General features: G+C 39.4%; 120 protein-coding genes and 1 pseudogene (2 of these 121 running past the window's edge). 45 read left to right on the top strand and 76 right to left on the bottom strand.

Features of this window, described 5'->3' with window-relative positions; translation table 11 throughout:
• Positions 1-103 carry the 3' portion of a ribosome assembly RNA-binding protein YhbY gene (yhbY, locus tag ATS75_RS07555; protein WP_058559834.1) on the top strand. It extends 194 nt beyond the left edge of the window, so 103 of the gene's 297 nt are visible here — the last part of the coding sequence; its start codon lies beyond the left edge, outside the window; its stop codon occupies positions 101-103.
• Between the two features lie 89 nt (positions 104-192).
• Here yhbY and ATS75_RS07550 read toward each other — a convergent pair whose 3' ends face one another.
• Together ATS75_RS07550 and ATS75_RS07545 are read right to left on the bottom strand one after the other, a co-directional pair.
• On the bottom strand, positions 193-669 hold the full coding sequence (locus tag ATS75_RS07550) for a histidine phosphatase family protein (protein ID WP_058559833.1): 477 nt from the start codon (positions 667-669) through the stop codon (positions 193-195).
• Positions 666-1,823: a serine hydrolase domain-containing protein gene (locus tag ATS75_RS07545; protein WP_082665433.1), complete on the bottom strand. Its 1,158-nt coding sequence runs from the start codon at positions 1,821-1,823 to the stop codon at positions 666-668. Before ATS75_RS07545 ends, ATS75_RS07550 begins: the two co-directional genes overlap by 4 nt.
• Positions 1,824-1,935: 112 nt before the next feature.
• Between ATS75_RS07545 and ATS75_RS07540 the strand changes: the two genes are divergently transcribed.
• The 6 genes from ATS75_RS07540 to ATS75_RS07515 all read left to right on the top strand — a co-directional run bounded on the left by ATS75_RS07540 (position 1,936) and on the right by ATS75_RS07515 (position 7,688).
• Entirely contained in the window at positions 1,936-2,742 is an 807-nt protein-coding gene (locus tag ATS75_RS07540) for a hypothetical protein (RefSeq protein ID WP_058559939.1), read from the top strand.
• A gap of 94 nt (positions 2,743-2,836) precedes the next feature.
• Positions 2,837-3,694, top strand: a complete 858-nt coding sequence (locus tag ATS75_RS07535) for a MipA/OmpV family protein (protein WP_058559832.1) — start codon at positions 2,837-2,839, stop codon at positions 3,692-3,694.
• The gene (locus ATS75_RS07530; RefSeq protein ID WP_058559831.1) at positions 3,684-4,076 is read left to right on the top strand and encodes a DUF3019 domain-containing protein; all 393 of its coding nucleotides are present in this window, start codon (positions 3,684-3,686) and stop codon (positions 4,074-4,076) included. The genes ATS75_RS07535 and ATS75_RS07530 overlap by 11 nt, the downstream gene beginning before the upstream one ends.
• 14 nt (positions 4,077-4,090) lie before the next feature.
• Entirely contained in the window at positions 4,091-4,795 is a 705-nt protein-coding gene (locus ATS75_RS07525) for a response regulator transcription factor (protein ID WP_058559830.1), read from the top strand.
• A gap of 31 nt (positions 4,796-4,826) precedes the next feature.
• Positions 4,827-6,119 (top strand): sensor histidine kinase, encoded by a 1,293-nt coding sequence (locus tag ATS75_RS07520; RefSeq protein ID WP_058559829.1) that lies wholly within the window; start codon positions 4,827-4,829, stop codon positions 6,117-6,119.
• A gap of 216 nt (positions 6,120-6,335) precedes the next feature.
• Positions 6,336-7,688: a sodium-dependent transporter gene (locus ATS75_RS07515; protein WP_058559828.1), complete on the top strand. Its 1,353-nt coding sequence runs from the start codon at positions 6,336-6,338 to the stop codon at positions 7,686-7,688.
• A gap of 27 nt (positions 7,689-7,715) precedes the next feature.
• Here ATS75_RS07515 and ATS75_RS07510 read toward each other — a convergent pair whose 3' ends face one another.
• Together ATS75_RS07510 and ATS75_RS07505 are read right to left on the bottom strand one after the other, a co-directional pair.
• Complete coding sequence (locus ATS75_RS07510) at positions 7,716-8,168, bottom strand: GNAT family N-acetyltransferase (RefSeq protein ID WP_058559827.1); 453 nt, start codon at positions 8,166-8,168, stop codon at positions 7,716-7,718.
• Between the two features lie 59 nt (positions 8,169-8,227).
• Positions 8,228-8,971 (bottom strand): sporulation protein, encoded by a 744-nt coding sequence (locus tag ATS75_RS07505; RefSeq protein ID WP_058559826.1) that lies wholly within the window; start codon positions 8,969-8,971, stop codon positions 8,228-8,230.
• A 258-nt stretch (positions 8,972-9,229) separates the two neighbouring features.
• Here ATS75_RS07505 and ATS75_RS07500 point away from each other — a divergent pair, with 258 nt between their 5' ends.
• From ATS75_RS07500 to ATS75_RS07490, 3 genes are all read left to right on the top strand, one after another.
• On the top strand, positions 9,230-10,801 hold the full coding sequence (locus tag ATS75_RS07500) for a cation:proton antiporter family protein (RefSeq protein WP_058559825.1): 1,572 nt from the start codon (positions 9,230-9,232) through the stop codon (positions 10,799-10,801).
• 300 nt (positions 10,802-11,101) lie between these two features.
• Entirely contained in the window at positions 11,102-11,383 is a 282-nt protein-coding gene (locus tag ATS75_RS07495) for a hypothetical protein (protein WP_058559824.1), read from the top strand.
• A 120-nt stretch (positions 11,384-11,503) separates the two neighbouring features.
• Positions 11,504-11,722 carry a DUF3820 family protein gene (locus ATS75_RS07490; RefSeq protein ID WP_058559823.1) on the top strand — a complete coding sequence of 73 codons (219 nt, stop codon included), beginning with the start codon at positions 11,504-11,506 and terminating at the stop codon, positions 11,720-11,722.
• A 116-nt stretch (positions 11,723-11,838) separates the two neighbouring features.
• On the opposite strand, the gene ATS75_RS07485 is transcribed toward ATS75_RS07490, so the two are convergent.
• The 5 genes from ATS75_RS07485 to ilvY form a co-directional block, all read right to left on the bottom strand.
• Positions 11,839-13,077 (bottom strand): ATP-binding protein, encoded by a 1,239-nt coding sequence (locus ATS75_RS07485; protein WP_058559822.1) that lies wholly within the window; start codon positions 13,075-13,077, stop codon positions 11,839-11,841.
• A 6-nt stretch (positions 13,078-13,083) separates the two neighbouring features.
• Complete coding sequence (locus ATS75_RS07480; RefSeq protein ID WP_058559938.1) at positions 13,084-13,776, bottom strand: response regulator; 693 nt, start codon at positions 13,774-13,776, stop codon at positions 13,084-13,086.
• Between the two features lie 14 nt (positions 13,777-13,790).
• Entirely contained in the window at positions 13,791-14,177 is a 387-nt protein-coding gene (locus ATS75_RS07475) for a DUF3019 domain-containing protein (protein WP_058559821.1), read from the bottom strand.
• A gap of 1 nt (position 14,178) precedes the next feature.
• Positions 14,179-15,039 carry a MipA/OmpV family protein gene (locus ATS75_RS07470; RefSeq protein ID WP_321164311.1) on the bottom strand — a complete coding sequence of 287 codons (861 nt, stop codon included), beginning with the start codon at positions 15,037-15,039 and terminating at the stop codon, positions 14,179-14,181.
• Between the two features lie 117 nt (positions 15,040-15,156).
• Positions 15,157-16,071 (bottom strand): HTH-type transcriptional activator IlvY, encoded by a 915-nt coding sequence (ilvY, locus tag ATS75_RS07465; RefSeq protein WP_058559819.1) that lies wholly within the window; start codon positions 16,069-16,071, stop codon positions 15,157-15,159.
• A gap of 141 nt (positions 16,072-16,212) precedes the next feature.
• Between ilvY and ilvC the strand changes: the two genes are divergently transcribed.
• The 4 genes from ilvC (at position 16,213) to ATS75_RS07445 (ending at position 22,014) form a co-directional block, all read left to right on the top strand.
• The gene (gene ilvC / locus ATS75_RS07460) at positions 16,213-17,685 is read left to right on the top strand and encodes a ketol-acid reductoisomerase (protein WP_058559818.1); all 1,473 of its coding nucleotides are present in this window, start codon (positions 16,213-16,215) and stop codon (positions 17,683-17,685) included.
• A gap of 198 nt (positions 17,686-17,883) precedes the next feature.
• Positions 17,884-19,797, top strand: a complete 1,914-nt coding sequence (locus ATS75_RS07455) for a methyl-accepting chemotaxis protein (protein ID WP_058559817.1) — start codon at positions 17,884-17,886, stop codon at positions 19,795-19,797.
• A 134-nt stretch (positions 19,798-19,931) separates the two neighbouring features.
• Complete coding sequence (locus tag ATS75_RS07450) at positions 19,932-21,125, top strand: tetratricopeptide repeat protein (protein ID WP_058559816.1); 1,194 nt, start codon at positions 19,932-19,934, stop codon at positions 21,123-21,125.
• Positions 21,115-22,014, top strand: a complete 900-nt coding sequence (locus ATS75_RS07445; protein ID WP_082665432.1) for a M28 family peptidase — start codon at positions 21,115-21,117, stop codon at positions 22,012-22,014. Before ATS75_RS07450 ends, ATS75_RS07445 begins: the two co-directional genes overlap by 11 nt.
• Here the strand turns inward: ATS75_RS07445 and ATS75_RS07440 are convergent.
• Positions 21,994-22,326, bottom strand: a complete 333-nt coding sequence (locus ATS75_RS07440; protein ID WP_058559815.1) for a GIY-YIG nuclease family protein — start codon at positions 22,324-22,326, stop codon at positions 21,994-21,996. The two genes, ATS75_RS07445 and ATS75_RS07440, sit on opposite strands and share 21 nt — an antisense overlap.
• Before the next feature lie 119 nt (positions 22,327-22,445).
• Between ATS75_RS07440 and ATS75_RS07435 the strand changes: the two genes are divergently transcribed.
• Positions 22,446-22,805: an outer membrane protein assembly factor BamE gene (locus ATS75_RS07435; RefSeq protein ID WP_058559814.1), complete on the top strand. Its 360-nt coding sequence runs from the start codon at positions 22,446-22,448 to the stop codon at positions 22,803-22,805.
• Between the two features lie 43 nt (positions 22,806-22,848).
• Here ATS75_RS07435 and ATS75_RS07430 read toward each other — a convergent pair whose 3' ends face one another.
• Both ATS75_RS07430 and ATS75_RS07425 read right to left on the bottom strand, forming a co-directional pair.
• The gene (locus tag ATS75_RS07430; RefSeq protein ID WP_058559813.1) at positions 22,849-23,175 is read right to left on the bottom strand and encodes an RnfH family protein; all 327 of its coding nucleotides are present in this window, start codon (positions 23,173-23,175) and stop codon (positions 22,849-22,851) included.
• Entirely contained in the window at positions 23,172-23,612 is a 441-nt protein-coding gene (locus tag ATS75_RS07425; RefSeq protein WP_058559812.1) for a type II toxin-antitoxin system RatA family toxin, read from the bottom strand. The genes ATS75_RS07430 and ATS75_RS07425 overlap by 4 nt, the downstream gene beginning before the upstream one ends.
• 144 nt (positions 23,613-23,756) lie before the next feature.
• Between ATS75_RS07425 and smpB the strand changes: the two genes are divergently transcribed.
• Positions 23,757-24,236, top strand: a complete 480-nt coding sequence (gene smpB, locus ATS75_RS07420) for an SsrA-binding protein SmpB (protein ID WP_058559811.1) — start codon at positions 23,757-23,759, stop codon at positions 24,234-24,236.
• A gap of 110 nt (positions 24,237-24,346) precedes the next feature.
• Positions 24,347-24,589, top strand: a pseudogene (locus ATS75_RS07415) (TonB-dependent receptor); the annotation flags it as partial.
• Between the two features lie 62 nt (positions 24,590-24,651).
• Here the strand turns inward: ATS75_RS07415 and ATS75_RS07410 are convergent.
• Together ATS75_RS07410 and fadR are read right to left on the bottom strand one after the other, a co-directional pair.
• A complete protein-coding gene (locus tag ATS75_RS07410) occupies positions 24,652-25,257 on the bottom strand; it encodes a peroxiredoxin (protein WP_058559809.1) in 606 nt (201 codons plus the stop codon).
• 243 nt (positions 25,258-25,500) lie between these two features.
• Positions 25,501-26,214 (bottom strand): fatty acid metabolism transcriptional regulator FadR, encoded by a 714-nt coding sequence (gene fadR / locus ATS75_RS07405; RefSeq protein ID WP_058559808.1) that lies wholly within the window; start codon positions 26,212-26,214, stop codon positions 25,501-25,503.
• 616 nt (positions 26,215-26,830) lie between these two features.
• Here fadR and dsbB point away from each other — a divergent pair.
• Positions 26,831-27,343 carry a disulfide bond formation protein DsbB gene (gene dsbB / locus ATS75_RS07400; RefSeq protein WP_058559807.1) on the top strand — a complete coding sequence of 171 codons (513 nt, stop codon included), beginning with the start codon at positions 26,831-26,833 and terminating at the stop codon, positions 27,341-27,343.
• Positions 27,343-27,654 carry a hypothetical protein gene (locus ATS75_RS07395; protein ID WP_058559806.1) on the top strand — a complete coding sequence of 104 codons (312 nt, stop codon included), beginning with the start codon at positions 27,343-27,345 and terminating at the stop codon, positions 27,652-27,654. Before dsbB ends, ATS75_RS07395 begins: the two co-directional genes overlap by 1 nt.
• 55 nt (positions 27,655-27,709) lie before the next feature.
• Here the strand turns inward: ATS75_RS07395 and ATS75_RS07390 are convergent, their stop codons facing one another.
• Positions 27,710-28,006, bottom strand: coding sequence for a ComEA family DNA-binding protein (locus ATS75_RS07390; RefSeq protein WP_058559805.1), 297 nt, complete (start codon positions 28,004-28,006; stop codon positions 27,710-27,712).
• 263 nt (positions 28,007-28,269) lie between these two features.
• On the opposite strand from ATS75_RS07390, the gene ATS75_RS07385 reads away from it, so the two are divergent.
• Complete coding sequence (locus ATS75_RS07385; protein WP_058559804.1) at positions 28,270-28,572, top strand: YebG family protein; 303 nt, start codon at positions 28,270-28,272, stop codon at positions 28,570-28,572.
• Positions 28,573-28,638: 66 nt separating this feature from the next.
• Here the strand turns inward: ATS75_RS07385 and putP are convergent, their stop codons facing one another.
• Positions 28,639-30,117, bottom strand: a complete 1,479-nt coding sequence (gene putP / locus ATS75_RS07380; protein ID WP_058559803.1) for a sodium/proline symporter PutP — start codon at positions 30,115-30,117, stop codon at positions 28,639-28,641.
• A gap of 364 nt (positions 30,118-30,481) precedes the next feature.
• On the opposite strand from putP, the gene ATS75_RS07375 reads away from it, so the two are divergent.
• The gene (locus ATS75_RS07375) at positions 30,482-31,708 is read left to right on the top strand and encodes an EAL and HDOD domain-containing protein (RefSeq protein WP_058559802.1); all 1,227 of its coding nucleotides are present in this window, start codon (positions 30,482-30,484) and stop codon (positions 31,706-31,708) included.
• A gap of 61 nt (positions 31,709-31,769) precedes the next feature.
• On the opposite strand, the gene ATS75_RS07370 is transcribed toward ATS75_RS07375, so the two are convergent.
• From ATS75_RS07370 to ccmA, 10 genes are read right to left on the bottom strand one after another with little or no spacing between them, the layout of a single operon-like run.
• Positions 31,770-32,501 (bottom strand): VacJ family lipoprotein, encoded by a 732-nt coding sequence (locus tag ATS75_RS07370; RefSeq protein WP_058559801.1) that lies wholly within the window; start codon positions 32,499-32,501, stop codon positions 31,770-31,772.
• 11 nt (positions 32,502-32,512) lie between these two features.
• Entirely contained in the window at positions 32,513-33,796 is a 1,284-nt protein-coding gene (ccmI, locus tag ATS75_RS07365; RefSeq protein ID WP_058559800.1) for a c-type cytochrome biogenesis protein CcmI, read from the bottom strand.
• A complete protein-coding gene (locus ATS75_RS07360) occupies positions 33,797-34,258 on the bottom strand; it encodes a cytochrome c-type biogenesis protein CcmH (RefSeq protein ID WP_058559799.1) in 462 nt (153 codons plus the stop codon).
• Complete coding sequence (locus ATS75_RS07355; protein ID WP_058559798.1) at positions 34,255-34,827, bottom strand: redoxin family protein; 573 nt, start codon at positions 34,825-34,827, stop codon at positions 34,255-34,257. Before ATS75_RS07355 ends, ATS75_RS07360 begins: the two co-directional genes overlap by 4 nt.
• A complete protein-coding gene (locus ATS75_RS07350) occupies positions 34,824-36,791 on the bottom strand; it encodes a heme lyase CcmF/NrfE family subunit (protein ID WP_058559797.1) in 1,968 nt (655 codons plus the stop codon). The genes ATS75_RS07355 and ATS75_RS07350 overlap by 4 nt, the downstream gene beginning before the upstream one ends.
• A gap of 1 nt (position 36,792) precedes the next feature.
• Positions 36,793-37,272: a cytochrome c maturation protein CcmE gene (ccmE, locus tag ATS75_RS07345; RefSeq protein WP_058559796.1), complete on the bottom strand. Its 480-nt coding sequence runs from the start codon at positions 37,270-37,272 to the stop codon at positions 36,793-36,795.
• Positions 37,272-37,472: a heme exporter protein CcmD gene (gene ccmD / locus ATS75_RS07340; RefSeq protein ID WP_058559795.1), complete on the bottom strand. Its 201-nt coding sequence runs from the start codon at positions 37,470-37,472 to the stop codon at positions 37,272-37,274. The genes ccmE and ccmD overlap by 1 nt, the downstream gene beginning before the upstream one ends.
• Positions 37,473-37,474: 2 nt before the next feature.
• The gene (locus ATS75_RS07335) at positions 37,475-38,212 is read right to left on the bottom strand and encodes a heme ABC transporter permease (RefSeq protein WP_058559794.1); all 738 of its coding nucleotides are present in this window, start codon (positions 38,210-38,212) and stop codon (positions 37,475-37,477) included.
• A gap of 1 nt (position 38,213) precedes the next feature.
• Positions 38,214-38,900, bottom strand: a complete 687-nt coding sequence (ccmB, locus tag ATS75_RS07330) for a heme exporter protein CcmB (RefSeq protein WP_058559793.1) — start codon at positions 38,898-38,900, stop codon at positions 38,214-38,216.
• A complete protein-coding gene (ccmA, locus tag ATS75_RS07325; protein WP_082665431.1) occupies positions 38,900-39,520 on the bottom strand; it encodes a cytochrome c biogenesis heme-transporting ATPase CcmA in 621 nt (206 codons plus the stop codon). Before ccmA ends, ccmB begins: the two co-directional genes overlap by 1 nt.
• Positions 39,521-39,624: 104 nt before the next feature.
• Between ccmA and ATS75_RS07320 the strand changes: the two genes are divergently transcribed.
• Positions 39,625-42,417: a flagellar hook-length control protein FliK gene (locus ATS75_RS07320; protein ID WP_058559791.1), complete on the top strand. Its 2,793-nt coding sequence runs from the start codon at positions 39,625-39,627 to the stop codon at positions 42,415-42,417.
• 2 nt (positions 42,418-42,419) lie between these two features.
• Positions 42,420-42,725 (top strand): EscU/YscU/HrcU family type III secretion system export apparatus switch protein, encoded by a 306-nt coding sequence (locus tag ATS75_RS07315; protein WP_058559790.1) that lies wholly within the window; start codon positions 42,420-42,422, stop codon positions 42,723-42,725.
• A gap of 32 nt (positions 42,726-42,757) precedes the next feature.
• Here ATS75_RS07315 and ATS75_RS07310 read toward each other — a convergent pair whose 3' ends face one another.
• The 31 genes from ATS75_RS07310 to ATS75_RS07160 form a co-directional block, all read right to left on the bottom strand.
• Positions 42,758-43,162, bottom strand: coding sequence for a DUF2802 domain-containing protein (locus tag ATS75_RS07310; RefSeq protein WP_058559789.1), 405 nt, complete (start codon positions 43,160-43,162; stop codon positions 42,758-42,760).
• 16 nt (positions 43,163-43,178) lie between these two features.
• Positions 43,179-43,676, bottom strand: coding sequence for a chemotaxis protein CheW (locus ATS75_RS07305; RefSeq protein ID WP_058559788.1), 498 nt, complete (start codon positions 43,674-43,676; stop codon positions 43,179-43,181).
• A 19-nt stretch (positions 43,677-43,695) separates the two neighbouring features.
• Complete coding sequence (locus tag ATS75_RS07300) at positions 43,696-44,472, bottom strand: chemotaxis protein CheW (RefSeq protein WP_058559787.1); 777 nt, start codon at positions 44,470-44,472, stop codon at positions 43,696-43,698.
• A gap of 3 nt (positions 44,473-44,475) precedes the next feature.
• Positions 44,476-45,246: a ParA family protein gene (locus ATS75_RS07295; RefSeq protein ID WP_058559786.1), complete on the bottom strand. Its 771-nt coding sequence runs from the start codon at positions 45,244-45,246 to the stop codon at positions 44,476-44,478.
• A gap of 8 nt (positions 45,247-45,254) precedes the next feature.
• A complete protein-coding gene (locus ATS75_RS07290) occupies positions 45,255-46,220 on the bottom strand; it encodes a flagellar motor protein MotB (protein ID WP_058559785.1) in 966 nt (321 codons plus the stop codon).
• Positions 46,221-46,228: 8 nt separating this feature from the next.
• Positions 46,229-46,993, bottom strand: a complete 765-nt coding sequence (locus tag ATS75_RS07285) for a flagellar motor protein (RefSeq protein WP_058559936.1) — start codon at positions 46,991-46,993, stop codon at positions 46,229-46,231.
• Positions 46,986-48,125 carry a protein-glutamate methylesterase/protein-glutamine glutaminase gene (locus ATS75_RS07280; RefSeq protein WP_058559784.1) on the bottom strand — a complete coding sequence of 380 codons (1,140 nt, stop codon included), beginning with the start codon at positions 48,123-48,125 and terminating at the stop codon, positions 46,986-46,988. Before ATS75_RS07280 ends, ATS75_RS07285 begins: the two co-directional genes overlap by 8 nt.
• A gap of 64 nt (positions 48,126-48,189) precedes the next feature.
• Positions 48,190-50,436 carry a chemotaxis protein CheA gene (locus ATS75_RS07275; RefSeq protein WP_058559783.1) on the bottom strand — a complete coding sequence of 749 codons (2,247 nt, stop codon included), beginning with the start codon at positions 50,434-50,436 and terminating at the stop codon, positions 48,190-48,192.
• Between the two features lie 14 nt (positions 50,437-50,450).
• Positions 50,451-51,218: a protein phosphatase CheZ gene (locus ATS75_RS07270; RefSeq protein ID WP_058559782.1), complete on the bottom strand. Its 768-nt coding sequence runs from the start codon at positions 51,216-51,218 to the stop codon at positions 50,451-50,453.
• 17 nt (positions 51,219-51,235) lie between these two features.
• Positions 51,236-51,619, bottom strand: a complete 384-nt coding sequence (cheY, locus tag ATS75_RS07265) for a chemotaxis response regulator CheY (protein ID WP_054203298.1) — start codon at positions 51,617-51,619, stop codon at positions 51,236-51,238.
• Between the two features lie 40 nt (positions 51,620-51,659).
• Complete coding sequence (locus tag ATS75_RS07260; protein WP_058559935.1) at positions 51,660-52,370, bottom strand: RNA polymerase sigma factor FliA; 711 nt, start codon at positions 52,368-52,370, stop codon at positions 51,660-51,662.
• A gap of 26 nt (positions 52,371-52,396) precedes the next feature.
• Positions 52,397-53,257, bottom strand: a complete 861-nt coding sequence (locus tag ATS75_RS07255; protein ID WP_058559781.1) for a MinD/ParA family protein — start codon at positions 53,255-53,257, stop codon at positions 52,397-52,399.
• A complete protein-coding gene (gene flhF / locus ATS75_RS07250) occupies positions 53,250-54,734 on the bottom strand; it encodes a flagellar biosynthesis protein FlhF (RefSeq protein WP_058559780.1) in 1,485 nt (494 codons plus the stop codon). The genes ATS75_RS07255 and flhF overlap by 8 nt, the downstream gene beginning before the upstream one ends.
• A gap of 22 nt (positions 54,735-54,756) precedes the next feature.
• Complete coding sequence (gene flhA / locus ATS75_RS07245) at positions 54,757-56,865, bottom strand: flagellar biosynthesis protein FlhA (protein WP_058559779.1); 2,109 nt, start codon at positions 56,863-56,865, stop codon at positions 54,757-54,759.
• Positions 56,866-56,939: 74 nt separating this feature from the next.
• Positions 56,940-58,070 (bottom strand): flagellar biosynthesis protein FlhB, encoded by a 1,131-nt coding sequence (gene flhB, locus ATS75_RS07240; protein ID WP_058559778.1) that lies wholly within the window; start codon positions 58,068-58,070, stop codon positions 56,940-56,942.
• Positions 58,071-58,082: 12 nt separating this feature from the next.
• Positions 58,083-58,862 (bottom strand): flagellar biosynthetic protein FliR, encoded by a 780-nt coding sequence (fliR, locus tag ATS75_RS07235; RefSeq protein ID WP_058559777.1) that lies wholly within the window; start codon positions 58,860-58,862, stop codon positions 58,083-58,085.
• Position 58,863: 1 nt separating this feature from the next.
• Positions 58,864-59,133, bottom strand: a complete 270-nt coding sequence (gene fliQ / locus ATS75_RS07230; protein ID WP_058559776.1) for a flagellar biosynthesis protein FliQ — start codon at positions 59,131-59,133, stop codon at positions 58,864-58,866.
• Between the two features lie 44 nt (positions 59,134-59,177).
• A complete protein-coding gene (gene fliP, locus ATS75_RS07225) occupies positions 59,178-59,918 on the bottom strand; it encodes a flagellar type III secretion system pore protein FliP (RefSeq protein ID WP_058559775.1) in 741 nt (246 codons plus the stop codon).
• A 1-nt stretch (position 59,919) separates the two neighbouring features.
• Positions 59,920-60,300, bottom strand: a complete 381-nt coding sequence (gene fliO, locus ATS75_RS07220) for a flagellar biosynthetic protein FliO (protein WP_058559774.1) — start codon at positions 60,298-60,300, stop codon at positions 59,920-59,922.
• Complete coding sequence (gene fliN, locus ATS75_RS07215) at positions 60,297-60,695, bottom strand: flagellar motor switch protein FliN (RefSeq protein WP_058559773.1); 399 nt, start codon at positions 60,693-60,695, stop codon at positions 60,297-60,299. The genes fliO and fliN overlap by 4 nt, the downstream gene beginning before the upstream one ends.
• Positions 60,696-60,713: 18 nt before the next feature.
• Positions 60,714-61,808, bottom strand: coding sequence for a flagellar motor switch protein FliM (gene fliM / locus ATS75_RS07210; RefSeq protein ID WP_058559772.1), 1,095 nt, complete (start codon positions 61,806-61,808; stop codon positions 60,714-60,716).
• A gap of 9 nt (positions 61,809-61,817) precedes the next feature.
• Positions 61,818-62,339, bottom strand: coding sequence for a flagellar basal body-associated protein FliL (fliL, locus tag ATS75_RS07205; protein ID WP_058559771.1), 522 nt, complete (start codon positions 62,337-62,339; stop codon positions 61,818-61,820).
• Between the two features lie 275 nt (positions 62,340-62,614).
• Positions 62,615-65,131: a flagellar hook-length control protein FliK gene (locus ATS75_RS07200; RefSeq protein ID WP_058559770.1), complete on the bottom strand. Its 2,517-nt coding sequence runs from the start codon at positions 65,129-65,131 to the stop codon at positions 62,615-62,617.
• A gap of 103 nt (positions 65,132-65,234) precedes the next feature.
• Positions 65,235-65,681: a flagellar export protein FliJ gene (gene fliJ, locus ATS75_RS07195; protein ID WP_058559769.1), complete on the bottom strand. Its 447-nt coding sequence runs from the start codon at positions 65,679-65,681 to the stop codon at positions 65,235-65,237.
• Between the two features lie 2 nt (positions 65,682-65,683).
• Positions 65,684-67,015: a flagellar protein export ATPase FliI gene (fliI, locus tag ATS75_RS07190; protein WP_058559768.1), complete on the bottom strand. Its 1,332-nt coding sequence runs from the start codon at positions 67,013-67,015 to the stop codon at positions 65,684-65,686.
• A gap of 18 nt (positions 67,016-67,033) precedes the next feature.
• Positions 67,034-67,846, bottom strand: a complete 813-nt coding sequence (gene fliH, locus ATS75_RS07185) for a flagellar assembly protein FliH (protein WP_058559767.1) — start codon at positions 67,844-67,846, stop codon at positions 67,034-67,036.
• A 3-nt stretch (positions 67,847-67,849) separates the two neighbouring features.
• Positions 67,850-68,896 (bottom strand): flagellar motor switch protein FliG, encoded by a 1,047-nt coding sequence (fliG, locus tag ATS75_RS07180; protein WP_058559766.1) that lies wholly within the window; start codon positions 68,894-68,896, stop codon positions 67,850-67,852.
• Positions 68,889-70,607 carry a flagellar basal-body MS-ring/collar protein FliF gene (fliF, locus tag ATS75_RS07175; protein ID WP_058559765.1) on the bottom strand — a complete coding sequence of 573 codons (1,719 nt, stop codon included), beginning with the start codon at positions 70,605-70,607 and terminating at the stop codon, positions 68,889-68,891. Before fliF ends, fliG begins: the two co-directional genes overlap by 8 nt.
• Positions 70,608-70,628: 21 nt before the next feature.
• Positions 70,629-70,964 (bottom strand): flagellar hook-basal body complex protein FliE, encoded by a 336-nt coding sequence (gene fliE / locus ATS75_RS07170; protein WP_058559764.1) that lies wholly within the window; start codon positions 70,962-70,964, stop codon positions 70,629-70,631.
• 164 nt (positions 70,965-71,128) lie between these two features.
• A complete protein-coding gene (locus ATS75_RS07165) occupies positions 71,129-72,550 on the bottom strand; it encodes a sigma-54-dependent transcriptional regulator (RefSeq protein WP_058559763.1) in 1,422 nt (473 codons plus the stop codon).
• A complete protein-coding gene (locus ATS75_RS07160) occupies positions 72,547-73,656 on the bottom strand; it encodes a sensor histidine kinase (protein WP_058559762.1) in 1,110 nt (369 codons plus the stop codon). The genes ATS75_RS07165 and ATS75_RS07160 overlap by 4 nt, the downstream gene beginning before the upstream one ends.
• Before the next feature lie 124 nt (positions 73,657-73,780).
• Here ATS75_RS07160 and ATS75_RS07155 point away from each other — a divergent pair, with 124 nt between their 5' ends.
• A complete protein-coding gene (locus ATS75_RS07155) occupies positions 73,781-74,368 on the top strand; it encodes a DNA-3-methyladenine glycosylase I (protein ID WP_058559761.1) in 588 nt (195 codons plus the stop codon).
• A 46-nt stretch (positions 74,369-74,414) separates the two neighbouring features.
• Here the strand turns inward: ATS75_RS07155 and ATS75_RS07150 are convergent, their stop codons facing one another.
• Together ATS75_RS07150 and ATS75_RS07145 are read right to left on the bottom strand one after the other, a co-directional pair.
• Positions 74,415-75,851 (bottom strand): sigma-54 dependent transcriptional regulator, encoded by a 1,437-nt coding sequence (locus ATS75_RS07150; protein ID WP_058559760.1) that lies wholly within the window; start codon positions 75,849-75,851, stop codon positions 74,415-74,417.
• Positions 75,852-76,014: 163 nt separating this feature from the next.
• Positions 76,015-76,800: a flagellin gene (locus ATS75_RS07145; protein WP_058559934.1), complete on the bottom strand. Its 786-nt coding sequence runs from the start codon at positions 76,798-76,800 to the stop codon at positions 76,015-76,017.
• Between the two features lie 196 nt (positions 76,801-76,996).
• Here ATS75_RS07145 and pseB point away from each other — a divergent pair, with 196 nt between their 5' ends.
• From pseB to ATS75_RS07130, 3 genes are read left to right on the top strand one after another with little or no spacing between them, the layout of a single operon-like run.
• Positions 76,997-77,998 carry a UDP-N-acetylglucosamine 4,6-dehydratase (inverting) gene (gene pseB, locus ATS75_RS07140; RefSeq protein ID WP_058559933.1) on the top strand — a complete coding sequence of 334 codons (1,002 nt, stop codon included), beginning with the start codon at positions 76,997-76,999 and terminating at the stop codon, positions 77,996-77,998.
• Positions 77,995-79,149 carry a UDP-4-amino-4,6-dideoxy-N-acetyl-beta-L-altrosamine transaminase gene (gene pseC, locus ATS75_RS07135; protein ID WP_058559759.1) on the top strand — a complete coding sequence of 385 codons (1,155 nt, stop codon included), beginning with the start codon at positions 77,995-77,997 and terminating at the stop codon, positions 79,147-79,149. The genes pseB and pseC overlap by 4 nt, the downstream gene beginning before the upstream one ends.
• A gap of 56 nt (positions 79,150-79,205) precedes the next feature.
• The gene (locus ATS75_RS07130; RefSeq protein WP_058559758.1) at positions 79,206-80,342 is read left to right on the top strand and encodes a Gfo/Idh/MocA family protein; all 1,137 of its coding nucleotides are present in this window, start codon (positions 79,206-79,208) and stop codon (positions 80,340-80,342) included.
• Position 80,343: 1 nt separating this feature from the next.
• On the opposite strand, the gene ATS75_RS07125 is transcribed toward ATS75_RS07130, so the two are convergent.
• The 5 genes from ATS75_RS07125 to pseI are packed head-to-tail and all read right to left on the bottom strand — an operon-like array spanning position 80,344 to position 85,819.
• The gene (locus ATS75_RS07125; RefSeq protein WP_058559757.1) at positions 80,344-81,867 is read right to left on the bottom strand and encodes a class I adenylate-forming enzyme family protein; all 1,524 of its coding nucleotides are present in this window, start codon (positions 81,865-81,867) and stop codon (positions 80,344-80,346) included.
• Positions 81,857-83,440: a hypothetical protein gene (locus ATS75_RS07120; RefSeq protein WP_058559756.1), complete on the bottom strand. Its 1,584-nt coding sequence runs from the start codon at positions 83,438-83,440 to the stop codon at positions 81,857-81,859. The genes ATS75_RS07125 and ATS75_RS07120 overlap by 11 nt, the downstream gene beginning before the upstream one ends.
• Positions 83,441-83,442: 2 nt before the next feature.
• The gene (locus ATS75_RS07115; RefSeq protein ID WP_058559755.1) at positions 83,443-83,685 is read right to left on the bottom strand and encodes an acyl carrier protein; all 243 of its coding nucleotides are present in this window, start codon (positions 83,683-83,685) and stop codon (positions 83,443-83,445) included.
• A complete protein-coding gene (locus tag ATS75_RS07110) occupies positions 83,685-84,773 on the bottom strand; it encodes an FkbM family methyltransferase (protein ID WP_058559754.1) in 1,089 nt (362 codons plus the stop codon). Before ATS75_RS07110 ends, ATS75_RS07115 begins: the two co-directional genes overlap by 1 nt.
• Positions 84,770-85,819: a pseudaminic acid synthase gene (gene pseI, locus ATS75_RS07105; RefSeq protein WP_058559753.1), complete on the bottom strand. Its 1,050-nt coding sequence runs from the start codon at positions 85,817-85,819 to the stop codon at positions 84,770-84,772. The genes ATS75_RS07110 and pseI overlap by 4 nt, the downstream gene beginning before the upstream one ends.
• A 185-nt stretch (positions 85,820-86,004) precedes the next feature.
• Between pseI and ATS75_RS07100 the strand changes: the two genes are divergently transcribed.
• The 18 genes from ATS75_RS07100 to ATS75_RS07015 all read left to right on the top strand — a co-directional run bounded on the left by ATS75_RS07100 (position 86,005) and on the right by ATS75_RS07015 (position 103,207).
• The gene (locus ATS75_RS07100) at positions 86,005-86,730 is read left to right on the top strand and encodes a cytidylyltransferase domain-containing protein (protein WP_082665430.1); all 726 of its coding nucleotides are present in this window, start codon (positions 86,005-86,007) and stop codon (positions 86,728-86,730) included.
• Between the two features lie 68 nt (positions 86,731-86,798).
• Positions 86,799-87,746 carry an NAD-dependent epimerase/dehydratase family protein gene (locus ATS75_RS07095; protein ID WP_058559752.1) on the top strand — a complete coding sequence of 316 codons (948 nt, stop codon included), beginning with the start codon at positions 86,799-86,801 and terminating at the stop codon, positions 87,744-87,746.
• A complete protein-coding gene (locus tag ATS75_RS07090) occupies positions 87,743-88,351 on the top strand; it encodes an SIS domain-containing protein (protein WP_058559751.1) in 609 nt (202 codons plus the stop codon). The genes ATS75_RS07095 and ATS75_RS07090 overlap by 4 nt, the downstream gene beginning before the upstream one ends.
• Complete coding sequence (locus ATS75_RS07085; protein ID WP_058559750.1) at positions 88,351-89,625, top strand: hypothetical protein; 1,275 nt, start codon at positions 88,351-88,353, stop codon at positions 89,623-89,625. The genes ATS75_RS07090 and ATS75_RS07085 overlap by 1 nt, the downstream gene beginning before the upstream one ends.
• Before the next feature lie 3 nt (positions 89,626-89,628).
• Positions 89,629-90,624: a GDP-mannose 4,6-dehydratase gene (locus ATS75_RS07080; protein ID WP_058559749.1), complete on the top strand. Its 996-nt coding sequence runs from the start codon at positions 89,629-89,631 to the stop codon at positions 90,622-90,624.
• A 7-nt stretch (positions 90,625-90,631) separates the two neighbouring features.
• Entirely contained in the window at positions 90,632-91,294 is a 663-nt protein-coding gene (locus ATS75_RS07075; protein WP_082665429.1) for a class I SAM-dependent methyltransferase, read from the top strand.
• The gene (locus tag ATS75_RS07070; protein ID WP_058559748.1) at positions 91,294-92,250 is read left to right on the top strand and encodes a thiamine pyrophosphate-dependent dehydrogenase E1 component subunit alpha; all 957 of its coding nucleotides are present in this window, start codon (positions 91,294-91,296) and stop codon (positions 92,248-92,250) included. The genes ATS75_RS07075 and ATS75_RS07070 overlap by 1 nt, the downstream gene beginning before the upstream one ends.
• On the top strand, positions 92,240-93,295 hold the full coding sequence (locus ATS75_RS07065) for an alpha-ketoacid dehydrogenase subunit beta (RefSeq protein ID WP_058559747.1): 1,056 nt from the start codon (positions 92,240-92,242) through the stop codon (positions 93,293-93,295). The genes ATS75_RS07070 and ATS75_RS07065 overlap by 11 nt, the downstream gene beginning before the upstream one ends.
• A complete protein-coding gene (locus ATS75_RS07060) occupies positions 93,295-94,065 on the top strand; it encodes an SDR family oxidoreductase (protein WP_058559746.1) in 771 nt (256 codons plus the stop codon). The genes ATS75_RS07065 and ATS75_RS07060 overlap by 1 nt, the downstream gene beginning before the upstream one ends.
• Positions 94,066-95,844, top strand: coding sequence for a thiamine pyrophosphate-binding protein (locus ATS75_RS07055; RefSeq protein WP_058559745.1), 1,779 nt, complete (start codon positions 94,066-94,068; stop codon positions 95,842-95,844).
• A complete protein-coding gene (locus tag ATS75_RS07050; protein WP_058559744.1) occupies positions 95,844-96,692 on the top strand; it encodes an FkbM family methyltransferase in 849 nt (282 codons plus the stop codon). The genes ATS75_RS07055 and ATS75_RS07050 overlap by 1 nt, the downstream gene beginning before the upstream one ends.
• A gap of 3 nt (positions 96,693-96,695) precedes the next feature.
• Complete coding sequence (locus ATS75_RS07045; protein ID WP_058559743.1) at positions 96,696-97,751, top strand: alcohol dehydrogenase catalytic domain-containing protein; 1,056 nt, start codon at positions 96,696-96,698, stop codon at positions 97,749-97,751.
• Positions 97,748-99,196 carry a PfkB family carbohydrate kinase gene (locus tag ATS75_RS07040; RefSeq protein ID WP_058559742.1) on the top strand — a complete coding sequence of 483 codons (1,449 nt, stop codon included), beginning with the start codon at positions 97,748-97,750 and terminating at the stop codon, positions 99,194-99,196. Before ATS75_RS07045 ends, ATS75_RS07040 begins: the two co-directional genes overlap by 4 nt.
• Positions 99,193-99,912 (top strand): nucleotidyltransferase family protein, encoded by a 720-nt coding sequence (locus tag ATS75_RS07035; RefSeq protein WP_058559741.1) that lies wholly within the window; start codon positions 99,193-99,195, stop codon positions 99,910-99,912. The genes ATS75_RS07040 and ATS75_RS07035 overlap by 4 nt, the downstream gene beginning before the upstream one ends.
• A 26-nt stretch (positions 99,913-99,938) precedes the next feature.
• The gene (locus ATS75_RS07030; protein ID WP_058559740.1) at positions 99,939-101,396 is read left to right on the top strand and encodes an AMP-binding protein; all 1,458 of its coding nucleotides are present in this window, start codon (positions 99,939-99,941) and stop codon (positions 101,394-101,396) included.
• Positions 101,396-101,653, top strand: a complete 258-nt coding sequence (locus ATS75_RS07025; RefSeq protein ID WP_058559739.1) for a hypothetical protein — start codon at positions 101,396-101,398, stop codon at positions 101,651-101,653. Before ATS75_RS07030 ends, ATS75_RS07025 begins: the two co-directional genes overlap by 1 nt.
• A complete protein-coding gene (locus tag ATS75_RS07020; RefSeq protein ID WP_058559738.1) occupies positions 101,646-102,380 on the top strand; it encodes a hypothetical protein in 735 nt (244 codons plus the stop codon). Before ATS75_RS07025 ends, ATS75_RS07020 begins: the two co-directional genes overlap by 8 nt.
• Positions 102,377-103,207, top strand: coding sequence for an AAC(3) family N-acetyltransferase (locus tag ATS75_RS07015; RefSeq protein ID WP_058559737.1), 831 nt, complete (start codon positions 102,377-102,379; stop codon positions 103,205-103,207). Before ATS75_RS07020 ends, ATS75_RS07015 begins: the two co-directional genes overlap by 4 nt.
• On the opposite strand, the gene ATS75_RS07010 is transcribed toward ATS75_RS07015, so the two are convergent.
• From ATS75_RS07010 to flgL, 12 genes are all read right to left on the bottom strand, one after another.
• Positions 103,189-104,568, bottom strand: a complete 1,380-nt coding sequence (locus tag ATS75_RS07010) for an NAD(P)-binding protein (RefSeq protein WP_058559736.1) — start codon at positions 104,566-104,568, stop codon at positions 103,189-103,191. The two genes, ATS75_RS07015 and ATS75_RS07010, sit on opposite strands and share 19 nt — an antisense overlap.
• A 61-nt stretch (positions 104,569-104,629) precedes the next feature.
• Positions 104,630-105,286 carry a class I SAM-dependent methyltransferase gene (locus ATS75_RS07005; protein ID WP_058559735.1) on the bottom strand — a complete coding sequence of 219 codons (657 nt, stop codon included), beginning with the start codon at positions 105,284-105,286 and terminating at the stop codon, positions 104,630-104,632.
• Position 105,287: 1 nt separating this feature from the next.
• Positions 105,288-106,595, bottom strand: a complete 1,308-nt coding sequence (locus ATS75_RS07000; protein WP_058559734.1) for a DUF4910 domain-containing protein — start codon at positions 106,593-106,595, stop codon at positions 105,288-105,290.
• Entirely contained in the window at positions 106,595-108,682 is a 2,088-nt protein-coding gene (locus ATS75_RS06995; protein ID WP_058559733.1) for a 6-hydroxymethylpterin diphosphokinase MptE-like protein, read from the bottom strand. Before ATS75_RS06995 ends, ATS75_RS07000 begins: the two co-directional genes overlap by 1 nt.
• 9 nt (positions 108,683-108,691) lie before the next feature.
• Positions 108,692-108,991, bottom strand: a complete 300-nt coding sequence (locus ATS75_RS06990) for a hypothetical protein (RefSeq protein ID WP_058559732.1) — start codon at positions 108,989-108,991, stop codon at positions 108,692-108,694.
• The gene (gene fliS / locus ATS75_RS06985; RefSeq protein ID WP_058559731.1) at positions 108,981-109,409 is read right to left on the bottom strand and encodes a flagellar export chaperone FliS; all 429 of its coding nucleotides are present in this window, start codon (positions 109,407-109,409) and stop codon (positions 108,981-108,983) included. Before fliS ends, ATS75_RS06990 begins: the two co-directional genes overlap by 11 nt.
• Before the next feature lie 27 nt (positions 109,410-109,436).
• The gene (fliD, locus tag ATS75_RS06980) at positions 109,437-110,843 is read right to left on the bottom strand and encodes a flagellar filament capping protein FliD (protein ID WP_058559730.1); all 1,407 of its coding nucleotides are present in this window, start codon (positions 110,841-110,843) and stop codon (positions 109,437-109,439) included.
• Positions 110,844-110,874: 31 nt separating this feature from the next.
• Positions 110,875-111,309, bottom strand: coding sequence for a flagellar protein FlaG (locus tag ATS75_RS06975; protein ID WP_058559729.1), 435 nt, complete (start codon positions 111,307-111,309; stop codon positions 110,875-110,877).
• A gap of 77 nt (positions 111,310-111,386) precedes the next feature.
• Positions 111,387-112,349 carry a flagellin gene (locus ATS75_RS06970; RefSeq protein WP_058559728.1) on the bottom strand — a complete coding sequence of 321 codons (963 nt, stop codon included), beginning with the start codon at positions 112,347-112,349 and terminating at the stop codon, positions 111,387-111,389.
• 165 nt (positions 112,350-112,514) lie between these two features.
• Positions 112,515-113,483 (bottom strand): flagellin, encoded by a 969-nt coding sequence (locus ATS75_RS06965; RefSeq protein WP_058559727.1) that lies wholly within the window; start codon positions 113,481-113,483, stop codon positions 112,515-112,517.
• A gap of 422 nt (positions 113,484-113,905) precedes the next feature.
• Positions 113,906-114,868: a flagellin gene (locus ATS75_RS06960; protein ID WP_058559726.1), complete on the bottom strand. Its 963-nt coding sequence runs from the start codon at positions 114,866-114,868 to the stop codon at positions 113,906-113,908.
• A gap of 347 nt (positions 114,869-115,215) precedes the next feature.
• On the bottom strand, positions 115,216-115,343 hold the final stretch of the coding sequence (flgL, locus tag ATS75_RS06955) for a flagellar hook-associated protein FlgL (protein ID WP_058559725.1). Its footprint extends 1,105 nt past the window's final position; only the last 128 of its 1,233 coding nucleotides appear in the window; the start codon falls outside the window, past its right edge; it ends in the stop codon at positions 115,216-115,218.

Genomic DNA, 115,343 nt, shown 5'->3' with positions numbered 1-115,343 from the left:
AATTGTACGTGAGACCGGTGCAGAGAAGCTGCAAACTATCGGGCATACAATTGTGCTATACCGTCAAAGTGAAGAGAAAAAGATTCAATTACCGCGTAATTAATTTTTATTTCTAAAAAAAAAACCAGCTTTAGCTGGTTTTTTTATGCTTACTGATTATTCAGATTAAAATTGTAAATGAATGTGCACCTATTACTCAAAAGTCATCTGTAAATCACTTAAATGATAATTTTGACCTGTGCGCTGAAGTAAAAAATAGCGTGAAAACTCTGACTCTGCCATTTTATCGACAGCCAACTCAGAAAATAAAGCCGCAAGCTCAACACTCGTATTGCTGTGACCTACAATTATAATGGTCCCTGATTGAATTAAAATATCTTGCGTAAACTGAACTAGTTCACGTGGATTATAGACCTGCACTTTTACACCGAGATCCTTAGCCAACGCATTCGCTGTTTCAAGTGTGCGATTGTAATCAGTGCTATAAAGGGTGACTGGTTTGCTCCCTTCTATCAAAGAAGATAACTGGCTGGCTCTTTGTTTTCCTGCGTGCGTTAAGTGCGGGTTTGGCCCTTTTTCTTTTTCACTATGACGAAATAAATAAATACTGTCAGGTTCTGCATGTGCGAAGTGTGTGCAAAACAATAAAAAAATAATTAGATGTCTCATCCTTTCTCCATTAATGATGAATTTTGGCGTTTAAATCGTAATACACGATTTATAAACTCCGTAGTAAGCTCATTAATAAGCCCAGTTTCTGCATTTAATACTAAGCTGAAGCCAATATTTAAATGTGGAATAATAACTAAATCACTGCGATAACCTTGAACCCAACCACTGTGATAGTAAAGCGTTTCATCATCATAGTTATACACTCGCCAGCCAAGGCCATAATAAGCCTCTTTTAAATGTTTTTTCCACACTCTTCGACGTAACTCTTTTTTTGTATGCGTATAAGGCCTTGCCTGACTGGCGAGTACTTGTGGCGAAAGAATGGTTGGGTAGTAACCCAGTTGTGCTTTTAACCAAATTGCCATATCGCTCGCACTGGCATTTACCCCTGCCGCCGGAAGTACCTTATAATAGTTTTTTTTAAGTCTTGCTGTATGCCATCGCTTTCTTCCTCTCACATGGGGATGAGCATAGTTACTGTCTATAACCATATTTTCAAACCCCAAACTTGCATTATTCATTTGTAATGGGGCAAAAATAAATTCACTCAACCAATGTGAGTAACTCATCTGGGTACTCGCTTGAATGACTTCATCAACCAAACTAAACATCACATTTTGATAACCATAGCATTGACCAGGTCGACAAATTGGCTCAACACTTAATAATTTTTCTACAATATCGGGATAGCGCATTCGTGATTCAATTAAATTATCATACGCATTTGGTACAAGGCCACCAGAGTGACTCAGTAAATGGTAAACTTTTAAGTTATTTTTATAACTCGTATTGCTAAACTCTGGAATGTATTTACTAACAGGGTCTTCGAGTGAAAAACGCTTCTCATTGGCAAGCTTAGCAGTGAGAGAACCTGCGAATGTTTTAGACACAGATGCTAAGCGAAAGCGAGTATTTTCATCAACTCGCTGACCTTTGTGTAGTTTTGTAACGCCATATCCTTTTACAAACTCATTCTCTTGCCCATAAACAATAGATAAAGCTGCCCCGGGTATACCCTTGCTTTTTAACTTGTATGACAGGTGAGTATTGTAATCATCAATTAGCTTATCCCACTGCGTATCTTTACCAGAGCATGTATATGAAATAAGTAATAAAAAAATACAAAAAAAGAATGGCATTAATGACTTCATTTTTATTATTTTAACTACATTAAGAAATTTCTTAGCGCATAATAACATGAACTTTTATCAAGACTAACGTACAATATTCCCATTAATATGTTCTTAAGGGTCTATCGTGCTTATTCGCTTTATAATTATTGCTTTTCTTGTACTAACAACGGCCGCGTGCACTTCGTCACCAACGCCTGTTGCAGACACTTTATTAATGCCGCAAAAACCTTTATTAAAAACGCAACATTATCAAATTAGTTATTCAACTGAACACCAGTCACCAAAAGTAAAATCTGTACAACTGCCAGCTCATAAAGTTAAACGCAATCAAACAGTGAGCATCATTGCAGATAACACAAGCGTTACCGACACTTTATATACACAGATTACAGATGCTTTGAATGCAATACAACTCAATGTTGTTTCAAAAGGCACTAGCGATTACACCTTGTCAATACACCAACTAGAGCTAAATTTTGTTGAGGATACCAAGTATCAAATTGACACACCTGAATCGCCATTACCAACCTTTGAGAAAGTTTCACTTCTCCATCCAAGTCAACAATGTGCAACAATTAGTGCTGACGTTAGTATGCGCTTAACGCACAGAGCATCGGGTGATGTCGTGTGGTTTGGTAAATCAGCCATCGAAAGCGCAAGCTTCCATCGCGAACCTCTAATATATTCTTATTCACAAGAACAAATAATTAGTAACGAACTTGAAGTGGCATCATTTATCCATCAACAAAATACAGAGCAAGCGCGTCTTCTACGTGCAACCCAAAAAGTTGTTACGCCCCCTTACAAAACAATCAGTAAAATAAGCAGCTTAACGAAGGTTCAAGGTCCATGTAATCGGACTGAAGTCAGTGCATTAACACCAATGATGCAATATTATTTAAGCAGTATTTTAATCGATAAAATTAAAGTTCAATGAGTAAACATAATTTGCTACATTTTTTTACAGAAAAAAGGAACTCTTTGACAATATAATACATTTACTTACTCCACCTTTTTTGACAAGGAATGCAATGCTGCCAATTTTAAACAAAGCACGCTCTCTAACTTTTATATTACTAGTTACGTGTCTTTGGAGTAATGCAAGTGTTGCGAGCAATCGATATTATGCAGATAACACTTTAATTCCAACCAATGGCTTTGCTTGGGACTGGAGTGCAGGTACTGGTTATTATATTGAAGATTCATTTTTGGTCGGGATGGACTCCTACAGCGATGGTTTAGAGCTTGATCTCAATTTAGCTATATCGTACGAACGCTTCTATTTAGATATAGACCACAGTCAACTCAGTGGCGGTTTTATTATAGGGTATAGTTTAATAGAACGTTTTGATTGGGAACTCGACATTCTAGGCACCAACGTTCAGGCTGGGTTCGATGAAACAGGTTTGGATTTTTATAACAACAGTAAAATTGACGAGCTTGCTGGCATACTCAGTCGTAAATACGACTTTAATACAGGGCTACGTTTAACACGTAGTTTTGAAAACTCTCAAATTTCGGTTGAATACCTCCATGATATTTCCGGTGCTTACAATAGCTGGGTAATCAATACTTTCTTCAGTCATATTTTACCTTGGAAAAACTGGGAATTTCGCTCAGGTGTCGGATTTAGTGCCTATTCTGATGATTTTACAAATTATTACTTTGGTATTTCACCTGAAGAAGCATCGCCTGCTAGACCTATTTATGAAACTGGCACATCGGGTAGCGTTATTTTTGAATTTCACGCAGAATACCCACTCAATCGGCATTGGGTATTTCTAACTGGTGTTCTATCAACTTGGTTCACTAATGAAATAGTTGATAGCCCTATCGTTTCACAAGGTTATCAACACAAAGCCATGGTAGGCGTGCGATATGTATTCTAGAACAATCACTCTTTTCTTATGCGTGTTAAGCACTAAACCATTAGCGGGATATGCTGAACAAATAGAACAGAGTGATTTTGTTGCTATACCTGACACGTGCGTTGCGTTACGTGAAGGACGAAATTGCTACGCTGATATTGAGATCAACTGGCAGCGTCCCGAAATAGGTAATTATTGCCTACGAGACGCCACATCAAAGCACATCATGCAATGCTGGCTTAGACAGAAATCAGGGCAATTTTATTATGCCTTTGACTCTGTTGAAGCAATTGCATTTGAGCTAATCAACAGTGATAGCGGCAAAACCATTGCTAAAACACACGTTCAATTACAATGGGTTTATCAAAACCGTCAGAAAAAACGTCGCTGGCGATTGTTTTAAAAAAGAGAAAAATTATGGATAATTACGGCACTATTTTACTTGTTGAAGATGATACATCGCTTGCCCAATGGGTGGCAGAGTATTTAATTGAACAAGGCTACACGACTCAAATTTGCTCTCGTGGCAACCTTGTTGTTGAACAGGTTAAACAGTTTTCACCTGATCTAATCTTGCTAGACATAATGCTGCCAGGACAAGACGGCATTAGCATTTGTCGCGAACTAAGGCAATTTTATAACAAGCCTATTATTATGCTCACAGCTCGAGACGAAGAGATGGATGAAGTCATTGGTCTTGAAGTGGGTGCTAGTGATTACATAACAAAGCCGGTGAGACCCAGAGCATTGCTTGCTCGCATTAAAGCAGCGTTGCGTATGAGCCATGATAATAAAGAGCAAAAAAATGACTCGTTAATTATCGAGGTAGGTGCATTAAAAATTGACACTCAATCTCGCAATGTTTTTGTTAATAATGTAGAACAATCAATATCAAGTGCTGAGTATCTATTACTGAGTTACTTAGCCTCTAATGCTGGCCAAGTAGTATCTCGCGATGCTGTATTTAAAGCCACGAAGGGCAGAGAGTATGACGGCCTTGATCGCAGTGTAGATGTTCTTATATCAGCATTACGTAAAAAATTTAATGACGACCCACAACACCCTGAAAAAATTAAAACCATTTGGGGTAAAGGTTACTTGCTCGTTGCAAGCGCATGGTAGTAATGTCATTTCATTTTAGCAGTTCGAATAGATGAAAAAGTTTTATCTTTCACTACTGGGTAGTGCCCTTTTGTCAATCGTTGCCCTTGGTTGGCTAATCGATGCTTTTAGTCAACAAGCCCACTCCCCCCAAGATGAATTTGCGCTACAAAGCAAAATATTAATGGGCTTTAGCCAACAATTGTCATTAATTGAGCCCGCTGATCGCAGCCAATATACGCAAAAATTAGCTGCGCAATTTGCCTTGCCTCTTACCTACCGAGCAACTGAAACTTTAGCACTGCCTGACTCGCTACTTGTAGAGATGAACCAAACTGGTGGTTTGATTCTTGAGGACCAGCAAGGTTTCTACTTACTTTACAGTAACAATCAGTTAGCACCTTATCATTTAAAACTACGTTTAGAAAAAACAATAGAGCATATACAACAAAACGATATGTTACTTACCTTATTGTTTTATGCTGGGTTATGTGTGTTTATGGGTTTTATCATTGCTCCGCTAGCTAAACGGCTTGGGGTTGTAAATGAAGCTGCAAAACAGTTTGCAAGCGGTAACTTACAAGCACGTATTCCCGTCTCTTACTTTACTTATATCAAAGACGTTGAGCTAACTTTTAACAGAATGGCCAGTCAAATAGAAAAGCTACTTGATGAAAATAAATTAATGGCATCAAGCTTATCACATGATATTCGTACACCGATTGCCTGTTTACGCTTTGGCTTAGATGCGACTTTAGACTGTGATGATGAACAAAAAAGGTTGCATTACTTAACCCGCATGGAGTCTGATTTAGATCAGATGGAATCGATGCTAAAAAGCTACCTAGCATTTGCCACATTAGAACAAAAAGCCACGCAACTTAATTATGCTTACACTGAATTAAACGATTACTTAACTACGATCATTTCGCAACTGGAACCTAAAATAACGAAATGTGACCTTGATGTTGAATTAATCTGTAAAGGTTTTAGAGTCCATGCAGACCTACACTGGCTTGCTCGCGCAATGTCAAACCTCTTAAGTAATGCATGTGACTTTGCAACCAAACATATCATTATCAGTGCTTTTAAACAGGCACATTATGTGGTTATTACAGTGGAAGATGATGGCCCCGGCATTGATGAACAAAACTGGGATAAAGTGTTTAGCCCTTTCTTTCAAGAACAAAGCCACAGAAACAGAGCAACACAAAGCTATGGATTAGGATTAGCTATTGTTGCTAAAGTAGCAGACTGGCACCATGGTTCAGTGTCTGTCAGCCGCAGTAAACGGCTTAATGGCGCTTGTTTTACATTGAAAATCCACAACATTGAAGAAATGTAACCATTTTGTTACAGTTTACATGTGGAAATTATCTATCTTCACATTTAAATTCAGAAGCTTAAGTGCATTAAGTTAAATAAAACCTGCATAATAAAGTATTAAAGTTAAGCAACGAGCCCCCCCTCGTATTAATATGGAAGAATAAGTGCTGTTTATTTTTTTGCATATGCAGTAGATTGTCATCGCCATCACAAAAATAGAGAAGTAATAATAATTATGAGCGCAGTTAGAGGGGAGTTTAGCTCCCGTTTTGGATTCATCATGGCCGCCGCAGGCTCAGCGGTGGGGTTAGGTAATATTTGGGGCTTTCCCACTCAAACAGCCAGTAATGGCGGAGCAGCATTTTTAGTTGCTTATTTGATTCTTGCATTTTGTCTGGCCTACCCTGCTTTAATGGCTGAACTTACCATTGGTCGGCATGGTCAAGCAAATGCAGTTACATCATTGCGTGCAATTTCAAACACGAAATCACAAAAGCAATTTGCTTTTATAGTGGGCTTTGGTGGCATTATTTGTGCTGGTTTAATTTTAAGTTTCTACGCAATTGTTGCAGGTTGGATGATAAGTGCAACCTTAGAACCGATTGCTACATTAGCGGGAAACCAACCCATTACTAGTTGGCTTAGTGAACAATCACTATCAAGAAATCTTATATTTACGACTGGCTTTATCATTTTGACCGTGGCTATTATCAGCCGAGGTGTTGAAAACGGTATTGAAAAATGGTCAAAGCGTCTAATGCCAGCACTGCTATCAATCCTATTTGCTCTCATTATTTACGTCATGATGCAAGACGGTGCAATGACAGGGTTAAAGGCTTATTTAGTTCCGGATTTTAGTTCAATTTTAAACCCAGAACTGCTGGTCAACGCGTTAGGCCAAGCGTTTTTCTCTTTATCGCTGGGTACCAGTGTTATGATCATTTATGGCTCTTACATTAGTAAAAAAGAAAACCTGGTATCACTGGGTGCATACGTTACATTAATTGATGTGTTTATCGCATTTGTAGCAGGCCTATTGATCATACCGGCTATGTATGTAGCGCAAGCTCAAGGGGTTGAAATATTCAGTTCACAAGGTGAACTATTATCAGAAGATACCTTAGTATTTCAAGTCTTACCCGCTCTTTTTGATGGAATGGGCACAATAGGGTTATTTGTTGGTTTTGCGTTTTTTGCACTGATGAGCATCGCTGCTTTAACATCGTCTATTTCCATGTTAGAAGCACCGGTATCGTATGCTGTAGAGCGTTTTACCCTCGACAGAATCAAAGCAACATGGTTGATTGGGGCAATTATCACGATAGTAAGCTCTACTATTGTTATATATTTTGATACGTTGTTTGGCTTCGTCATCACGCTAACAACTAAATTTGGTCAACCTCTGTTAGGGCTCATGTGCTGCTTATTTGTAGGTTGGATCTGGTATAGAAATTCCTTGCTTGAAGAAATTAAACAAGGGTGCCCTGGTGTAGCCAACAGTGTGTTTTGGAAAATATGGCCATGGTATATTAAATTTATTTGCCCATTGGCTATTGCGTTAGTATTTATCAATTCAATTTTCGGTTAACTGAATTAGCATTAAAATAAGCGCCCGTTAACTTATTGGGCGCTTTAAAATCATATCTTGATGTTCAATGCCATCTTCTAAGTAAGGTTGTGCAACCTCCTCAAAACCAAGTGAACGATAAAAATCCAGTAGGTATGTTTGCGCACCAATATATATTTCTCTATTGGGCCATAACTCAAAACACTTAGCGACAGCACTGGCTACTAATTCTTGTGCCAAACCATTTCCGCGATACTCCTTGTTTATTAGTACACGCCCTATAGCGCTATAGGTGTTATTTTTCACATAGCATCGTGCATAAGCACCAAGCAAATTATCTGTAAGCCAATACATATGTTCGGTAGTTTGCTCACAATCTATCTCATCCAGTTCTGGATATGCGCAAGCCTGCTCAACGACAAAGACATCAACACGTCCTTTTGCTATTAGGAATAATTCTTGCGTCGTCAAAGCTGAAAATGACTTGGTTAGTAAATTCATAAAAAATCCTAATAAAAAAGCCCAGACAATGCTGGGCTGTTAACGAGATATATTTAGGCTCATGCAAATAAACGCTCTAGCTGATCACACAGCTGGGATAGGTTCACATGATCATGTTCGATAGTTAAATCGACGTAACCGTCACCACGAAATGCTCTATCGAGTTCAATCAATACGTGTGTCTTATGTGCCTCTGGTACAAACGACAATTCAACTTCTTGCAAACCAAATAAGCTTCTGCTGTTCGGTCTATATTCAAGTTCTTGATAGCAACCCGATAAAGAACTGAATGTCTTTGCACGTAAGTAGCCTTTCTCTACATCGGCTTTAACTAAACTGAAGCCTAATTTATCCATTGCTTGCATAAACGTATTGACAGCATCATTTGGGTATATGTGTAAATGGTCTTTATCACTTGGATCCAAAGCTAGATCAATATCTAAACCAGTTTCAAGCCAAACATACGACTGATTATAGCCTGCATTAATTTCGGTGATCGGCGTCTCTGAATGTAAACGTGCTTCAAAAGGAATGTGTTTCTCTTCTCCGGGTTCTATACTGCCAATATCTGTGATTCGCCATTTATCAATCACATGATTGGTAAAATAACTGCCCTCTTCACCCTCAACTTTAACACGAGTCATCAGAGCAAGATCCAGTCCTGATATTTCTTGACTTACATCACCAGCTGTAATCACAATTTGAGCATTAAACTTTTGCCCTGGTTGGAGGTGTTCTGTCTCTAAAATAGTATCGACTTTTGCTGCACCAATACCAACTGATGCAAGAATTTTTTTAAACATCTATTTCTCCTTAAGTACAACCGTATTAACACAGCCACACTTAAAATCCTTTGTTACTGCATCTTAACCATATTTAAAAGCTGATGTCAGTGAAAAAATAGTGTTTTAATAATTTTTTACAATAAACAATGTACTATCGCATGTTTTTTATACTAAATCAGAGATAGTTCAAGTGTATGCCCATTAGTCATACTATTTATTTCAAAAACACCTAGATTTCGCTACACTGTTAAACCAAATAAAGTCATATTAAGTATTATGGAACTATTATATTTTGCAGCAGCGTTTGTCTGCGGTTTTGTTGTTTACCAACTTAAACTTCCGCCATTGATCGGCTTTCTAATTGCAGGTTTTGCCTTAAACCTTTCAGGGTTTAAGACCACTGAACTACTCAACTCAATTGCAAATTTAGGTGTGACTCTCCTACTCTTTAGTATTGGGCTAAAATTACGTGTAGCTAATTTAATTAAGCCCCAGGTTTGGGCTCCGGCTTCTATACACATCATTTTAAGTAGCTTGCTTTTTGCTAGCTTCATGCTGCTACTAGGTTATTTAGCCCTTCCTTTATTTAAGGAGCTCAGCTGGCAAAGTGCCTTATTAGTAGGTTTTGCTTTTAGTTTTTCAAGCACAGTGTTTGCCGTAAAGGTTCTCGAAGAACGAGGAGAAATGTCCAGCCTGCATGGTAAAATTGCGATTGGTATACTGGTCATGCAAGACATATTCGCAGTTATCTTCTTAGCAATTAGCACTGGAAAGTCACCAAATGGCTGGGCTATCGCCTTATTTGCCTTGCTTCCTTTAATGCGTCCGATTATGTTTTGGATATTAAACCGTTCTAAGCACGGTGAGCTTTTACCTCTATTTGGCTTTTTCTTTGCACTTGTTGTTGGTTATCACGCGTTTGAATTCGCAGGATTAAAAGGCGATTTAGGCGCATTGATAATTGGCATGATATTCGCCCCACACAAAAAGGCTGGTGAGCTTGCTAAATCTCTACTCAACTTAAAAGAAATCTTGCTAGTTGGCTTCTTTTTAACAATCGGTTTGGGGGCAGAATTAACAGTAAACTCGCTGTTTATCGCCTTGATAATTATTTTAGTATTACCGGTAAAAGTTACTTTGTATTATATACTGACAAACGCGTTCAAATTACGGGCTCGCACTTCACTGCTCAGTGCGTTTACCCTAACAAATTATAGTGAGTTTGGTTTAATCGTCTGCATGGTAGCCGCCACTAGTGGCTTAATCACTGCAGAATGGTTAGCGGTCATGGCAATCGCAGTGTCTATTACTTTTATTATCGCATCACCACTTAACAAGCGCTCTAATGAGATTTATGTAAAAATTGAAACTTGGTTATTGCAATTTGAAAGCCAGACCCGCCTGGCTGAAGAGCTACCAGTAAACCTGAATGATACTAAAATCGTTATTTTTGGTATGGGCCGAATCGGGACTGGTGCATACGAAACGATAAACATTACTCACCCTGGTGTGGTTGCTGGTGTAGACATAAAACCTGAAGTTGTTGATAAGCATATTAAAAGGGGACGTAAAGCATTGCTAGCTGATGCGACTGATCCTGATTTTTGGCAAAGAGTAAATCATTCAAGCGTCGAAATGATCATGCTTGCCATGCCGAAGCATATGCAAAATATTTTTGCGTTAGAACAATTAAAAGCATCGGGTTACCAAGGACAAGTAACAGCGATTGCTAACTACCCTGATCAGCAGAAAGAGCTAGAAGATATGGGGGTTGATTCAACATATAACTTCTATTTAGAAGCAGGTAGTGGTTTTGCCGAACACGTAAAACAAAAACTTTTTTCTTAATGTGAATTATTTTTGAGACGACGATTATCAGTGCCATAAAAGGTACTGATAATCATTTTCATCGTTATTTCATTAACTTAGTCAATTAACATCTAATTCCTCATTTTTCCTGCACAAAAAAACCGTCAACCACATTTACAAAGCTTTACATCGAAATTAGCATTTCCTCATTAAAACAGAGTAAACTCCATCCATCGGATATTTCGTAAGTATCTATTTTTAACACATAATTTACGCTTATATATGTTTTAGATACGCATTCAATTGCTTCTGTTTATTTGTGATTTTTAAAGGTTTTAGATGAAAGATAAGTTTACTATACAGCATCAAGCTGTGGCTGATGATTTACAAAGCCCAAAATTAGTTGAGCTTCAGAATCGCCTAGACGATATCCAAAATGAAGGTATGACTGCGATGACAATGCGTGATGTTTTATTTCATAAGATGCTTGATGTTTACCAAGTTCCTAGCGACCATTTTTTACGTGATAGCGAAACACCGCCTCGCATTGATGATCCTGCTATTATCATCCAATTAAAGCAGCTTGGTTTCTCAAAAAAGTCTCTGTACCAAATTCATTAAGTAAACTACGAGGCCTACTCCCTCGTACTATATAGGCTGTTTCTTGCCCGTCACAGCCTATTCTTCCTCTCTTTGTAGTACACTTAAGTCATTATCTAACATTTTTTATTGAGCCTCGAAATGGATTCTCAATTACTCAAAGTAGCAATTAATACTAAAATGCCCTTTGGCAAGTATAGTGGCCGCCCCCTGTTATTATTACCTGAGCCATACCTTGTATGGTTCAAACAAAAAGGCTTCCCTCAAGGGCTCCTGGGTAACCAACTTGCGATGATCTATGAAGTAAAACTTAATGGACTGGAAGAAATGCTAATGCCTCTTTTGAATAGTAAAAAATAACAATCAAAGTTTGAACTTACTTCTAAAGAGACAGTCTATTACATTGCTACTTGTTGATTTTGGTTTTAACCGTAAAAAGCGCCACTCGGCGCTTTTTTTATGTCTTCGATTCTTACTTATGACCTTGGTAAATAAATCGTTATCTTCGCACCACCTAGGCCCGAGTCAGATACTTCACAGCTCCCTTGGTGCCAAGAAATTATTTTTGCAACAATCGCTAAACCTAAACCAAAGCCACCTGTTTTTTTATCTCGGCTCTTGTCTAGTCGCGTAAACGGTTTAAATACAGCATCTCTTTGCGTAAGCGCAATACCAGGACCGTCATCTTCTACATGAATGATTATCGTATTTGATTCTTCTGACAGACTTACATGTACCTGACTTTTTGCATACTTAATTGCATTTCCAATCAAGTTTTGAATGCTACGCGCAATGAAGTGAGCATCGCAAGTATAGGTATAATCGATTGGTAAGTTTGTCGTGAGCGTTATATTGGTTGCATAATCCAGCTTCTTGATTACGTTATTAATTAAATCAACTAAATCACACTGCTGAACCATTATATTGGGTTGTTGGCTATCAAGGCGCGCATAATCTAGCATTTCTTTGACGAGTAATTCCAGTTCAGTGATATCAGCTTGCATTGTATCGATATAATCAAATGCTTTTTCATCGGCGACTTTATCTTCAAGCATAGCTAACGCAAACTTTAAACGTGCTAGCGGTGTTCTAAATTCATGTGATACTGATGATGTTAACTCTTGCTGTGCAGTCAATAGATACTGAATTCTAAGTTGCATCGCACTCAACGTATCAGTGATTGGTAAAAAGAAAGACTTAGACGATTCTGATAATTGAAAATCTTGTGACCCATCCACAGCTTCGCATGCTAGCCTTAATTTAGAAAAATCGCGCCACAATAAAAAGCTCCATAAGCCAATAGGAATACCGACCACACTTAATAACAATAAATAAGGCCATACAGAAGGAAAAACAGGCGATGACACATCAACAGGACCAACTTGAAGTAACTGCTCACTATCAGTAGCAACATACCATACTAGACGCTGCTGCTGATCAAAAAGGTATAGGTATTGGTTTTCTGACAATTCATTCTGCAGCGCAATGGGCAAAGCAACATCTTTGGCTATTAAGAGGTTTGCGCCAAAATGATGGGATATCTTTTCAATACCTTCTGGTGTTTGCGCTAATAGCCAAAGAGAGCGGCCAAACTCATTATCAAGGGAAAGGTGTTGCTGACTTTCTTCGTAGGGCCAAAGCTGCTCTATGACTCCGCTGACCAAAAAAAGGGAAACTATAATATACAAATATAAACTTGCAAAAAGCTTCCCCATTACCGACTACATTCCCCACGCATCAGAAACAAACAAGTAACCTTGCCCCCATACCGTTTTTATTCGGTATGGTTTATCACTATTATCACCTAATTTTTTACGAATGCGCGATACCCTTACATCCACAGTCCGATCTAAGCCATCATATTGGCGACCAATCATGTGTTGATGCACGTGTTCTCGACTTAACACTTCTCCAGCGTTTGAAGCAAGTAACCAAAGTAACTCAAACTCATGTGATGTTAAGGTTATTTCATTGCTCTTTAGTCGAACGATACGGCTTGTTTTATCGATGCTTAAATCGCCAAACTGAAGTTCTTCTGGTGGTTTTATAGTTGCTTGTCCGCGTCTTAGCAAAGCGTTAATGCGCGCCAAAAGCACTCGTGGCTCAGCGGGTTTAATAACATAATCATCTGCGCCTAATTCGAGTCCAATAACTTGATCAAAATCTTCACCTTTCGCAGTCAACATTAAAATAGGCAAACTAAATTTGTCTCTTACTTGGCGGCAAACACTAAAACCATCTTTACCAGGTAACATGACATCTAGAATCATTAAATCGACATGATTCTTCTCTAGATATTCAAATACCTCATCGCCACGCTCAAGTACGGACACATCAAGCCCATTGCTTTGAAGGTAATCTTGCGTTAATTGCTGTAACCCTAAATCATCTTCAACAAGTAAAATTTTTGCCATTGGCAGCTCCAGAATTAAAAAAAGCTCCACGGAGAACGAAGCCTACGTCGAGACACCTTGGCATGCGTACTCTGCACTTCAATACTTGCCGTTGCTAACAGTTCATCCGTGTGAGGATTGTTCAGCGAGTATAAGGTTTTAACATGAACATGCGCTTTATAGTCAAAGCTTGCAACTTGAACTTGCAGCCAACACTTTAATTGCTGCTTATGTTCATACAAACAGACATCCATTTTTTTAGGTAACGACACGGTGAATTTTACATCAAGATCACAAAAATCTTGTTGTTCGGAAACCACACAGACTTTAGGTGAAATACTGAGCATATCTTTTTTGGCCACAGCCTTGAATGAAAAAATGGTCAAGGCAAAGACGCAAAGCGTAAATTGTAGGTACTTCATATTAAAAAATATGATCAAATCCTAAAAAAGCAGTCATTGAATACGTTTTTTCGAACAGCGGGCTATCCGCTAAGGCTGAGTAATCGTAATAAGCCAGATGAAAACGCACTGAGTTTACCTCGCTAAGAGGCCAGCGGGCATCTATTTTAGCATAAGGCTGTAAACTACTACCAACTGCAATTGCTTCATTTGGGTTTTCTTTTTCACTTACACCATAAAAATAATTATTCAGTTGCGCTGACTTGTACCAAACTCCAAGGCTTGGTTTAACATGGATCTTGCCAATTTTATGAGTCATCTGCCACTGCAGCGCACTTCTCCATCCCTGATAAACCCCTGAAATATCAGCTAATGCTTGAGCAGAAAAAACATGTTTCTCATAGATGTAATGATAACTAAGACCTGCATCAAGTGCCCATCTGCGTTTATTAAGTTCATTAATGTCTAATTTTGGCTGTTGCTCTTTTAATTCAACGGGAGAAGAAGCAATAAATGAGTTAGATGAGGATAAAGCAAATATATTAGTTGGATGCCAGTTGACGAAAAAGCGAGTCTCAGGATTAAACTCAGATACAAGGTTAACCACGTGGGGAGAGTCAGGTTCAAGGCTGTAACCTAATCGTCCATTATCAAAAAACAGATGTTCAGCATAATAAGCTACTTCGGGTATTAAAACTAAAGGTAAATCTGACCCTCCTTTCAAAGGGTTTGTCATAATACCTAACCCTGTATTTAAACTTAAATGCCATTGATCAATAGTAATATCTTGTTTTGGCTCATGTTCTGACGACTTTGCGGATGAGACACTTACAGAACCAAACAACATGCTTGCCGCAATCAGGATGTATATTGTCAACTTCATCGTTATTTTTATACGTTTTTATGCTGTTAATGCACGTATAATAGCAAGCTATTAAAAACATATCCCTAGTTGATTACAATCATTCACACTTTTGATACATTCATTCCCAACTTTATATCAATTAGCAATACTATTGACCTCTTTCAGTGCTTGCGCGATTTCCCATAGTGCATTTAAGGCAGGATCTGAAAGGTTTTTTTTAAGCACTGCAAGGCCAATTTCAAAACCTGCGGGCGCATCATGTTGGTCGCTTATGATATGAACGCGGTCCTTAAGAGGACTATTATCAAGTACAATCTTAGGCACCATTGCAATACCTAACCCTAAGCTAACCATAGATACCATGGCCTCGTGACCAGCAACCTGCGCATAAATTTTTGCGTTAATGTTATATTTACGCCACCACTGCTCTAGCCTTTGTCGGGTGAACCCTTGCTCAGGCACAATAAATTCCAACTCAGACCAATCGATAAATTCTTTTTTATTCGCTAGCTTTTCTGTAATTAACGAGGGATTTCGAGGCGCAATAAACACTAAAGATGAATAACCGATACTCGCAAAAGCAATTTGAGGGGGCAACTTATCAGGCTTAGCCGCAATCGCCATATCTTCATGTAAATCAAGTACCCGATTAATCGCTAATGCAGGGTCACCCGTGTTTAACTTGAGCTTAATATGTTGGTGTTCCAATCTTAATTGCTCAAGCATTTGGTGTAAGAAACTGTAAGAGGCTGTCACTGAGCAAAAAACACTCACCTTGCCGTATATGGTTTGCCCAGGGTCTTGAACATTTGCACGAAAACGGTGCCAATTCGCAAGTGTTGCGTTCGCAAAATCTATAAATGACTCCCCCTCACGCGTTAATTTAACACTGCGGTTATCTCGGCTAAATAAGGCCACACCAACCTCATCTTCTAATTGCTTAATATTTCTACTCAATGTTGGCGCACTGATATGACATAACTCGCTCGCACGCGCAAAGTGCAACGTTTTTGCTAACACCAAAAAGTAATCTAACCGTTTATGATCCAAACCTAGCACCTTCATTTCATTTAATGAAATACTTTAATTCAAATATATCATTTTACGCAAGTATAAAATTACCTTAGGGTAGAACTAAGCAACGCATTTACGCTTGCATCTAACAGAATATAAATGAATAGGACACTAACAATGGCGAATTATTTTAATACACTTCCTTTGCGTGAGCAGTTAGCTCAATTAGCACAATGTGAATTCATGAACCCTGCTGAATTTGCCGATGGCGTTGAAGTACTAAAGGGTAAAAAACTCGTTATTGTTGGTTGCGGCGCTCAAGGTTTAAATCAAGGTCTAAACTTACGCGATTCTGGCTTAAATGTAGCCTACACATTGCGTGATTCGGCTATCAGTGAACGTCGCCAATCATATCTAAATGCAACCGAAAATGGGTTTACTGTTGGCACATATGAAGAGCTAATCCCAACGGCGGACGTTGTTTTGAACCTAACCCCTGATAAGCAACATACAGCGGTTGTTAACGCCATTATGCCAATGATGAAGCAGGGGTCAACACTTGCGTATTCCCATGGTTTTAACATTGTAGAAGAAGGCATGCAGGTTCGTGACGACATTACTGTAATCATGGTGGCGCCTAAGTGCCCTGGCTCTGAAGTACGTGAAGAATATAAACGCGGCTTTGGTGTACCAACTCTGATAGCAGTGCACCCTGAGAACGATCCACAAGGGCATGGTTTAGCTCAAGCAAAAGCTTATGCAGCAGGAACCGGTGGTCATCGCGCGGGGGTACTAAAATCGTCATTTATTGCTGAAGTTAAATCAGACCTTATGGGTGAGCAAACTATTCTATGTGGCATGCTGCAAACAGGCTCTATCTTATGTTTTGATAAAATGATAGAAAACGATATCGAGCCTGGCTATGCATCGCGCTTAATCCAATACGGCTGGGAAGTGATCACAGAAGCACTTAAATACGGTGGTGTAACGAATATGCTGGATCGTTTATCGAATCCAGCTAAAGTGAAAGCGTATGAATTAAGTGAACAACTTAAAGTGATAATGCGTCCATTATATAACAAACACCAAGATGACATTATCGATGGTACTTTTTCTCGAGTAATGATGGAAGATTGGGCTAATGATGATGCGAACCTATTAAAATGGCGCGCAGAAACGGCTGAAACTAATTTTGAAAAAACGCCTGCTGGGGATACTGAAATTTCAGAACAAGCGTTTTTTGATAACGGTATCTTAATGGTTGCGATGGTTAAAGCCGGTGTAGAACTTGCTTTTGAAACAATGACAGCGGCGGGTATCATTGAAGAGTCAGCCTATTACGAATCTCTTCATGAAACACCACTTATTGCGAATACGATTGCCCGTAAGAAATTATTTGAAATGAACAGAACCATTTCTGATACAGCAGAATACGGTTGCTACTTGTATAACCACGCATGTTTACCTCTTTTAGCTGATTTTATGAAAGACATCTCTACGGATGTAATTGGTAAAGGCTTAGCTGAGCAAAGTAACCATGTTGATAATCAAACACTAATCGAAATTAATAAAGCACTTCGTGAACACCCTGTAGAAATTGTAGGTGCTAAACTGCGTGGCTATATGTCAGCAATGAAAAAGATTGTTTAACCCTGGACAATAATAGAAGTTTCGCTTGTTAGAAACCAAGCCCACACGCTTACGCTGTGGGCTTTTTCATATAAAACCTGCCTGTATTTAGCTACCAAAAACACAAAATCAATTTCCCCAATTCTTACACACAACATATCGCAGTGTATTATTATTGTGCTAAACTAAACGCCAAGGTAGTAAATTAGTAAACAAATTATGCTCTTACAACGCACTCCAATTACGCAAAAAATAACACTTTTAGGTATCTGTATTGCCTTACTGGTATCTGCACTTATAGGAATTACGTCTTTATTCAGTGCCAAAAGTATCATAGAACAGCGTATGATTGACTCTGAACTTCCCAGTAAAATACAAGCGATTAACAACTACATTAGCTTAGAAATAAACCAGCTCAAAAGTGCTGCACAGCAACTATCAAGCAATGAATTTATTTTAAACTGGGCAAGTAAAAACAGCACTGACGACACCATTTTAATCAATGAACTTAATCGCGTGAAACGTCAATACAATCTTGCCACAGCATCTTGGGCTAACAGGATGAGTGCTCAATATTGGAACCAAGATGGTTTTTTAAGAGTGCTGAATACACAACAAGATAGCTGGTTTTATAGTTTTAAAGAAAGTAAACAACCCTTTTCCATCAGTATTTTCCAAGAAAGTGAAAATGACGTAAAAATGTTTGTAAACCACCAGCAGCCAAATGGTGTTGGCCTAGCAGGTCTTGCAAAAAGTATCTCTGCCATGCAGGCTTTATTAAATAAATTTAGAATTGAGCAAACTGGCTTTGTATTTATTGCCGATAAAACAGGATCAATCAAGCTTCATAGAGACGCAAATAAAGTCGCCAAAGCACAGCTTGATTCACTTTACGGGAACGGAATTGCAAATCAACTATTGCGAAGTAATGATTTTAATTTATTAGAAATCACAATTGAAAATAAACCTTACTTTCTAGCTGCAAGCCTCATAAAAGGCACGGATTTATACGTCGTTGCACAAGTTGCTAAAGATGAAGTTTTCTCAGGAATAAAAGATCTACAATGGCAAATTATTAGCTTTGCTCTTTTAATTGGGCTGATTGCATCCGTTGTGAGCTTCTTATTAGCTCGTTCATTATCATCACCACTATCAAAAATGGCTGAATTATTTACTCGATTAGGTTCTGGCGATGCTAACTTAGCCTACCGCCTTCCTGAATCCGCGCAGCCTGAACTGGCTGAATTGAGTGATGGGTTTAACTTATTTATCACAAAAATTGAAACTGCTATTGCAAAAGTTGCCAGTGAAAGTCATGAAATACGTCAAAGCTCACAACATGTATTTGATCAAGCACAGCGCAACTCTCAGGCAATTGATAGTCAAAAAGAACAAACAATTACCGTGGCTGCAGCTATTAACCAAATGGGCGCAACAGTACAAGAAATTGCAAGCAGTGCCGCTACAGCAGCAAAATTAACACAAGACAGTAAAGCAAATACAGACAAAAGCCATCAACAAGTTAGCCTCAGCCAGGAGTCAATATCTGCACTAGCAAGTGATATTGATGTGATTACCACTCAGGTCGAACAACTGTCATTAAAGACTGCAGCTATCGCGACTATCGTTGATTCAATTCGTGGTATTTCGGAACAAACTAATTTACTTGCTTTAAATGCTGCTATTGAGTCTGCACGTGCGGGTGAACACGGTCGAGGCTTTGCCGTTGTAGCTGATGAAGTCAGAGCGCTGGCAAGCAGAACGTCTCAATCAACCACTGAGATTCAAGGCATGATTGAAGAATTGACGAGTACTTCATCATTAGTGGTGACGAATATAACGCAATCAAAAAATAAAGCGCAGGAGAGCGTATTAGCAATGCAAAACTCCGTTCAATTATTGAGTTCGATTACCAATACAGCAAACGAAATAAACGACATGGCGACACTTATTGCAACAGCAACCGAAGAGCAAAGCACTGTGGTTACTGACGTTGGGCGAACTATTGAAGCGATAAGCGAGATTAGCGATCGAGCGATGCAAGAGCAAATCAGTACAGAACAAGCAATTAGTGACCTTGCAAGTAGTGCTCAAGCTCTGGATAAGTTAGTGGCTATGTTTGAAAAACACTAAATCCAAAGCGCTTTTAATAGAAAAGTGTAAATATACTTTATTTAAGAGCGCATTTTAACTTTCACTTTTATCAAACATGTCCCCGCTAAAATATAGGCTATAATTTATGTAAGTTGATTAGTTGGGGCAGTCAAATGACAACATCAAACGTTTATAAACTCCTATTCATTACTATCTTATTCTTTTTTTTGAGTGGTTGTAATAGCACTTCACAAAACAGTTTCTCCCCACCTCCTGATTTCACATTAAATCATGGTTTTACAGCCTTACCAGTGGAAACACCCGCGGAAATTTTTGTTCTCAATGATGATATTAAACAGCAATTAGACAACGCTTTTCCACCCACTAAACGGAATTTACAGTCAACACGCAAACTACTACGATTTTTACTCGACAATGGTGATGCATCGCTGTCTTACCAATCAGGTGCTACATTAATTGCAAGCCAAGCATATCGCGATCTCAACGCAAACTGCCTTTCGTTATCTATATTAGCCTATAGCATGGCTGAGTATTTAGGAATGCACACTCAATTTCAGCAGGTGCATATTCCAGAATATTGGGCGCTTAATAAAGGGTATAACCTGTTAACTGGTCATATAAACTTACGTATCTCTCAACCTAAAAATACAGGCAGTAATATAAAACATGTTTACAATAGCTTAGATTCAATAGTGATCGATTTTGATCCAAACTCGCGAGGTGAAAAATTTCAAACAAGCCAAATAACAAAGTCCCGTATTACAGCCATGTTTTATAATAATAAAGGTGTTATTGCCATGCTGAATAAACGTTACGATCTGGCATATAGCTATTTTGATGCTGCAACTGACATCGACAATCAGTACTCTGGCGCATGGGGTAATTTAGCCGTGTTATTTAGGATTACAGATCAGTTTAAAAACGCAGAACGCGCCTATAATTATGCATTAGTAACAAATAAAGACAATCATACTGCGCTTGGGAACTTGGCTTTGCTTTATAAGCTGACAGATCGAAATGACCAAGCGACTGAAATTTTAACCTTATTGGATAAAAAACGTCAAAGTAACCCTTACTACCACGTTTCACTTGGCAACACAGCTTACAAAAACAAAGCCTACCGCGATGCAATAAAACATTTCCATAAAGCGAAACGGCTTGATAAAAAACTCCATGATAGTTATTTTGGTTTAGCACGAACCTACTATCAACTAGGCGATTTTAAGCATGCTTACAAACAGCTTCGCTTAGCAAATAAACATGCTGACTTTGAGCACGATAAAAAACGTTATCAATCCAAGCTAAAGGCATTAAGTAACATGACGGCAAAAACTAATGACTTTTAGAGTACTGTGTGTAATTTATACTCTGTGTTACTGTGCCCCCGCATTTACTCTAACAACTGAACAACAATTGTTTGATGACTTATTGTATTTGAGCTCAAAGCCACTTCAAGGAAGGAAAACAAATACCTCAGGCGCTACTGAAACTGCTAAATATATAAGTAAACGCTTCGAATCACTGGGTTATCAGAGCCAATTACAACCTTTTGAGTATCGCAGTGGATTTTTTTCACGCTCCGTGGGAACAAATGTGATTGCAAAATTAACGACACATAACGCGCGAGCACCACAGCTTATTATTACTGCGCATTACGATCATCTAGGCAAAAAAGGGGGGAAGTTTTTCCCAGGTGCAAATGACAATGCAACAGGCGTGAGTGCGCTGCTTTTTCTAGCGCAGCATTTGAAAATAAATACACCTGATTTTAATATTGTTTTTGTTGCGATGGATGCTGAAGAAAATGGCTTACATGGGAGTCAATATTATGTCTCTACACTGGATGCCTCATTACCTTTATTAAATATTAACCTTGATATGTTGGGTGTCAAAAAGCGAACCCCAACACTTTATGCATTTACGTCTAACAAACAAAAGCAAGGCGTGAAAAACCTAACAAGCCAAGTGAGTACTCATACTATTAATGTTAAAGTGACAAGCTCTTCATACCACATGAATCGACTAATAAAAAGTGACCGTATTGACTGGCGTAAAGCCAGTGATCATTACTCTTTCGCGCAAGCGGGCATAGGGTATATTTATTTTGGCATGGGTGATGATAAACATCACCATAAACTATCGGATATATTTTCCAGTATTGACCAACCCTTGTATTTAGAAACCGTTCTCTACATCGAACAGTTTATTCGCCATTTAGACGTGACTAATTTTTAAAGGAAGCTGCCCTGTCTTGATGAATTCGCGTTTTTGAGGTTTTGTTAATTTTTTTACCTTGTATTCTAATTTTGTCGCCTCGCTGCGATTACCAACCGTTGTTTGATATACAAGCGTTAATGGCCCTTTTCCTTTCAAATTTTTAGCCCCATTTCCAGCTTGATGCGTAGCAAAACGCTTAGCAACATCAGTTGAAATTCCTGTATACCAGTGCCCAAATCGAGTTTGGACTACATACAAAGACCAAATTACCTCTGACTCTTTGGATGTATTTTTATCTGAGGCTAAACTTTTATCGCGCTTTATGGTCAAATCATCACTCCAAACATCGATAGTGTAAATTAAGTGCCAAACAATTGTGCAAAAAGGTTTTACCTTAAGTGACTAATCGGTATCATGCAGTTTATAAAAAATAAGGATCCAAACAAACAATGCAGTCGTTAAAAACTTTTTCTCTTTGGTTTATAGTTGCAGTCACGCTTAGTAGTCTTGCTGGATGTTCTAGCTGGGTTTATCGTATAAATATCCCACAGGGTAACTTTTTAGAGCAATCTGATGTGGATAAGCTGCGTATTAGTATGACCCGAGAGCAAGTTCTTTATGTTTTGGGCAAACCGATTGCAGAAGATGCTTTCGATAAAAATACATGGCACTACGTATACTCTTTCAACCTAGGCCGTAAAAATGAGCAACGTAAATCACTTACAATCAACTTTGAAAACGAAAAGTTGGTTTCATTGAGCGGTGATTACGAACAGCCTGAAGAGTTTAACACGCCACTTGAGCAGTAAACACAATTAGCAATAAAGGTTAGCAATTGCTAACCTTTATTATTTATGACTTATCTAGCGCCCGTCCACCTGTAATTTTATTCGCGCGGCCTTCTTCTTTAGCCTTTTCAGCACGTTTGCGCCTGACATCTTTTGGATCCGCTATTAGCGGGCGATAAATTTCAATTCTATCGCCTTGGGCAAGCACGTGCGTTAATTTACAGGTTCTATTCCATATACCCAAAGTTAAAGAAGTCGCCTCTATCTCTGGGCATTTTTCCAGTATGCCAGATTTAATAACCGCCTCTTCAGCAGTTGCCCCTTGAGGTACTTCTACCACTAAACACGTTGCCGTAGTAGGCAATGCAAAAACAACTTCAACGCTAATCATAATCGGGGACCATACACCGTTTTTGCTCTTTGAGTAAAAGCATTCACCATATTCTTTGCAACATCATTAAATATTTTGCCAAATGCAAGCTCAATAAGCTTACTCGCGAACTCAAATTCAAGACGTAGTTCAACTTTACACGCACGGTCATCAAGCGTTCTAAAATGCCACTGGCCTTTTAATGCCTTGAAAGGTCCATCCACCAAACGAAGTGTTACTGTGTGTTCATCAACAAATGTATTTTCTGTTGTAAACCATTTTTTAATACCCGCTTTGGAAATTTCTAAACTCGCCGTCATCATATTCGATTGCTGAGTTATTATTTTTGCGTCAGAACAATGCGGTAAAAATTCAGGGTATGCATCTACATCATTAACTAAATTAAACATCTCTTTGCTGCTATACATAACTAGCGCACTTTTTTCTATTTGTGGCATACTCACTCCCAACTGTGTGGGCGAATTTTAGCAAGCTTTGCGTTTTTACCCAAACATTACTGGCGCTTTATTTACATCAAGTTTTATAGGTAAATATAAAAAATCGATGTAAAAAGCATAGCTTTACGTATAATATGGGCCACTATGGCTAAGAAAAAATCATCTAAATCGACAAGCAATACCATCGCGCTAAATAAAAAAGCACGACATGAGTATTTTTTACACGACAAGTTTGAAGCAGGTGTTGAACTGCAGGGCTGGGAAGTTAAAAGTATCCGAGCAGGCAAAGTAAATATCTCAGAGACTTACATTCACCTAAAAAATGGCGAAGCTTTTTTGCTGGGCAGTCAAATACAGCCTTTAAATAGTGCTTCCACCCACGTTATTTGTGATCCTCTTCGTTATCGAAAGCTTCTCCTAAGTAGACGAGAGCTAGACCGCTTAGTTGGGGCAACCGAGCGAGACGGCTACTCACTTATTGCCACAGCGATGTACTGGAAAAAGTGCTGGGTTAAACTTGAGTTTCACCTTGGCAAAGGTAAGAAAATGCATGATAAACGCGAGGATGGTAAGAACAAAGACTGGTCTCGTGAAAAAGAACGTTTAATGAAGCATAAAGTTTAAATCTAAAAACGCCTAACACTAGTTAGGCGTTTTTTATGAGCCTGAAATTTATGACAGTAGTCTATTTGGCTATATTACGCCTGCTTCTAAGCATGCTGGTGCTATCTCATAATTTTGAACACAACCTTGATAACAACACATCAAGAACTATCGACTCTCAAGTATTAGTCGATTTACAAACAGCCTATCGTATTACTGAGTCAACGAAAGTGTCATTTGGCATCAATAATTTATTTGATGAAGAGCCACCTTTTGCAATTGGTGATGGTGACAGTGATTTATATGGCTATGCATCTGGAGTGCATAACCCTCGTGGTCGCTATTTATATACTAAAGTGTCTTTTGCTTTTTAAATTGTTATCATAAAAAAACCCGCCGAATGGCGGGTTTTTTTATTCTGTGAACTGGGCGTAAATTATAGGTCGCCTTCGTTTTCAGAAAGGAATTTAGCTACGCCTGCAGGGCTTGCATCCATACCTTTTTTACCTTCAGTCCAACCAGCAGGACAAACTTCACCGTGCTCGCTGTGGAATGCTAGTGCGTCAACCATACGTAACATTTCGTCGATGTTACGACCAAGTGGTAAATCGTTAACTACTTGGTGACGTACATTACCTTCTTCGTCAATTAAGAATGAACCACGAAATGCAACGCCAGCTTCTGGATGCTCAACATCATACGCTTTACAAATTTCATGTTTTACATCAGCAACAAGTGCATATTTAACTTCACCGATGCCGCCGTCTGCAACAGCAGTTTTACGCCATGCGTTGTGCGAGAATTGTGAATCGATTGAAACACCAATTACTTCTACGCCACGCTTTTGGAACTCTTCATAACGCTTGTCAAAAGCAATTAGTTCAGAAGGACATACGAAAGTGAAATCGAGTGGGTAAAAGAAGATAACTGCTTTTTTACCTTTGATTGTTTCGTGAAGATTGTAGCTATCTACGATCTCGCCGTTACCTAGTACTGCTGCAGCGGTAAAGTCTGGTGCCTGGCGGCCTACTAATACACCCATTTTATTCTCCAAATATTTGAGTTTATTTCTAATTGCTTACGCAATGCTAGCTATATAATGGTACCTAAAAACAAAATACCAATAGCTCACACGCATAATTATTGGAATATTGTAGAGATAATAAGGCTAAATAGATAATCGTATTTTTCGATGTAACTAATCGGATTTATGGAACGTAAAAATATTGAGTACGCGGAAACAAAAAAAACCTGCAAAAGCAGGTTTTCTTAATCTTGAATATAGTTAGTCCATTATGTCTTCGGGCATATCACCACGAATTTTTTGCCAAATCTCACCTGTTTGATGACCATATTTACGCATCATAGAAATAGCACCATCGTGTTCGCGATTTTCAGCTAACACAGTTAAGTCTTTATAAAACTGACGAGCTAACTCGCGAGTACCGGGATCTGAAAAGTAATGACAGCCTATTTTTGAATAAAAACCTCTAAAGCCATTGAGAATGAGCACATAAATACGGTTATTACCCGCAACCGCTAATTCATGATGGACTTTATAATCGTAATCAGCAAACGCTTGAGCACTGTCTTCAAGTTCATCGCTTTGTGAAAGAATTTCAATTACACGTTCTGGCGCTAGTTTGATTGCAGCACGCGTATAGATTGCACTGATATTAGTACGTGCAGAAAGCAGTTGATCTGTAAGCTCTGGCATTTTGTCTTCATCAAGACGAGCAAGAGTTTCAAGGATATTTAAACCAGAGGTTTCCCAAAAGTTATTAACCCGAGTAGGTTTACCGTGCTGTATTGTCAGCCAACCGTCACGGGCTAGGCGTTGAAGCACTTCACGTAAGGTCGTACGCGTTACGCCGATTAATTCTGATAATTCGCGTTCAGCAGGAAGTATCGAACCAGGTGGGAAATCCCCATTCCAGATTGATTCAACAATGTACTCTTCTGCAAAGCCAGCTGGACTTTTTGCTTTAAAAATTCTCATTCAATTCCCACTCGAGTTATCACATTACATCACTTTCAAGATTAACTGACTGATTGTACCAGATGGTTAAAAACTAACAAGTAAAGTAATTCCTCTGCGCTCTTTTTTTAAATTGTAGATGTAACCGTACTGATAAAAAATATAAACTCCACGATCCCAAAATTGGGGGTAATATGAGTTAAATGAAATTTATATGCTTAAACAAAAACGAACGCACTTGCTATCTGCAATGGTTCAGCTGAAACGTCACTTCGACCCTTACAGAATAAAGGTACTCAGCAGGCTTTTCTCTGCACAGAAAGCGTAGTGAGTTTAACCACACTACAGACTGGGGCATCTGCACTTTATTAAACAAAGTGATATTTACCTAAACATTACCTATCGACACGGCGGCAGTTGTTAGCAACGCTAACGGCGTTGAATTGATTTGCAATGGAAAAACGTCCGCTCCGGAAACCCGTCTCGCTATCGCTAAAGACCTCAGGCTGGAAGCTTATTGTTTCGTGTGTTTATCATCCAGAGCAGAGGTTATTTAATTACTCCCGTCAGGTTTATACTTGCACCTTGATTGAATACTAGGTCATAATCTGCGATAAAGATTTTAATTGGAAACACAATGAATTGGTTAGCAAATTTAGCGCAAAAACGCACCTCTTGGGGTTTATTAGCATTAATAGCATTCACATTTGAAGTGACCGCTTTATTTTTTCAATATCAAATGGGTTTAGAGCCTTGCATAATGTGTATTTACCAGCGCACAGCAATGTTAGGTCTATTAATTGCGGGCATAATTGGCACTATTAATCCACACAATATGGTGTTCCGTGTGAGCGCTATAGTGATTTGGGGCGTATCCTGTATATGGGGTTTACTGCTAGCCCGAGAGCATATTGATATGCAAACAACAACAGACCCATTTGCTTTTACATGTGCATTTGAACCAAATTTTCCATTACCACTGCATGAGTGGATCCCCCACTTTTTTGCAGCCACTGGGGATTGCGGAAACATTGATTGGCAATTTTTAGGTTTGAGTATGCCCGCGTGGATGGAAGTTATTTTTGCTGCATTCAGTGTCGTGTTTATTGGTGTAGCATTGTCACGTTTATTGGTTAAAAAGAGTTTATAATGATTACGATTTTTTCAAGTCAGGTAGCACAGTTAAGCCACCTCAAAGTACGTGAACGCCAGCAAGTTATAGCGATTGCTTTATCGATGATTTCACCAATACAAAAAATCAATTTACGTATCGTAAAGTTATTACTTTTATCACCCGTGTTTGCTTCTCTAATATACATAGAGGGCTGGTTAATGCTGCTTGGACTCCTCATTGCGGGAATTAGTTACCCCCTTTTAACGACGCCTGTTGAAATTGCCTTTTCAAAACCATTTTTGCCTGAAGCCCTTAAACATCATCGTAATTTAAAAGGCGAGGTTTAACTCGCCTTCAGCTGGAGTTTCATTTAAAGGAAGGATATGAAACTCGCAGTTTTGCTCACAGTACAACCTTCCCTTCTAATTTTGCCAATAGTTTATCGCCAATCCCTTTAACTTGAGCCAACTCTGCTACTGACTTAAATGCTCCTTGCTTGTCTCTGAAGTCAACAATTGCCTGAGCTTTAGATTTCCCAATACCGGGTAAGGTAATCAATTGATCAATATTGGCTTTATTTATATTAATTACTTCAGCTTTGTTCATACTGCTAGCCATTGCTGACTTATTATCAACTGCATAACTTGGGCTAACGATGGCTAAGCCAAGTAAAGTAACTATTAAACTTAAAAACTTCATGTTTTTCCTCCGTGATGTCCATACTTGGACTCAATTAATAGTGAAATAATGTTACCGTCCTTTTAACTAATCAAACTAAACTAGACACTACAAAAGTGCGACTTATTAAATAAAGTAAACTGTCATGAATTTGTCAAATGTACCTATAATAAAAAAATAAAAATGTTAACTTGCAAAAGTACACATAAACAATTACTGTATATAAAAACAGTAACCTAATTCAGTGTGTAACATTACACAAAAGCACGTTAGCAGGAGATATCATGGCTGTTGTTGTTAAATATGTTGTAGAAAGAAGCGGAGTTGAGCGTATGACGTTTACTACTAAAAAAGAAGCTGATGCTTATGACAAAATGCTCGACATTGCTGAGTCTCTAGAAGTAATGCTAGAAAAGGTAGACGTACCACTCAGTGAACAGCAAATTGAATCGCTCGCACTGGAAATAGCAAAGAGCAAAGATGACTTTATTAATGTGCTTAAAGGCGCAAAAGACACGTCAACCAAACCAGTCACCAAATCTAAAAAAGATTCAGAGAAAGTCACTGATATCAAAAGTACGGCATAAAGGTCCAGTACATAAACACTAAAAAAGGAGCTATAAGCTCCTTTTTTAGTGTTTCATTTTAATGCGTTACAATGATTGTTCAACTTCATCAAAGAGTGTTGTAATTTCATCGTTTGGTGCTGGTGTTAATAGACTTACCAGTACTATTGCAATACTGGATAATATAAACCCTGGAACAATTTCATAAATCACACTACTTAATGCTTCACCATCTATCGTGATGGGTGCATATATCCATACTAATACAGTAGTAGCCCCTACAAGCATTCCCGCAAGTGCCCCTGCAAAGTTCATTCGCTTCCAATAAAGACTAAACAATACAAGTGGACCAAATGCAGCGCCAAACCCAGCCCACGCATTACTCACTAGATCGAGGATCGAACTGTCGCGGTCATAAGCAAGGTAGATTGCACATATAGCAACTAGCGCAACACTAATTCGTCCTACAGTGACGAGCTCCAGATCGGATGCTTCTTTACGTAAGAACGTTTTGTAAAAGTCTTCCGTTAATGAACTGGAGCTTACGAGTAACTGTGAAGAAATAGTACTCATTATTGCAGCTAAAATAGCAGCAAGTAAAAACCCAGCAATCAATGGGTGGAATAACAATTCAGATAGAATTAAGAAAATTGTTTCAGGATCATCAACAACAATATTATTTTCATAAGTGTATGCGGCCCCAAATAACCCCGTGCCCACAGCACCTATTGCGGCAATAATCATCCAACTCATACCGATACGACGCGCTGTTGGCATATCCTTAACACTACGAACTGACATAAAACGAACGATAATATGCGGTTGCCCAAAATATCCTAGACCCCATGCCATAGCTGAGATAATGCCAAGAGCGGAGCCCGCCCCTATCCAATTTAGCATATCAGGATTTACACTGTTCAAGGTTGACGCTAAGGGTTGCTCAAGCAATGAATAGGCAACACTAGGCACAAGAATCAATGCAACAAACATAATACAACCTTGTACAAAGTCAGTTAAGCTTACCGCCAAAAAACCACCAAATAATGTATAAACAACAACAACACCCGTCGTGACATATAATCCCATTTCGTAAGATAAACCGAATGAGCTTTCAAACAACTTACCCCCAGCGACTACCCCTGAAGAAGTATAAAGTGTAAAAAACACAATAATTACAACCGCTGATACAACGCGCAATAAGTTTGATTTATCTGTAAAACGGTTAGAAAAGTAATCTGGGATAGTGATAGAGTCGTTTGCTTTTTCTGTATAAACACGTAGTCGTGGAGCCACTAAAAAGTAATTTAACCATGCCCCTAGAACTAAACCAATAGCAATCCATGTACTGCTGAATCCAGTTACAAACATGGCACCGGGAAGCCCCATTAAAATCCAGCCACTCATATCGGATGCTCCCGCTGATAATGCAGCTACAGAAGGTGACAAACTGCGCCCTCCTAACATGTACCCTGATACATCACTGGTAGACTGCTTATATGCATATAGGCCAATCCCGAGCATAACAATAAAGTATGCAGCTAAAGAAATAATCATTCCTGTTTCCAAATTTGCCTCCGTATATGACGTTTTTGTCTGGTTTTTAATCCTAATAATGGCTAAAGAGTAGATATATGAAAAGACATTATTGGTCTAAAAGCCAATTTAAAACACGACTATATCATGGCTAGGGTAAATAACTCCACCTCAAGCCGGTTCAGAATAAATAGCTGATGGCAAAGCCATTTTAATAAAATAGGCAGTTTTTGTTCAGATAAATGGCAATAAACTATTATTTACCTTAGGCTTAAATAAATATATTTTTAAAAAATAAACACTTTAGTATTAGGTTTTAAAATATTGTTAATGTAATTTCTAATTATTTGTCTTATATTGCCCATGTTATTATTTAACTAAATCGGATTTGTTGTTTATGTACTTTTATGCTGCGCGTCAACCAATTTTAGATCGTGATAAAGCACTCATCGGTTACGAGTTGCTATTTCGTGATGGTGTTGATAATGTTTTTCCAAACATCGATGGTGATGAAGCAACTTCAAGACTGATTGAAGGCAGCCAATTCAATTTTGGTTTAGAGGATTTAACGGACGACAAACCTGCGTACATTAATTTCACTTTGGATACCCTACAAAAAGGTTATCCTACTCTTTTAGGCAAAGATCAAATTGTTGTTGAGATACTTGAAACAATACAGCCTGGTAAGCGCTTATTAGCAATAGTCAAAGATCTCAAAGAAAAAGGCTACACACTCGCTTTAGATGACTATATTCATCAGCCAGTATGGCGCCATTTTTATCCGTACATTGATATTATCAAAATCGACTTTTTAAGCTGTAAACTAGAAACAATTAATCAAATAATTGAAGAAATTAAACCTTTCCCGCAAATTAAGCTTCTTGCAGAGAAGGTTGAAACTTATGAAAAATACCAGCTTGCGTTAGACCTCGGGTTTACCTACTTTCAAGGGTTTTTCTTCTCAAAACCAGAAATGGTACAAAGTAAATCACTGCCGCCTTCACAAATGGCACTGGCTGAATTACTTTATGAAACATCTTCAATGGACATAAATTTAAAGAAAATAACGGATGTTTTCGAGCGTGATGTCACTCTTTCATATAAGTTACTACGCTACACTAATTCGGCAGCATTTAAACGACGTGCTGAAATAAGCACGATCAAACAAGCGCTTATTGTTCTTGGCGTACAAGAAATCAAAAAATTCTTATCTTTGTTGTTTGCAGCCCAAGTGGCTGCAGATAAGCCAGCCGAACTAATACGCTTATCGCTCACTCGTGCGCGTTTCACTGAGTTACTTGCAATTGAGCATCATAAGATTAAAGATACTGGGATGGCTTTCCTTACAGGGATGATGTCATTGATGGATGCTATATTAGATGAAAGCATGGAAAGTGTTATGAAAAAACTCCCCCTTTCAAATGATATAAAAGATGCACTTATTGAAGATAAAGGCACACTCGCACAATACTTACGGTTAGTTAAATTATATGAACAAGCTAACTGGGAAGGTGCCAATTCAATAATTGATGAATTGTCTTTAGGTGCTGATGTAGTGCCAGATTCCTATCACGAGGCTCTCACTTGGGCTAATAGCCAAATGAAAGTATTAGGTGATGAATAAACGCATTGCTTTATAATTTATAAATAAAAAGTGCTAGGTACTTTACTAGCACTTTTTTATTTTAAAGACTTTCTAAAAAATCTTCATCGAAATTTTCAGGTTCTTTTTCAATCGGTGGATTACCATCATGTAATTCATATAATTGACGCTGAAAATAAATATCTTTCATAAAAATGTATGGATCTAGCGACTCATTAAGCAAGCTCTCTTGTGGGATAAGCGAAGCCCTTGCTTCAACCGCTTTAAGAGCAAAAACTAATACCGTTTGTGGTGTTGTTAGTGTTATTTCAGGTAAAACAAAATTATCAACAATATCGCCAGCTAAGTTACGTGTTGTTGAAGGTCCCATTCCAGGCAACATTAAATAAGCACCGTCACCTATTCCCCATACGCCAAGCGTTTGGCCAAAATCTTCATCAACAATATTAAGCCCTAATGAAGTCGCGACATCAAATAAACCTAAGACTCCCACAGTTGAATTAACTAAAAAGCGTGCAATACTAACACCCGCATTACCTGGCTTGCCTTGAAATGTCGCATTTATTACATCTGTTGGTGCAGTTATATTGTCTGTAAAGTTGACCACACTGCGGCGAACTGGCGCTGGTGTAATAGCAACGTAGCCAACCGCTGCAGGACGTAAAATATAAGCATCTAACACATCCATGTTAAAATCATAAACGGGGCGATTAAAAGATTGAAGTGGATCTCGCTCATCTATTTTTCCTTCAGGTACTTGCGCGCATCCAGCGAGAACAAGTAACCCAATTATTAGTAAACTCTGTCTTAACATCTTGGATCCTTTTAAGGGAGTAACTCATTTATTAGTAAGGCATACTGCGATATTTTAGCGTGTTCTAAAATGGGCGAACGCCCTTCAAGTTCACCACTTGAAGGCATCACTGAAGCATCATTGGAAATACGCGCTGTGATTATGATTTCTTGCGTACTGGAAAGGGTTAAACCATCAACCATAGCGTTTTGATCACTCAATTGCACCGTAAGAGGAAACCTATAATCGGTCAGCTTTACAACCGCCAATGGCATTGGTGGGCCATTGACTGCCTTGGCAAAGACAAATAAAGTGCCCCCTTGAGGTAGCTTTTCAACCAAAACAGGGTCCAAATCTACTTCTACCGTGATCCCTTGCTCTGTTGCTGTTGAATTAACTAAACTTTCTGAAGAAGCTGTTGAGTTAATTTGACTACTTTGCTCCTCCATTTTTTGCGTTATATCACTAATTCGCTGAGCGATGATGGCATAACGGCTATCTTGGCTATCCATTGTACTGAGAAGCACTTCAAAAGCAGCTTTAGCTTGAGTCCAGTCTTGACGCTCATACGCAATCAGGGCGAGTAACGAGATAGCATCAACGTTTGTTGGTTCATCTTTTAAAACACGCGACAACATGCTTGCTGCTCGTGTCATATTAGTATCAGTGCCCTGCATTAAAAGTAGCTGGCTATAACTGACCATTACACCTAAGTTATCAGGATTAATTCGTAATACTTTATCAAATGATTGCTGCGCCATATCGTACTCATTTAATGACATGGCAACCCGCCCAAGTAACATCCATGCAACTTGATCATCACCACTTTGAGCGAGCTGTGTTCGTAAACCCAATGCAAAAGCTTGTAGCTCATTTTGTGTCAACGGCTCACCTTTTTGCATCACTGCGCGCTCACCATATTCAGGCAGTTTATCCATCGCGGTATACCAGTCTTGTAGCTGTTTTTGCGAGCCTGTAGCGGTGTAAAAAATGACCGTTAAAACAATTAAAAATGCACTGCCTGTCAATGCTAGTATCACATTGTTGCCACGGCTAAATAAAGACTTTTCAGGTGATATTTCATTAAGTAAACGACGCTTCAGCTCAACCACCGATTCATCATAGCCTTGCTGTTCAATGCGTTGTTCCTGCAAATCAAGCGCCAGTTCATCTAGACGTTGATGATAAATTCCTATTAATTCAGAATTTGCATTATGAGTTACACTTTTAACACGTTCTTTGGTCAAAAAAGGCAAAGCCACAAATACAACTGCTACTAAAGTGAGTAATGCAAAAGAAGCCCACATTAAAATCATTTATTTCTGCTCCTGACGTTGATTTTGCGCAATTAATTTTGCCAATAAATCTTCATCTTGTTCATTCCACGTCTGTTTTATGGCGGCTTTGCGCTGTCGAATAACAATAAAACCAAAACCTATAATTACGATTAATACAGGTAAAACCCACAGCACTAACGTTGCAGGTGTGACTGGCGGATCGTAGTGAACAAAATAGCCATAACGATCAATCATATACTCAATAATTTCATCTTTAGTATTGCCCTCTTTTACCAACACTAAAACCTTGTCGCGTAAGTCCTTAGCAACAACAGCATCTGAATCTGCGATATTTTGGTTTTGACACTTTGGACAACGTAGCTCTTTTGTGAGCTCTCCAAAACGCTGGGCTTGTTCATCATTTGCAAATACATATCTATCCTGCTCTGCAGTTACCGCAAAGCTGAAAAGTAATACTAAACCAATGAATAAATACTTCATGGCGTTAACTCCTGCATAATAGGTGCAAACTTCGCACGCCAAACTCGTGGATTAATATCGCCAGTATGGTGTAACAAAATAGTGCCATTACTATCGACTAAAAAAGTTTCAGGGGCCCCTGAGACGCCCAAATCAAGTGCTAATGTTCGCTCTAAATCGAGTATATTAAACTGATACGGATTACCCGCTCTATTTAGCATCGTGCTCACTTCATCGCGCAATGAAGCCATATCAAATGGACCATCAAAGTCAGAATCGTAGCTTTGTACATAATAAAGACCAACAATTTTTACCCCTTGTTCACGAAGCTCAGTTAAATAACCTAATTCAGCTAAACAAGTCGGGCACCATGTGCCCCAAACATTGAGTAAATACACTTCGCCTTCAAGATCTGTTTGCTGCCAACGTTTATCATCTTGCATCAAATCAGGTAAATTAAAGCTAGGCATTTGCTGACCAATTCGGCCAGTTTGTAACTCTCTAGGATTAGCAAATAACCCTTGGTATAGAAATACACAGATTAAAATAAATGCCAGGAGCGGTAGCAACGCTAAGAATTTACGGTTCATGCTACCTCCGGTTGACTTTTTTGCTCACGCTTTTTATTACTACGATAGCGTTTATCGCCTAAAATCATAAACCCAGCCAATGAAATTAAAATACCACCTAACCACATCCAACGGACATGTGGCTTATGGTAAATGCGCAATGACCACCCCCCATTACTAAGCTGCTCACCTAATGCAAGGTATAAATCACGAGTAAAGCCGGCGTCAATTGCCGCCTCAGTCATAAATTGCATTCCAATATCATATTGGCGTTTTTCAGCATACAACCTAGCGACTTTGTCACCTTCTTTAAGCACTGTTACAACACCTGCATGGCCACTGTAATTTGGACCGCGAATATCTTTAACACCTTCAAAACGATAATCGTATTGATTGAGCGAAACAACATCTAATGGCTTCATTGATACATCACGCTCAACCGAGTATGCCGATGTTAATGTCACACCAGCAATCACAAAAGCAATACCGACATGCCCCAATACCATTGCCCAATAGCTAACACTTAAACGTTTTAAGCCATTTAGTAAACTACCATGGACCCGTGTTTTATCAACAATATCAAGAACCGTTGTGAACACAATCCACACAGCTAAAGTGGTTGCAAGCAAGGTTAATGGTGCTACAACGTCGTAACCCAAAAACAACCAAGCAGACGTAACCGCGATACTTGCTAGCGCGCAAAGTAGGAGTTTATTCTGTAAAAATGCCCATTTATTTTGTTTCCAACGAAGTAATGGCCCGATCCCCATTAAAATTGCAAATGGCACTAATAAAATCGCAAACATTTTATTAAAGAACGGTTCACCTATTGAAATACTGCCTAGCCCCATTTCTTTGTGGACCATAGGTAATAATGTCCCCAATAAAACAATTAGCGTGGCAACGACTAAAAATATGTTGTTTAACCAAAGTGCCACTTCACGCGAAACAAGTTTATAACGGCCTTCACTTTTGACCTGTGAGACTCTTAATGCGTAAAGAGTCAAACCACCACCGACCACTATCGCTAGGAAAGCAAGAATAAATAAACCGCGGTCAGGGTCGGTTGCAAACGCATGCACTGATACAATAATCCCCGAACGAACAATAAAGGTACCAAGCAGACTTAATGAGAATGCTGCAATCGCCAATAAAACTGTCCATGACTTGAAAACACCGCGCTTTTCAGTTACTGACAGTGAATGGAGCAAAGCGGTGGCAACCAACCAAGGCATCAGGGATGCATTTTCAACCGGATCCCAGAACCACCATCCACCCCAACCCAGCTCGGCATAGGCCCACCAACTACCAATAGTGATACCTAGAGTTAAAAATCCCCAAGCCGTCATTGTCCAAGGACGTGACCACTTTGCCCATGTATTATCAAGTTTCCCGGTAAGTAAAGCTGCAATAGCAAACGAAAATGATACAGATAAACCCACATACCCCATATATAATAAAGGAGGATGGATTATCATACCGGGATCTTGTAGTAATGGATTTAAATCTCGCCCCTCGACTGGGTAGTAAGGTAATAAAAGCTCAAACGGACTCGACATCAGAAGTGTGTATAACATAAAGCCCACACCTAAAAAGCCAAGCACACCGAGTACCCGCGCACGGAGTATCCAAGGTAACGATTGCGAGCGCATAGCAACAACAGCAGTCCAGCCTGCTTGCATCACTAACCACAGCAAGATTGCACCTTCATGCCCACCCCACGTAGAGGTTATTTTGTAATACCAAGGTAACGTACTACTGGAATGATACGCGACATAAGCAACTGTAAAATCATCTGTTAAACTTGCATAAATAAGCGCTGCAAACGAAATCAAGACAAATACAAACTGCCCTACAGCTAATGAAGGGGCCGCGCGCATTAAACGTAAATTACCTGTATGCGCACCCCAAAGAGGAAAAATACACAGTAAAACACTCAGCACCATCGCTAGTGTTAATGAAAAATAACCAATTTCAGGGATCATATTAATTGCCACTATCTAAGTTATATTTAGGTTTCTCGTGCTTAATCCCTTTCACAGCTTCGGCAACTTCCGCCGGCATGTATTCTTCATCATGCTTAGCTAAAACCTCGAATGCTTCAATTACATCAGGCTCAATCAGCACGCCTTGTGCAACAATACCTTGCCCTTCACGAAATAAATCCGGCAAAATACCTTGATAACGAATCGTTACTAAAGGACCCGTGTCAGTAAGTTTAAAGCTCACTTCTAAACTGCTTTCGTCACGCACAACAGAGCCAGGCACAACCATGCCGCCAATTCGCAATTTTTGCCCAATAAAAGGCTTTTCAAGGTTAGGACCTTTGCCTTCAACCAATTCACTTGGTGTATAAAACAAATTGATATTTTCTTGTAATGCGTACAATACTAATCCAATAACAGCGCCAAGCCCAAACACTATAGAGGTAATGGCTAGCAGGCGTTTTTTACGTCTAGGGTTCATTATTGTAGCTCCTGTTTGGCCTGCTTAATACGTTGTTCTCGGTCTGCTTGCTGCTTTACAGATGAGAGAATACGCTTGGTATCATTTAAAGAGCTCAATAAAATACCTAATAAAATAAGCGCACATGCACCAAAAGATAACCATACATAAAAGCCATAACCGCCCATGGCTATAAAATCAGAAAAAGAATCAAACTGCATAACTAACCCCTTTTAATCAACTGACGAACCCAAGGACGATGTTTTTCACGCTGTAAAATCTCATTTTTAAGGCGAATTAATGTTACCGTGCCAACAAATGCCGCGAACGCGACGATGTTAACCATTAATGGCCAAAACATACTTGGGTCAATCGCTTCGGTATTAAACTTTGTGATAGATGCGCCTTGATGCAAGGTGTTCCACCACTCAACAGAGAAATGAATGATTGGTAAATTAATCACTCCAACAATAGCAAGAATCGACGCCGCTCGACCCGCGGCTTTTTTATCTTCAAAGGCGTGATATAAAGACAGCACCCCTAAGTATAAAAATAACAAAATAAGTTCAGACGTAAGCCTTGCGTCCCATACCCACCAAGCACCCCACATAGGTTTTCCCCATGCAGCGCCCGTGATTAAGGCGATTGCCGTAGCACATGCCCCCACTGGGGCAATAGCAATAACAGCAAGCTCAGCGTTTCTTAACTGCCAAACCAAAGCAACAATCGCCGCAATGGCCATTGATGAATAAGCACCCATAGATAAAATAGCTGAGGGAACATGAATAAAAATAATGCGATAGCTGTCTTTTTGTTGGTAGTCTGCTGGCGCGTAAGCCAAGCCCCAAATCCAACCAACAACCATGCACACAACCGTAATAACGGCAAAATAGGGCAGTAACGTATTACATAATTGATATGCACGATCTGCTTTAGCGTAGGGATGTAACCACTTCCACATATTAACTTACACTCACTTTTAATGCTGACGATATGGCGATTGGTGCGCTCATAATAGCGACGACGAGCATCGCACCAAGGATGGCAAGCTGCCCACTATAATCCAATGACATTGAACTAGTATCAATAGCAGACGTTGCAAAAATTAAAACAGGGATATACAAAGGCAAAACAAGCAGGCTCATTAATATACCGCCTTTTTGTAAACCGACTGTGAGACCGGCGCCAATAGCACCGATGAAACTTAATAATGGCGTACCCAACAAAAGAGTGAGTACCGTTGCTACCAATGATTGGCTGTCTAAATTTAACAACAATGCAAAAACAGGGGTCATCAACACTAAAGGTAAGCCGGTAATCAGCCAATGCGCAAACACTTTGGCTAAAACGGTCAGTGGTAGTGGATAAGAAGAGGCTATTAACTGCTCCAAGCTTCCGTCATGATAGTCATCACGAAAAATTTTATCCAACCCAAGCATGGTAGATAATAAAGCTGCAACCCAGATAATACCGGGTGCCATTCGAGCTAGTAGACCGGGTTCAGGACCGATTGCTAGTGGAAATAAAGTAATCACAATTAAAAAGAACAGTAACGGGTTTACTATTTCTGCACGTTGACGAAACGCCAATTGTAAATCTTTTTTACAAACCGCACTAAATAATTGTAAGTAAGAATGTTGGCGTATCATCAGTGACGGTACTCCAAAGTAACCGTTTGTAAATCATTAAAATGTGTAGTCAAATCTTGGTGTGTAGTTAATAAAATAGCCCCACCATTTTCTAAATGACTAACAAACCTATCTTGTAAAAATGCAACACCGGCTTTGTCTAATGCCGTAAAAGGTTCATCAAGAATCCATAATTTTGCATCATTAAGCCAAAGCCTAAGCAACGCAACGCGGCGCTGTTGACCGGCAGACAATGAACGCACAGGCACATCTTCAAGCCCGACGAGTCCAATTTTTGCCAGTAATGGATACAACTCTTGTTCGTTACTATAACCTTGTATCTGTAACCAAAAGCGTACATTTTCCACAGCAGTGAGCTGAGCATTAACACCTGTTTTATGGCCTATAAATAATAACTCTCGGGCAAAATCATCATAGTTTTTTGTTATGGAGTTTTCTCGCCAAAAAACATCCCCTTCATCAGGAGCAGCAAAACCTGCAATAATGCGCAATAATGATGTTTTACCTGCCCCGTTTGGGCCGGCTAACTGCATAATTTGTCCCGATTTCAAACTGAAATTAAGATCCTCAAACAAACAGCGCTCTTGTTTGATGCAAGTGACGGACTTAATGTGTAGCAAGATGACGATTCTCTATACCCAAAATTAGGTGTTAGTCTACCATAATGATAGGGTAATACGAATAACGCAATGAAACCGATTAGTGAAAATTTGATTTAAAAATAATGAATGAACCAACGCAAATATCTTTAGCTAACTCATTGACTGTAAAACAGTCAACACACGATGCTGCACGACAAAATATTGACCTTAATGGGCAAACATTGAATGCTAAAAACATCGTATTCGCTAAAGGATCTGTGCAACTTGATATCATGGTGAACGACCACTGGCAAACTTTGCGTTTAGTAACCACGCAATCTCCCGAAAATGCGCAAAAAATCCCCGCAGCTGACATTCAATTAAGCGCTGATGGTAAACAACTCACCATTTTGCCAAAACAAATATCTTTAGCAATCAATCAAATAAAGCATCTACAAAATTTACTAAATTTTATTAGTACTGGTAGCCAATTAGCTAATCAACCATTGTCGGTTAACGTTGTTACACAACCCGTTGCAAAATTACAGCTCCCGCAATTAAACGCTAGCTTGCCAATAAATAAAGACGTAGCACGTGTTTTACAAGGTGAGCAACCACTTAAAGCAATCATCAATGCTGATCATAAAGGCACCAGACTCACGGTTTTAAATAAGTTTGCTGACAACTTGCATCAACAAACAATTAGTCAAAATAAATTAGCAACTTGGCTCGCAAATTTAGTGCCTAACGGGCAAATAAAAGCCGTTAATAATACGGTCGAATTGACGATTCCTCAGCAAAAAAACGCATTTAACGTACCGATAAAGCCCATAAAAGCACAACAGTTGAGTTCAATTTTGCAGCCAGTAAAAATAATGGCGCAAAATGAAAGTGTGTTATTAAAAACGCATACCCCACACGCTGTTGTGATGCTAAAAAACTCATTAACGCAGACGTTCAATAGTTTATTAGCGGCGCAGCCAGCACAACGAGAACTGCAACCACACGTGTCTAAACAACCAATAATTAGCCCGCTGATTAATTCAAACAGTCCAATAAAGTCATGGCTTCAAGTCAGTTTTTCGGATTTGAAAACACGTATCAGTGACGCTGTGCGATACTTCGAACAAAAACCTTTTAGTAAACCTTCCGCGCTCTTAGATAGCCCCGTTCAACACGCTAAATCAATAAACAAAGCTGAAAATGCGGTTCAAACAACGCACACATTGAGAAGCCTAATTCCAACATCACTCTCTCGAATAAATTTAGCAGCGATTGCAAACACTCACCCAACCTCCTTTCAGGCCGATATAAGTAACGGCACTGCGCTACCAAAACACTTTCATACTTCACCGCCTTTGGCACAGTTTTTTCAACAGATAAAAGCCGGTTTAAATGCACTAACCGAAGTTAAAGCGACTACCTCTTTAAAAGAGCATGCTTTTTTGCCTAATCAGCTAAAACAACACAAAACTGAAACGGCACAGACAACAACGATAAAGCACATAAATCCAATACAGATTAGCCAATCAACTGAAACCACTCAACGGGCTGATATAAAGGCACAAACCGAACTAACAAAAGAAGCCCCTGTTACAAATAAAATAACTAATTCCCATATACCTACTCAGCCCCATATTGATAAAGCTACGACTGGTAAACCACTAATTAACAGGCAAATAGCAACACCCACTTTGGCGGCCATAGTTGAAGGTTCAGCAACAGATATAAATAAAATTGCAAAAAAAGTAAAACCTGATTCTATTCAACAAACCACGACTAAAATGCAACATAGTTCAATACAAAATGCTTCAATACCCAAAGCGAGATCACCAGAAATACCAACCCCTTCCGATGTTGCAAAAGTAATAACAGAGGTTAATAATACCAAAACACATAACATTGACGGCGCAAGCTCATCGGTGTTAGCCGCGAAACAAATTGTTCCTGCTAACATAAAAGCCCCATTAAGTTCACCGCCTGTAAGTAGTCAAATAAGCTTGCCTATTGAAGCTAAACTACTCGCCCCTTTATTAAATATTCCAAAAGGGATTTTTAAGGCAGAAACGGCATTGATTAGTACGAGTAAACTCCCTTTAACTAGGGAGTCTTTAACGCAAAAAATAGAACAACTTGCGCAGCCTAAAGTTTCTAACAACGCAGACCTTAATCGGTTAGTTAATCAAGCCTTTAACAGAATGATTAGCAGTCAAACAGTTCAGCCACATACAGTTCAACGTGAAGTACTAAGTATCCTATCACCTCATAGCCTCTCTGCAACTGCGTTTCAAAATAGCTTTAGTCAAGCTATTGAAAGTTTGAGTGTCGCCATTTTAGCCGCCCCTATTCTTAACACATCAGGCGTCGCCAATTTCAATGGCCAGACCTCTCTAGATGCTCTTTTACAAGTATTGGTGCCTAATTTTAAAGCAGTGAATAGCGAAAAGCTTCAGGAACAGCTACAACAAGCAAGTAGTCAGGCGTTGACAACTGAATTGAGCCAAATAAAAACCACTGTCAGTCAAGTGACCAACACACCGATTAATCAACAAACAGAGAACAATGCATTTGTGCAATTTTTCTTACCTATGAGGTTGCCACCTGACGCTTCGCAGACGGAAATATCGCTCGGGAAATATAAAAAGCCGAGTAAAGAAAAGCCTGAAGGTAAGGATGTGTGGTTTGTGCGGTTAAATTTTGATTATGCTGATCTGGGCCAGTTACAAATAACGGCCGAGCTGATGGATAAAGCGCTGGATTGTAAGTTACTTGCATCCAGCCAAGAAGTGACAGCCATGGCACACCCGCATCTTGAAAGTTTACGTCATAAATTATCTGCACATGGGTTACAGGTTGGGGAGCTCAATTTAAGTCAGGGTGTTGCACAGCATAATGCCTTTTACCAATCCCACGCCATTATTAATATTAAGGTCTAAATATGAGTGACATAGAGCAAAAGTCGGCTATTGGATTACTTTATGAAGCAGGTAAAGCACCGACCGTGAGTAGTAAAGGGTTTGGTGATCTAGCAGAGGAAATAATTGCAGCGGCTGAAAAAAAAGGCATTTTAATACATCAGGATAAATCGCTTGCTAAAACATTATCTCATCTAGAGCTAGGTGAGGAAATTCCTAAAGAGCTCTATTATGTTATTGCAGAACTTATTGCGTTTTCATACGTTTTAAGAGGTAAATTTCCACCAGGTTGGCAAGACTTTCAAGGTAAGTTAAATATTAAGGCCTGAGTACTTTAATATAATAAATGCAACAAAAGGCGCTAACTAGCGCCCTTTTGTTGATGAAGTGACATCAATAGTTCAGCCTCCGCGCGCGGTAACTCGCATTCACGAATGATCTCTTCAATATCTGCCCCCAGTTCGACCATTTTTACTGCACGCGAATAAATTTTTGCGTCTGGATCATCGTACTTTTGCGCATCTTGTTGCTGTGCTAACTCTTGGTTTTTTTGCTCCACAGTAACTAATCGCTTGCCAATACTCAGCATACCAGCACGCATTTCTGCTACTTCACTTCGCAAGATACTATTCTGTTGCAAAGCATCTGCCAGTTTATTCTGGTTTGCTTGCTCAGATGCAGTTAAACGTTTATTCAAACTATATAAAAAAACAAAGCACACTAATATTAAAAAGAGTGCGCTACACACTAAAGAGAGTAACAGCATAGTTTATCCGTAAGCATTAGATATTGCTTAGCTCATCCCACTCTTCATCATTTAGTAATTTATTCAAGTCTACCAAAATTAATAATTCGCCATCACGATTACTTACACCTTGAATAAACTTAGCACTCTCTTCTGTGCCAATATTTGGCGCACTGTCAATTTCAGAGCTGCGAAGATAAACAACTTCAGCCACACTATCTGCTAAAATACCGATCACTTGCTCTTCTGCTTCAATGATAAGCACTCTAGAATTATCAGTTGCTTCTGCAGACATTAAGCCAAAACGTGCACGCGTATCAATAACGGTAACAACATTACCACGCAAGTTAATGATGCCAAGCACATAACTCGGGGCACCTGGAACGGGGGCTATTTCGGTATAACGCAATATTTCCTGAACTTGCATCACGTTGACACCATAGGTTTCTGACTCAAGTTTAAATGTTACCCACTGCAATACTTCATCATTGCTATCGGCATTTTTACTACTTGATACTAATCTTTCTTCGCTCATGCTATTACTCCGATTATCGTTACTGCTCACGGCTATCTAAGCCCTGTTCCAGCAATTGATTTAAATACTCTACATCAATTAGGGCACACATTTTTTCTTTAATCACGCCTGCCAACCACGGACGCTTTCCACTATTGGCACGCCATTTTACATCTTCAGAACGTAGGGTAATATTATTAACTAATTTCTCAGCTAACAATCCCCATTGGCTATCACCCAACGTAATTAAATACTGGTAGTCTAGCTTTTCTTCCAGTTCTTGGGTGTATTTTTCTGGCATAACCCAACGAGCTGTATCGACTACATTTAAGTTTTCATCACGATTAAGCATGACACCTTTAAACCATTTAGGTTTGCCAAAAAGCTGAGTCACCTCTCCTAATTGATGAATCCCACCCAATGCTTTTAATGGCACAGCTAGAGTGAGCCCAGCCACTTCAAAAAAGAGTGCCTGAAACTCCCCATCAAAATAGTCTTCTTGACGTTGAACAGGTGTTTTATTAACGGTCTCTTTAACCGTTATATCTACTTTAGCTATATCTTTGATATTAGCTTGAATTTCTGGTTTCTCAAGCTTTGATGTATGCTGCGCCTCTAAAATAGGTTCTTCTAACGCATCAGGCTGCATTATCACTTGAGAGCTGGTTTTTTGTGGTAGCTCTCTTTCAGTAACTGATGGTTTAACTTGCTCAAGTAATTTAGCAACGGGCTCAAGTGCTGAAGCATCTTCATCACACAATAAAGCTTCCAAATATTGGGTCATTACTTTTTCGTTAGCAAATAATTGCTTGCTCATCAATTAACCTTGTTCAATCAAATAGTCTAATAACGCACGATAAGCAAAAACGCCCCGAGAACGAGGACAAAATTGGATAGGCACTTGCTGTGCAAGGCTCGCATCGCGAAATTTCGTATCGACGGGGATGACCCCTGGCCATACTTTATCTGTATATGTTTGTTGAAGGGTTTTATACGCCTCCAAGGATGCATTCGTGCGCTTATCATACATAGTAGGGATAATGGTATATTGATACTGCTTTGATTGCGAGCTTTGCATTAGTTCCATTGTGCGCATCATTCTGTCTAAGCCCTTTAATGCTAAAAACTCTGTTTGCACAGGTACTAAAATTCTTTCACTTGCAGCGAGCGCATTTACCATGAGTACACCTAATACTGGTGGGCAATCTAAAATGGCGTAATCATAATGTTCGCTAATCTTAAGTAATGCTTTTTTTAAAATAAGTCCCATACCCGTTTTATTACCCATACTACGATCTAGCGTAGCGATAGCCATCGTTGCAGGTAAAATATCAAGGTTGGCGATATTTGAAGGGCATAAAGCCTGTAAAATTTCTTCGCTTTGCATTGTATTGCCGCGTGCAAAGATGTCATAAACACTGACTTCAAGATCCTCAGAGTCAATACCAAAATAATATGTTAAAGAAGCATGGGGATCAGTATCAATCAACAACACGCGCTTTCCTTGCAACGCTAATATGCCTGCAAGACTTACGGCTGTTGTTGTTTTACCAACCCCACCCTTTTGATTAGCTACCGTCCAAATTTTCACATTACACCTTATTCTTCTTCGTTTCGCGTTGTAATACGAATCCCACCATGGGGCAATTGGATTACTTTAATTGAATTATCATTTGAAGGCAGTTCAACAACCTCAGGGATTGAAGTTGCGACTTCTTTTAATAAGCCATCACTGCCAACCGCCTCTTGCTCAGGCAGCCCGTACTTAGATAAAGCAACGACAACCTTTCGGTTTTCTGCACGCCCTTGTGGTGTTGTATTATCAGCGAAAGGGGAATATTGACCATATCCCTCAATAGCCATCCTTGCAGGGTTAATACCCATACTTTCTAGTTCAATCAAAATCGATGTGGCACGCGCTACCGATAATTCCCAATTAGAACGGAACATTTCATTACGAATTGTCTCGTTGTCTGTATAACCTCGCACTCGAATATAATTATCTACTGGTGAAATGATATCTTTAACCATTCTAATAACAGACTTAGCTCTTCTGTGTGCTACTGCACTGCCACTTGAAAACAACATACCTGAGCTCAATTCTATAATCAGCCAGTCCTGATGTAACTCCAAACTTGCTTCACCATCGCGAATTTCATCGATCAAAGCCGACTGTAATTTAGTTAATAAACTATCCAGAGGTTTACCTAAGTGCTTTTGTTTTACATTACTTGTATCACTTTGCCCATCCAACAGTTCAGGCCCTACTTCTTGTTTTTGAATACTCTCACCAAATAACAGTTCTTTCTCTGGGCTGACCCTGTCTGTGAGTAAGCCCGTGCCAGAAACCCCCGTCCCCTCTTGGCTGTGCTGTCGTGCTGACTTCACAAACACTTGCTCTAATGAGTCTGACAAAATCTGGAATTTTTCTTCTTTATTGATGGCCATAGCATACATCACAACAAAAAATGCGAACATAATGGTCATGTAATCAGCATATGAAACTAACCACCTCTCAGTATGTTGATTACTTAAATTATTGTTACGAAGTTTGCGACGCATCATCAGGAGTATTACTCAGGTAGTAAAGTTGGTCTGTCGATACGGTAAGCCTCTAGTCTTAGCACTATATTAGCAGGACTGTCACCTTGACTAATTGCCATGATGCCCTCAGCTAATGACTCATGATAAAGCATTTTTTGTTCCACTTGCTGTTTTAGCTTGTTTGCCATTGGTAAAAACAATAAATTTGCTAAACCAACGCCATAAATAGTTGCAATAAATGCAGTTGCAACACCCGCTCCCAGTTTTTCAGGCTCGGTAATAAAAGACATGGCTTGAATCAGCCCCAATACAGCCCCTAATATACCTACCGTTGGACTATAACCACCCAAAGCCTCATAGACTCTACTTGCTTCAAGTAAACGTTCACGTTCTAGTAAAAGGTCAATTTCCAATGTATCGCGAAGCGCTTTATCATTCACCCCATCAACTAACAAACTAAGCCCTTTTGCTGCGTAAGGATCAGAATGACTCAGTGCAATGTCTTCCAGTGCTAAATAGCCCTCTTGACGTGCTTTGATTGACCACTGTTTTACCTGTTCAATCGCTCCGTCAATATCATGACGCGGAGGGAAAAACACCCAATAACTTATTTTTAACGCTTTCAAAAACGTGCTCGCAGGAGATTGCAGCATGACAGCTCCAATTGTACCGCCTAGTACAATGAGAAGCGCTGGCCCACTAAATAGAGCTGATACCACTCCCCCTTCTAATGCATACCCGAATGCGATGGCACCTAGGCCAACGATTACACCCAAAAAAGAGAGTTTATCCACAACCAATCTCACGCACAATGCGACTAGCGACATCGTCTAAAGCGATATCAGCACTTGCTAAGCCGGCATTGGCAACTGCCTGAGGCATTCCGTATACCACACAGCTCTTTTCATCTTGAGCCCAAATGGTTGCACCTGCCTGCTTTAGCATTCTTGAACCATCACGGCCATCAGCCCCCATACCCGTTAACACAATTGCCAACACATCACCTTGAAAAGACTTAGCCGTACTGGCGAATGTGACATCGACACTCGGTTTATAAGTAATCCTCGCGCTGTCGTCTTCAAATACACGTAAAGTTCTATTTCCACCGCGCCCTTCTACAAGCATTTGCTGGCCACCTGGCGCTAAATAAGCAGTTCCTGGTACTAATTTATCACCCTGTTGAGCTTCTTTTACATTAATTTTGCATAAGCCATTTAGCCTGGCAGCAAACGCTGGCGTAAAAGCAGCTGGCATGTGCTGGATAAGTAAAATTGGATGCGGAAAATTGGCGGGTAACTTTGTTAAAATCGTTTGTAGCGCAACGGGTCCACCTGTCGACGTACCGATTGCAACAATTTGATATTTTTTTCCTGACGCACGCGCTTCAACTCTTGAGTTAGACGTCGCCTGCGTTGCTCTGCTAAACGAACGATCAGGTTGAATAACTGTGTTTCGCGAAGGCGATGATAGCGTGGTTTGTGAAGCTCTAGGGGCCGAAGGTGGGGTCGGTCGGCTAAACCTAGATATACGCCTACGGCCGATTTCTTTAACTTTATTTTGTAATAACTTTATAGCATCTTCATTATTGCGTGCTATGTCTTCAAATTTCTTTGGTAGAAAATCCAAAGCACCCGCATCTAGCGCATCTAATGTTGCTGTAGCGCCATCACGCGTCAATGAAGAAAACATAAGAATAGGTGTTGGATTAGCAGCCATAATTTCTTTTACGGCACTAATTCCATCAAGGACAGGCATTTCTACATCCATTGTAATCACATCTGGACGCAATTGACTGGTTTTATCTACAGCTTCACGGCCATTTACCGCAAAACCAATTACTTCGATATCCTTATCTTGTTCAAGGATTTCACTGACTCTACGGCGAAAAAAGCTTGAATCATCAACAACTAATACTTTAACTGCCATTGGTACACTCTTGTTAAATTTTACCTACGAGAGCCAAAGGCTCTCGTATTAAGATAAGTAAGGACTAGCCAGCGTAGAACTTAAGTAGGTTAGGAACATCTAAAATAAGCGCAATACCACCATCTGAAGTTATTGTAGCACCCGCCATACCTGGCGTACCTTGCAATAATGCATCGAGTGGTTTAATAACAACTTCCTCTTGACCTATGAGGGAGTCGACCACAAAGCCTACTTGCTGTGTGCCTATTTGAACAATGACTACGTGACCCTGAGATTTCCGCTGCGTTCTATCAGCTCCTTTTACAAGCCAGTGCTCTAGATAAAACAACGGAATTGCTTTTTTACGCACTATTATTGTTAATTGGCCATCAACAACATTAGTTCTAGTAAGATCTAAGTGGAAAATCTCATTCACCCCGGCAAGCGGAAGTGCAAATGTCTGCTCACCAACAACAACCATTAGCGTTGGGAGTATGGCGAGTGTCAGTGGAACTTTAATTTCTAATATTGTTCCCACACCTAACTCAGACTGAATGCTAACAGACCCATTTAACTGTGTAATCTTAGTTTTAACTACATCCATTCCAACACCACGGCCTGAAATGTCCGAGATCTCTTCTTTAGTAGAAAAACCAGGTGCAAAAATTAAATTATAAGCCTCAGTATCAGAAAGACGACTTGCCTGTTCGTGGTCAAGTACTCCCTTACTTATTGCAATCTTCTTAAGCTTTTCGGCATCCATACCTGCACCATCATCACGAATGGTCAGTAAAATATGGTCACCTTCTTGTGATGCAGATAACGTAACAGTACCCGTTCTTGATTTTCCAGCTGCTTCACGTACATCAGGCATTTCAATACCATGGTCAACTGAGTTTCTCACTAAGTGGACCAATGGATCGGCAAGTGCTTCAACGAGATTTTTATCTAAATCCGTTTCTTCACCCACAAGTAATAGATTAATGTCTTTTTTCAAACTTCTCGCTAAATCACGAACAACGCGCGGAAATCGTCCAAACACTTTTTTGATTGGCTGCATTCGCGTTTTCATAACCGCGCCTTGCAGATCCGCAGTGACAACATCTAAGTTAGATATTGCTTTGCCCATTACTTCACTATTTGTGTTTGTTGCAAGGCTAACCAATCGGTTTCTAACGAGAACTAGCTCACCGACCATGTTCATGATTTGATCTAAGCGCTTGGTATCTACACGAACAGTTGTTTCAGCTTGAGGCGGTGGTGGCTTTTTCGCAGCTGCAGGTGTAGGAGCTTTATCAACCTGTTTTGGCGCTGGACTTTGCGGCTTACTGACTGGAGCAGGCGTTGGTTTTTTAGTTGGTTTAGGGGCTGCTGCCTTTGCAACTACAGGCTTTTCAACTATAGGTTTTTCAACATCTCCTCCTGAAACAGCTTTTGGCGCAGAGCCCTTGCCATGCAATTCGTCAAGCAATGCTTCAAACTCATCATCGCTAATATCATCACCCGACTCACTCGAAACTGGGCTTTTCACTTCAGGTGCTTTAGCTGTAGCCTGAACCTTTGCTGATTCAGGCTTTTCTGGTGCAGCGTCAGTACTTACTTCACCAAAACTACCTACGCCGTGTAACTCATCTAATAAATTATCAAATTCATCGTCTGTTATATCACTGCTACTAGAAACTTCTTGAGTACTATTCGCCGTCTCAGTAATCGGGCTTTGCCCTTTACCATGCAATTCATCTAATAGACTTTCAAATTCGTCTTCTGTGATTTCGTCAATCTGTGTTTCTTGCGTATCACTTTCAACTTCACCATTAAAAAGCATATCAAATGCAAATGGGTCATCCTCATCAGTTGCTGACGCAGGTGGCGCTTCAGTCTCTACCTCAACAAGTTCTTCAGAGGAAATTGTTTCACTCGTCACCTCATTTTCATCGGCACTAGGTGGTTGACTCAATTTATGTAAAACGGCCAATAATTCTGGATCAGCAGGTGCTGGCTTTTCACGACTTTGAATTGTCGCAAACATCTCGTTAATTGTGTCTAGGGCTTGTAGAATTACATCCATAAGCTCTGAGTTGACTGTCCGTACACCTTGACGTAGTAAATCGAATACGTTTTCAGCCCCATGACACGCATCGACTAATTCAGTCATGCTCAAGAAGCCAGCTCCACCTTTTACAGTATGGAAACCACGAAAGATTGCATTAAGTAAATCAGTATCATCCGGATTATTTTCAAGCTCTACTAGCTGTTCTGATAAAAGCTCAAGGATTTCTCCAGCCTCAACTAGAAAATCTTGTAAAATGTCTTCATCGACTTCAAAGCTCATGTAGTGCTCTCCTCTTAGAAGCCCAAACTTGACAATAAATCGTCAACATCATCTTGCCCATTGACTACATCATCTCGCGACTCTTTATCAATAATAGGTCCTTCAGGACCGGCAAGGGTATCTTGTGCAGGCGGTGTTTCGACTTCAGCAGGTGTTTTTATTTTTTCCCCACCAAGTTCGTGGCTACCAAAAGCGGTTAGTAAGTGAATTAAACTATCTTCAACTTCTCTAACTAATTCAATAACTCTGCGAATGACTTGACCAGTTAAATCTTGGAAGTCTTGTGCCATTAGCACGTTTGTCATCAAGCCCTGTAATTCATCTGTTTTGGTATGAGAATGACTCATAAACTTATCTAAGCTATGGCACAGAGCTTTGAACTCACCAAGCTCAATCTCACGACTCATCAGGCGATCCCAAGTTGGCTTTATTTGCGCAATTTCATCTGCTAGTTCTTGGGCTATTGGTAAACTAGCTTCAACCGCATCCATCGTTTTATTCGCTGCGTTTTCTGTCATTTCCATAACATAGTTCAAACGCTGTTTTGCATCAGGAAGCGCGTCTGTGGTCAAATCTGATAACCGCGTATCAAGCTCAAAGTTTTTTAACGCATCATGTAGCTGGCGCGTTAATTTACCCACCTCAGCAAAAAGCTCAGATTGCTCTTGAGAAGCCGCATCAATGATTAGCTGGTCAGCTTTTTCTTGTTCGCCATTTTCAAGGTAAACAACAAGCTGACGGGCTTGTTCTAAACTGATCTGAGGCGCAGCAAGTGCTGACATAAGCCTCTCCTATTTATTTAGCCTAGGCGCTCGAACACTTTTTCCAGTTTGGTTTTTAGTGTTGCAGCAGTAAAGGGTTTAACTATGTAGCCGTTAACGCCGGCTTGAGCAGCAGCAACAATTTGTTCTTTTTTAGCTTCTGCTGTCACCATTAACACAGGGATATGCTTGAGCGTATCATCTGCTCTAATAGCACGTAATAAATCTATACCCTGCATGCCCGGCATATTCCAGTCAGTTACAACAAAATCAAATTCTTGATTTTGTAACATGGGTAAAGCTGTTGAGCCATCGTCAGCTTCTTGTACGTTTGTAAAGCCTAAATCTCTTAAAAGATTTTTAATGATACGTCTCATCGTTGAAAAATCATCAACAACAAGAATTTTCATGTTTTTATCCAAAACATCCTCCGGTGAGGTCTGAACCTATATTTACTTACTACTAATTTATCCAGTCATTGATTTTTGCTTTTAGCTTAATCATCGCCTGACCATGTATCTGGCTCACACGCGACTCACTAACGTCGAGTATGTGCCCAATTTCTTTTAAATTCATTTCATCATTGTAATACAGCGAGAGCACAAGCCCATCTCGCTCTGGCAAAGACTTTATCGCAGCTAACAAGGATTCATTAAAACGCTCATTCTTAACGTTATTAAAGGGCTTGTCCAGCGCAAAATCTTGACCAACAGGAGTAATGACATCTTCATCTACTCCTAAATCTTCTATCCCTAATACTTTACTAGAATTTACATCACTAAGGATATGATGGTACTCATCTAGCGTAATATCAAGTTTTTCAGCAACTTCAAAGTCTTTAGGTTCACGATTAAGTGTGCTTTCTAGCCCAGAAATGGCCTCTGCGACCATCCTACTATTACGGTGGACCGAGCGTGGAGCCCAGTCACCACGGCGCATTTCATCAAGCATGGCACCTCGAATACGGATACCTGCAAACGTTTCAAAACTAGCCCCTTTTGAGGTGTCAAAATTTTTCGATGCTTCAATTAATCCAATCATACCAGCTTGTATTAAATCATCTAGCTGCACACTTGGAGGTAAACGCGCAATAAGGTGACACGCTACTTTTTTTACTAGCGAAGCATGCTTCTCAATAATAGCATTTAAGTTTACTGTTGATTGATATCCCATCGCTTTACTCACCGATGCAGTCATAGTTAGCCGTTTACTAGTTTTTCTATGAAAAATTCTAAATGCCCTGATGGTTGATTAGGTATAGGCCATTTAACTGCTTTTGTCGCTAATGTTTTAAATGCAACGGCTGCTGGGGAGTTAGGGAACAATTCCACAATAACCTTTTGCCGACGTGTTGATTTACGCATATTTTCATCATATGGCACGGTTGCCACCAGCTCCATAGAGACATCTAAAAAGCGATCTGTTACTTTGGAAAGTTTTGCAAATAGTTCATGGCCTTCACGCATACTGCGCACCATATTGGCAACTATTTTGAATTTGTATACGCCATGCTCACGGCTGAGCACTTTTATCAGTGCATACGCATCTGTAATTGAAGTCGGTTCATCGCAAACCACAACCATAACATCTTGTGCTGCGCGTGAAAAACTTAATACCATATCTGAAATACCAGCAGCGGTATCAACAATTAAGATATCAAACTCAGTATTAAGTTCGCTAAAAGCACGTATAAGTCCAGCATGTTCTGAAGGTGATAGTTCAACCATGCTTTGAGATCCCGATGTTGCGGGTACAATTTTTATTCCGGCAGGACCTTCAACGAGTATTTCATCTAACTCACATTCACCAGAAAGCACATGAGAAAGGTTTCTTTCCACACGTAAACCAAGCATTACATCGCAATTTGCTAATCCCAAATCGGCGTCCAGTACTAAAACCCTATTACCTAATTGGCCTAAAGCTATTGCAGTATTAAGTGATACATTGGTTTTACCAACACCACCCTTACCACCAGTGACAGCGATAACTTTTACGCTGTTATTATTGTTTTGACTCATTTTTCGCAGGCCACTTGCTTGATCTAATACTGTGTTAATCATACATCCCTACTGTGCTTGACGCTACTGCTTGGCGCCTTGAATGTTGTACTTTTGTTCTTTTTAAATATAACTGCTCTGCTTTTTTAACTAATTTTTCAGCATTTGCAACGCGAATATCCTCTGGAACTCGCTGACCGTTAGTAAGATACCCTATTGGGAGGCGATTTTGAATCGCTACGCTAATAATCTCGCCTAAACTAAGAGATTCATCCAACTTAGTGAAAATACAGCCACTTAGTTGAACTTTTTTAAAGTGTCTCACCGTTTCTTGCAATACATTTATTTGAGCCGTGGCACTTAACACTAAATAATTACGGATATCAACACGTTGATTACGCATTAATGTGTTTAACTGCTCTGTTAAACGTAAGTCACGCTGACTCATTCCTGCTGTATCAATTAATACTAGTCGTTTATTTCGTAAATGGTATAAAACTTCTGCTAATTCATTAGCATCTTTTACTTGCTTTACGCCACACCCAATTATACGTCCATACGTTGCCAGTTGTTCATAAGCACCTATACGGTATGTGTCAGTCGTAATTAACGCCACTTTATCTGCGCCATACTTTTGAGCGCCCAACGCAGCAAGCTTAGCGACAGTGGTTGTTTTACCGACGCCTGTCGGCCCAACTAACGCATATACTCCGCCTTGACGTAAAATTTCGTTATTAGTTGTATGCATTTGGTTTTCAACCATTTGCAATAACGCTTTCCATGCCTCTTGACGAGATACATCATCAGGAATGAAGCACGCCATTTGCTCTGCAACATCATGCTCAATTCCCATACCAACTAAACGGTCAATCATACAAGCGCGTGTTGGGTCACGACGCGCCATATCTTGCTGCATTAAACCAGATACTTGGTGTTCAAGTAATTGGCGGATTGCGTTCATTTCATCTCGCATTGACGACATTTCATCACTTTTCGCACTGTGTGTACCTGGGTGTGAATTCAGAGGTGTCTCTAGATCATCAAAACCACTTTCTAATTCATCATCAAATCCAAGGCTGTGAGCCTGAGTATGTGCTTTACTTTGTGTTTGTTGGCGCGAAAAACCGGCATTTGATTGTGGTTCAGGACGTCTATCAGACTGATGAGTCTGCTGCTGAGGCTGATATTGCGTTGAAGTATCGATACCAGATTGGCTAAACATAGACGCAAGCTCTGGAGAACGAGGACGAGGAGACTGACGTTCTAGCAATGCTTGTAAACTATCAGCCACAGCAGCCTGTGGTTCTTGTGGCGCACGTTTTGGCGCAGGCTTAATAAAATTAGGGTTGCTTTGCGCTTGAGCCGCAGGCTTAGGAGCTGATTCTTGTGGTGCAGCTTTGTCGTAATCAACAGCAGCAACAATCTCAACGCCATTAGCCAGCTTTTTATTTGACATAATAACCGCATCAACACCTAGTTCATCTTTAACTTCTTTCAGTGCGGTCCGCATATCTTTAGCAAAAAAACGTTTTATTTTCATGGTTCACAACCCTTCTAATCAATTATTGGCCTACTGAGCTGACAATCTTGATCTGTCTTTCGTCTGGTACCTCTTGATAAGACATTACCCGCAAACCTGGGATGGTGTACTTAACAAACCGAGATAACACAGTGCGTAACATTCCTGACGTTAGCAATATCGAAGGTTCACCGGCCATTTCTTGGTTTTGATGCGCTTCATTCAATGATTGTTGAAGTCGCTCTGCAAGTCCTGGCTCTATTCCGGCACCTTCGTCGCCTGCATTTTGAAGTGACTGATGCAACATCTGTTCCAACTCAGGCGCCAAAGTTATGACTGGGATTTCTGAAGACATACCAACCGCATCTTGAACGATTAATCGACGCAATGAAATTCGCACTGCAGCCGTTAGTACATCTGGGTCTTGGCTTCTTGGGCCATACTCAACAAGTGTCTGAACAATTGAACGCATATCACGTATTGCAACGCCTTCATTGAGTAAATTTTGTAATACTTTGACTACCGTTGTCAGCGGTAGTACGTCTGGCACAAGGCCCTCCACTAAGCGCGGATGGCTTTTCGCAAGCATATCTAATAAGTTTTGTACTTCTTCATGGCCAAGCAACAGTGCCGCGCTGTTAGTCAGTAATTGGCTAATATGTGTTGCAACTACAGTGGCTGCATCAACAACGGTATAGCCTAATGACTGAGCTTCATCTTTTTGATTCGCCTTAATCCATACCGCATCCAAACCAAAGGCTGGATCTTTCGTTTCTATGCCTTTGATCGGGCCAAATACTTGACCCGGGTTGATTGCAAGCTCATCGCCATGTTTAAGTTCACCTTCTCCGCTTGATACACCCATCATTGTTATTCTGTATGCATTAGGGTCTAACTCAAGATTATCGCGAATATGCACAGGCGGTACTAAAAAGCCAAGTTCTTGTGAAAGCTTTTTACGTACGCCTTTAATGCGATTCAACAATTCACCCCCTTGTGATTGGTCAACGAGAGGAATTAGGCGATAGCCAACCTCCAAGCCGATGACATCCACTTGCTGCACGTCATCCCAACCAAGTTCTTTTTGCTCTTGTTTATTGGCAACACCAGTTCCTGCTGGGCCACCGTTTGCAGCCTCCTCTTCTTTTGCTGCCGCTGCTTTAAGCTTATTTTGTTGCGTATAGTAAGCAAGGTAGCCTAGTAGTGCGCCTAAGCTTAAAAATGCAAAATGTGGCATACCCGGTACTAAGCCCATTACAATTAAAATACCTGAAGCGATAAACAATGACTTTTCGTTACCGAGCTGGCTCTTGAATTGATCGCCCATATTAAGCGATTCATTTTGGCGCGTAACAACAATCGCAGTACCAATCGATAAAAGTAATGAGGGTAACTGAGCAACTAAACCATCACCGATGGTCAATAATGTATACACCTCCATTGCACGACCAAATGAAAGGTCGTGTTGGATCATACCAACAAATAAGCCCCCAATTATATTGATGATTAGAATAACAATACCGGCTATCGCATCGCCTTTAACGAATTTACTCGCACCATCCATTGAGCCATAGAAATCAGCTTCACGAGTCACTTCTTCACGACGGTCACGAGCTTGCTCTGCACTAATAAAACCCGCATTTAAGTCAGCATCGATTGCCATTTGTTTACCAGGCATAGCGTCTAGCGTGAAGCGCGCTGATACCTCTGAAATACGTCCAGCACCTTTGGTGATTACGACAAAGTTTATAATGATGAGAATTAAGAATACGACGAGACCAACAGCATAGTTACCACCGATAACCACAGACCCAAAGGCTTCAATTACTTTACCTGCAGCATCACCGCCATTGTGGCCTTCAAGTAATACCACGCGCGTACTGGCAACATTAAGCGCCAAACGCATAATGGTTGCGATAAGTAATACTGCAGGGAACATACCAAAATCGACCGGTTTCATGGTGTAAACAGTTACCAATAAAACCACTAGAGCGAGGGCTATATTAAACGAAAAAAGAATATCAAGTAAGAAAGGAGGCAGTGGTAAAATAACCATCCCCAACGCAGCGAGGACTAGTAAAGGCGTGCCAACGCCTTTTGCGTACTCTTTCTTATCTTTATTAAGTTGTTGTAATACAGCTTTAAATTCCATAACTCTACAATTTCAAAAAATTGACACTGTACGGAATTTGCAATAACTATTCCAAGTTACGCATTCAGTATTAATTAGTATTTATAAGCGTCTGGAATAGGCAATGTTTTATTCAATGCTGTAGGTCGCTTTCCACGCCCTTTTTGAAAGCGTTTTAGCTGAAACACATAGGCTAATACTTGCGCGACCGCGGTAAATAATTGATCAGGGATTTGCTCGCCAACTTCAGCGGTATGATATAAAGCACGCGTTAACATCGGCGACTCAACAACGGGCACTTCATTCCCTTTGGCTATTTTACGTATTTGCATTGCCATCTCATCAACACCCTTGGCAACGACTATGGGTGCGCCTGCGCGCTCTGTATCGTACTTTAAGGCCACAGAGTAGTGAGTTGGATTGGTAACAACAACGTCGGCATCAGGAACGTCCTGCATCATTCTACGTTGTGACATTTGCCTTTGCGTTTGCCTGATTCGGGCTTTTATTTGTGGATCACCCTCTGAATTTTTATACTCATCTTTGACTTCTTGAAGGGTCATTTTAAGTTGCTTATGGTGAGTATGACTTTGATAAGGCGCATCAATTGCAGCAATGATCGTTAAAGTACACGTCAGGCCTAAAAACATCCATGCCAAAATCTCTAAAGCATGAATAATATTACCTGGTGCACTTTCAATACTTAAATGCAAAATTTCATCAAAAAACGTGTTGATCAAAAACACCGCGAAACCAGCTACGACCGCAAACTTTAAAATTGACTTAACTAATTCAACGCCCGCTTGGGGGCCAAACATTCGTTTTATCCCCTTAGCAGGTGACATTTTACTTGCCTTTGGTGCCGCAGCTTGCCAACTAAAGTTAAAGCCGCCTAATAAAGTGTTTCCGATAATACCAGCAAGGACAATAATAAATACAAACATGGCCATAGGAAAAATAAGCGCATCAGCAACTGACCCCCATACGGAGAACATTTTTGTTGTATCGTACGTCTCATTACGGTTTAAGCTGAGCATACGACCCATAATATTATAAAGCCCCTTGCCAATTTCAGGTCCATACATCAACAAAGAAATCGCAGAAAAAATCAATACAAACATAGTACCAAGTTCTTTCGAGCGCGCTATTTGGCCCTTTTTCTTGGATTCGGAAATTTTCTTACCCGTGGGTTCTTCTGTTTTTTCTTGACCTGAATCTTCAGCCATAATGATGCGCTCCTAGGGCGAACAACCAACTAAAGTACACATTAGCTCAACCATTTTTAACCACTGAAACTCATATTGAGTAATAAAATTACCTAATGTTGCCCAAATAATGACAAGTCCAGCGACAAGCGTAAAAGGAAAACCAATTGAAAAAATGTTTAACTGTGGCGCAGCACGAGTCATTACACCAAAAGACATATTGATCACTAACATCGCGGTTAGTGGTGCCAATGACAGTACCAAGGCTGTTGTGAACATCCACCCACCCCACATTACAATATCCCAATAATGGTCGACCGCCCACCAACTACCATCAATAGGTAGCACATTAAAACTATGTACGACCATTTGAATCATCATTAAATGCCCATTAAAGACAAAAAATAACAGGGTGGCCAAGATAAGATAGAATTGACCAACCGCTGGTACACTCATACCATTTGAAGGGTCTACAACAGAAGCGAAACCTAAACCTGTTTGCATTGCCAGTATTTGGCCAGCCAGTACAAAGGTATTTAACATCAACAATGAGGCGAAGCCAATCGCGATACCAATCAACATTTGCTGAATGACGACTAGTAACATTTGAAAAGAGAATAAATTATTAAAACTAGCAGGTGGTAAAACAGGTACCACTAAAAAGGTAATAACAACAGCTAGTCCCATTTTTATGCGTGTGGGGACATTTTTAGCACCAATCCCCGCCATTACCATAATCATCGAGCTGATCCGCACTAATGGCAGTAAAAAATCACTTAGCCATTGAATTATCACTGAAAATGGAAAATCCATATTAGCCCGCGATTTCTGGAATAATCATTATTAATCGGGTAAAAAAGTCCATCAACTCTTGGGTTAACCAGTGCCCACCCGCAATAAGTGCACTTATCGTGATTAATAAGCGAGGCAAAAAGCTCAATGTTTGCTCATTGATTGATGTGGCAGCCTGAAATACCGCGACCACTAGCCCGACTAAAAGCCCTGGTACAACGATTGCCGAAACCAACTTAATAACTAAAAATAAAGCATCACTAAGAATATCGACGAAAATCTCCGGTTCCATGTGTTACTCCTTGCGCTGATTGATTTTTAATTGAAAGAACACAGCTAGACCCCAAGGCCAAAACTTTTGGCTAACGTCCCCATTACGAGGCTCCAGCCATCAACCAAAACAAACAACATAATTTTAAACGGTAATGAGACGATCATAGGCGATAGCATCATCATACCCATCGCCATCAATACTGATGCAACCACTAAATCCACAATCAAAAATGGAATAAAAAACATAAAACCAATAATAAATGCGGTTTGTAATTCACTGGTCACAAAAGCAGGTATTAGCACAATCATAGGCGCAGCTTCTGGAGAGTCTAATTGATCGTAGCCAGCTATCTTAGCAAACGTTTCTAGATCCTTTATTCGCACTTGAGACAACATAAACGCTTTCATGGGTTCTTTGGCAAGTTCCAGTGCTTGTATTGATGTAACCTGTTCATTCATATAAGGTTCAATGGCTTGTTCGTTTACCTTTTGGTATACCGGCGTCATGATGAAAATACTTAGAAACAATGACATGCCGAGCAGAATTTGATTTGAAGGAGTTTGTTGTAGACCAATGGCTTGACGCAAAATCGCCAACACCACAATAATGCGCGTAAATGACGTCATCATTATTACTGCTGCCGGAATAAAACTCAGCGCAGTCATGATTGCAAGTACTTGTAGTGTCACAGAGTAGTCTTGCGAGCCATCAGGATTAGTCGTGATATTAAGCGCTTCAATTCCCTCAGCGCTAACCGTTGGGATAAATACAAAACTAACGAGTATTAACAGCCACTTCATCATATTATGTGTTCTTTTTATTCTGATTAGAGTTTAATAAGTTACCAAACCGTTTGGCCAAAGCTGGGAGCTCTTTTTCAGTTAAGGGGTTTTCCAGCTTCAACAGGTAATTAATGCTGTGAGGTGTAACACCTAATAAATGCTGAGCATTATCAATTTCAACCACCATTAGACGCTCTCTCGTACTGAGCGGTAAACTGCGCACAACTTTAAATTCGTCACTGTTAGTAAGGTTGGGGTTTATTTTTTTTACGAAGATAGCGAGTACAACAATCAATACTAGTACCATAATAAGTGACATAGCCATTGATATAATATCCCCCATCGGAGTTGCCGATGGGGTAGCACTCGTGACCGTAGAAGAAAGTACAGCCCATACACTCATCGTAGCTTTTTAATCCGTTCAACTTGGCTAATAACATCGGTAAGACGAATACCAAATTTGTCATTGACTACGACAACTTCACCATGTGCTATCAATGTGCCATTGACCAACACATCGAGAGGCTCACCCGCAACGCGATCAAGCTCTACAACTGAGCCTTGGTTTAATTGTAATAAATTACGAATGTTAATTTTAGATCGCCCAACTTCCATAGAAATGGTAACTGGAATGTCTAAAATTGTATCTAACTTACGTTTCTCTTCATTACTCATTTCATGTTTAGCGTCACTTAGCTCATCAAGCTCTGCAACTTGCGCATTAGCACCATCATCCGTGCCTTCAGCTTCAGCTAGGGCCGCTGCCCATTCGTCCATTGTATCTTGGTCATCACTCATACTTTTAAACCTTTTTCTCTACCAGTCTAAATCCACACCTTCAGAGAGATGTAGATCGTCTTCTAGTTCTGCTAATTCTGCGTCTGAGTCAAGTTTTTTACCACCTTTTGTGAAGACGTGTAATTCTGATTTAACTGACTCAGGTCGTTTAATTTTTTCACTAATTTGTAACGCAACGTTATCGCGAGAGCGACCCATTTTTGCTCTAAATGTTGGTAAGTCTTCAACAAACACAGTAATGTGTTCTGGCATTTCTACCGGAATAATATCACCAGCCTTAAATTCCATGATCTGCTCTAAATTCAGTTCAACTTCCAGCAACTGCGTAGAAAGCTCAACTTCAACATCCATGATTTCATCACGTAACGCTTTACTCCAGCGTAAATCGGTATCTTCTGTGTCAGATTGTACACCAGCGTCTAGTAGTTCACGAATAGGCTCCAGCATAGAATATGGCAGTGCAATATGAAAATCCCCACCACCGCCATCAAGTTCTATGTGGAAAGAGCTAATTACAACCACTTCTGTCGGGCTAACAATATTAGCCATAGCAGGGTTTACTTCAGAATCAAGGTATTCAAACGAGACATCCATAACGGGTGCCCATGCTTCTTTGTAATCTTCAAAAATGATTTTTAGTAGCATTTGCACGATACGGCGTTCAGTTGGCGTAAACTCCCGGCCTTCAATCTTAGCGTGATAACGCCCATCACCTCCGAAAAAGTTATCGACCAAGATAAACACCAAGCGTGCTTCCATGGTGATAAGCCCTGTCCCTTTTAGCGGACGAAAACGAACCATATTGAGACTGGTAGGAACGAATAAGGTATGAATATATTCGCCAAACTTTATCATTTGAACGCCATTAATTGACACTTCAGCAGTGCGGCGCATCATGTTGAATAAGCTTATTCGCATATGGCGAGCAAACCGTTCATTAACGATTTCGAGCGTCGGCATCCGCCCACGAACAATACGGTCTTGCGAGGAGAAGTCATATTGCAGTGTATTACCACCGTCACCTTCTTCACCATCTTGAATATCTTCCTCTTCGACTTCGTCAACACCGTGTAATAGCGCATCAATTTCATCTTGGGATAATAAATCGCTCACGCAGACCCCTTATTGCATTACAAAGCCGGTAAATAAAACCCGCTCAATTACTTTGCTGCCCTCAACATCATTTAGCGCTGTTTGTACTTTTTCAAGGGCAGACACGCGTAAAGTCTCTTTACCTTCACTGGTACCGAGTTCATCCGCTGTTGTAGTAGAAAAAACACTTAATAATGTTCCTTCAATAAGTGGTATATGCCTTTTTGCCACTTCTTCGTTTACATCTCCACGTACTAAAAGTTGCACTTTTATTTGTACTACGCGATCTCGACTTGCACCTGGGACATTAAAAACGAAGGGCCTTGGCATAGCGACATACAGTGCACTGCCTATTTGAGCAGTGTTAGACGCTTCAACTTCTTCAGTAGCAACCGTTTCATCGGCTAATGTTTCAGCGGGTTCATCTGAGCCCGACATTAAGAAAAACCCAACTCCACCTGCAATCAACACGACAACGACAGCAATGATTATAATGAGTTTTTTCTTACTTTTACCGCCTTCTTCTATTTCTAAATTTGCTTCTTCTGCCATTATGATTCCTTTATGCCTTGAGTATGGCTAATAAATGCAGTGATATTAACCATAAGCTATTTCTCCAGAGCTTAGAATAATAAAGATATCTCAGGCAACTCTTTTTAAACATTTCGCAATAAATAACAAACATACACCACTTAAAGCCCGACCCATATTTAAACGGCTCTATCAATAAGTCAGACTTAATTTAGTTATTTATAAAGTTCAATGCGTTAGATATACCTTAAACTAAGAACTGATTAGTTATTTTTATACCTTTATAATAGCAGGTGTTAGGCATAGTAATCTATTGAAGATGACGATTGTTGACCTGAGCCTTGCGCAGCTACTTGAGAATCCGCTTCTCCATCATCACTTTGACCATTAGATGCAAGGTGTCCACGCCCTTGTTGCTGTTCTTGTTCATCGCTATTACTTTGACCATCACCTTGTTGAATATTACTTTCACCAAGCTCAATTCCTTGCTCTGCGAGCATTTCGCGTAATTTAGGCATTGATTGCTCGAGCGCTTCTTTAGCTTGCTGATTTTGTACAACAAAATTTATTTGCGCCTGTTCTGCATCGCTGCGTATGCGAATTTGCATACTTCCCATCTCTGGTGGATCTAGTCGTATTTCAGCTTCTTTATTATTAATACTCAGTAAAGCACTTACTCGCTCTTGCAACAGTTTTGCTGCATCGCTTTTAACAATATTTAGTGCTTGCAATAGAGTAGGATCTACATTTACTTGTTTTGTTTGTGATGCCGCATTAGTTTGCTGCGCATTATGCACCTGCATATCACTTAGCTCTTGAAGATAACGTTGGTCGACGGCTTCTGTTACAGGTGCCGATACCGTTGCGTTGACTCCATTAGTCACTTGAGTAAATAGCTGATTTACACGTACGATATTGTTCTCTTTAGTAGTTAGCTGCTCGGTATTCTCATCATCTGCTATTAATGCCTCTTTCGCTAAGTCTTGTTGAATATCAGATTTAACTGCTTGCTCTTGAACTGCCACCTTAGTAAGTGCGGCCTGCCCCGATTGCGACTTGTTGGTTTCAACCAGGTTAGTCGCTACAGCTTGTGTAACCGGTGCAGGTTCTTTTAATGTCGATATTGACTCTTTAGGCATAGTCGCTTGATCTTCTTCAAGCACAGCCAAAGCTGAGTTTATCTGATTCAACACTGCGCCCTGAGGCTTTTCAGTCGCAATAAACTGTTGGAGCTGATTGGACAAGGCCTGCTTTTGACCCGTTGTTAAAGTTGCAATCTCATCACTGAATTCTGCCGCGTTAAAGCCCGAATCAGCCGCCACATTGCGTGCTGTATCTGCTGAATTATTATTTACTATAAATTGAGCAATAGTGTGCTTTAAATTAGCCACTCCTTGCTTATCACCACCTTGATTTAGAACCGCAGTTACTTCTGTTTGTAATGTTGCACGCTGCTCTGGTGTCAAACGAGCAAGCACTGGATCACTGTCTGTTAAAACGTCTGTTTCTGCATTTAGTAATTTTATAACCGCTTGATTCACTTCAGGGCTGTTTGCTATTGCAGACTGAGCAACCTTACTCGAAGACGATGTTGTAACTGGTTGCGAAGCTATAAATGCCTCTTTTAATGCCTGAGCATCTTTAGCCAAAGAAGGCTCGACATTGTCTGCTTTTATTGCACTGTGAGTGACTGATACTAAGGGGTCAGCACTACTTTTATCAGCCGGCTTTGAAACCATGCTGCTTTCAGCTTGCGAGTCTTTATTGTGCTTTGAGGGTATTTCTACACTGTTTTTATTATCGCTCATCGGGGCTGAAACCACTGACTTAGTCTCTACGTTGTCATTTTTAACAGGCTTATTAGCAGTCGTATTAACGTCATCGATTGTACTTTGTACACCCGTTTTATTTAATGCAGACGTTAACACTTCAGGATTTACTTCCCCTTTTTCACTCATCACTTTTTTAGAGTCTTTTATTACTGCATCTGAGTTCATTAACACTGCCGTGTTTACTTCACCTGTTTTATTCTTGTTTAGCTGAGCTGCTAATACCCCTTCTTCACTTTTTAAAACATTATCAGCAGATTCTTGCGTCATAGCTGAAGCAAGTGGCTGGGTACTTTGAGCATCATTAGTGGGAGCGTTTGCATTAAGACTGCCAGCATCCGTTGTTGATTTATTTATCACAGCCTGTGTGTCAGAGACTTTGATTGCTTTAATCTCATCAACAATAGGCGTTACTGCATCTTCTGGAAAACCGATTTGTTTTAGGTTCTTATCTATCGCCTCAGCAACAGCCGATTTATCGCTAGGTATCGTTGATTTGTTAGTGCCACCTTCACTACTATCATCTTCTAAAGGCACGCTTATAATAGGAGTAACGTCGTCAATTGGGCGTGGCGCTTTCGGTTCAGTGATCTTTGGATCGATACTTTCCTGAGCATACTTATCAATTAAGTCACTTACTGAGGTTAAAGGCTGATATACTTCTGATGTACTCACTCGGGTATCGAGGTTATTTGCGGCGTTAATCTGCGCGAGCATATCATCACCAGAGATAGCTGGCGTCTGCTCTCCCTTGTGTTTAACTTGCGCATATTCAATGTCACTTTCATCAACGTTTGTCGAGTCTGGGCCTTTGTTTTTCTTATTAGGCTCTTCTGCGGCACTGTTAGCGCTTTGTAATTGAGAGAAGAAATCACTCGCAGAGTCTGACTTTTCTTCAAGACCACTTTGTTGTGATTGCTCTTTTCTAGCAAATTTAATATCTTGCTCTGTTGAAATGAGTGCTGATAGATCATTAATCGCCATAATTCACCTACATTAAAAGTGGCAATTTGCCGCCGCACCTTGCCAATATAAAGACGTCATACGTAATCGAAGCAATATATGTGCCTACTATTAAAGTTATTAACTAAAGCGCATTACGTTTCTGAAAAAATTGGTTCGATGAAAACTCATCAAGCATTCGCTGCTCATTCTTCAATGCAATTGCCGTTACTTTTTGTTGTTGTTTTTCAATTAACTTTTCGACTGCCTTTGCTTTGACCTGTTGCTTTAACCATAAATTTTGCCGCTGGCTAACAACTTGTCTCGCAGTATTCACCGTACTGGCTTGCTGGCGGATAGCCTCTTCAATCTTCGCAATAAAGGCATGGTACTGACTAAAGCCGGCACTGCTTAATCCTGACTGCCCTTTAATGTGAAGCTGCTGGGTGTATTCCATTCTAAAATTATTGAGTCCTTGCAGCTTTTGCTGATTGGATTGAAAGTGCTGCTGCGCTTGCAAATAATTCATTCGCAAAGACTCTTCTTTTTCTTTTTCTATTTTTAGCAATAAGCTAAGTTTATTTTTTGACATAATTATTGCCCTAATAGCTGTGCAAGACCTTGCAAGCCATCATCATAACTAATCACGTCTTTCATTCCTTGTTGCAAAAACGCATTAACCCGCGGCATCATATTGATTGCCTGATCGAGCATTTGATCCGTGCCTTTTTGATAAGCCCCTAGAGTGATCATGTCTTTATTTTGCTGGTACATCGAATAGACTTGTTTTAACACTCTGGCTTGCTGCATATGAGGCTCAGAAACAACTTGTGGCATCACTCGAGAAATCGATTTTTCGATATCTATCGCTGGATAATGTCCACTGTCGGCTAAATCACGCGACAATACGATATGGCCATCTAATATAGCGCGGGCAGCATCGGCAATAGGATCTTGCATATCATCCCCTTCGCTGAGTACCGTAAAAAAGGCAGTAATTGACCCTTGTCCCTCGCCGCCATTACCAGCTCGTTCCACCAGCGCAGGAAGCTTTGCAAACACTGAAGGTGGATAACCTTTCGTCGCGGGGGGCTCCCCCACCGCTAAGGCAATTTCACGTTGTGCCATGGCATATCGCGTCACAGAGTCCAAGAGCAATAAAACATTGAGGCCTTGATCGCGAAAATATTCAGCAATCGTCACCGCACTTTCACACCCTTTCAAACGCATCAAAGGCGATGCGTCCGCAGGGGCAGCAACAACAACTGAGCGCTTACGACCTTCCACACCAAGAATCTCTTCGATAAATTCTTTAACTTCTCGTCCACGCTCCCCCACTAAACCGACCACAATAACATCAGCTTCCGAGCCTCGCGTCATCATACCGAGTAAAACTGACTTACCTACACCTGAGCCTGCAAACAACCCCATCCGTTGCCCTTGTCCAACGGTAATGACTGAATTGATGGCACGTACACCAACATCCATCGGTTGGCTAATGGGTCTTCGAGAGAGTGGGTTAATTGTGTTTTGTGCGAACTTTAAATAGTGTTCTGCCTTAACAGGCCCTAAGCCATCTAAAGGACGACCTAAACCATCTACAACGCGGCCAAGCAGAGACATACCAACAGGCAATCCCGTCTCGTTAACTTGTGGGATTACACGCGCGCCAGGTAGGACACCAGATATATGATCGTTAGGCATGAGATAAAGTGTTTGATCGTTAAAGCCAACGATTTCAGCATCGACAAAACCACGCATGGTTTCAATTTTGCATTGGCTACCAACTGGCGCTCGGAGCCCTTTTGCTTCTAGCGTTAAACCAACTACTCGGGTAAGAATACCCGCAACAGCTGGCGTTGGACTATGAATATGCTTTTGATAGCCTTGTAAACGTTCGCTCAATGGGCGAGGATGTGCGTTCATTGCAAACCATTAATTAGCTTAGATACCACTACTATGCAAAAAACTATCCAATGTTTCTTTGACACGGTTTTTTAGTGTCATATCTATTGACGATTGGGGGGTTTTAACTTGGCACCCTCCACGTTCAAGTGTTGGTTCGGGGACTAGCTGCCACAAGCTTTCTGCTATAGCTTGTTCGCCATAGCTATTTTTAACTAACTCAATATCATCAGGGTTTAAGTGGACACGCACAGGCTGCTGCTGATCTCCCAATGCATCAATACATTGCTTAAGGCTCTGCAACAACACATCCGGTGATGTTTTCACCTCTTGGTATACCAGCGCTTCTGCAAGCATAACCGCAAGCTGAACTAATTGCTTTTCAGCCTCTTCCTCTACTTGATGAAGCGGCGCCGTTAAATTATCTATGATTGATTTTAAAGCGGTTAACTGCTCTTCAATTAGCGGTTTAACTTCTTCTTGACCTTGTGTTTTACCAAGTTCAACGCCTTCTTTATAGCCAGCTTCCTTTCCTTCGGAGACCCCTTTTTCAAAGCCATCGATATAACCTTGTTCATGACCTTGCTTTAAACCTTCTTCATAAGCATCTTGTCGTATACGCTCAAGCTCTGCCATTGTTAAATTCGGTAATGCTTCTTCAGGCTCAGGCTCTTCAATAGGCTCTTTGACTTCTTTTCGATACAATTCAGCCAGTGGCGTACCAAACGCGGTAGAGCGACCATCATATTTTCGAGTATCTTGTGTAACATCAGGAATAGGCCAATTTTGTAATAGCTCATCAGCTTCATTCGCTGTTAATGGCTGACCTTGAGTAGAGCGAGGCTTATTCATGGTTTACAGGAACTCCTCACCACCGCCGCCGCCGAGCATAATCTCGCCAGAATCAGCCAAACGTCGTGCTGTAGATAAAATTTCTTTTTGGGCCGCTTCAACTTCACTAATACGCACCGGTGCCATTGCTTCTAGATCATCGGCTAGCATATCGGCCGCACGTTTTGACATATTACCAAGAATTTTGTCCTTGAGGCCTTCATCCGTTCCTTTAATCGCCTTCATTAATACATCTTGCTGAACTTCACGTAAGATAGCTTGGATGCCTCTATCTTCAACATCCATTAAGTTTTCAAATACAAACATTAAATCTTGAATTTGTTGAGACATCTCTTCGTCATGTTCACGAATTGAATCCATCAATTGGCCTTCGATGTTAGTATCAAGGTAGTTCATTATATCTGCAGCCGCTTTCAAGCCACCCATTTTAGCTGCTTGTGCCCCTGCTTGACCGGCAAACTGCTTCTCCATGATTTCGTTCAATTCTTGCAGTGCCGCTGGTTGAACTTCTTCAAGGTTTGCGATACGCATTGTCAAATCTAATCTAACTTTCTCAGGAAACTGCGCAAGAATTTCCGCAGACTGCTCTGGCTCAAGATATGATAAAACAATTGTCTGTATCTGAGGGTGCTCATTACGGATAATATTAGCAACCTGTTTAGAGTCCATCCATTTTAACGAATCAAGGCCTTTTGCACCTGACCCCATAACAATTTGATCTATCAAGCTCGCTGCTTTGTCTTCACCCAGTGCCGCTGTTAGCGCCTTTTTGATAAAGTCTTCAGATTGAAAACCTATCGTACTAAAGCTTTGTATTTGCTCGATGAATAAATTATGGACCGCACTGATTTTAGCTTGCGATAAATCATCAATTGCAGCCATGGCCATACCCACTTTTTGCACTTGCTTTGGTTCTAAGTGCTTGAGTATTTGGGCTGCATCTTCTTCAGATAAGCTAAGTAGCAAGATGGCGGCTTTATCAACACCATCTAGTTTATCAACGTCAAAGGCTGCTGGTAATTGTTTTTGTTCTGGCTCTTGATCAGTCATCTTCTGTTAACCACGCTTTCACAACTTGTGATGATAATTCTGGTTCATTGGCAACGAGAGCACGTACCGCTTTAAGTAAATCTTCATCGCCATGAAGGTCTGGTAACTGTAGTGTACCATCACTTGCAAAGCCAACCGAAGCAGAATCAAAGTCTTTATTTAGCATATCGAGTGTATTGTCGCCAATATCTACACCTGAACTTAATGCGTCATCATCATACTCTTCTAGTGTATCATCTGGGTAAATCAGACGTTTCAGCATTGGCTTAACAACGAATATAATCAGTACAATTATAACCAATGCACCTAATACTAAACGCACCACTTTCATAAACCAACTTTGTTCCCATAGTGGCACCTCTTCAGCAACCGCTAATTGCTCACGTACGAATGGTACAGTAACAACTTCTAGGGCATCACCACGTTGTAAATCAAAACCCACACCGCCTTGCAATAGGCGACGAATATTTGACAATGCTTCAACAGAGCGCGGCACCATCGTTGTTTCGCCGTTTTCACCCACTGTAGGTAAGTAATCAACCGCGACTGAAACACTAATTCGACGAATAACCCCTGTTTGTTGACGCTTATGTGAAATAGTCGTGTCTAATTCATAGTTACGTGTAGCTTCTTTATGGCTACTGCTTGGCGTCGTGCCTGAGCCTGCCCCCCCCTGACCTGCAACTTCTGGAATGTTCGAGTTGGTTGGAGGTTGATTTGTTAATGCACCTGGTATGCCAACCGCTAGGCCACCAATGTTGTTTTCCTCAAATGTAGTTTCACTTCTCACAGCAGGTAAGTCTGGATTAAAACGCTTTTGTGTTTCCTCAATGGCACTAAAATCCATGCTTAAATCAACTTGCGCCGTGTAATTCCCCATACCAATAACAGGCATTAAAATACTGTCGATTTTTTGAAGGTATTCTTGTTCACGCTTGCGTTCAATGTCGTACTCTTTTCTTGAGCGAGCCCCTAACGAACTTTGAGAGCCAGAATTTAATAAACGACCATTTTGATCTGTCACCGTTACACGTGATGGTGATAACCCTTGAACAGCTGAAGCAATTATATCGACAATAGAATCAACTTCCTCACTATCAAGCATGCGACCACGTTTAAGTGTTAATACAACGGTTGCAGAGGGTTCTTTTTCACGACGAGCAAATACGTTTTCTTTTGGAATGGCTAATAATACTTTTGCACGAGTGACATTCTTTAGCTCTTCAATAGTTCGCGCTAGCTGCTGCTCGCGGCCATGCTTTAAACGCTCACGCTCTAGCCGTTGGCTTACACCAAACCCCATATCTTGCATAATGATATCGGTACCGGATGTAGGTGCTTGGTCTAACCCTTCGCGCGTCATAAGAAGTTTTATGTTTTGATACTCGTCCTCTGCAACTGAAATCAGGTTACCATCAAGTTCGTATTCAATTTTTTGCGCGTCTAAAAAATCAAGTGTTTGGATGAGCTCTTCTGTTGGCATTTTCCCCAACGGACGCATATCAGGCTGACGCGCCCAAATAATGACAAAAATTGCAATGGCTAAGCAAATAGCTAATGCGATAATTAATGTGACCTGACGCAATACGTCAACACCGTTTAACGCACTTAAATAACCAGATTTCTGCTCTTGTTGGTCGTCGTTATCATTTTGGTTGATAGCACCACCGCCAGCTAATGCAAGGTCGGTTGATTGATTAGATTGCGCCACAATAATTCTCCACTACCTAATTTAAACAGGCATGCTCATAATTTCTTTGTAAGACTCAACAAGTTTGTTACGAACTTGAACCGTAGCCTCAAACGCAACAGATGATTTTTGAGAAGCAATCATCACTTCTGCAAGCGATACACTGCGATCGCCCATTTCAAGTGCAGTGACTTTTTCTTTTGCCTCTCGTTGATGATTGCTAACAGTGTCTAATGCATTTGTTAGTAGATCACCAAATTGTGCAGATGACGTGGGTTGTGTTTGTTGCGTTGGAATAGCATTACTTGAATTACTACGGCCAGCTTCAAGAGCCATAGACTGCATTTCTTGGAATAACGCACTATTTTGAATTTTCATAATTATCTCTGACGATGCACTTTACTAATAACTTAATAAAGCACAAATCATGCCAAAAAATAAACCTTTAAATTCAATTGCTTACATATTTGTTTAATTGTCAGAGTTTTGACATGAAGACACTCAGCATTGCTGAGTGTCTTTTTTATGATTCGATTTGGTGTTTAAGCTGGTAGGGCAATACCTAAATCTCGCATTTGCGCTAATTTATAACGCAATGTTCTTGGGCTTATACCTAATGTCTCTGCCACATCTTTTCGCTTACCCCGACAACGCGTTAGCGTTTCCAGGATAATGCGATGCTCTTTGTCTTTCAGTTCATCTTTATATGTGCCGGAATCTAAGCTTGGTAATACTTCGGTCATTTCATTTTCGCATGCTTTAGCTGCAATTGTTGGACTCGCAACGTCGTTACCTATATGTGGTGCAACCGAGCTCGCACTCACAAATGAATTCGGAGTGAGGTTTTCAATAAAGATAGCCTGCTCATCGATAACATCACCGCTTCTTAAAATTAATGCGCGTTGGATAACATTATCAAGCTCACGAACATTACCTGGCCATTGATGTGAAAGCAGTTTTTGCTGTGCCCTCTCACTCAGCTGAGCAATCGATTCTTTACTTTTTGTTAAATGGCGTTCAATTAAATGTTTAGCTAATACAACGATATCGCCCGGGCGTTCACATAGCGGACGCCACATTAACGGAAACACATTTAATCTATAATATAAGTCTTCTCTAAATTTATGTTCACTGACAGCTTCTTTTAAATCACGGTTGCTGGTTGCTAGTACACGAACGTTAAGCTTAATTGTTTTACGCCCACCTAGGCGCTCGACTTCACGCTCTTGCAATACTCGTAGCAACTTGGCTTGTAGACTTAAATCCATCTCTGTGATTTCATCAAGCAAAATAGTGCCACCTTGAGCTTGTTCAAACTTACCTGGGCACGCTTGAATCGCCCCTGTAAAAGCACCTTTTTCATAGCCAAATAATGTGGCCTCTAACATATTTTCTGGAATAGCCGCACAGTTAATGGCAACAAACGGCTCATTTGATCGCTCTGATTTATCGTGGATAAAGCGCGCAAGCACTTCTTTACCTGAACCACTTGGGCCAAGTACCATAACGCTCGCATCAGATTTTGCAACTTTTGCGGCAAGTTCAAGCAATTGAATACTGGATGGGTCGGCAACTATCGGGCCATCCGTTTCTTTTTCAGGCTCTGGTAAGTAACGGCTCACCATGTTTAATAGGACTTCTGGTGCAAACGGTTTCGCCATGTAGTCAATAGCGCCTAAGCGCATCGCCTCTACAGCATCATCAATCGTCGCATATGCGGTCATCATCAATACAGGTAAATCAGGGTAGTTAAGATTAATGCTACGCAGTAAATCTAAGCCACTCATGGCCCCCATTTGCACATCACTAACCACTAAAGAAAAGCTGTCTTTCTTTAACAGCAGCATAGCTTGCTCAGCACTATCGGCCGCAACACACGCAATGCCTGAAATCTCAAGGGTATCAATGAGCGCTTCTCTTAGGCCTGCGTCGTCCTCAACAACTAATATCGTGTTATTGTTCATAATGCCTCCACTGACTTTGATTCGCAAATAGGTAACAACAAGCTAAAGCATGCTCCACCCTGTAAGTTATTACTCACCTCGGTTCTACCTTGATGCGCACTTGCTACAGAGCTCACTACCGCTAGCCCCAAGCCAGTACCTTGGCTTTTAGTGGTAAAAAATGGTTCAAATAACCTTTCCGCCTGCGAGATATCAACACCGGGGCCATTGTCACTCACGCTGATGCGCACTGAACACGGTGACTCTTCATCACGGACTGCGTTAATTGTAACAACAGCTCCCGCACCGATTATTTGAATACTGTTATGGATCAAGTTTTGAATAGCGCTCGCAAGTGCTGTTTTATTTCCCGTAATAGTGATATCTGGTTCAGGTAGATTTACAATTAATTCGCTTTGGTTAAGGGCAACCATGGCGTCTGCCCCAGTTTTTACTTCAGTTAAAAGCTGTTGCATTGATACTTGCTCAACGACTTGCTGATCACCGCTCTTAGCAAACAACAACATATCGTTTACTTGAGTTTCCAAATCTTTTAAACGCGACATTAACTTAGTATGGAAGCTACCACGCGAACTCTCAGGCAATCGTTTAGAGCCTAAATTAGCAGCATAAAGCATTGCTGCAGAGAGCGGTGTTCTTACCTGATGTGCTAAAGAAGCCACCATTTTGCCAAGCGCACTTAAGCGTTGCATGTGTGCCACTCTCGTCTGGAGTCGTCTTGTTTCTGTTAAGTCTGTCATCAAAATTAGCTGACCGGGTTCTGGTGCTAGTGCGGTGATATCCAGTTTAATGAGTCGACCATCTTTTAAAGACACTTCATGACCATCATCTTGCTGAGGGCGAAACGAACGCTGAATGATGTTAAACCACTTTTCCCCTTCAAGAGGTTCGCCTAGCATATCAATAGCAATTTGATTCGCTTTTGCAATCATCCCCCTGCCATCGAGCACAATAACCCCCGCAGGCATGGTATCAACCAAATGACTCAGCCAACTTGCTTGCTGGCGAAGTTCACTCAGCTCTCCCACATACTCTTCTTGCTGAAGGCATGGGTTATATTGTCTCGCTGTGATAAATTGTGGTTTCAACACATTTGCAAGTGCCATAGTTAACTCTCTAAAAAGGTTCTCTAAGGTGGTAAATGCACGATTCGTACCAAAATATATTAACTATAATTCATAAACTTAGCTCTTATTTGGCGCGACAATAAACTGACACAAGGAAAAGACAATGCAAACAAATGTGCGATGTCGCTGTCCATGGCTTGATACAACTAAATCAGATTATGTGGATTATCATGATAACGAGTGGGGAGTACCTCTTTATGATGACCAGAAACTATTTGAGTTTATCACGCTTGAATCTGCTCAAGCAGGGTTGAGCTGGTACACAATTCTAAAAAAACGCGCTGGATACAAACAAGCTTTTGAAAATTTTAATGTTGCAAAAGTGGCGTTATTTACAGACAACGATGTTGATCGTTTGATGCTGTTTGAAGGCATAGTGCGAAACCGTTTAAAGATTGCAGCCACTATCAACAACGCGAAACGCTTTATTGAAATACAGCAAGAGTTTGGTAGTTTTAGTCACTATCAATGGCAGTTTGTCGGTGGAAAGCCGCTCGTAAGCAATTTAGATAAACTAAATGACTACCCAGCGGTTACCGAAGAATCAACATTATTTGCGAAAGATTTAAAAAAGCGTGGTTTTAAGTTTTTAGGCCCTACCACAGTGTATGCTCACATGCAGGCATGTGGCATGGTTAACGACCATAGTAATGATTGCTTTAGAAAAGCAGAGATAATAAAAGAGTATTAATAACGATGTACTTTGTAAAGATGGGATGGTTTAACCTAACGCGCAATTAGTCTCGCGATAGGTTATATTTTTTCATTTTTTCAACGAGAGTTGTACGTCTGACCCCAAGAATTTCTGCTGCACGAGCAACAACATAATCATACCGTTCAAGTGCTTGAGTTATTAAGCTGATTTCCAGCTCTGCTAAATACTCCTTTAACTCAATACCTTCATCAGGTAATAAACTTGCATCCACAGAGTTAATTTCAACCTCAGGCTCATCATCGTAGTCACTGAAACCCGTACTGAAAATATCGTTAAATGCATCACGCTCCATCAGTTCTTCAGGATACTCTGGTTCATAAGCATCAACTTCAATGTAGCGGTATTTGGCTGGTAAATCTGGAACGTCTACTACTTTTTCTGGGAACATAATAACCATACGTTCAACGAGGTTAGCCAATTCACGGATATTACCCGGCCAAGCATGCTCTTTGAGACTTTCTACAGCACGCTCTGTAAATTTAGCTGTTGCCCCGCTCTGCTCATTGACGCGACGCATTAGTTCTTTTAACAGTAACGGAATATCATCGGCGCGCTGCGCTAAAGAAGGATTCTCGATGGGGAACACATTTAAACGGTAATAAAGATCTTCCCGAAAAGATCCTTGCTCTATCATATCTTCTAAATTACGGTGCGTTGCTGCAATCACACGCACATCGGCCTGAATAGCTTTTGTGCCACCGACTCGTTCATAGCTTCTTTCTTGCAACACGCGTAATAACTTAACCTGCATTTGTAGTGGCATATCGCCGATTTCATCAAGAAATAGTGTACCACCTTGAGCCAACTCAAAACGCCCTTTACGTGCAGAAATAGCCCCCGTAAATGCGCCTTTTTCGTGACCGAATAACTCACTTTCTAACAGCTCGCCGGGGATCGCTCCACAGTTTACAGGTACAAAGGGGCCTGAGTTACGTTTAGACAATAAATGTACGTTTCGCGCAACCACCTCTTTACCTGTACCAGACTCTCCGAGGATTAAAACGTTTGCGTCTGTTTTTGCTACCTGCTCAATCAAAAAACGAACATCTTTAACGGCATCCGTTTCTCCCACCAAACCATCAAACGACTTATGAGGTTTATGGTGCTTATGATCATTGGGTAACATTCGCTGATATTGCTGGCAGTCATGCAGCAGCTGTGTTGTTACATCATGGTTAAATGGCTCTGAAATTAACCCAACGACATTTGCAATGCTCAGCAAGGGCTTTAAAGTTTCACCAATAAGAAGGAATGGAACCGTAGGATAACGCTTGATCAAACTTTCATGATTAAAACTGTTTAAAGCACCTAAAATAACCATGCATTCTTGTTTTTGGTAACTGCTACACTCTTGCTCAAATGTATCTTCAGCAAGGTTTAACACTGTTTCACCGATAAAAGTCAGTGAAGCATGTAAACCAATCGCACGATTATTATTATTATCTAAGATTAAGATCATTAGTTAGCGAACCACAGTCACAACAAGCTATTAATAAAGTAAATTGTAAGCGAGTTTGACAGGGATGCAAGCATTGAGTGGCAGTTTTTTGACATCATTGCCAAAAAACTGCCGTTAAAGAGAAGATAAGTAATACTTAATAATTACTGTTTTAAAATCAACCTTATAGTAAGCCTAAAATAGACTCAGCAGATTGATTTGCTTGACCACGCAAAGCCATAGAAGCTTGAGATAAAACATCGTTAGATATTTGCTGAGAAACAGCCTGAGCATAGTTAGTATCTTGAATACGACTTTGGCTTGCAGCAATATTTTCCTGTTGAGTACCTAACCCTTTAATTGTACTCGCTAGCGTATTTTGAAAAGCCCCTAGTTCTGCACGCTGGGCATTTATATCTTCACTTGCTTGCTCGCTAATGTCGAGTGCAGCTTGAGCACCCGCTTGGGTTGAAATATCAATAGTTGATAGCGCAGATGCAAAACTACCGTCTGTAGAATTAACCGTTTGATTGGTATTTGCATCAGCACCAACTTGAAACGAGACAGCTTGACCATCAAATAAAGGCTTTCCTGCAAAACTCGCATTCTCAAACGTTTCAGATATTTGACTTTGCAGCTGTACAACCTCTTCTTGCAAGGCACTGCGGTCACTATCGTTTAGCGCTCCATTACCTGCCTGAATAGATAACTCTTTGATTCGAGACACAGCGTCATTAACATTAGATAAATTTGATTCTGTCGCTTGCGAATATGAAATGCCATCGTATGCATTATCTACAGCCTGACTATAACCGTTTTGCTGAGAGGTTAAACGGTCGATAATTTGTAAAGCGGCTGCATCATCTGCCGCTGAATTTACTTTTTTACCTGTAGCAAGTTGTTCTAAAAGCTTATTACCCGTTTGCTGGGTTTGGTTTAAAATATTTGATGAGGGTGATTGAATTTTCATAACAGGGCTCCGACACACTGAATTGGTTAAATTATAGCTTAATTTGCCAATTTTTGCACTATGTACCATGGTTTAATTAAATTAACTTGGCATCGTGCTTGCTATCAAACTAAGTTAATATGTAAAGTACTGAGAAAAGTGCCAAAATTTCACAATGCGTATAAAAACGCCAATGATAAATAACTTGGATAACATTATGTTCGATAACAAAACAATTCTAATTACCGGTGGTACCGGATCATTCGGTAAAAAATACGTAAAAACTCTACTTGAGCGATACAATCCGAAAAAGATCATTATCTTCTCACGTGATGAACTCAAACAGTTCGAAATGCAACAAGAGTTTGATCAACCATGCATGCGTTATTTCATCGGTGATGTCCGCGATAAAGACCGCTTAAGAAGAGCTATGCGGGGCGTTAATTACGTTATACATGCAGCTGCCCTCAAACAAGTGCCGGCCGCTGAATACAACCCTATGGAATGTATCAAAACGAATATTAATGGTGCAGAAAACGTCATTGATGCTGCCCTTGATAATGATGTTGAAAAAGTTATTGCGCTCTCTACTGACAAAGCCGCTAACCCAATTAACTTATACGGTGCGACTAAACTTGCATCTGACAAACTATTTGTTGCTGCAAATAATATTGCAGGTGGGAATCAAACTACTTTTTCAGTTGTGCGCTATGGCAATGTAGTATGTTCAAGAGGCTCCGTAGTCCCTATTTTCCAAAAATTTATTGACCAAGGCCGTGACCATATCCCGATCACACATGATGAAATGACTCGGTTTTGGATAAGCCTACAACAAGGTGTAGATTTTGTATTAACTAATTTTGAACGCATGCTCGGAGGTGAGATTTTTGTGCCTAAGATTCCCTCAATCCGAATTACAGATTTAGCTAAAGCAATGGCGCCAGATTTACCAGTTAAAATTATTGGTATTCGCCCTGGTGAAAAACTGCATGAAGTTATGTGTCCGGCTGATTTATGTTTTGATACTTATGAGTTTAATGACCACTTTGTAATTGCCCCTGGTATTAAGTTTAGCAGTCGATGTAATAACTTTGACACCAATGCATTAAATGAGCGCGGCAAAAAAGTAGACATTGGTTTTGAATATAACTCATTAAGTAATCCTCATTTTATGACGATAGAAGAAATAAGCGCATTTAATGTTCAGGCAATTTTATGATCCCTTATGGCAAACAATCCATTAGTCAAACTGATATTGACGCTGTAGTAGAGGTACTAAAGTCAGATTGGCTTACCCAAGGGCCAAAAGTTCCCGAATTTGAAACTTCGGTTACAAATTACTGCAAAGCTGAATTTGGTGTTGCGGTTAACAGTGCAACGTCTGCCTTGCATATAGCTTGTTTAGCGCTTGAGGTTGGCAGTAACGACATCGTTTGGACATCGCCTATTTCATTTGTCGCCTCAGCTAACTGCGCATTGTATTGTGGTGCAACTGTTGATTTTGTTGATATTGATTTAGATACCGGCAATATGTCAGTAAATGAACTTGAAAAAAAATTAATTCTAGCAAAACAAAACAATTGTTTACCTAAAGTTGTGATCCCAGTCCATTTGGCGGGTCAGTCTTGTGACATGAAAGCAATCCATCAGCTTGCTACACACTATGGCGTTAAAATAATTGAAGATGCATCCCACGCTATCGGGGGTAAATATTTAGATAAACCAATAGGCTGTTGTGAATTTTCAGATATTTGTGTTTTTAGCTTTCATCCTGTAAAAATCATCACAAGTGCAGAAGGCGGCATGGCCGTCACCAATAATCAAGAGCTAGCAAAGCGCTTAAGAAAATTAAGAAGCCACGGTATCACATCTGATCCAACCGAAATGACCGAGCCAAGTCATGGCCCTTGGTACTACCAACAAGTAGAGCTTGGTTTTAATTACCGAATGACTGATTTGCATGCCGCATTAGGTATTAGCCAGCTAAGTAAAGTTGATGAGTTTGTTAACCAGCGCCACTTTTTAGCTCAAATATATGATACACACTTAGATCTTAATCTGATTCGCCCATTGCAACAAAACAACACATGCTATTCAGCCTATCATTTATATATAGTTCAACTTACAGATAGCGATATAGAACAGCACAAAAATGTAATAACCCAACTTCGGGCTGCCGGTATTATTGGTCATCTGCATTATATCCCAATACATTTGCAGCCTTATTATAAAGCTATGGGCTTTAGTGCTGGTGACTTCCCTAATGCTGAAAAATATTACCAGAGGGCTATTACTCTGCCCTTACATCCGACGTTGCAAGACCACGAAGTGCATTTAGTAATTAACACCTTACATCAAATCTTAAATTAAAGTTTTCAACCTTTTTGACGATATAAATATGTCACTTTATGAAATATGAGGCTGCTATGCTACAAACTCACCCAACGTTCAAACTCGCATTTATTGGCGGGGGCAACACATCTGCGGTTGGCTATGTGCACTTTTGTGCAGCTCACATGGATCATAAATTTCAAGTTGTTGCTGGTGCTTTTTGTCGTAACCAAGAAAACAACAAAGCGACAGGTGTTCATTGGGGTGTTTCTTCTGAACGTGTTTACGATGATTGGAAGCTCATGGTCGAAGCTGAAAAGGATCTCGTTGATGCTTTTGTAGTGCTCACTCCTACGCCACATCATTTAGAAGTTCTACAATATTTATTTGAAAAAAAACACCCTGTGATTTGTGAAAAAGCCATGGTCTGTGGCCCACAAGAAATCGCCGTACTTAAACCATATTACGACCCTGAAAAACAATTTTTAGCAGTAACCTTTAACTACAGTGGGTATGCTATGGTGCGAGAATTAAAGCACCTCATTAGTTCAGGAAAGTTAGGGGAAATTCAAAAAATTCATTTAGAAATGCCGCAAGAGGGCTTTCGCCGACCGCCCGATATCGCAGGTAAAACGTCGCAACCGCAAGCGTGGCGCTTGCAAGACGCTGAAGTACCTACAATCTGCCTAGACTTAGGTGTACACCTTCACCATCTAAGTAGTTTTTTATTAAATGAAGAACCAAGCCACACCCTTGCAGAGTTTAGTAACCACTCTCAATACACAAACTTAGTCGATGACGTACAAATGCTAATAAAGTATGCCAGTGGTATAAAAGGTAGCATGTGGATGTCAAAAACAGCCATTGGTCACCGAAATGGACTACAAGTTAGAGTTTATGGTGATATTGGTAGTGCTAAGTGGCTGCAACTAAACCCAGATGAGTTAGAACTTAATTTTAACGATGGTCGACGGGAAATCTTAGACCGTGCAGGCCAATGTGATTACGCCCACCAATTTAGATATAACCGAATGAAACCAGGCCACCCAACTGGCTTTGTCGAAGCATTTGCAAACTTATACAGCGACATAGCCGAGGAGTTGACTTTTTTTCAGCAAGGTAAAAAAAGCCAAAAACCTTATGTGTTTGGTTTAGAGCATGCAGCAGATGGTTTAAACCTGTTTGCTGCCGCAAAACGCTCAACACAAACGCTTACCTGGGAAGATGTTTAAATTACACTTTACTCTGTAAGTATGCATGTTTGATGCTTGGCTTATGAATTTTACCCATTTCTGTTTTTGGTAAAGCGGTCATATCAAATAAAATTCGTGGTTGTTGATAGTCAGTTAGCTCTTTTAGTAAATGCATTTGTAATTGGGCCTTTGCATTGCTAGGGGCATTATTGCTAGATACGTATGCTAACAAAATAACTTCTCCAAATTTTTCATCCTCGATACCAAATGCTGCACACTCTTCCACCCAAGGTAAATAATTGCTTACCAACTCTATATCACTTGGATAAACATTTATTCCCCCAGATTTGATGACTTCTTTGGTTCTGCCTACATAATAAAGGTAGCCATTTTCATCTAGATGACCTAGATCTCCAGTGAAGAAATACCCTTCGCTATCATAACTTTGAGCTGTTTGATCTGGTAAATTATAATACCCTAAAAATGCAGTAGACGAGCAACATGCTATTTCACCTACACTGCCTATAGGTAAAGTCTGACGCTCAGAATCACATATTTTTATTCTCAAGTTTGGTAAAGGTTTACCTACACTATTAATCGGAACATTAGGTTGAGTTATATCAAAATCACTGATAACCCCCATTTCTGATGCTCCGTAGCATTCATGAAAGCGGCAGTTAAGGACTGATAAGAGCAGCTTCTTATCTTCGCTCTCTAGGGTTGCAGAAGATGATACAACACATTTTAAACTTGTTAATTGCGCTTGTTTTAACTTAGGAAGTAACGCTTTTAATTGACTTGAAACAGCAAATAAAAAGCTTACTTTTTGAGCTTCAATCGCATCAAGCCAAGCACCCACAGAAAACTTAGGTAATATAACCACACTCGCACCCAACATTAATGGCATAAGCAATGAGCGCTGTGCTAACGAATGATATAAAGGAGTTGAAACTAACACTACATCAGTTTTATCTAATTGGTAATAATGAGCCGTTGCGTCAAACGCGCGGACAATTTTGGTCGCTTGAGTAAATACGATTGGCTTAGGTTGACCCGTTGAACCAGAGGTCATTGTAAGAATAAAAGGAGCGTTAATATCTGCAAGAAAAGAATCACTGTGTTCAGCAGGTATTGACATTAACGAAGCCATGTCCGTTACTCCGTCAATATCACCACCTACTGAAATGACTTTATCGCTAGGCAATAAATCGTTCTTTACTAGTTGATTTGCAACACTTACCCATGCAATCGCGTAACTGCAATCAGCTACCTGTAACGCTTTTGATAAGGCCTGCCCTTTGAGGGTGAGTGGTAATGGCGCAAGCGCGATACCAAGCTTAGCAGCTGCTAATAAACAATATGTAAACTCTAGGTTATTTGGACAAAATAAAGCAACTTTATGCCCTTGCTTAATTCCAAATCGAGTAAAGCCAACAGCTAAGGAATCTACCTTATTTATTAGCTGTTGATAGTTAATTTGGGTCTGTTGATATATACACGCAACTTTATCAGGTTGAGTAACAGTATGTGCCTGAACAAGCTGATATATATTTTTATTGTGCATTTGGGTCCCACATTACAAAATTAAATTGCTCATCGGCTAAAGGGAATAGCTTTTGCGTAGTTTTATATTCAACAGAGTCTTGTGGCGTTGGTACAAACCCCATATATGTATTTAACAAATTGACGAATTTATTGTCCTTATGGATCACCGCAAGCCAAATAGCGTTAGGATGGCTGTCTTTACAAAAATCAAGCTGCCATTGCAAGGCAAGCATAGCTATAGGTAGTGGAACATCCTGATTACAAGAAAACCAACCACCATACAAATAATTATCTTGGTACAAACTATGCCAGATATACAGGCTTTGGGATTGCTTATCACCTTCTCGCTCTAGAATCACAAAGTTAGAACGTGATTGCTTAAACCACCATAAATAATGATCCAATGCCTCAATGGTGCTTTGCACAGTCATTCTAACACTATTGCTAGGTAAGTTTCTTGCCGATAAATAGCTATTAATATGGGTATCATCAACTTGGCAAACGACCAAACTATTTGTTAACTCAGTCTGTACTTCGCAGTGCTGCTCAGTAATAGCAAAACGATTTGTAGATAACTTCTTACCGACAAGAGCGTCAGCTATTCGTCGCGCCCCATCGCCATCAACCGATACTTTTCTTTTGGCTACCAGCAATTGTAACCTTGGTAATTGACTAATAGCGATATCTATTAACTCTCCTAATCGCGTAAAATCATCAATAGAGGCGTCATTAATATGGAGGTAGTGGCCTAACCACTCCAAAATATCAATATCGTTAGTCTGGTTATCCTCAAGAGAAAAAGTAATAGCAGGTGTTTGGGTCGCCGCACACTCATAAAAAGAGGTGCCTAATGCCCCCACAAAAAGCGAGGCTCTTTCGTAGTACTCTTTTAAACAAGTTACATTTTCTAATATATTAATATTTGGGTGCACTTGCCCAAGAGCGTATATCGTGTCTTTATTCGTTGCGTAAGGGCCTATAACTATATCAAAAAGAGCATTTTCCTTGATGTTTTTTGATAAGCCATCGAATATTTTTTTGATAATCAAAAGGTCACCACCGCCACCTAATGAAAGTAAAACACGAACAGGAAACACTGGCTCCAAAGTGCGCTTTTTAACAGTGCGATATGTGGGATCTAAAATACAATAGCTCGGGCCTAAAAGGCGATTACATTCTGCCGGCACTTGTAATTCATAGCGGCTCTTTGTATTTGGTCCTACCCACTTGTAATCAATCAAAAAATCACAAACATGTTGCCGTTCATTATCATCAATAACCGTTAAGGTAAAACCTGAATCTTTTATCAGCTGCTCGTATTCTAGCGATAATGTATAACTATCAACTATTAAGTGCGATAGGCTATTCTGGCGCATATATTTAATCGTTAAAAGTGCATCCTCTTCATAATTTTGCCAGTGAACATCAGCCACTTTAAAATCTTGGTACAGCGTTTTACTAAACTGACATAAGCCATCAAGTATAAAGTGAACACTCAATTGATGTTGTTTTAATTCAGAAGCTAAATGTTTCATTCGCATTAAATGACCGATGCCATTGTCTTGCCTATTAGTGATACGAATTGCAAACATAACTATTGCTTTGCCAGAACCATATCAACAAATCCACTCACGTAATTTGTCTTTGGATCAAGTAATTCTTGAGGCTCAATTTTTATACCGAAGGTCAATTCTATTTGCATTACTAGTGTCAGTATCTCAAATGAATCCAAAGCTATATCATCCTTAAATGAAAGCCCTAGTAAATTATCAATATCTACGGCGCAACCCCGCTCTGTAAAGAATTGATATAAAAAATTAATAAGTTGATTTTTCATTAATAAGAACCTTTTGGAATACAATACAAGACGGTGCTTAATCCTAGATGTTCATGAACTCGTAAATACATATTATAATTAGGTTGTAATTTATCAATAAACTGGGGGAGTTCCCATAAATCTTTAGGCTTGTGATAAACACAAATAGCAAGTACTGGCTGTTGAGTTTGAATTAAGCTTCTGGCACCTTCAAGTGCAGCTAATTCAGCCCCTTCAATATCCATTTTTATATAGTTAATGTCCATAGCTTGGCAAGTTGAATCTAAATCTATAACGGATACCGAAGAATCATTGATAACTTCACCTTGTATAATATTACTGGAACTTGTTTGCCCTTGATTGAAATTAAGTAAATCAACACATTTCCAAACCCCTGAAGGAAATGCTTGGAAAGAAATTTCAGGGTTCTGCTTCTTTAATTCTCTTTGTGTATTTGTAAGTACTTGAAAATTAATTGTATCGGGTTCAAACGAAGCGATATGTTCAAGTCTTATAATGTTTTTTGTATGAAGTTCTACAAACGCCTCGACGGTATCCCCAGTGTAAGCTCCACAATCTATAAACCGAACGGGTGATTGAAAATTAAAAGGTATATCATCAGGGTAATACTCAACTTTTCTATCTGGTTCAGGGTAGTCATCAATCGAGAGAGATGCTCTAAATGCACACAGTTTATCTAATATAATTTTACTTTTATTATCCTTTAAACGTCCACGTAACCACTGAATACTTGTATTATCCAACATCTCATCATGATTTTTTCGCATCCATAGGTGTTCTAGCTGTGCATACTGGCTGAACACACCTGGAAATTTCTGTACAGCGTCGAAAAAACCAAGGACATTTTTATAACCGAGCTCTATGAGGCGCTCTTTAATTTGTTCTCTATTAGAGTTTACTAAGGGAGTAACAGCGATAATAACATTCATATTACGGTCAGCTGTTTGCTCGTCAAAAATAGGTAAATCAAACTTCATCTGATTAGCTAAACGTTGATCGATCCAACCACTTACGGGTGTATTTTGTTGTACTAATATCCTATGAAAACACTCTCCAAAATGCCCAGCACCGTAAATTAGATAGTTCATTTAATCGCTCCTACGTGTTGCCAAGTCAGTGGCATGCCTTTTTTTATTGAGTGTGTTGCTATTCTACCTGTGATAAACCCTAAATCCTTTGGCATTAACTCACCCACACCCGGCCTTAGATTGACCACATTATCTTTGCTTAACACTTCCCCGACAGCAATATCCCTCGCGGCAAATAGACAACGCCTTGCTTTACTGGGCTCACTAGGGAAGTGTACATTCCCAAGAGCCAACTCAACTTGCCTGACTCCTTGAACTAAATCTTCAAGTTCATCTGGTGTCATAGAAAAAAAACTATCTGCCGTTTCATCATCTTTACTCATCACAAAGTGCTTTTCTATAATTGTCGCCCCCATAGCGACAGATGCAACAGGTACATGATTACCTAAAGTGTGATCCGATAAGCCTATTGGTACTTTAAAAAGGTCTGCTAAGTGAGGGATTGTTTTCAAATTAATACTTTCAGGGGGAGCTGGGTAGCTACTAGTACATTTTAATATAGCTAAATCCTTTATGCCTGCTTGGTGAGCGATTTTCACAGCTTCGTCAATTTCAGCAAGCGTTGCTCCACCTGTTGACATAATTACCGGCTTGCCTGTTGTAGCCACTTTTCGAATGAGATCATGATCGATCAACTCTGGTGAAGCTATTTTATAGGCTGGTGAATCAAAAGATTCCAATAATTCGACAGCAGAATCATCAAATGGTGAAGAAAAAATAGTGATACCGATTTCATTCGCTAGCTGAATTAAAGGGCCGTGAAAATCCCAAGGCATAAATGCCCCTTCGTATAAATCATATAAATATTGTCCTTGCCATGGACCAGCTGCTTCAAAATGCGGTAATTTACAATCCATTGTTAATGTATCCGCGCGGTAAGTTTGTAACTTTATCGCATCCGCACCGGCATCTTTTGCAGCTCTAACTAACGCTTTCGCCTGCTCTAAATTTTGACCATGGTTTGCTGACATTTCGGCAATAATATACACAGGATGACCTGGCCCAATTTTTCTACCATCGATGGTAATTTCAGAATTAAACGCCATTTGCGCTCCTTAAATTGCACTGTCAAAAATCTTTAAATCAAAGCAAAATTTATACCTAATAATCTACAATGGCTTACAACTTGATAAACCATATTGATCCAAAAGGGTTTTAACTTTTAAATTATGTGCAAGAGTGTAATGATTTGCTATATTTATCTCAATAATAATTACAATAACTAACGACCATGTCTGATGTATTAATAATAATTCAAGCACGTATGACATCAACCAGATTGCCTGCCAAAGTTATGTTACCGCTGTGTGGTAAGCCGGTGTTACAAATTATGCTTGAACGCTTACCAAGCTGGCACGATAAAATCATTGTCGCAACCACGAATGATGGTACAGAGCAGCCAATCTTAGATTTGTGTACGAAGCTAAATGTTAAAACCTACCAAGGAGATACACAAGATGTACTAAGCCGCTATTACTTAGCAGCTAAACACTATGATGCTCAATCATCTACAACCATAGTTAGGTTAACCAGTGATTGCCCACTGATTGATGAAGAACTATGTAATAAAGTAATTAAAGAAAGAATGAGTCAAAACTATGACATGGTAAGTTTGGGTCCTCACAGTGGCTATCCTAGAGGGCTGGATTGCTGTGCATTTTCATTCGACTTACTAAAGAATACGCATCTAAAAGCCACATCAGCCAACGATCGTGAGCATGTTACTTTAGGCATGGCAAAATTTAATACAATCACGACCCACACGTTCAGTGCATACGAAGATTATAGCCACTTTCGCCTCACACTTGATGAACCAGATGATTACAAAGCCATTACCGCTGTTTATGATCATTTTTTGAATAACGTTGATTTTTCTTATAATGATTTAATAAAAACATTAAAGGAAAATCCTCATCTCACCGATATAAATAAACACGTAGAGCAAAAATCTACCTAAGTTAGGCATAATAATTGTATGTCATTGAACATTATATTTATGACTACCAAAGAATTAGAGAATATTAAATGAATCCAAAAACAATATTAGTTACCGGTGCAACTGGCTATAAAGGAACTGTACTGGTTCCAAAACTACTGGCCTTAGGCCATAGCGTAATCGCGTTTGATATCCAATGGTTTGGTAATTTCTTACCGCCTCATAAAAATATTACAGTGATCAAAGGTGATGTGCGCGATACCGACACAATTAATTTAGACGGTGTGGATTCTATTATTCATCTTGCTTCTATTGCTAACGATCCATGTGGTGATTTAAACCCTAAATTAACATGGGAAGTAAGCGCACTGGCAACAATGCGTTTAGCTGACAAAGCTAAACGCTGTGGAATAAAACAGTTTATTTATGCGTCATCGGGTAGCGTTTACGGCGTTAAAGATGAAGAGCAAGTAACTGAGGACTTAACGCTTGAGCCTATTTCTGAATACAACAAAACGAAAATGGTTGCAGAGCGTGTACTTCTTAGTTACGCCGACGACATGGCAGTTCAAATTGTACGCCCAGCAACTGTATGCGGCTTATCTAAACGGATGCGCTTAGATGTCTCTGTCAATATGCTGACAATGCAAGCTCTTAAAAATGGAAAAATTACAGTGTTTGGCGGCGATCAAGTCAGACCAAATATTCATATTGACGATATTACTGATCTTTATATTTATATGCTGGATAATCCAGAGAAAGTCTCGGGTATATTTAATGCAGGGTTTGAAAATATCTCAATTATGGATATAGCAAAAATGGTACAGGCCAAGATAGCATGTGAGATTGAAGTTACCCCTTCAAATGACCCTCGTTGCTACCGTATTAATTCAGATAAATTACTATCGACCGGTTTTACACCGAATAAAAGCGTCGACACAGCAATCTCTGAAATTATCGCAGCTTATAAACAAGGCTTACTTAAGGATGAAGACCATTTTTACAACCTTAAATGGATGCAAAGAGAAGTTTTATGACAAACAACCAATCTGCAACCACTATATCCAATGATTCAGTGAAAAACCTGACAACAAACTATATAAACACTCTAACGAATGTATTAAAACAGTTAGACAGTGAACAAGTTAAGAGTCTTGTTGATGCCTTACTTACTATGAAGGCAAATAACGGCAGTTTATATTTATGTGGTAATGGCGGCTCAGCAGCAAATGCTATCCACCTTGCAAATGACTTTACATTTGGTATAAGTCCAGAAGGTAATGCATTAAAAGTTGAGGCATTACCGGCAAATAGCTCTGTTTTAACTTGCCTAGGCAATGATATTGGTTATGAAAATATTTTTGCTCATCAGCTGAAAGTAAAAGCAAACAGCAATGATATCTTACTGGTTTTATCTGGTAGCGGGAACTCTGAAAATATAATTAGGGCGACTCAACAAGCACTCGACATTGGCATGAAAACTGTGGGCATTTTAGGGTTCTCTGGTGGTAAAGTTAAATCAATGCTTGACCAGGTTTTCCATTTCGAAGTCCAAGATATGCAAATATCAGAAGATACCCAAGTTATTGTCGGGCATATTTTAATGAAAGCTCTATACAATGCATTAAGTGAGGCTGATTAATGACCACAATTGTCTATGGAATTACAGCCTCAACAGAAATGTTTATCAATTCTGAATATAATACCGACAATAATATTTTTGCTTGTACGAATGGTGGCGAATCATTCAAAGGTACGCCTGCAAAATCATTAGAAGAATTATCAAAGCTAGAAAAAAAACATACGCTCCAGGTGGTCATTTGTTCGGAGTTTGTCTTTGATATATTACAATCCTTAAATAAAATTGGTATTACCACTAGTCAATGTTCTTTTTTCAACCACATGAGTGGTAAGCTCACTCCATGTATACAAATGCAATTTAATATTGATATTGAATCCACATTATATGCTTTTTATGATCTTTCATATAATTTACCCTGCTTTGATGTAACTACCTTTGTCGTTTTAGCTGAAATAGAACGAAAAAAACAAAATAAAAAAAATATTCAATTTGTGATTGTTCCCAGCAATATTGAAGATAAGCCTGGACTAAACATCTATCACGATAACGCTGATACTAAATGGCGAATCGAAAAACTTATCAAACCAATATTTAATTGTCTTGCCTCATGTATAGGTATTGATCAGCCGATTTCGCAAAGTAGCCTTGTATACTATAAAAGCCTGAACCCTAGCATATATCCTAATAACTACTTTGAGAATCCTAGACAAGCAGCTGGAGATTTTAAATTATTAAAATCTTATGCTGATCAAAATATTAAATTAAGTAACTTAGCACCTCCACAACAAGCTTATACTATTGTTAATGATTTCATACGACATAACGTGGGCAAAAAAAAGCTAATAACTATTACATTGAGAGAATACTGGGCAAACTCCGAGCACAGAAATAGCAATACAACAGCATGGCTTGATTTTGCATTATCTCTAGACATGAATGAATATTTTCCGCTAATTATTAGAGACACTTATAAAGTAAGTGAGCCTCTAGAAGAAAAGTATCAATCGCTAACAATGTACCCCATTGCAGCTGTCGATTTAAGTATCAGGCTCGCCTTGTACCATCAAGCGTATATCAATATGGGTGTTGACAATGGTCCTCTTTATCCAATCAGCTATCTTGAAGGGGCTCGTTCAATTATTTTTAGATGGTGTTCGAATGAAATTCCAAATCTATCAGATAGGACTAATAGCATGCACTTCTTTGAAGTTGGGGAAAATCATTTCTTTAATGATAATGGATTTCAAATAAATGCATGGATGGATGATTCATTTGAAAATATTCAAACTCAATTTTCTGTTCTTGAAAATAAAATAAACAAGGCGGCAATCTAAACTATGAATGACTCATCAATTTTAGTTTTAGGAAGCAATTCATTTTCGGGAGCATCATTTTGTGCGCATATGCTAAAAAATGAGCAGCAAATTATTGCTGTTAGTCGCTCACCAGAACCTAATTCAGCATTACTCCCATATAGTTGGCAAAAAAATGCAGATAAATTGCAATTTAGTCAACTGGATATAAATCATCATCTGCAAAAAATTATTGATATCGTTAAACAAAAAAAAATAAAAAAAATATATAACTTTGCAGCCCAGAGTATGGTTGGTCAAAGCTGGCAATATCCAGAACATTGGTTTATGACTAACGCTGTTTCAACGATTAAATTACACAATGCTCTTAGACAATTCGATTTCCTTGATAAATATATCCATATATCAACACCCGAAGTGTATGGTAGTTGTAACGGATTAGTACCAGAACATACTAATTACCAACCCAGTACACCTTATGCAGTCTCCCGTGCTGCAGCAGATATGAGTCTACATACATTCGCAGATGTTTATAACTTTCCAGTGGTATTTACACGAGCGGCCAATGTTTATGGCGAAGGCCAACAGCTTTATCGCATAATCCCTCGTACTATTTTATATGCCCTACTAGGCAAAAAATTACAGCTACATGGCGGAGGGCATTCAACGCGATCATTTATACATATAGACGATGTATCTTCAGCGACCCAACTTATTGGCGAAAAAGGTAAAAATGGTGATATTTACCATATTTCAACAGATAAAATGATCTCTATTCGAGTACTCGTTGAAACAATCTGCAATATGCTTAAACTCCCATTTGAACAAGTGTGTCAAGCGACTGAGGATCGATTAGGAAAAGATGCCGCATATTTATTAGACACAAAAAAGATTCGTTCCGAGCTAAATTGGCAAGACTCTATCTCATTAGAAAATGGCTTAGAACGTACAATTTATTGGATGAAGCAAAACTTAGATATACTCGCCAAGCAAGAACACGACTATATCCACAAACCTTGAGGTAATCATGATAGGTCAAGAAATAGATTTACTAAAAAATTATCCTAAGTCCAAGCGTGATCTTTCTGGTAGATTAGAAGCCAAAAGTGAAGCAGTTAGAGCAATAGCGCGCCAATTTGACAAGGATTTTTTTGATGGCGATAGAGAGCACGGCTATGGTGGTTTTAACTATCATTCACGGTTTTGGCAGCCAGTTGTGCCTGACTTTATAAAGCACTTTGGCCTACAGGAAAGTAGCAGTTTATTAGACGTAGGCTGTGCAAAAGGATTCATGCTTTATGATATTTTACAACAGCTACCAAAAATGACATTAAGTGGAATAGATATATCCCATTACGCATTAGACAATGCCAAACAGGAAGTAAAGCACTTATTGCAACAAGGTTGCGCTACTGAATTACCATTCGAAGACAATAGTTTTGATGCAGTAATATCAATTAATACCATTCATAATTTAGATCTTAATAATTGTGCAAAAGCACTGCAAGAAATAGAGCGAGTCTCTAGAGCTAAAGCTTTTATTACTGTTGACGCATATAGAAATGAACAAGAAAAAGAACGCATGGAAGCCTGGAATCTAACAGCCAAAACAATGATGCATGTTGATCAGTGGAAAGAGTTTTTTAAAGATACAGGCTACACTGGCGACTTTTATTGGTTTATACCCTAATGAAAAAACTTGATGCATATTTCGAATCATTAAGAATTCGTAAAATAGAAGAAATGATAGCCTTACGCTACCCTGAGCAAGAGATGAGATGTCCAACACATCTGTCAATAGGCCAAGAGTTAGTACCTGTTGTCGTTTCTAATTTTTTATCTAAAGGTGATAAGGCTTTCAGTTCACATAGAGCACATGCACACTATCTAGCCAAAGGCGGATCATTAAAGAAAATGATAGCTGAATTATATGGCAAAGCTACAGGTTGCACAGGTGGTAGAGGTGGCTCTATGCACTTAACAGACTTGGATTGCGGTTTTATAGCTAGCACTGCAATTGTAGGCAATAGTATACCACTGGCTGTTGGTAGTGCGCTGAGTCAAAAACTACAAAAAAGCAATTTTTTGACCGTAAGTTATTTTGGTGATGGTGCAACAGAGGAAGGTGCTTTTTACGAGTCGTTAAATTTTGCAGCAGTTAAATCTCTTCCCATATTATTCATTTGTGAGAATAATCGCTATTCAGTGTATAGCCCATTAGAAGTTCGTCAGCCAGCTAATAGAAGCATTACGGATTTAGCGCAATCAATCGGAGTGGAAAGTTTTCACGCTGATGGAAATCTTTTAATACCACTAACCCATGTTGTTCAGAGTGCTATCGAATATATTAGAAAGAATAATGGACCTGCGCTCATAGAGCTCGATACATATCGTCACAGAGAACATTGCGGTCCTAATTTTGATGATGACTTAAACTACAGAGCTGCAGGTGAAGTTAAAACATGGCTTGATAAAGATCCATTAAAATTATTATTCGCAGAACTATCAGCAGATCAACATTTCGAGAAAACTCATAACGAAATGGTTAGCAAAATAGAAAATGAAATAGATGATGCGTTTCTTTTTGCTGAAAACAGCCCTTTACCAAACCCACAGTTAAACGAAGAGTTTCTTTATGCAAAATAAAACAACAACATTCGCTGAAGAAATAAACCAAGCACAACACTGTGCCATGGCCGAAGACAATAGTATGATTTGTATGGGGTTAGGTATCAATGATCCAAAAGCCATTTTCGGTACAACCACAGGCTTACAATCAAAGTTTGGCTCTGACCGTGTCTTTGATATGCCAACATCTGAAAATGCGATGACGGGTGTAGGGATAGGCGCAGCTATTACTGGTACACGTGTATTAATGACCCATCAACGAGTCGATTTTTTCTTGCTTGCCATGGACCAACTTGTAAATAATGCCGCTAAGTGGCACTACATGTTTAATGGGCAAATGACGGTACCTTTAACAATACGTTTAATCATAGGTAGGGGCTGGGGCCAAGGGCCCACTCATCAACAAAGCTTGCAATCATGGTTTGCACATATCCCTGGGTTAAAAGTTGTTACTCCAAGCTTAACTGATAATGTAGGACAGCTACTTTATCAAAGTATAATGGATAATAATCCAACTATTTTCCTTGAACATCGATGGCTGCATAACCAAAAAATCGACAAAGAAACGTGTGTCGATTACAACTCAAACATGCAAACAACGAGAGTAATCAAAGAAGGTGAAGATGTCACTATTATCGCTAATAGTTATATGCTTTTAGAAGCTATACACTGCCATGACTTTCTTAAAAAACATGGCGTTAATTGTGAATTAATTGAGATATCTGAACCGACGAATATAGACTGGCAAACTATTTATGACTCAGTCAATAAGACTCAAACCTGTATATGCACTGACATAGGACATAACTCATTTTCTGTCTCGAGTGAAATTTCAGCAAAAATTTATGAAGCATGTTTTCGTTCTTTAAAAAAACCAATAAAGCGAATAGCACTGCCCTCTTACCCTGAACCTACGAGCTTTGGGTTAACAAAAAAATACTATAAAACCAGAACTGAGATTACTAAAGCTGTATCAGAACTCCTTGATAGAGAAATATTTATGACCGAAGATGAAGAATTTCTTCACGATGTTCCTGGTAACTGGTTTAAAGGCCCGTTTTAATGAATCGAGTATTAATTACAGGAATAAATAGTGGTATTGGGCAAGCACTTGCTGAGCGCTTAAGCCAAAATACGATTATTCACGGTACTTATCGAGGGAAAAAATCAAACCTTGATTTTGCTGAACTAACAAAAGTTGATTTTAGCTCACTAAAAAGCGTTGACGATTGGTGCGATAAAACGAACTTTTCAATATATGATAGTATCATTTTTGTTCATGGCACACTCGAGCCAATAGGCTCACTATCTGATTGCTCTTACAGCGACTGGGAAAATGCATATAGAGTTAATTACTTATCTATAGTGCAAGTGTTAAGTTCAGCAGTTCTAAAAATGAAACCAAATTGCAAAATTCTGACCTTTGCTGGCGGAGGTGTCAATAGCGCCCCGACGAAGTTCAACTCTTATATAAATGCGAAAGTAGCATTAATAAAAATGACTGAAGTTTTAGCTGCTGAATATCCAGATTTAATCTTTCTAAATATTGGTCCTGGCTGGGTAGATACACCTATTCACCAACAAACACTCCATGCAAAAGAAATAGTGCCGCAGGCATATCAGGAAACAGCCAGAAGATATGAGGAAAATGACTTTGTGTCTATGCAGCTGGTCATCGACTCCTTAATTTTTCTTCTTGATAATTCAAATAGTAAGTTTAGTGGACGAAACTATAGCATTGCTTCCAAAGAAATTTTTGATGAGGATTTTTTGGAGTCTCTTGAAAACCCAAATAACTACAAATTGCGTAGACTCAATAAAGAGCATACATAAATGAAACTAACGGATTATATTGCATCTTACCTTGCTCAATTAAATATCAAGCATGTATTTGTTCTGCAAGGCGGTGCGGCTTTACATTTAATTGACTCAATTGAAAAACACCCTTCACTTTCAGCTATTGCAATGCAACATGAGCAATCATGTGCGATGGCTGCTGATAGCTATGCCAAAACACACCATGTACTAGGCGTAACTGTAGCCACATCAGGCCCAGGCGCTACAAACTTATTAACCGGTATTGCAAGCTCCTACTTTGACTCTGTAGCTACTTTACATATAACTGGAAATGTAGCTTCATTTAGGCAATCGCATAAATTAGGAGTTCGTCAATATGGCTTTCAAGAAACAGATATTGTTTCTATGGCAAAGCCAATAACAAAGTACGCCGTCCAATTAAATAAACCTAATGACATTATCACTGTATTACCTGAAGCTATAAAAGCAGCATTAAGTGGTCGGCCAGGGCCTGTGCTAATTGATATTCCTGATGACTTTCAGCGAGAGATATTAGATATAAAAAAAATACCATTTGAAGCTTTTAATAAATCAACTCTAAATCATAAAGTAATTCAAGAAAACGTATTCAATAACTTTATAGTGTCATTAAAACAAGCGAAAAAACCTTTATTTATTCTTGGCGCTGGGTGTCGTAACTCATCAGAACAGTTAATTTCACTTGCAACAAAACTAAAAATCCCCTTTCTATCGACTTGGCCGCTCAAAGGAATTGCAAATCATGACGATGAGCTAAATCTAGGGAATTTTGGAACTCATTCTTTACGTGGAAATAATATCGTATTACAAAATTGTGATTTTATAATTTCTGTTGGGTGCAGACTGGATTCAAAAGCAACAGCAAAATTAGATACTTTTGCACGTGAAGCTAAAATCGCAATGGTAGATATTGACCATAATGAAATTGAGAAGTTTGCCCAATTAGGCAAAATAATCAACTATCAATTTCCTGTATCTGTTCAAGTTTTTTTAGATGCTTTTTCATTGCATTGTAAAGATTTAATTGAAATATTTAAAAATAACGATTCGTGGTTAAATTATATTACGGATGTCACACAAGAATTTAACTACATACCTGAATATAATCACGGTGGTGTAAACCCATACTTAGCTGTTGAGTTGCTTAGTGGTGTTTTCTGTGATGACCAAAATATATGCGTGGATACAGGTACTTGCTTACCTTTAACTCTTGTCTACGGGAAAGAAAAAAAAGGCCAGCAGTATATTTCTTCATACAATAATACCCCCATGGGCTATGCTTTACCTGCATCGATTGGTGTCGCCTTAGCAAAAGAAAAAGAAGTATTTTGTATAGTTGGCGATGGAGGTTTGCAAATGAATATCCAAGAACTTTCAACGTTAAATCACTTGAAACTTCCAGTCACTATTGTTGTATTTAACAATAGTGGTCACTGTATGATAAAACAAACCCAAGATGATTGGCTTGACTCAAATTATTTTTCTGCTGATTGTAATAATGGTTTGCCTCACATAAACTTTTCTGAAGTTGCTAAAGCTTATGGAATCGATTCTGAAAAAATTGAAAATCATGAGCAATTAAAATTGTTAGTACAACGCTTACACCTTCGCAGGGATCAAGATGGGCCAAAACTTATCGAATTAGTAATCAACCCAAACTTTAGATATGAACCGATTATCAAGTATGGCAATCCATTAGAGAATATGAGCCCTGAACTTGCTTACATAAAACAAAAAAAAGCTATGATAATACCCAGTTTGAAGGACAATCTATAATGATAAACTTGCACCATGAGCTGGTTATGCTAGCTAGAAATACACAATCACACGTACAATCAAGCAGCAATTATCAGGTTCTTAACAAAAAACTATCAAAAGTAATTGCCAGCGCTTATGACACGACATCATCGCCAACATTTTTATTAACGGATAATATTACATTCTCTCTTCCGTATTACGATATGGGCAATATAAATACAACTCATTTGTTTGGTATTGATGAGCTAATCATCTTAAGCTTTTACTTGAAAAATAAAAATCACTATAAGAATGTGTTAGATCTTGGCGCTAATATTGGCCTGCATTCAATAGTACTGAGCTTATTAGATTATCAAGTCACATGCTTTGAAGCTGACCCTGAAACATTTCGCGTTTTAAAACAAAACCTAGAATTAAATAATTGTAAAAAGATTAAGCCAATCAATGAAGCCGCTGCAAGTTTTGATGGTAAAGCTGAATTTACACGAGTATGTGGAAACTTAACTGGAAGTCATTTGAGCGGCGCAAAAAGTAATCCCTATGGGGAGCTAGATAAATTTGAAGTTAAAGTTAATAACATAGGTAATATAGCTAAAGAATTTGACTTAATTAAAATTGATATTGAAGGTCAGGAAGCAGATGTATTAACTTCAATTTCTTCGGAAGACGCCTTAAAAATTGATTTTATGATGGAAATTAATGGTGAAAAAAATGCAAAAACTATTTTTGACTACAGTTTACAAGTCGGCTTAAATATTTTTCTTCAAAAAAATAATTGGAAAAAAGTGAACTCACTTGCCGAGTTACCCTTAAGTCATAGAGAAGGTAGCGTTTTCCTTTCCAGCAAAAATGAGATGCCTTGGTAAAATATGAATACTCCAACTTATTTTAAAGCAAATGTATTAATAGATGTAGAGCAGCCTCTTCAACTACTCGATTTAAAAATACCTGATTTGAAAGATCATCAAGTTCTGGTAAAAATGCATATGGCTGGTTTATGCAGAAGCCAGCTGATGGAGAGTAAAGGCCTGAGAGGAGAAGACAAGTATTTACCTCACTTAATGGGTCATGAAGGTGTAGGTGAAGTAATTGCAGTTGGCAATAGTGTTACCAAGGTTAAACAAGGAAATCGTGTCGTTCTTGGTTGGCTAAAAGGCAGTGGCATCGATTCCGGTGGAACGCATCTAATTAGCAAAGAGGGTCAAACTATCAATGCAGGTCCAGTTACGACTTTTTCAGAGTACTCTGTTATATCTGAGAATAGAGTAACTATTTGCCCTGAAGGTATTTCGAATGAGTTAGCTGTTTTACTCGGTTGCGCCCTCCCTACGGGGGCCGGTATGGTTTTAAACCAGATAAAACCACACCCTAATAGTGATGTGATATTAATCGGACTGGGTGGTATAGGCATAAGTGCACTGATAATGCTCAAACATTTCAGACCAAAAAAAATCATCGTTGTTGATATTGAACAATCTAAATGTGACTTAGCACTACAACTCGGCGCCGATGAAGCTTACTTATATGAAGAAGCAAGCTTAGCTCTACTCAAAGAGCAACACCCTAACGGGTTTGATTATGCTATTGAGAGTGCTGGATTATGTGAAACTATAGAGTTTGCTTTTAATAATATACATAACAGCGGTAAGTGCTATTTTGCCTCACATCCAAAAACAGGTGATTTTATAAAACTAGATCCTCATCAGCTGATTTGTGGAAAGCAAATTTTTGGAACTTGGGGAGGTAATTGTAATCCAGACAAAGATTTAAAATCGATTGCTGATATTATTCAAAATCTTGACATACCAATTGATTCTCTGATCAGCCACCGTTATGCTTTGGATCAAATCAACGAAGCAATATCGGCGCTCGAACGAAGAGAAATTACCAGAGCCATCATTACTTTTGAGAATATTGAAGTATGAATAAGCAAGTCCTTGTTCAAGGTAATTTTGACATTTTACACCCTGGCCATATTCGCTTACTTCGTTTCGCGAAAGAATGTGGTGATAAACTAATTGTTGCTGTTAACAGCGACAAATCTATGGGGTCAAAAAGCAGGGTAAACGAACAGCATCGCTTAGAGATGGTTCAATCCCTCGAATGTGTGAATGAAGCATTTTTATCAGATTTAACTCCAGCAGAAACCGTAAAGAGCCTCAAGCCTCATATTGTCGTAAAAGGTAAAGAGTTTGAAAGTAGGCACAATCCTGAGCATGCTCTTGTTGAAATGTACGGAGGAAAGCTTATTTTTGGCTCTGGTGAGTTCGAATCTAATTCCGAACAATATATTACAAGAACAATAAGCCATGGTCATAACCTTGATTACAAAAAATGCCAAAGTTATGCAACAAGGCATCAGTTTGATTATCAATCAATCAACACGATATTTTCTCAATTTAGTGAAAACCGTGTTGCTGTAATTGGCGAAATAATCGTCGATGAATATATCCAAGGTACTGCGGTAGGCTTATCTCAGGAGGATCCTACCATAGTGATGACACCAGATAGAGCGGATACATTTTTAGGCGGAGCAGCAATTACAGCAGGTCATATAAAAGGGCTAGGAGCTAATCAAGTTACGCTTTTCTCGGTACTTGGCAAAGATGATAAAGCTGATTACGTAAAAAATCATATTAACGCATACAATATTGATACTATACTTTTCGATGATGGCAGTCGCCCTACACCATTAAAATCACGATACAGAGCCGGCAACAAAACACTTCTAAGGGTCAATCAAGTTCGACAGCATAAAATTTCTAAAGAGATTCAAACTGATTTATACATGCAACTTGAAAGTAGTATTCACAACTTCGATTTATTAGTTTTTTCTGATTTTAATTATGGATTATTACCTCAAACTCTGGTCGATAAAGTCATTGCTTTATGCAATGAAAACAATGTACGTGTTGTCGCAGACAGCCAAACCTCTTCTCAAGTTGGTGACATTGCCCGTTATAAAGATATGATGCTAATAACACCAACAGAAAAAGAAGTCCGTGTTGCTCTGAATAATATTGATGATGGCCTACCTATTTTAGCGCAAAAGCTTTGCGAAAAAGCAAATCCAACGTCTTTAGTTATTACCCTAGCGGGAGAAGGTATCTTTATCCATCTACCAGATCAAAATGGCCATTGGGAAAATGATATGCTTCCTGCAATTAACCGAAATGCGGTTGATCCTGCGGGAGCTGGTGACTGCTTCTTAGCCGCTAGTAGTCTTGCTTTGTGCTCTGGTGCAACACCGTGGCAGGCATTTTATGTTGCAAGTATTGCAGCTGCTTGCCAAGTAGATACTCTAGGAAATCAACCTCTGTCTTTTACCACGCTACAGCAACGCGTACTGGAGTCATTTAAAAATATATGAAAGCGATATTGCTAGCAGCAGGATTAGGCACTCGGTTAAAACCTTTAACTAATACAATTCCAAAATGTTTAGTGCCTATTAATGGCAAGCCTTTATTGGCTTATTGGTTAGAAAAGCTCGATAAACTTGGTGTCAGTGACATACTTATTAATGTGCACTATTTTGCTGAACAAGTAGAAGAATTTGTATTAAAGTCCGAATACCGTAATAAAATAACAATCGTTAGAGAAACAAAATTACTCGGTACAGGCGGCACTTTGATTAGTAATAAAGAGTTTTGGCACAGTAGTCCCACAATGGTCATTCATGCTGATAACTATTGTGAAGATAACCTGACTAATTTTGTAGAAGCCCATTCCAAAAGACCTAAAAACTGTGATGCTACGCTTTTGCTTTTTGAATCTGCTACTCCTTCCTCATGTGGTATTGTTGAACTTGATTCAGACGGTACAATCCAAAGGTTTCATGAAAAAGTATGTAATCCACCAAGCAATCTAGCAAGTGGTGCTCTGTTTTTATTCTCCGAAAGTGTGTATGAAAAATACTTTTCACACTTTAAACAGAAAAGTTTCTATGAGATAAGCCTCGATATGGTACCTTTATTACTAGGTAGCCTTTATAGTTATAAAACCCCTCTTAGATATATAGATATCGGCACACCGCAAGCTTATAATAAACTCCAAACTGAGTTGCTGGCTATCAACAAACCTGCTTAATATTAAAATAAAAACTAGGATAAAATGTGAAGTTATCTGAACAACTTAACAAGAGCATAGTAAGTTATGCAAACCTTCCTGCACTTTTTGTTGATAATAAATGCATTACCTATAAACAGCTTGCAGATTACGCTGAGAATATTAACACGAGCGCAATCAGTGAAGCTGAGCAAGTTGGAATTTTAAGTTACCGAGATACCCATTATTATAGCGCTGTACTTGCCTGCGCTTTGGATTCACGAACATTTATACCGCTAGGGGTAAAACTCCCAATAGCTAGATTGATTTCTATCATAGGGCAAAGTAATTTAAAGTATGTTTTATACAGTAAAAAATATTTGTCCATTAGCCAACAGTTAAAAAAAGCACTCCCAGATAGAATATTTGTATGCTTGGACGATATTGCTAATAAAGGCACTGCATCTGCTAAACCACTACACGCTCGCAGCCTATCTAATGTTGCTTATGTTTTATTTACTTCAGGCTCAACAGGCGCACCAAAAGGTGTGCCTATTAGCGTCACGAACCTTGGGTCTTATCTTGATACTATGTGTGAGTCTTTACCGCTTAGTAACACTGATAAGGTTAGCCAAGTGTTCGATCCTACTTTTGATCTCAGCATGCATGATATTTTTGTAACTTGGCTGCAAGGAGCTTGTCTTTATGTAGTGCCTGAAGCCGCTATATTTGCGCCTGGTAAATTCATCAAACAACACGGGCTTACCGTGTGGTTTAGTGTGCCCTCTACGGCATCAATTATGGCTAAATTAGGTATGCTTAAAAATGGAGCCTATCCTAGCCTTCGCGTGAGCCAGTTTTGTGGTGAGCCCTTACCGCGAGCACTCGCTCTAAAGTGGCAAAAAGCAGCACCAAACAGCAAGGTTATTAATTTATACGGGCCAACTGAAGCTACGATAGCCTGCAGTAAATACGAATTTGACTGTAACGATGATAGTGATAGTAGCTATATTCCCCTGGGGAAAGCATTTAAAAATATGAGTTTTGATTTAGATGCACAAGGTGAGCTGTTGATTGCGGGCCCTCAAGTATTTTCTGGCTATTTGAATGACAATGATAAAACTGAGCAATGTTTAATTAAAACAAATAACATTACACATTATCGAAGTGGTGATCTCGTAAAGCGTGATGCTCAAGGAGTATTTCACTATATTAGCCGTATAGATGACCAAGTTAAAATTCAGGGATACCGCGTTGAACTATCCGAAGTAAATACACTTGCACAAAATTTTTTATCAAACCCCTTAGTACAAACTATAGCGACGCCAATACAACAACCTCAAAGTTTGACTTTATTTATTTGTAACCCAGCCGATATAGAAAGTGAGCAAGCGTTAATTGAATACCTAAAGCAACAGCTGCCAATTTATATGGTGCCCAAAAAGATTATATGGATCGATTCCATGCCATTAAATAGTAATGGTAAAATTGATAAAAGCGCCCTACATACCATGACGGAGAAATAATGAGCTTAACAAATTCGATTGAACAAGCTATCAATAATAAATTAATAGAAAAGCATGGTGAACAAATACTGGTCTCATTGAATAAACAGGATAGCTTAATAAGTTCAGGTCTTTTAGATTCACTTGATTTTATTAGTATGTTGATGGAAATAGAAAACAGCTTAAATCTTGATATTGATTTTGAAGAAGCTGACCCTGTGCAATTTACCTCATACAGTGGCCTAATACAGCTGCTTAGTGAGTCTGCTAATGCCTAACAAAGTTAACTGGCAAGAAATATATAATACGGAATATGTGAATGCTCCTGAGTGTTGGAAAACATGCGGTGGTTACTGCTGTAAAAATTTTTATGGAGAGCATTTTAACATCCTAGATAAAAGTGGTGTATCTTTACCTCTTCTCGAAAATGAATATGAGTACTATAAATCCATCGGTGGTATTAAAAATATTACTACACCAGCAAAAAAGCGCACATTTACGCTTTCAAATGGTAAAAGCTTCAGTATCTACTTGCTCTCTTGCCAGTGTGGCGGTTTATGCGAACCCCATGGACACAGACCCTTGGTATGCAGAATATATCCCTATTTTCCTATAGTAGATGCGTTTGGTACTGTTATTGATTTTGAGTACTCCGCTTTAATGGATCTTTTTTACCGTGACCCAGATAATAACCATAAATGTACGCTGGTTAGAGAGCAAGCCATAAAGTTGAAACGTGAACTCACAGTGTCTATGAAGCCATTGTTACGTGATCCTGAAGTTGTATTTATCTTTAGGTGTTTAAAGGAACTTGTAGATCGCCTCAAAGAAAAAATGGGGGGCTTTATTGATACCCTAGATGAATCACAGAAAAAAAAGTTTATTGCTAAATATGAATGGATGATTCTGTCAGGCAAGCCGTGGAAAGATCCCGCTTTTTCAAAAAGAATTGATACTATCTACGACGAAGTTAAAGCAGCTTTCGGCAATGAGGACTTTTTGTGAGAAATATTAGCCAAGCGCAAATTATCGCAACATTGCATTCAGTCGGTATCAACATGAATGACAGTGTGTTTATACACTCTTCATTATTTACACTTGGCGCTATAGAAAATCATTCAGTAAAAGAAGTGCCTGAGGCGTTCCTAAACTGCTTTAAAACTGCAATTGGTGAGAACGGTAATATATTTATGCCAGCGTTTAATTATCAATTTCCACGCAGTCGCAAAGAAGATTTGCGCTCACAAGAATGTGTCTTAGGGTATTGGCCTGAGTGGTTTCGACAACAACCAAATGTAGTACGCTCAGGGCACCCTATGTTCTCAATCTGTGGTTTAGGGCCTGATGCGGAAAAAACCTGTTTACCCAGAAAGCCTGAATATTATGCCTTTGCAGAGCACTCAACGTTTAGTAGATTAATAGAACAAGATACAGTGCTTGTACTGCAAGGCATTGGCCTTAGAGTCGCCACTGTGATTGTTCAAATAGAAGCAATGTTAGGTCTGAACTATCGTTTTAATAAGCCCTTTTCCGGCGTGACAACGCTCATGAATGAAGACGAGGTTAACGGTACTTTTTACCACTTTTGCTTCCCTATAAATAATGCCTACAGGGAAGACTATTCCAAATTAGAAGATGCATTATTAAAATCAGGGGTGATGAAACAAGCCCAACTTGGACGATCATTTATCTATACAATAAAGATGAAAGCACTTTATCATTTTGTAAAAGATTTTGTTGCTGATAACCAATTTGCATTGCTCAACTGTACCCCAACCGAGCTATATCGTTTTGAAAATGGACAAGAAGTCCCTTATTCTGTCGATAAATAATTGTTTATATCGTTATATGCGGCAACGAGTACATCAGCTTGTCGCCATTGTTTACCACCTGATCTGCCTGAAATAATTATATTATCGACACTGTTTTTTAATGTATCAAAATTAGCTTGATTATTTTTTTCAAATTCTAACGTTGGCACCGGAAAAGTGCCATGTATGACCTGTTTAACATGACTGATACATGTAGCACCTTCGCCTACAACGTGCATTTTCTTTAATGTAGTTACTATTTCATCCACGTCATACTGCTCCACCTCTTCTGGCCTGCATAAAATTTCTGCCGACAAATTCGCATGCTGACTTTTAGTGCTGAGGTTAGGGTATAACGTCAACCTAAATATATCCGTTTGATAATCCCACACCCATAAATAATGCGATTTTTGATCAAGTAAAGGCAAGTCAAAATTCAAATGAAATACAATAGCTGTTCTAAGTTCTGGCTTGTTAAAAATTAAAGGTAAGCCTAATGCTTTTAAAGCAATAAAAGGAGGGGCACTCCAAAATAACAATTGACAGTCAAGGACTTCTGCTTTATTGACAAGCTTTACTCCCGTGATTTGCCGCTCATTAGTTTCTATCTTTTCTATTGATGAAGAAAGTATGATATCAACTCCAGCGCCTTTAACTTTAGTTACTAGATACTCAACCCAAGCCTCAATCCCTTTATTTTCTAATGGGTAAAAGTAATTTGGAGTTTTTGAGTTGTCTTTACTTTGTCGTTCATGAAAATGCGCTTGCGTTTGATATCCAATTTTAGCATCAAAAGTAGGAATATTTTTCAGTGCATTTGCAACATCGGGCTCAAAAGCAAGTATGCGAGTAAAGCCAAATAGTCCTGCTGCGACCGTTAATGTATTTAAATCTGTATGTTTACCATAGAGCTTATACAGAATTGGTTTAATAATATGCTGGGTAAACGTCTTGCCTAATGTTTCTTCGCAATAAGAGAGTATAAGCGGGCTGCCACTAGCTGAGGTTGCTTGAATAAGCTCAGCGCAACCTTGATAGTACACTTCGCTTGCAAGTTTGTGGCTATCTGGAAACGGAGAGTTTAAATCCCACTCACCGGCAAAGTAATTACCGGATTGCAGTTTTTCTATTACATGCCAATAGTGCTCTCTACTTTCTAACTCACCAAATAATAAAGTATCAAGTTCGTTTATCCCCGTTTCGTTTGGAATATGCGATCCCATATCATAATGCGCACCAGAATCATCTTTTACCGAACAAAAAAGGCCACCAACACGCTCACTTTGCTCAATAATCGTGACTTTCTTAAAAGACTGTTTGAGCAGTAATGCCGCCATTAAACCGCATATACCACCACCAACAACGATTGCTGAATCTCGCATAATATTTCTCCAAGAAACTACCAAGTAGTCGTTATAATATAACTATCCGTAATTACGTAATTTATGAAGCAGAAGGCTTATGTGCAAAAATCGTTCTTTGTGCAGAAGTGATCTGTTCATTATGATCATAAGAAACATCGTATGATTGCTGTGATATTACAAATTTACTGAATAACTCACTAACATCATTTTTAGAAGCAAAAAAGAGACCATCAATATCAGGAAAGTAATTAGGTAAAAACTCTCTCGCAAACCCATCTTGCTGATATTTTGCTGTTATAAATGCAGGGTGCGTATCCGCATACATAGTAGAAAAGATGCAACCGCCAGGTTTTAACACTCGGTAAGATTCACGCAAAGCAACTAAAATATCAGGGCGAGGGGCACAGTTTAAAGCGCTTCTATCTATAACTAAATCGAACGAATTATCTTGCCAAGGTAACTGTGTAAAATGACCATTAACAAGATCAGCCTTAAGCTGAAGCTTTGTTAGGCGTGCTTGGGCAAAAGACAAAGCAGCCGATGATATATCAATCCCAGCTACATCAACGCCCTCCTCTGCCATAAAAACAACATTATTCCCTGCGCCACACCCTAACTCTAATACGCTTAGGTTTGGTTTAGTCCGTTTTAATCGCATAACCAAAGATACAATTGCATCATAAGGGTATTTATTTAATTGCCTACCCTGGCGATAAATATTCTGCCAAGTGCCCACTTTACTTCATAACCAAAAGTGCTTGATGCTCTAATTTTTCAATGGCTGACGCCATATCTGAAACATTGCACCCGTATTTATCAGCAATCTCAATCGAGTCATGCTCTCCATCACTATAATTTAGTAACATCTTGATATGATTAAGCTCATCAAGTTGGCTAACGCGCTCTTTACTAAAGAAACTTAATGTTGGGTACAATCCTTTACTCCCTAAGTTAGGCTCTCCGAAAGGAAGTTTATTCTCAAAGGTTGCTGATTGCTCAAAAGCCAAAAATATCTTTTCTAATTTATCAATACTATCAAGCAGTGGCTTTATTCCCATGAAATCTTTCGTATCAAGAGATGTATGGTATTGATGGTAGCCTGAGTGAAAGCTGCGGCTAACACAGCATACCGGCAACTGAAAGCCGGGTGAATTATATTGCCTCTCATCAGAGCCACTAAGAGGGCTAAATTCTATATTACTATGGTTAAAATCATGTTTATTAAGATGATAAAGTAATTTGTCTAACAAACCATTGTCATTACGGCTATGTTTAAACACTAAGTTTTCAGGTGCCCCTCCCATACAGTTAATCACTAATCCTGAAACCAAATTCTCCTTAAAGTGCTCTCCCATTAAGTGCAATAGTCCTAAACTACCTATTGTTTCTGGGTGCAATGCAAAACGATAGGAGTAGCGACGTTTTGGCCACTTTTTAATGCGATGGTATAAACCTAAAAGTACTAAGGGGCCACTTAATTCATTGTTAGCCATCGATGGGTGACATAGGTAAGAGCTTAACAATACCTCTTTTTTTGACTCACCGTGCAATACTGATTGAGCTATATCTAACGTTCCGTCAACAAACCGACTTTTTATGACAGCCCTATAGGTGCCCTCTTTAAGCTGCTCACGTTTTTCATGAGCAATACAAAAACCCCAACGTTTTTTATAATAGCTTGTTACATATGGAATTGCGGTTGGCTGCTCGGGCAAACTATAAAGGTGCTCTTGTAGTTCAGTTAAGCTCAACTCTACATCAACAGGCTCTGAGTAGTTAACTACCTCAATGTTCAACCTGTTCATATTTGCAACTTTCTTGCCGTCAGGTCCAATTAAATATGCATCTTCACAATGCCATTCCTGAGGTACAGTCCAATCAAATACTTTCTCACCAGAATTAATAGAGGAAATATTTAGAGGCATATATCGAGAAAAAATATCATAGCTTTGGCGTAAGCCAGGGCCGGTTATTGAACGAAGGATAGGAAAAAGTTCATCAAACAGGCCACTGAAAAATGCCTCGGACTCTTGATACTCTGACATTAACTTACCTTCCCTAAGTCACACTTTTCATCATAGTGGATTTTGTAATCATCCATAATCTCTGTGATATAGCTTTTCCATAACTCGTTTAACTGATGGTATTGTTCTATACAAAATTCTTCGCTTTCATATTGGTATAACAACGTAATCATTGGGCAATGGTAGTATAAGAGCGCCCCTTTGATAATATGAAACAGATGTTCTAAGCTACTTCCTTTTAAAGAGTAAATGTATCGTGCCTGCCTTTGAAGCTGGTGAGCACAATCAATTCTAGTTGAACTTGTTTCTTCTGCTATTGATAGAATGTGTTCACATATTTCGTCAAGCCTATCAACTGCAATATAGTTATCCTCTACGTCATCAATAGGTAATACATTGAAGAAACCTTGCTTGATACTATTTATTGTAGAATCCTTATCTAACGGGATTTCAAGGTCCATTAGATTTTCAGCATCAGTTGGAATAGCACCTTGAAGTTTCGCTCCGTTTCCAACATTAATACAACTACTAACTTTAAAAAGGTTTAAAAGCTTTTCTAACTGTACATGAGCAACAAGAAACAAATCATTTGATATAACATGGCCACCCAAGTTTCCATCAATCATTCGTCCATCAAACTCTAAACAGCCATACCCTTTACTATCGTCATCATCATTATTAGCTTTGTAGATGCTATCTTTACTGTGGTGAAAACCAGAAGGCTGTTTACCGTTATCAACCCCAAATAAATAAATATTACGAAACCCCATATGGAGAAAAAATGAAAGTGCAGCGTTTGCAACTACTGGATTACAATAAGGAATAAGCGGCAAAACTTGTGCCGTGTGAATTTGAGAGAGCACATCAAGTAAACATGTCCCAGCTTCATTTCCTTTACCCGCAATTCCAGCCCACTTGTAACGTTTATTAGTATCTGGATACAAAGTATTAAGGCCCAGTAGGTTCACTTTTTTATATTCATCTGCAGGAAAAATATTACCGAAGATTTCATAATTAGAATATGGACGCTCTACTAAAACGTGAAAATCTGTTGTAATTCCTTTTTTATACAATGAAGCGATAGCGGTTCCAGCAGCAACAACAATGCCTTTGTTCTGGTTCTTTTGTAAAAATGCTTCAGCCTCATCCAGCGACGGGCCATTACCAACAATAAAAATCGGGGTGTCATGATCAAGTTTCTTTGATTTATTAGTTAATAATGCGGCTTTGTTACGAATGTGGTGAATACTATGAGCAAGCCCCGTTACTGCATCGTTGTAGAAACCATGCCCGTATTGAAAACGAAAAAAGTCTTCAGTCCACTTTTTTATTAAAACATTGAGTTCATAACCTGGCGTGTGCTGATAACAAAAGCTTCTAACTAACGAAAAAGCACCTATATCTTCGGCTATTTTTTCTAAATCATTAATAAAAGACTTATGGTCAACGCCTAAGTGGAAAAACAAACAGCCGCCTTGAGAGTCGACTGTTTCAATTACATCAAACCAGTCAGTGCAAAACAAGCTGGCAAAAAACTGCTCGAAGTCTGGCTCTATAAGAAAGGTATAATCAAACTGTGTGTGTTCAAGAAGCAATGGTACATGGTACCCAAGACCAATCCCAAAAATAACAGCTGAAGGGAAAGATTCAGGTAATGCATTAACTTTAGGTTCGCCACACTCACGTACCTTTTTCATGAAGCGAGTGAGCTTCACCATGTAACGCGAATGAATACGAACATCTTCATCATTTTCAGGGTAACCAGTGTAATCTGTAAGGCTATAAACTGGTCTAGCTATTTGTTCACTTAGCTGCTTTTTTGTTTGTGAGATTGGATTTTGAGAATAAAGTAAAGCCTCTTTGCCTCGTGGAATAAAGTTTCCATGGCCCGACTCTGTAACATGTAAGCAGAAGTCATCTTTAGTTTGATAATTGTCTATCGCTGAGGCTATATTAGGGTAATACTCACGAAAACATGCTAGATTTTTTTCAAAGCGTTCGTTCGCTTCATGTGCAAAAACAGCTTCTCTTTCTTGGTGCTTTAAAGTGCTTTCAAGCTTTTCTGACATTTGGTCCAGTTCATTGGTAATGTCTATTCTATCTGTCATATAGTTCGCCTACTTGATGCTTTTATAAATATTTATTTTTTTTTGTGTACGCATATGAACACCAAGTTCTTTTGCCGTATCTGCTTTTTTTATATTAATCTCTAACATAACTTGATCAAACTGTTGTAAAAAATTTACTAAGAAAACCTTATCCTCTTCAGATAACTCAGCAGGTTTACTAAACACTTCTCGAATAGTGTTATCAACAGATATTATAGCCGATTGGGCTGAATCAAAATCCTCGTAAGCAGCACACTCTTTTACCTTTAATAGATTGTGAGATAATTGAGACAATAACTTAGCCGACATTGGCGTCTATACCGTTCTCACTAAGCGTTTTTTCGCGGATATCATGAGGTATAGCATCCCACGCAGACTTTATTTCTTTAAGTAGATTAGAAACCTCATCAACGATTTCTGGATCGTTTTTAATTGTTGCATCAACTAAACGGTCGATCATGTAAGAATACAATGCATATAAATTTTCAGTAACTTCACCACCTACTTCAAAATCTAAGCAACCTCTCAAAGCTTCAATAATCGACGTAGCTTTAGATAAGTGTTCGGCCTTTGCTTCCATATGTTTTTTTTCGATCGCGACTTTCGACATTACCATTTTCTCAATCGCCCCAGCCATTAGCATCTGAATTATTTCATAGCGATCAGCACCAGCCACACGGGTTTTGAGTGCTTCTTTTTGATAATTTTTAACTTTGGCGTTATACATATTAAACCCTTTTAAATCAAAATGTATTTATGACTTGTTTCGTGTAAATCCAGGCAAGCTAGACAGCTGAGCGCTCAAATAGGTTTGAGTAGATTGCATTTGTGCTAAAAGAACATCCAATCCAGAATATTGCTTTCTTAGTCGACCTTCGAGTTCACCCATTCTAAATTCATGATTTATTACGTCATCCTCTAAATCTTTTATTTGAGTATTGAGGTTACTTTCGCGCTGCTTCATTATACCGTCAGAGTCAACATAGTTGCCAAGAAGTGTCTCAAACTGCTTTGCTAACCCCCCCTCACCAGCAAACGCTTTGCCAATATCGTCAAAGTTCTCATCCATCGCAGTATTAAGGCTACGAACTAATGATGACTTTTCAAGGTACCCATCTTTTTTAACACCAATACCGATATCGAATATACTTTCAAACGGTCCCGCATCAGTTAAATTTGTAGACAATGTGTTTACAAGTTGTGCGCTCAGCGAGCGAATTGTAGCGTCACTATTAAGAGGCTTACCTACTCGAGACTGAAATCCTAATTGCCCAATCACATTGTTATAATTAGCAATGAATTCATCAATTAGCTTAGTTGCACTTTCTCGGTCATATTCTACCGCTAATTTAGCAGTTTCACCGTCAACACTTTGACGTTTAGCAACTATAGTCATATCTTGAACTGCATCTTTAAACGTATTGGTGTCATTGGTAATTTCAATACCATCTACCTTGATAACAGCATCTTGCGCCTGATTCTCAGCTGAAATCCCTATACCTCCAGCCCCACCAGCATTAGCAACAGTAGATACATTATCAAGCTCAGCATTATCATTAGTGATGACGAGATCATTCCCAGTTCCACTGACTGTAGATGTGAGCACTAACTTAGCCTCAGTCCCCGTATTTATTATATTAGCTGTTACGCCAAAGTTATCGTCTGAGTCATTAATAGCATCACGAAGCTCTGCTAACGTTGCGCCAGCGTCTATGGTGAGGTCAAAGCTCTTATCAGCACCTGCGGCAAAAGAGAGAGTGCCTCCCGATGCGGTAACGACATCATCCGTCGAAGTAAATAAACCATCATTTGAGACTGCTCGACTGCCCTGTGCTAACTCAACAACTTCAATGTTAAAGTCTCCAGGAGTGATATTTGATGTCGGTGACACTGAAATCAAATCACCATCATCGCTTGTTGGTTGAGTGATATTAGCGATTCTTTTGTTAAAATTATCAGGATCAGCAAGTTCTTCAATCGTGTCTTGTAATTTAGAAAGCGCCCCTTTAATTTCCCCAACGGCTGAAAGCTCAACTTTTAGGGATTCTTCTTTTTTAACAAAAGCATTCATTTTTGGCACATCTTCAGCATCCACTGATGCCTGGATGATGCTTTCGAGGTCAAGTCCGGATCCAATACCTGCGGATGTTATGAGTGGCATAATTGTCTCCTACTTCGTTATTCCAAAAATGTTATGCAGTTTGATTTAATATCAAACCTTTGTTAGTTAGTTTATCGGCAAACTCTTCTAAAGCTTTAGCTACTTCACGGAACTCTTCTGTTGGTATCTCGCGAATGACCTCTTCACTTTTTTTATCAAATACTTTGATAATTGGTGGATCGCCCTCTTCATCAAATTCAAACTTTAAATTTGTCGAAGCAACTGGAATATATTTATTTAACTTCTCTAAATTTTCTTTTACTTCATCGATGAGCGCTTTTCTTTCGCTTTCAGAATCAATATTTTGGCTATCATCAACTAAGATAGGCTCTCTATTAGCAAGTTTTGGGCCAGCTTCACTAGCACTTGCCTTACTTGTGATTTCGTTCTCTGCACTCTGATTTAACAAAGTCGAGCTTGACGATTTGCTCTCGCTTGATTTAATAATTGCACTTACATCAGCCATAGCTACTCTCCTTCAAATTACAAACAAAGTATAAGCCATTATCGAACTAAAAGCTCAATAATGACCTATTTAACCAACTAGCCTAATAGAGACAAAGCTACCTGTGGACGCTGGTTTGCTTGACTTAAAATTGATTGACTTGCTTGTTGTAATATTTGAGATTTTGTCAAATTAGCTGTTTCAGAAGCGAAATCAGTATCTTTAATACGTGATTTTGCAGCGCTTAGATTCTCAGCAATATTTGATTGGTTACGTATTGTTGATTGGAAACGATTTTGAACAGCACCTAATTCAGCTCGTTTTTTATCTACAACGGCAATCATAGCATCCATACCAGCCATAACCGCTTGCGCATTTGCCTGTGAAGACACACTGATTCCACTAGCAGTGAATACTGTAGCGAAGTCATCATTATCTGCTGATGCGCCTACCTGCGAACTAATAGTTCCAGCTGTTGTACTAAGCGCCTCACCTGTCACAGCACTTGCAACACCAGCTATACCAGACATAGTGAAACCATTGTTAGCAACTAACGAGTTTGCTGTACCACCAATGTCTTTCATACTAAAGCTGATATTTTGAACCGCATCAGCGCCTACTTGGAAGTTAGCAGAGTAACTACCATCAAGTAAGTTCTGACCACCAAACGTAGTATCCTCAGCTACACGGTTAACTTCTTCAGATAAAGAACGAATTTCTTCTTGAATAGCTAAACGATCTTCATCAGTATTTGAACCGTTTGATGCTTGTTGCGCAAGCGTACGAACACGTTGGAACATTGACGTTACCTCGTCAAGTGCCCCCTCAGCGGTTTGCGCAAGTGAAATACCATCATTCGCGTTTCGATTACCTTGGTTCAAACCACTAATCTGAGATGTTAAGCGATTTGCGATTTGCATTCCGGCCGCATCATCTTTCGCACTGTTAATACGAAAGCCTGAAGATAGACGTTGGAACGATGTATCAAGCTGGTTACCAGATTTCATTAACTGGCGCTGTGCGTTCAATGAACTCACATTTGTATTTACATATAAAGCCATAATAGCCTCCGCTTTATCATTTTAAATAGAAAAACAGCGGGATACCCCTACCCTGCCGAAATTCCAGACTTAGAGTCCTAGATTTTTAGTTCTCTAAGTCTGTTATCGTCCGATAAAGTGAAAGCTTTAGCTTTATTTAATTATATTTCTTTATTTTACTCTAATCTAGCCTTGCAGCAGACTCAAAGCGGCTTGAGGTCTTTGATTTGCTTGACCTAAAATTGTTTGACTCGCTTGTTGTAAAATTTGATTTTTTGTCAACGTCGCAGTCTCCATAGCAAAATCTGCATCTTTAATTCGCGACTTTGCAGAAGCCAAGTTTTCAGAAATGTTTGCCTGATTACGAATTGTCGATTGAAAACGGTTTTGAACAGCACCTAGCTCTGCACGCTTTTTATCTACTACAGCAATTAACGAGTCCATACCTGCAAAAACTGCTTGTGCATTTACTTGTGAAGAAACGCTTATTCCTGCTGCAGTGAAAACAGAGGAGAAATCAAGGGTAGTTGCAGCGGTTGTACCGTCTATCGCACTTACACCTGCAGCAAGAGTAGACATTGGACTACCACCTACAGCAGATGCGACTCCTGCAACGCCAGAAATTGTAAATCCACCATTTGCCATCAATGAATTGGCCGTTCCACCGACATCCTGCATACTAAAGCCAATCGTTTGCACTGCATCCGCGCCAACTTGAAAGCTGGCAGAATAACTACCATCAAGTAAATTTTGGCCACCAAAAGTGGTATCGGTTGCAATACGATTCACTTCATCAGATAACTGACGAATTTCTTCTTGAATAGCTAACCTATCTTCATCCGTATTTGAACCATTTGCGGCCTGTTGTGCCAGGGTTCTAATCCGCTGAAATGTAGAGGTTATTTCATCCATAGCCCCTTCAGCTGTTTGTGCTAATGAAATACCATCATTTGCATTTCGGTTACCTTGATTCAGGCCTAAAATTTGTGATTGTAAGCGATCAGAAATTTGCAAACCTGCAGCATCGTCAGCAGCACTATTAATACGAAGGCCGGATGATAATCTTTTAAATGAAGTATCAAGATCATTACCTGTTCTTTCTAGCTGTCTTTGTGCATTTAATGCACTTACATTTGTATTTACAAATAAAGCCATAACAAACTCTCTTCTTATCTGTCAAAGTTAAGTCACCTTTAGTAAGGTGATATTTGACAAAGTGACTCATTACAACGGCAAAATTTAAATTGCCCGGGGCAAAAAACTGCCACTTTGCAGGTTAATTAATAAACTTAACTTGATAAAAGCAAGGTTCAGGCCAACATTAAATTAAATAGAGAAAGGCCCCTAAAAGGAGCCTTTGGAAGATAAGTTTGAGAGTGGGTTAATAAAGCATAATTACTGGCATAATTTATGCTTTAACTTTTATGTTCTACAAATGTTAGAACGATAAGAATGGATTTTTAGCGCCTCCGCTTTACAATCCTTCCATAGCGCCTTTGTTAATACCCCATTAGACAAAGGCGCTTTTTATTTCCAGTCAATAAATTGACTTTTCTATACTCATAAAAAGCTAACTATTAACCTAGAAGACTTAGTGCAGCCTGTGGACGCTGATTAGCCTGACTAAGGATTGTTTGGCTTGCCTGTTGTAAGATCTGCATTTTAGTTAAGTTTGCCGTTTCTTGAGCAAAGTCAGTATCTTTAATACGTGATTTCGCAGCACTTAAGTTTTCAGAGATATTCGATTGGTTACGAATTGTAGACTGAAAACGATTTTGCACCGCACCTAACTCTGCACGCTTTTTATCAACTACCGCAATAAGTGAGTCCATACCAGCCATAACTGCTTGGGCGTTTGCTTGCGAAGATACACTGATACCACTTGCTGTGAACACTGCTGCAAAATCATCATTATCTGCTGATGCACCAACCTGTGAACTAATTGTTCCAGCAGTTGTACTAAGCGCTTGACCAGTAACAGCACTTGCTACTCCTGCAATACCTGACATGGTAAAGCCACCATTTGCCGCGATAGAATTCGCAGTGCCGCCGACATCTTGCATACTGAAGCTAATATTCTGAACAGCATCAGCGCCGACTTGGAAATTAGCGGAGTAAGTACCGTCTAATAAATTTTGTCCACCGAAAGTGGTGTCTTCTGCAACACGGTTAACTTCTGACGATAAAGAACGAATCTCTTCTTGAATTGCTAGACGGTCTTCGTCGGTATTTGAACCATTCGATGCTTGCTGTGACAAAGTACGAATACGTTGGAACATTGATGTTACTTCATCAAGTGCACCTTCAGCTGTTTGTGCTAATGAAATACCATCATTTGCATTACGGTTACCTTGGTTTAAACCGTTTATTTGTGATGTTAAACGGTCTGAAATTTGAAGACCTGCGGCATCATCAGCAGCACTGTTAATACGAAAACCTGACGATAAACGTTGGAATGAAGTATCTAGTGCATTACCAGAGTTATTTAATTGTCTTTGTGCGTTTAACGCGCTAACATTTGTGTTTACATATAAAGCCATGATGTCTCTCCCGAAGTAAACTTATCATTTACTCTCAAACTTACTTAAATTAAGCAGTGGTTGTTGTTTACAACGCTTTGCTTGGTTAATTAAGTTATCGGTCTAGCCGAAAAATCCTTTAGCTTTTTTTTAATATTTTTTATAAAAAAACATAAGTCACTGAATAAATTAACTTTTATGTATTATCAAACTAATAGTTTAATCAAACTAAATGTAAGAAATCACTTTATTTATAAATTAGGTAATTGATTTTACCTTAGGTTAAGTTATTAATAATCAATAGGATGTGAATTGAAATGGTAGGATTAAACAGAGCAAGGCACAATTTTGCCTTACTCTGCAAGAAATTATAAATAATCAAATAAAGAAAGGTTAGCCAGTCGGCCGAACGTTGCCTGTGAAGCCTGTAACGCAGTTTCTTGCTTTGTAAGCTCAGTAATCGCCTCAGCCATATCAAGCTCAATTAAGTCTGCAC

Origin of the sequence: Pseudoalteromonas sp. H105, assembly GCF_001469215.1 — a bacterium.
GTDB lineage: Bacteria > Pseudomonadota > Gammaproteobacteria > Enterobacterales > Alteromonadaceae > Pseudoalteromonas.
Note: the sequence above shows the minus strand (reverse complement) of the source record. Positions and strands in the feature narration are given on the sequence as shown.

What these genes read in the sequence shown, in the direction of transcription:
- ATS75_RS07550 (WP_058559833.1), bottom strand. Translation starts at nt 669, where the DNA reads ATGAGACATCTAATTATTTTTTTATTGTTTTGCACACACTTCGCACAT.
- ATS75_RS07545 (WP_082665433.1), bottom strand. Translation starts at nt 1,823, where the DNA reads ATGAAGTCATTAATGCCATTCTTTTTTTGTATTTTTTTATTACTTATT.
- ATS75_RS07535 (WP_058559832.1), top strand. Translation starts at nt 2,837, where the DNA reads ATGCTGCCAATTTTAAACAAAGCACGCTCTCTAACTTTTATATTACTA.
- ATS75_RS07530 (WP_058559831.1), top strand. Translation starts at nt 3,684, where the DNA reads ATGTATTCTAGAACAATCACTCTTTTCTTATGCGTGTTAAGCACTAAA.
- ATS75_RS07525 (WP_058559830.1), top strand. Translation starts at nt 4,091, where the DNA reads ATGGATAATTACGGCACTATTTTACTTGTTGAAGATGATACATCGCTT.
- ATS75_RS07520 (WP_058559829.1), top strand. Translation starts at nt 4,827, where the DNA reads ATGAAAAAGTTTTATCTTTCACTACTGGGTAGTGCCCTTTTGTCAATC.
- ATS75_RS07515 (WP_058559828.1), top strand. Translation starts at nt 6,336, where the DNA reads ATGAGCGCAGTTAGAGGGGAGTTTAGCTCCCGTTTTGGATTCATCATG.
- ATS75_RS07510 (WP_058559827.1), bottom strand. Translation starts at nt 8,168, where the DNA reads ATGAATTTACTAACCAAGTCATTTTCAGCTTTGACGACGCAAGAATTA.
- ATS75_RS07505 (WP_058559826.1), bottom strand. Translation starts at nt 8,971, where the DNA reads ATGTTTAAAAAAATTCTTGCATCAGTTGGTATTGGTGCAGCAAAAGTC.
- ATS75_RS07500 (WP_058559825.1), top strand. Translation starts at nt 9,230, where the DNA reads ATGGAACTATTATATTTTGCAGCAGCGTTTGTCTGCGGTTTTGTTGTT.
- ATS75_RS07495 (WP_058559824.1), top strand. Translation starts at nt 11,102, where the DNA reads ATGAAAGATAAGTTTACTATACAGCATCAAGCTGTGGCTGATGATTTA.
- ATS75_RS07490 (WP_058559823.1), top strand. Translation starts at nt 11,504, where the DNA reads ATGGATTCTCAATTACTCAAAGTAGCAATTAATACTAAAATGCCCTTT.
- ATS75_RS07485 (WP_058559822.1), bottom strand. Translation starts at nt 13,077, where the DNA reads ATGGGGAAGCTTTTTGCAAGTTTATATTTGTATATTATAGTTTCCCTT.
- ATS75_RS07480 (WP_058559938.1), bottom strand. Translation starts at nt 13,776, where the DNA reads ATGGCAAAAATTTTACTTGTTGAAGATGATTTAGGGTTACAGCAATTA.
- ATS75_RS07475 (WP_058559821.1), bottom strand. Translation starts at nt 14,177, where the DNA reads ATGAAGTACCTACAATTTACGCTTTGCGTCTTTGCCTTGACCATTTTT.
- ATS75_RS07470 (WP_321164311.1), bottom strand. Translation starts at nt 15,039, where the DNA reads ATGAAGTTGACAATATACATCCTGATTGCGGCAAGCATGTTGTTTGGT.
- ilvC (WP_058559818.1), top strand. Translation starts at nt 16,213, where the DNA reads ATGGCGAATTATTTTAATACACTTCCTTTGCGTGAGCAGTTAGCTCAA.
- ATS75_RS07455 (WP_058559817.1), top strand. Translation starts at nt 17,884, where the DNA reads ATGCTCTTACAACGCACTCCAATTACGCAAAAAATAACACTTTTAGGT.
- ATS75_RS07450 (WP_058559816.1), top strand. Translation starts at nt 19,932, where the DNA reads ATGACAACATCAAACGTTTATAAACTCCTATTCATTACTATCTTATTC.
- ATS75_RS07445 (WP_082665432.1), top strand. Translation starts at nt 21,115, where the DNA reads ATGACTTTTAGAGTACTGTGTGTAATTTATACTCTGTGTTACTGTGCC.
- ATS75_RS07435 (WP_058559814.1), top strand. Translation starts at nt 22,446, where the DNA reads ATGCAGTCGTTAAAAACTTTTTCTCTTTGGTTTATAGTTGCAGTCACG.
- ATS75_RS07430 (WP_058559813.1), bottom strand. Translation starts at nt 23,175, where the DNA reads ATGATTAGCGTTGAAGTTGTTTTTGCATTGCCTACTACGGCAACGTGT.
- ATS75_RS07425 (WP_058559812.1), bottom strand. Translation starts at nt 23,612, where the DNA reads ATGCCACAAATAGAAAAAAGTGCGCTAGTTATGTATAGCAGCAAAGAG.
- smpB (WP_058559811.1), top strand. Translation starts at nt 23,757, where the DNA reads ATGGCTAAGAAAAAATCATCTAAATCGACAAGCAATACCATCGCGCTA.
- ATS75_RS07410 (WP_058559809.1), bottom strand. Translation starts at nt 25,257, where the DNA reads ATGGGTGTATTAGTAGGCCGCCAGGCACCAGACTTTACCGCTGCAGCA.
- fadR (WP_058559808.1), bottom strand. Translation starts at nt 26,214, where the DNA reads ATGAGAATTTTTAAAGCAAAAAGTCCAGCTGGCTTTGCAGAAGAGTAC.
- dsbB (WP_058559807.1), top strand. Translation starts at nt 26,831, where the DNA reads ATGAATTGGTTAGCAAATTTAGCGCAAAAACGCACCTCTTGGGGTTTA.
- ATS75_RS07395 (WP_058559806.1), top strand. Translation starts at nt 27,343, where the DNA reads ATGATTACGATTTTTTCAAGTCAGGTAGCACAGTTAAGCCACCTCAAA.
- ATS75_RS07390 (WP_058559805.1), bottom strand. Translation starts at nt 28,006, where the DNA reads ATGAAGTTTTTAAGTTTAATAGTTACTTTACTTGGCTTAGCCATCGTT.
- ATS75_RS07385 (WP_058559804.1), top strand. Translation starts at nt 28,270, where the DNA reads ATGGCTGTTGTTGTTAAATATGTTGTAGAAAGAAGCGGAGTTGAGCGT.
- ATS75_RS07375 (WP_058559802.1), top strand. Translation starts at nt 30,482, where the DNA reads ATGTACTTTTATGCTGCGCGTCAACCAATTTTAGATCGTGATAAAGCA.
- ATS75_RS07370 (WP_058559801.1), bottom strand. Translation starts at nt 32,501, where the DNA reads ATGTTAAGACAGAGTTTACTAATAATTGGGTTACTTGTTCTCGCTGGA.
- ccmI (WP_058559800.1), bottom strand. Translation starts at nt 33,796, where the DNA reads ATGATTTTAATGTGGGCTTCTTTTGCATTACTCACTTTAGTAGCAGTT.
- ATS75_RS07360 (WP_058559799.1), bottom strand. Translation starts at nt 34,258, where the DNA reads ATGAAGTATTTATTCATTGGTTTAGTATTACTTTTCAGCTTTGCGGTA.
- ATS75_RS07355 (WP_058559798.1), bottom strand. Translation starts at nt 34,827, where the DNA reads ATGAACCGTAAATTCTTAGCGTTGCTACCGCTCCTGGCATTTATTTTA.
- ATS75_RS07350 (WP_058559797.1), bottom strand. Translation starts at nt 36,791, where the DNA reads ATGATCCCTGAAATTGGTTATTTTTCATTAACACTAGCGATGGTGCTG.
- ccmE (WP_058559796.1), bottom strand. Translation starts at nt 37,272, where the DNA reads ATGAACCCTAGACGTAAAAAACGCCTGCTAGCCATTACCTCTATAGTG.
- ccmD (WP_058559795.1), bottom strand. Translation starts at nt 37,472, where the DNA reads ATGCAGTTTGATTCTTTTTCTGATTTTATAGCCATGGGCGGTTATGGC.
- ATS75_RS07335 (WP_058559794.1), bottom strand. Translation starts at nt 38,212, where the DNA reads ATGTGGAAGTGGTTACATCCCTACGCTAAAGCAGATCGTGCATATCAA.
- ccmB (WP_058559793.1), bottom strand. Translation starts at nt 38,900, where the DNA reads ATGATACGCCAACATTCTTACTTACAATTATTTAGTGCGGTTTGTAAA.
- ATS75_RS07320 (WP_058559791.1), top strand. Translation starts at nt 39,625, where the DNA reads ATGAATGAACCAACGCAAATATCTTTAGCTAACTCATTGACTGTAAAA.
- ATS75_RS07315 (WP_058559790.1), top strand. Translation starts at nt 42,420, where the DNA reads ATGAGTGACATAGAGCAAAAGTCGGCTATTGGATTACTTTATGAAGCA.
- ATS75_RS07310 (WP_058559789.1), bottom strand. Translation starts at nt 43,162, where the DNA reads ATGCTGTTACTCTCTTTAGTGTGTAGCGCACTCTTTTTAATATTAGTG.
- ATS75_RS07305 (WP_058559788.1), bottom strand. Translation starts at nt 43,676, where the DNA reads ATGAGCGAAGAAAGATTAGTATCAAGTAGTAAAAATGCCGATAGCAAT.
- ATS75_RS07300 (WP_058559787.1), bottom strand. Translation starts at nt 44,472, where the DNA reads ATGAGCAAGCAATTATTTGCTAACGAAAAAGTAATGACCCAATATTTG.
- ATS75_RS07290 (WP_058559785.1), bottom strand. Translation starts at nt 46,220, where the DNA reads ATGATGCGTCGCAAACTTCGTAACAATAATTTAAGTAATCAACATACT.
- ATS75_RS07280 (WP_058559784.1), bottom strand. Translation starts at nt 48,125, where the DNA reads ATGGCAGTTAAAGTATTAGTTGTTGATGATTCAAGCTTTTTTCGCCGT.
- ATS75_RS07275 (WP_058559783.1), bottom strand. Translation starts at nt 50,436, where the DNA reads ATGAGCTTTGAAGTCGATGAAGACATTTTACAAGATTTTCTAGTTGAG.
- ATS75_RS07270 (WP_058559782.1), bottom strand. Translation starts at nt 51,218, where the DNA reads ATGTCAGCACTTGCTGCGCCTCAGATCAGTTTAGAACAAGCCCGTCAG.
- ATS75_RS07260 (WP_058559935.1), bottom strand. Translation starts at nt 52,370, where the DNA reads ATGGGATATCAATCAACAGTAAACTTAAATGCTATTATTGAGAAGCAT.
- ATS75_RS07255 (WP_058559781.1), bottom strand. Translation starts at nt 53,257, where the DNA reads ATGATTAACACAGTATTAGATCAAGCAAGTGGCCTGCGAAAAATGAGT.
- flhF (WP_058559780.1), bottom strand. Translation starts at nt 54,734, where the DNA reads ATGAAAATAAAACGTTTTTTTGCTAAAGATATGCGGACCGCACTGAAA.
- flhA (WP_058559779.1), bottom strand. Translation starts at nt 56,865, where the DNA reads ATGGAATTTAAAGCTGTATTACAACAACTTAATAAAGATAAGAAAGAG.
- flhB (WP_058559778.1), bottom strand. Translation starts at nt 58,070, where the DNA reads ATGGCTGAAGATTCAGGTCAAGAAAAAACAGAAGAACCCACGGGTAAG.
- fliR (WP_058559777.1), bottom strand. Translation starts at nt 58,862, where the DNA reads ATGGATTTTCCATTTTCAGTGATAATTCAATGGCTAAGTGATTTTTTA.
- fliQ (WP_058559776.1), bottom strand. Translation starts at nt 59,133, where the DNA reads ATGGAACCGGAGATTTTCGTCGATATTCTTAGTGATGCTTTATTTTTA.
- fliP (WP_058559775.1), bottom strand. Translation starts at nt 59,918, where the DNA reads ATGATGAAGTGGCTGTTAATACTCGTTAGTTTTGTATTTATCCCAACG.
- fliO (WP_058559774.1), bottom strand. Translation starts at nt 60,300, where the DNA reads ATGAGTGTATGGGCTGTACTTTCTTCTACGGTCACGAGTGCTACCCCA.
- fliN (WP_058559773.1), bottom strand. Translation starts at nt 60,695, where the DNA reads ATGAGTGATGACCAAGATACAATGGACGAATGGGCAGCGGCCCTAGCT.
- fliL (WP_058559771.1), bottom strand. Translation starts at nt 62,339, where the DNA reads ATGGCAGAAGAAGCAAATTTAGAAATAGAAGAAGGCGGTAAAAGTAAG.
- ATS75_RS07200 (WP_058559770.1), bottom strand. Translation starts at nt 65,131, where the DNA reads ATGGCGATTAATGATCTATCAGCACTCATTTCAACAGAGCAAGATATT.
- fliJ (WP_058559769.1), bottom strand. Translation starts at nt 65,681, where the DNA reads ATGTCAAAAAATAAACTTAGCTTATTGCTAAAAATAGAAAAAGAAAAA.
- fliI (WP_058559768.1), bottom strand. Translation starts at nt 67,015, where the DNA reads ATGAACGCACATCCTCGCCCATTGAGCGAACGTTTACAAGGCTATCAA.
- fliH (WP_058559767.1), bottom strand. Translation starts at nt 67,846, where the DNA reads ATGAATAAGCCTCGCTCTACTCAAGGTCAGCCATTAACAGCGAATGAA.
- fliG (WP_058559766.1), bottom strand. Translation starts at nt 68,896, where the DNA reads ATGACTGATCAAGAGCCAGAACAAAAACAATTACCAGCAGCCTTTGAC.
- fliE (WP_058559764.1), bottom strand. Translation starts at nt 70,964, where the DNA reads ATGAAAATTCAAAATAGTGCGTTATTCCAAGAAATGCAGTCTATGGCT.
- ATS75_RS07165 (WP_058559763.1), bottom strand. Translation starts at nt 72,550, where the DNA reads ATGAACAATAACACGATATTAGTTGTTGAGGACGACGCAGGCCTAAGA.
- ATS75_RS07160 (WP_058559762.1), bottom strand. Translation starts at nt 73,656, where the DNA reads ATGGCACTTGCAAATGTGTTGAAACCACAATTTATCACAGCGAGACAA.
- ATS75_RS07155 (WP_058559761.1), top strand. Translation starts at nt 73,781, where the DNA reads ATGCAAACAAATGTGCGATGTCGCTGTCCATGGCTTGATACAACTAAA.
- ATS75_RS07150 (WP_058559760.1), bottom strand. Translation starts at nt 75,851, where the DNA reads ATGATCTTAATCTTAGATAATAATAATAATCGTGCGATTGGTTTACAT.
- ATS75_RS07145 (WP_058559934.1), bottom strand. Translation starts at nt 76,800, where the DNA reads ATGAAAATTCAATCACCCTCATCAAATATTTTAAACCAAACCCAGCAA.
- pseB (WP_058559933.1), top strand. Translation starts at nt 76,997, where the DNA reads ATGTTCGATAACAAAACAATTCTAATTACCGGTGGTACCGGATCATTC.
- pseC (WP_058559759.1), top strand. Translation starts at nt 77,995, where the DNA reads ATGATCCCTTATGGCAAACAATCCATTAGTCAAACTGATATTGACGCT.
- ATS75_RS07130 (WP_058559758.1), top strand. Translation starts at nt 79,206, where the DNA reads ATGCTACAAACTCACCCAACGTTCAAACTCGCATTTATTGGCGGGGGC.
- ATS75_RS07125 (WP_058559757.1), bottom strand. Translation starts at nt 81,867, where the DNA reads ATGCACAATAAAAATATATATCAGCTTGTTCAGGCACATACTGTTACT.
- ATS75_RS07120 (WP_058559756.1), bottom strand. Translation starts at nt 83,440, where the DNA reads ATGTTTGCAATTCGTATCACTAATAGGCAAGACAATGGCATCGGTCAT.
- ATS75_RS07115 (WP_058559755.1), bottom strand. Translation starts at nt 83,685, where the DNA reads ATGAAAAATCAACTTATTAATTTTTTATATCAATTCTTTACAGAGCGG.
- ATS75_RS07110 (WP_058559754.1), bottom strand. Translation starts at nt 84,773, where the DNA reads ATGAACTATCTAATTTACGGTGCTGGGCATTTTGGAGAGTGTTTTCAT.
- pseI (WP_058559753.1), bottom strand. Translation starts at nt 85,819, where the DNA reads ATGGCGTTTAATTCTGAAATTACCATCGATGGTAGAAAAATTGGGCCA.
- ATS75_RS07100 (WP_082665430.1), top strand. Translation starts at nt 86,005, where the DNA reads ATGTCTGATGTATTAATAATAATTCAAGCACGTATGACATCAACCAGA.
- ATS75_RS07095 (WP_058559752.1), top strand. Translation starts at nt 86,799, where the DNA reads ATGAATCCAAAAACAATATTAGTTACCGGTGCAACTGGCTATAAAGGA.
- ATS75_RS07090 (WP_058559751.1), top strand. Translation starts at nt 87,743, where the DNA reads ATGACAAACAACCAATCTGCAACCACTATATCCAATGATTCAGTGAAA.
- ATS75_RS07085 (WP_058559750.1), top strand. Translation starts at nt 88,351, where the DNA reads ATGACCACAATTGTCTATGGAATTACAGCCTCAACAGAAATGTTTATC.
- ATS75_RS07080 (WP_058559749.1), top strand. Translation starts at nt 89,629, where the DNA reads ATGAATGACTCATCAATTTTAGTTTTAGGAAGCAATTCATTTTCGGGA.
- ATS75_RS07075 (WP_082665429.1), top strand. Translation starts at nt 90,632, where the DNA reads ATGATAGGTCAAGAAATAGATTTACTAAAAAATTATCCTAAGTCCAAG.
- ATS75_RS07070 (WP_058559748.1), top strand. Translation starts at nt 91,294, where the DNA reads ATGAAAAAACTTGATGCATATTTCGAATCATTAAGAATTCGTAAAATA.
- ATS75_RS07065 (WP_058559747.1), top strand. Translation starts at nt 92,240, where the DNA reads ATGCAAAATAAAACAACAACATTCGCTGAAGAAATAAACCAAGCACAA.
- ATS75_RS07060 (WP_058559746.1), top strand. Translation starts at nt 93,295, where the DNA reads ATGAATCGAGTATTAATTACAGGAATAAATAGTGGTATTGGGCAAGCA.
- ATS75_RS07055 (WP_058559745.1), top strand. Translation starts at nt 94,066, where the DNA reads ATGAAACTAACGGATTATATTGCATCTTACCTTGCTCAATTAAATATC.
- ATS75_RS07050 (WP_058559744.1), top strand. Translation starts at nt 95,844, where the DNA reads ATGATAAACTTGCACCATGAGCTGGTTATGCTAGCTAGAAATACACAA.
- ATS75_RS07045 (WP_058559743.1), top strand. Translation starts at nt 96,696, where the DNA reads ATGAATACTCCAACTTATTTTAAAGCAAATGTATTAATAGATGTAGAG.
- ATS75_RS07040 (WP_058559742.1), top strand. Translation starts at nt 97,748, where the DNA reads ATGAATAAGCAAGTCCTTGTTCAAGGTAATTTTGACATTTTACACCCT.
- ATS75_RS07035 (WP_058559741.1), top strand. Translation starts at nt 99,193, where the DNA reads ATGAAAGCGATATTGCTAGCAGCAGGATTAGGCACTCGGTTAAAACCT.
- ATS75_RS07025 (WP_058559739.1), top strand. Translation starts at nt 101,396, where the DNA reads ATGAGCTTAACAAATTCGATTGAACAAGCTATCAATAATAAATTAATA.
- ATS75_RS07020 (WP_058559738.1), top strand. Translation starts at nt 101,646, where the DNA reads ATGCCTAACAAAGTTAACTGGCAAGAAATATATAATACGGAATATGTG.
- ATS75_RS07010 (WP_058559736.1), bottom strand. Translation starts at nt 104,568, where the DNA reads ATGCGAGATTCAGCAATCGTTGTTGGTGGTGGTATATGCGGTTTAATG.
- ATS75_RS07000 (WP_058559734.1), bottom strand. Translation starts at nt 106,595, where the DNA reads ATGTCAGAGTATCAAGAGTCCGAGGCATTTTTCAGTGGCCTGTTTGAT.
- ATS75_RS06995 (WP_058559733.1), bottom strand. Translation starts at nt 108,682, where the DNA reads ATGACAGATAGAATAGACATTACCAATGAACTGGACCAAATGTCAGAA.
- ATS75_RS06990 (WP_058559732.1), bottom strand. Translation starts at nt 108,991, where the DNA reads ATGTCGGCTAAGTTATTGTCTCAATTATCTCACAATCTATTAAAGGTA.
- fliS (WP_058559731.1), bottom strand. Translation starts at nt 109,409, where the DNA reads ATGTATAACGCCAAAGTTAAAAATTATCAAAAAGAAGCACTCAAAACC.
- fliD (WP_058559730.1), bottom strand. Translation starts at nt 110,843, where the DNA reads ATGCCACTCATAACATCCGCAGGTATTGGATCCGGACTTGACCTCGAA.
- ATS75_RS06975 (WP_058559729.1), bottom strand. Translation starts at nt 111,309, where the DNA reads ATGGCTGATGTAAGTGCAATTATTAAATCAAGCGAGAGCAAATCGTCA.
- ATS75_RS06970 (WP_058559728.1), bottom strand. Translation starts at nt 112,349, where the DNA reads ATGGCTTTATATGTAAATACAAATGTGAGTTCATTGAACGCACAGCGC.
- ATS75_RS06965 (WP_058559727.1), bottom strand. Translation starts at nt 113,483, where the DNA reads ATGGCTTTATTTGTAAATACAAATGTAAGTGCATTAAATGCACAAAGA.
- ATS75_RS06960 (WP_058559726.1), bottom strand. Translation starts at nt 114,868, where the DNA reads ATGGCTTTATATGTAAACACAAATGTTAGCGCGTTAAACGCACAAAGA.